The sequence below is a fragment of the Streptomyces apocyni genome (genome assembly GCF_009739465.1).
GTDB classification, from domain to species: Bacteria; Actinomycetota; Actinomycetes; order Streptomycetales; family Streptomycetaceae; genus Streptomyces; species Streptomyces apocyni.
Genome location: NZ_WHOM01000035.1, coordinates 1 through 113800 on the forward strand (window position 1 = coordinate 1; position 113800 = coordinate 113800).

At 70.7% G+C, this 113800-nt stretch carries 105 protein-coding genes and 2 riboswitches (1 of these 107 cut by a window edge); of the genes, 48 read left to right on the top strand and 57 right to left on the bottom strand.

Annotation, left to right across the window (positions count from 1 at the left end; genetic code table 11):
* Window positions 1–534: FtsB family cell division protein (locus GCN81_RS03020; protein WP_156721856.1), on the bottom strand; the 534-nt coding region annotated here is incomplete at its 3' end.
* The gene (gene rsmH / locus GCN81_RS03025) at window positions 531–1487 is read right to left on the bottom strand and encodes a 16S rRNA (cytosine(1402)-N(4))-methyltransferase RsmH (protein WP_156721857.1); all 957 of its coding nucleotides are present in this window, start codon (window positions 1485–1487) and stop codon (window positions 531–533) included. The genes GCN81_RS03020 and rsmH, both read right to left, overlap by 4 nt.
* A gap of 432 nt (window positions 1488–1919) precedes the next feature.
* Between rsmH and GCN81_RS03030 the strand changes: the two genes are divergently transcribed.
* The 4 genes from GCN81_RS03030 to GCN81_RS03045 all read left to right on the top strand — a co-directional run bounded on the left by GCN81_RS03030 (window position 1920) and on the right by GCN81_RS03045 (window position 7556).
* Entirely contained in the window at window positions 1920–2465 is a 546-nt protein-coding gene (locus GCN81_RS03030; RefSeq protein ID WP_156721858.1) for a beta-class carbonic anhydrase, read from the top strand.
* 194 nt (window positions 2466–2659) lie between these two features.
* A complete protein-coding gene (locus tag GCN81_RS03035; RefSeq protein WP_156721859.1) occupies window positions 2660–3757 on the top strand; it encodes an AAA family ATPase in 1098 nt (365 codons plus the stop codon).
* Window positions 3757–5130 carry a DUF58 domain-containing protein gene (locus GCN81_RS03040; protein WP_156721860.1) on the top strand — a complete coding sequence of 458 codons (1374 nt, stop codon included), beginning with the start codon at window positions 3757–3759 and terminating at the stop codon, window positions 5128–5130. The genes GCN81_RS03035 and GCN81_RS03040 overlap by 1 nt, the downstream gene beginning before the upstream one ends.
* A complete protein-coding gene (locus tag GCN81_RS03045) occupies window positions 5127–7556 on the top strand; it encodes a transglutaminase TgpA family protein (protein ID WP_156721861.1) in 2430 nt (809 codons plus the stop codon). The genes GCN81_RS03040 and GCN81_RS03045 overlap by 4 nt, the downstream gene beginning before the upstream one ends.
* Window positions 7557–7764: 208 nt before the next feature.
* Here GCN81_RS03045 and GCN81_RS03050 read toward each other — a convergent pair whose 3' ends face one another.
* The 3 genes from GCN81_RS03050 to GCN81_RS03060 all read right to left on the bottom strand — a co-directional run bounded on the left by GCN81_RS03050 (window position 7765) and on the right by GCN81_RS03060 (window position 9873).
* Window positions 7765–8178: a DUF3040 domain-containing protein gene (locus GCN81_RS03050; protein ID WP_156721862.1), complete on the bottom strand. Its 414-nt coding sequence runs from the start codon at window positions 8176–8178 to the stop codon at window positions 7765–7767.
* Between the two features lie 297 nt (window positions 8179–8475).
* Complete coding sequence (locus GCN81_RS03055; RefSeq protein WP_197287453.1) at window positions 8476–9246, bottom strand: methyltransferase; 771 nt, start codon at window positions 9244–9246, stop codon at window positions 8476–8478.
* Window positions 9247–9318: 72 nt separating this feature from the next.
* Entirely contained in the window at window positions 9319–9873 is a 555-nt protein-coding gene (locus tag GCN81_RS03060) for an SAV_6107 family HEPN domain-containing protein (protein ID WP_156721863.1), read from the bottom strand.
* Window positions 9874–10302: 429 nt separating this feature from the next.
* Here GCN81_RS03060 and GCN81_RS03065 point away from each other — a divergent pair, with 429 nt between their 5' ends.
* A complete protein-coding gene (locus tag GCN81_RS03065) occupies window positions 10303–10920 on the top strand; it encodes a DUF4126 domain-containing protein (protein ID WP_156721864.1) in 618 nt (205 codons plus the stop codon).
* Window positions 10921–10965: 45 nt separating this feature from the next.
* On the top strand, window positions 10966–12477 hold the full coding sequence (locus GCN81_RS03070; RefSeq protein ID WP_156721865.1) for a phytoene desaturase family protein: 1512 nt from the start codon (window positions 10966–10968) through the stop codon (window positions 12475–12477).
* A gap of 82 nt (window positions 12478–12559) precedes the next feature.
* Here the strand turns inward: GCN81_RS03070 and GCN81_RS03075 are convergent, their stop codons facing one another.
* From GCN81_RS03075 to GCN81_RS03095, 5 genes are all read right to left on the bottom strand, one after another.
* Window positions 12560–13444 (bottom strand): SCO2102 family sporulation regulator, encoded by an 885-nt coding sequence (locus tag GCN81_RS03075; protein ID WP_156721866.1) that lies wholly within the window; start codon window positions 13442–13444, stop codon window positions 12560–12562.
* 54 nt (window positions 13445–13498) lie between these two features.
* On the bottom strand, window positions 13499–14422 hold the full coding sequence (metF, locus tag GCN81_RS03080) for a methylenetetrahydrofolate reductase [NAD(P)H] (protein WP_156721867.1): 924 nt from the start codon (window positions 14420–14422) through the stop codon (window positions 13499–13501).
* Window positions 14423–14564: 142 nt separating this feature from the next.
* A complete protein-coding gene (gene thiE / locus GCN81_RS03085) occupies window positions 14565–15203 on the bottom strand; it encodes a thiamine phosphate synthase (protein ID WP_156721868.1) in 639 nt (212 codons plus the stop codon).
* Window positions 15204–15278: 75 nt separating this feature from the next.
* The gene (locus GCN81_RS03090) at window positions 15279–15650 is read right to left on the bottom strand and encodes an Rv2175c family DNA-binding protein (RefSeq protein ID WP_156721869.1); all 372 of its coding nucleotides are present in this window, start codon (window positions 15648–15650) and stop codon (window positions 15279–15281) included.
* Between the two features lie 70 nt (window positions 15651–15720).
* Entirely contained in the window at window positions 15721–16887 is a 1167-nt protein-coding gene (locus GCN81_RS03095; RefSeq protein WP_231626338.1) for an NAD(P)/FAD-dependent oxidoreductase, read from the bottom strand.
* Between the two features lie 176 nt (window positions 16888–17063).
* A riboswitch (TPP riboswitch) is annotated at window positions 17064–17177 on the top strand.
* Between GCN81_RS03095 and thiO the strand changes: the two genes are divergently transcribed.
* The 5 genes from thiO (at window position 17175) to GCN81_RS03120 (ending at window position 22428) form a co-directional block, all read left to right on the top strand.
* Entirely contained in the window at window positions 17175–18353 is a 1179-nt protein-coding gene (thiO, locus tag GCN81_RS03100) for a glycine oxidase ThiO (protein WP_156721871.1), read from the top strand. Its footprint overlaps the riboswitch before it by 3 nt.
* Entirely contained in the window at window positions 18350–18625 is a 276-nt protein-coding gene (gene thiS, locus GCN81_RS03105; protein ID WP_156721872.1) for a sulfur carrier protein ThiS, read from the top strand. Before thiO ends, thiS begins: the two co-directional genes overlap by 4 nt.
* 5 nt (window positions 18626–18630) lie before the next feature.
* Window positions 18631–19425 (top strand): thiazole synthase, encoded by a 795-nt coding sequence (locus GCN81_RS03110; protein WP_156721873.1) that lies wholly within the window; start codon window positions 18631–18633, stop codon window positions 19423–19425.
* Between the two features lie 94 nt (window positions 19426–19519).
* Window positions 19520–21496: a Stk1 family PASTA domain-containing Ser/Thr kinase gene (pknB, locus tag GCN81_RS03115; protein ID WP_197287454.1), complete on the top strand. Its 1977-nt coding sequence runs from the start codon at window positions 19520–19522 to the stop codon at window positions 21494–21496.
* A 62-nt stretch (window positions 21497–21558) separates the two neighbouring features.
* Window positions 21559–22428, top strand: coding sequence for a deoxyribonuclease IV (locus GCN81_RS03120; RefSeq protein WP_156721875.1), 870 nt, complete (start codon window positions 21559–21561; stop codon window positions 22426–22428).
* Window positions 22429–22465: 37 nt separating this feature from the next.
* Here the strand turns inward: GCN81_RS03120 and GCN81_RS03125 are convergent, their stop codons facing one another.
* Window positions 22466–23089: a sulfite oxidase-like oxidoreductase gene (locus GCN81_RS03125; RefSeq protein ID WP_156721876.1), complete on the bottom strand. Its 624-nt coding sequence runs from the start codon at window positions 23087–23089 to the stop codon at window positions 22466–22468.
* A 154-nt stretch (window positions 23090–23243) separates the two neighbouring features.
* Between GCN81_RS03125 and bfr the strand changes: the two genes are divergently transcribed.
* Window positions 23244–23723: a bacterioferritin gene (gene bfr / locus GCN81_RS03130; protein WP_156721877.1), complete on the top strand. Its 480-nt coding sequence runs from the start codon at window positions 23244–23246 to the stop codon at window positions 23721–23723.
* Window positions 23724–23752: 29 nt separating this feature from the next.
* On the opposite strand, the gene GCN81_RS03135 is transcribed toward bfr, so the two are convergent.
* Together GCN81_RS03135 and GCN81_RS03140 are read right to left on the bottom strand one after the other, a co-directional pair.
* Entirely contained in the window at window positions 23753–24010 is a 258-nt protein-coding gene (locus GCN81_RS03135) for a (2Fe-2S)-binding protein (RefSeq protein ID WP_156721878.1), read from the bottom strand.
* Between the two features lie 169 nt (window positions 24011–24179).
* Window positions 24180–25532: a class II 3-deoxy-7-phosphoheptulonate synthase gene (locus tag GCN81_RS03140; RefSeq protein ID WP_156721879.1), complete on the bottom strand. Its 1353-nt coding sequence runs from the start codon at window positions 25530–25532 to the stop codon at window positions 24180–24182.
* Window positions 25533–25859: 327 nt separating this feature from the next.
* Here GCN81_RS03140 and GCN81_RS03145 point away from each other — a divergent pair, with 327 nt between their 5' ends.
* Window positions 25860–27755: an anthranilate synthase family protein gene (locus GCN81_RS03145; protein WP_156721880.1), complete on the top strand. Its 1896-nt coding sequence runs from the start codon at window positions 25860–25862 to the stop codon at window positions 27753–27755.
* Window positions 27756–27802: 47 nt separating this feature from the next.
* Here GCN81_RS03145 and GCN81_RS03150 read toward each other — a convergent pair whose 3' ends face one another.
* The 5 genes from GCN81_RS03150 to GCN81_RS03170 all read right to left on the bottom strand — a co-directional run bounded on the left by GCN81_RS03150 (window position 27803) and on the right by GCN81_RS03170 (window position 32784).
* Window positions 27803–28813 (bottom strand): 2-hydroxyacid dehydrogenase, encoded by a 1011-nt coding sequence (locus GCN81_RS03150; RefSeq protein WP_156721881.1) that lies wholly within the window; start codon window positions 28811–28813, stop codon window positions 27803–27805.
* Between the two features lie 111 nt (window positions 28814–28924).
* Window positions 28925–29953, bottom strand: a complete 1029-nt coding sequence (locus tag GCN81_RS03155) for a 6-phosphofructokinase (protein ID WP_156721882.1) — start codon at window positions 29951–29953, stop codon at window positions 28925–28927.
* Between the two features lie 145 nt (window positions 29954–30098).
* On the bottom strand, window positions 30099–30773 hold the full coding sequence (locus GCN81_RS03160) for a response regulator (protein WP_156721883.1): 675 nt from the start codon (window positions 30771–30773) through the stop codon (window positions 30099–30101).
* A 5-nt stretch (window positions 30774–30778) separates the two neighbouring features.
* Window positions 30779–31999: a MacS family sensor histidine kinase gene (gene macS, locus GCN81_RS03165; protein ID WP_156721884.1), complete on the bottom strand. Its 1221-nt coding sequence runs from the start codon at window positions 31997–31999 to the stop codon at window positions 30779–30781.
* Window positions 32000–32070: 71 nt separating this feature from the next.
* Entirely contained in the window at window positions 32071–32784 is a 714-nt protein-coding gene (locus GCN81_RS03170; RefSeq protein WP_156721885.1) for a lysophospholipid acyltransferase family protein, read from the bottom strand.
* Between the two features lie 171 nt (window positions 32785–32955).
* Here GCN81_RS03170 and GCN81_RS03175 point away from each other — a divergent pair, with 171 nt between their 5' ends.
* Window positions 32956–33735: an alpha/beta hydrolase gene (locus tag GCN81_RS03175; RefSeq protein WP_156721886.1), complete on the top strand. Its 780-nt coding sequence runs from the start codon at window positions 32956–32958 to the stop codon at window positions 33733–33735.
* Complete coding sequence (locus GCN81_RS03180; protein WP_156721887.1) at window positions 33728–34339, top strand: hypothetical protein; 612 nt, start codon at window positions 33728–33730, stop codon at window positions 34337–34339. Before GCN81_RS03175 ends, GCN81_RS03180 begins: the two co-directional genes overlap by 8 nt.
* Here the strand turns inward: GCN81_RS03180 and GCN81_RS03185 are convergent.
* The 6 genes from GCN81_RS03185 to GCN81_RS03210 all read right to left on the bottom strand — a co-directional run bounded on the left by GCN81_RS03185 (window position 34336) and on the right by GCN81_RS03210 (window position 39365).
* A complete protein-coding gene (locus GCN81_RS03185; RefSeq protein ID WP_156721888.1) occupies window positions 34336–35130 on the bottom strand; it encodes an endonuclease/exonuclease/phosphatase family protein in 795 nt (264 codons plus the stop codon). The genes GCN81_RS03180 and GCN81_RS03185 overlap by 4 nt on opposite strands.
* Window positions 35131–35205: 75 nt before the next feature.
* Window positions 35206–36147: an ROK family glucokinase gene (locus GCN81_RS03190; protein WP_156721889.1), complete on the bottom strand. Its 942-nt coding sequence runs from the start codon at window positions 36145–36147 to the stop codon at window positions 35206–35208.
* 72 nt (window positions 36148–36219) lie between these two features.
* Window positions 36220–36726 carry a DUF5304 domain-containing protein gene (locus GCN81_RS03195; RefSeq protein ID WP_156721890.1) on the bottom strand — a complete coding sequence of 169 codons (507 nt, stop codon included), beginning with the start codon at window positions 36724–36726 and terminating at the stop codon, window positions 36220–36222.
* A gap of 93 nt (window positions 36727–36819) precedes the next feature.
* Window positions 36820–37995 (bottom strand): ArsA family ATPase, encoded by a 1176-nt coding sequence (locus GCN81_RS03200; RefSeq protein ID WP_156721891.1) that lies wholly within the window; start codon window positions 37993–37995, stop codon window positions 36820–36822.
* A 65-nt stretch (window positions 37996–38060) separates the two neighbouring features.
* Complete coding sequence (locus GCN81_RS03205; RefSeq protein ID WP_156721892.1) at window positions 38061–38510, bottom strand: SRPBCC family protein; 450 nt, start codon at window positions 38508–38510, stop codon at window positions 38061–38063.
* Window positions 38511–38570: 60 nt separating this feature from the next.
* Window positions 38571–39365 (bottom strand): metallophosphoesterase family protein, encoded by a 795-nt coding sequence (locus tag GCN81_RS03210; RefSeq protein WP_156721893.1) that lies wholly within the window; start codon window positions 39363–39365, stop codon window positions 38571–38573.
* A gap of 286 nt (window positions 39366–39651) precedes the next feature.
* On the opposite strand from GCN81_RS03210, the gene GCN81_RS03215 reads away from it, so the two are divergent.
* Window positions 39652–41487 carry an AMP-dependent synthetase/ligase gene (locus GCN81_RS03215; RefSeq protein WP_156721894.1) on the top strand — a complete coding sequence of 612 codons (1836 nt, stop codon included), beginning with the start codon at window positions 39652–39654 and terminating at the stop codon, window positions 41485–41487.
* A gap of 136 nt (window positions 41488–41623) precedes the next feature.
* On the opposite strand, the gene GCN81_RS03220 is transcribed toward GCN81_RS03215, so the two are convergent.
* On the bottom strand, window positions 41624–42775 hold the full coding sequence (locus tag GCN81_RS03220; protein WP_156721895.1) for a glycosyltransferase family 4 protein: 1152 nt from the start codon (window positions 42773–42775) through the stop codon (window positions 41624–41626).
* Between the two features lie 243 nt (window positions 42776–43018).
* On the opposite strand from GCN81_RS03220, the gene GCN81_RS03225 reads away from it, so the two are divergent.
* The gene (locus GCN81_RS03225; protein WP_231626339.1) at window positions 43019–44248 is read left to right on the top strand and encodes a glycosyltransferase family 87 protein; all 1230 of its coding nucleotides are present in this window, start codon (window positions 43019–43021) and stop codon (window positions 44246–44248) included.
* Here the strand turns inward: GCN81_RS03225 and GCN81_RS03230 are convergent.
* The 5 genes from GCN81_RS03230 to GCN81_RS03250 form a co-directional block, all read right to left on the bottom strand.
* The gene (locus GCN81_RS03230) at window positions 44224–45432 is read right to left on the bottom strand and encodes a hypothetical protein (RefSeq protein ID WP_156721897.1); all 1209 of its coding nucleotides are present in this window, start codon (window positions 45430–45432) and stop codon (window positions 44224–44226) included. The two genes, GCN81_RS03225 and GCN81_RS03230, sit on opposite strands and share 25 nt — an antisense overlap.
* Before the next feature lie 57 nt (window positions 45433–45489).
* Window positions 45490–46539, bottom strand: a complete 1050-nt coding sequence (locus GCN81_RS03235) for a C40 family peptidase (RefSeq protein WP_156721898.1) — start codon at window positions 46537–46539, stop codon at window positions 45490–45492.
* Between the two features lie 437 nt (window positions 46540–46976).
* A complete protein-coding gene (locus GCN81_RS03240) occupies window positions 46977–48071 on the bottom strand; it encodes a C40 family peptidase (protein WP_156721899.1) in 1095 nt (364 codons plus the stop codon).
* 258 nt (window positions 48072–48329) lie between these two features.
* Window positions 48330–49691 carry an NYN domain-containing protein gene (locus GCN81_RS03245; RefSeq protein ID WP_156721900.1) on the bottom strand — a complete coding sequence of 454 codons (1362 nt, stop codon included), beginning with the start codon at window positions 49689–49691 and terminating at the stop codon, window positions 48330–48332.
* Between the two features lie 35 nt (window positions 49692–49726).
* Window positions 49727–49966, bottom strand: coding sequence for a hypothetical protein (locus GCN81_RS03250; protein ID WP_156721901.1), 240 nt, complete (start codon window positions 49964–49966; stop codon window positions 49727–49729).
* A 137-nt stretch (window positions 49967–50103) separates the two neighbouring features.
* On the opposite strand from GCN81_RS03250, the gene GCN81_RS03255 reads away from it, so the two are divergent.
* Together GCN81_RS03255 and GCN81_RS03260 are read left to right on the top strand one after the other, a co-directional pair.
* A complete protein-coding gene (locus tag GCN81_RS03255) occupies window positions 50104–50862 on the top strand; it encodes a rhomboid family intramembrane serine protease (protein ID WP_156721902.1) in 759 nt (252 codons plus the stop codon).
* Complete coding sequence (locus GCN81_RS03260; protein WP_156721903.1) at window positions 50859–51140, top strand: Lrp/AsnC family transcriptional regulator; 282 nt, start codon at window positions 50859–50861, stop codon at window positions 51138–51140. The genes GCN81_RS03255 and GCN81_RS03260 overlap by 4 nt, the downstream gene beginning before the upstream one ends.
* A 4-nt stretch (window positions 51141–51144) precedes the next feature.
* Here GCN81_RS03260 and GCN81_RS03265 read toward each other — a convergent pair whose 3' ends face one another.
* The 6 genes from GCN81_RS03265 to ctaE form a co-directional block, all read right to left on the bottom strand.
* A complete protein-coding gene (locus GCN81_RS03265; RefSeq protein WP_156721904.1) occupies window positions 51145–52509 on the bottom strand; it encodes an aminotransferase class V-fold PLP-dependent enzyme in 1365 nt (454 codons plus the stop codon).
* A 172-nt stretch (window positions 52510–52681) separates the two neighbouring features.
* A riboswitch (SAM riboswitch) is annotated at window positions 52682–52799 on the bottom strand.
* Between the two features lie 85 nt (window positions 52800–52884).
* Window positions 52885–53949: an anthranilate phosphoribosyltransferase gene (gene trpD / locus GCN81_RS03270; protein ID WP_156721905.1), complete on the bottom strand. Its 1065-nt coding sequence runs from the start codon at window positions 53947–53949 to the stop codon at window positions 52885–52887.
* A gap of 150 nt (window positions 53950–54099) precedes the next feature.
* The gene (gene qcrB / locus GCN81_RS03275) at window positions 54100–55728 is read right to left on the bottom strand and encodes a cytochrome bc1 complex cytochrome b subunit (RefSeq protein ID WP_156721906.1); all 1629 of its coding nucleotides are present in this window, start codon (window positions 55726–55728) and stop codon (window positions 54100–54102) included.
* The gene (gene qcrA, locus GCN81_RS03280) at window positions 55725–56780 is read right to left on the bottom strand and encodes a cytochrome bc1 complex Rieske iron-sulfur subunit (protein ID WP_156721907.1); all 1056 of its coding nucleotides are present in this window, start codon (window positions 56778–56780) and stop codon (window positions 55725–55727) included. The genes qcrB and qcrA overlap by 4 nt, the downstream gene beginning before the upstream one ends.
* On the bottom strand, window positions 56777–57589 hold the full coding sequence (gene qcrC, locus GCN81_RS03285) for a cytochrome bc1 complex diheme cytochrome c subunit (protein WP_156721908.1): 813 nt from the start codon (window positions 57587–57589) through the stop codon (window positions 56777–56779). The genes qcrA and qcrC overlap by 4 nt, the downstream gene beginning before the upstream one ends.
* 65 nt (window positions 57590–57654) lie before the next feature.
* Window positions 57655–58272: an aa3-type cytochrome oxidase subunit III gene (gene ctaE, locus GCN81_RS03290; protein WP_156721909.1), complete on the bottom strand. Its 618-nt coding sequence runs from the start codon at window positions 58270–58272 to the stop codon at window positions 57655–57657.
* A 178-nt stretch (window positions 58273–58450) separates the two neighbouring features.
* Here ctaE and GCN81_RS03295 point away from each other — a divergent pair, with 178 nt between their 5' ends.
* A complete protein-coding gene (locus tag GCN81_RS03295; RefSeq protein WP_156721910.1) occupies window positions 58451–58852 on the top strand; it encodes a response regulator in 402 nt (133 codons plus the stop codon).
* Between the two features lie 52 nt (window positions 58853–58904).
* Here GCN81_RS03295 and GCN81_RS03300 read toward each other — a convergent pair whose 3' ends face one another.
* The 4 genes from GCN81_RS03300 to ctaC form a co-directional block, all read right to left on the bottom strand.
* Entirely contained in the window at window positions 58905–60158 is a 1254-nt protein-coding gene (locus GCN81_RS03300; protein WP_156721911.1) for a L,D-transpeptidase, read from the bottom strand.
* 176 nt (window positions 60159–60334) lie between these two features.
* Entirely contained in the window at window positions 60335–60733 is a 399-nt protein-coding gene (locus tag GCN81_RS03305; protein ID WP_156721912.1) for a cytochrome c oxidase subunit 4, read from the bottom strand.
* Complete coding sequence (gene ctaD, locus GCN81_RS03310) at window positions 60730–62466, bottom strand: aa3-type cytochrome oxidase subunit I (RefSeq protein WP_156721913.1); 1737 nt, start codon at window positions 62464–62466, stop codon at window positions 60730–60732. The genes GCN81_RS03305 and ctaD overlap by 4 nt, the downstream gene beginning before the upstream one ends.
* The gene (gene ctaC / locus GCN81_RS03315) at window positions 62463–63425 is read right to left on the bottom strand and encodes an aa3-type cytochrome oxidase subunit II (protein ID WP_156721914.1); all 963 of its coding nucleotides are present in this window, start codon (window positions 63423–63425) and stop codon (window positions 62463–62465) included. Before ctaC ends, ctaD begins: the two co-directional genes overlap by 4 nt.
* A 308-nt stretch (window positions 63426–63733) precedes the next feature.
* Here ctaC and GCN81_RS03320 point away from each other — a divergent pair, with 308 nt between their 5' ends.
* Window positions 63734–65113 (top strand): cysteine desulfurase/sulfurtransferase TusA family protein, encoded by a 1380-nt coding sequence (locus tag GCN81_RS03320; RefSeq protein ID WP_156721915.1) that lies wholly within the window; start codon window positions 63734–63736, stop codon window positions 65111–65113.
* Window positions 65114–65155: 42 nt separating this feature from the next.
* Here GCN81_RS03320 and GCN81_RS03325 read toward each other — a convergent pair whose 3' ends face one another.
* Window positions 65156–66130, bottom strand: a complete 975-nt coding sequence (locus GCN81_RS03325; protein WP_156721916.1) for a carbohydrate kinase family protein — start codon at window positions 66128–66130, stop codon at window positions 65156–65158.
* A 136-nt stretch (window positions 66131–66266) separates the two neighbouring features.
* On the opposite strand from GCN81_RS03325, the gene GCN81_RS03330 reads away from it, so the two are divergent.
* The gene (locus GCN81_RS03330) at window positions 66267–66467 is read left to right on the top strand and encodes a hypothetical protein (protein ID WP_156721917.1); all 201 of its coding nucleotides are present in this window, start codon (window positions 66267–66269) and stop codon (window positions 66465–66467) included.
* Between the two features lie 146 nt (window positions 66468–66613).
* Window positions 66614–68101, top strand: coding sequence for a hypothetical protein (locus GCN81_RS03335; protein WP_231626330.1), 1488 nt, complete (start codon window positions 66614–66616; stop codon window positions 68099–68101).
* Window positions 68102–68203: 102 nt separating this feature from the next.
* Here GCN81_RS03335 and GCN81_RS03340 read toward each other — a convergent pair whose 3' ends face one another.
* Window positions 68204–68560 (bottom strand): HesB/IscA family protein, encoded by a 357-nt coding sequence (locus GCN81_RS03340; RefSeq protein WP_156721918.1) that lies wholly within the window; start codon window positions 68558–68560, stop codon window positions 68204–68206.
* 302 nt (window positions 68561–68862) lie between these two features.
* Between GCN81_RS03340 and nadA the strand changes: the two genes are divergently transcribed.
* Window positions 68863–70059 (top strand): quinolinate synthase NadA, encoded by a 1197-nt coding sequence (gene nadA / locus GCN81_RS03345; RefSeq protein WP_156721919.1) that lies wholly within the window; start codon window positions 68863–68865, stop codon window positions 70057–70059.
* Between the two features lie 62 nt (window positions 70060–70121).
* Here nadA and GCN81_RS03350 read toward each other — a convergent pair whose 3' ends face one another.
* The 4 genes from GCN81_RS03350 to GCN81_RS03365 form a co-directional block, all read right to left on the bottom strand.
* Entirely contained in the window at window positions 70122–70802 is a 681-nt protein-coding gene (locus tag GCN81_RS03350) for a response regulator (protein ID WP_156721920.1), read from the bottom strand.
* Window positions 70799–72004, bottom strand: coding sequence for a sensor histidine kinase (locus GCN81_RS03355; RefSeq protein WP_156721986.1), 1206 nt, complete (start codon window positions 72002–72004; stop codon window positions 70799–70801). Before GCN81_RS03355 ends, GCN81_RS03350 begins: the two co-directional genes overlap by 4 nt.
* A gap of 139 nt (window positions 72005–72143) precedes the next feature.
* Window positions 72144–72425: a PspA-associated protein PspAA gene (gene pspAA, locus GCN81_RS03360; RefSeq protein ID WP_156721921.1), complete on the bottom strand. Its 282-nt coding sequence runs from the start codon at window positions 72423–72425 to the stop codon at window positions 72144–72146.
* Window positions 72426–72475: 50 nt separating this feature from the next.
* Complete coding sequence (locus GCN81_RS03365; protein ID WP_156721922.1) at window positions 72476–73273, bottom strand: PspA/IM30 family protein; 798 nt, start codon at window positions 73271–73273, stop codon at window positions 72476–72478.
* A gap of 321 nt (window positions 73274–73594) precedes the next feature.
* Between GCN81_RS03365 and GCN81_RS03370 the strand changes: the two genes are divergently transcribed.
* The 3 genes from GCN81_RS03370 (at window position 73595) to GCN81_RS03380 (ending at window position 76201) form a co-directional block, all read left to right on the top strand.
* On the top strand, window positions 73595–74188 hold the full coding sequence (locus GCN81_RS03370) for a DUF3043 domain-containing protein (protein WP_231626331.1): 594 nt from the start codon (window positions 73595–73597) through the stop codon (window positions 74186–74188).
* Between the two features lie 35 nt (window positions 74189–74223).
* On the top strand, window positions 74224–74985 hold the full coding sequence (locus GCN81_RS03375; protein ID WP_197287455.1) for a class I SAM-dependent methyltransferase: 762 nt from the start codon (window positions 74224–74226) through the stop codon (window positions 74983–74985).
* A gap of 106 nt (window positions 74986–75091) precedes the next feature.
* Window positions 75092–76201, top strand: coding sequence for a S1C family serine protease (locus GCN81_RS03380; protein WP_156721925.1), 1110 nt, complete (start codon window positions 75092–75094; stop codon window positions 76199–76201).
* 764 nt (window positions 76202–76965) lie between these two features.
* On the opposite strand, the gene GCN81_RS03385 is transcribed toward GCN81_RS03380, so the two are convergent.
* Complete coding sequence (locus tag GCN81_RS03385) at window positions 76966–77172, bottom strand: hypothetical protein (protein ID WP_197287456.1); 207 nt, start codon at window positions 77170–77172, stop codon at window positions 76966–76968.
* Window positions 77173–77252: 80 nt separating this feature from the next.
* On the opposite strand from GCN81_RS03385, the gene GCN81_RS03390 reads away from it, so the two are divergent.
* The 3 genes from GCN81_RS03390 (at window position 77253) to GCN81_RS31705 (ending at window position 80373) form a co-directional block, all read left to right on the top strand.
* Window positions 77253–78449, top strand: a complete 1197-nt coding sequence (locus GCN81_RS03390; RefSeq protein WP_197287457.1) for a bifunctional adenosylcobinamide kinase/adenosylcobinamide-phosphate guanylyltransferase — start codon at window positions 77253–77255, stop codon at window positions 78447–78449.
* 70 nt (window positions 78450–78519) lie between these two features.
* Window positions 78520–79614 (top strand): nicotinate-nucleotide--dimethylbenzimidazole phosphoribosyltransferase, encoded by a 1095-nt coding sequence (gene cobT / locus GCN81_RS03395; RefSeq protein WP_156721926.1) that lies wholly within the window; start codon window positions 78520–78522, stop codon window positions 79612–79614.
* Between the two features lie 75 nt (window positions 79615–79689).
* Entirely contained in the window at window positions 79690–80373 is a 684-nt protein-coding gene (locus tag GCN81_RS31705; protein ID WP_197287458.1) for a hypothetical protein, read from the top strand.
* Here the strand turns inward: GCN81_RS31705 and GCN81_RS03405 are convergent.
* Complete coding sequence (locus tag GCN81_RS03405) at window positions 80351–81181, bottom strand: hypothetical protein (protein ID WP_231626332.1); 831 nt, start codon at window positions 81179–81181, stop codon at window positions 80351–80353. The genes GCN81_RS31705 and GCN81_RS03405 overlap by 23 nt on opposite strands.
* A 68-nt stretch (window positions 81182–81249) precedes the next feature.
* On the opposite strand from GCN81_RS03405, the gene GCN81_RS03410 reads away from it, so the two are divergent.
* The 6 genes from GCN81_RS03410 (at window position 81250) to aceE (ending at window position 91073) form a co-directional block, all read left to right on the top strand.
* On the top strand, window positions 81250–82056 hold the full coding sequence (locus tag GCN81_RS03410; RefSeq protein WP_156721927.1) for an adenosylcobinamide-GDP ribazoletransferase: 807 nt from the start codon (window positions 81250–81252) through the stop codon (window positions 82054–82056).
* Window positions 82057–82133: 77 nt separating this feature from the next.
* On the top strand, window positions 82134–83702 hold the full coding sequence (locus tag GCN81_RS03415) for a leucyl aminopeptidase (RefSeq protein ID WP_156721928.1): 1569 nt from the start codon (window positions 82134–82136) through the stop codon (window positions 83700–83702).
* Between the two features lie 287 nt (window positions 83703–83989).
* A complete protein-coding gene (lpdA, locus tag GCN81_RS03420) occupies window positions 83990–85378 on the top strand; it encodes a dihydrolipoyl dehydrogenase (RefSeq protein WP_156721929.1) in 1389 nt (462 codons plus the stop codon).
* A gap of 60 nt (window positions 85379–85438) precedes the next feature.
* Window positions 85439–87256, top strand: coding sequence for a 2-oxoglutarate dehydrogenase, E2 component, dihydrolipoamide succinyltransferase (gene sucB, locus GCN81_RS03425; protein WP_156721930.1), 1818 nt, complete (start codon window positions 85439–85441; stop codon window positions 87254–87256).
* A 108-nt stretch (window positions 87257–87364) separates the two neighbouring features.
* The gene (locus GCN81_RS03430) at window positions 87365–87991 is read left to right on the top strand and encodes a GntR family transcriptional regulator (protein WP_156721931.1); all 627 of its coding nucleotides are present in this window, start codon (window positions 87365–87367) and stop codon (window positions 87989–87991) included.
* Window positions 87992–88373: 382 nt separating this feature from the next.
* Window positions 88374–91073, top strand: a complete 2700-nt coding sequence (aceE, locus tag GCN81_RS03435) for a pyruvate dehydrogenase (acetyl-transferring), homodimeric type (protein WP_156721932.1) — start codon at window positions 88374–88376, stop codon at window positions 91071–91073.
* Window positions 91074–91177: 104 nt separating this feature from the next.
* Here the strand turns inward: aceE and GCN81_RS03440 are convergent, their stop codons facing one another.
* Entirely contained in the window at window positions 91178–91321 is a 144-nt protein-coding gene (locus GCN81_RS03440; protein ID WP_156721933.1) for a methionine/alanine import family NSS transporter small subunit, read from the bottom strand.
* The gene (locus GCN81_RS03445) at window positions 91321–92865 is read right to left on the bottom strand and encodes a sodium-dependent transporter (protein WP_156721934.1); all 1545 of its coding nucleotides are present in this window, start codon (window positions 92863–92865) and stop codon (window positions 91321–91323) included. The genes GCN81_RS03440 and GCN81_RS03445 overlap by 1 nt, the downstream gene beginning before the upstream one ends.
* A 153-nt stretch (window positions 92866–93018) precedes the next feature.
* Here GCN81_RS03445 and GCN81_RS03450 point away from each other — a divergent pair, with 153 nt between their 5' ends.
* The gene (locus GCN81_RS03450; RefSeq protein ID WP_156721935.1) at window positions 93019–94026 is read left to right on the top strand and encodes a helix-turn-helix transcriptional regulator; all 1008 of its coding nucleotides are present in this window, start codon (window positions 93019–93021) and stop codon (window positions 94024–94026) included.
* Window positions 94027–94060: 34 nt separating this feature from the next.
* On the opposite strand, the gene GCN81_RS03455 is transcribed toward GCN81_RS03450, so the two are convergent.
* Complete coding sequence (locus GCN81_RS03455; RefSeq protein WP_156721936.1) at window positions 94061–95056, bottom strand: SDR family oxidoreductase; 996 nt, start codon at window positions 95054–95056, stop codon at window positions 94061–94063.
* A gap of 129 nt (window positions 95057–95185) precedes the next feature.
* On the opposite strand from GCN81_RS03455, the gene GCN81_RS03460 reads away from it, so the two are divergent.
* On the top strand, window positions 95186–95707 hold the full coding sequence (locus GCN81_RS03460; protein WP_156721937.1) for a DUF4240 domain-containing protein: 522 nt from the start codon (window positions 95186–95188) through the stop codon (window positions 95705–95707).
* Window positions 95708–95779: 72 nt separating this feature from the next.
* Here the strand turns inward: GCN81_RS03460 and GCN81_RS03465 are convergent, their stop codons facing one another.
* On the bottom strand, window positions 95780–96271 hold the full coding sequence (locus tag GCN81_RS03465) for a GNAT family N-acetyltransferase (protein WP_156721938.1): 492 nt from the start codon (window positions 96269–96271) through the stop codon (window positions 95780–95782).
* A 70-nt stretch (window positions 96272–96341) separates the two neighbouring features.
* Here GCN81_RS03465 and GCN81_RS03470 point away from each other — a divergent pair, with 70 nt between their 5' ends.
* Both GCN81_RS03470 and GCN81_RS03475 read left to right on the top strand, forming a co-directional pair.
* The gene (locus tag GCN81_RS03470; RefSeq protein ID WP_156721939.1) at window positions 96342–97241 is read left to right on the top strand and encodes a TIGR01777 family oxidoreductase; all 900 of its coding nucleotides are present in this window, start codon (window positions 96342–96344) and stop codon (window positions 97239–97241) included.
* A 219-nt stretch (window positions 97242–97460) separates the two neighbouring features.
* Window positions 97461–98873, top strand: a complete 1413-nt coding sequence (locus GCN81_RS03475) for an NAD(P)/FAD-dependent oxidoreductase (RefSeq protein WP_156721940.1) — start codon at window positions 97461–97463, stop codon at window positions 98871–98873.
* 126 nt (window positions 98874–98999) lie between these two features.
* Here the strand turns inward: GCN81_RS03475 and GCN81_RS03480 are convergent, their stop codons facing one another.
* Window positions 99000–100460 (bottom strand): regulator, encoded by a 1461-nt coding sequence (locus tag GCN81_RS03480; RefSeq protein WP_156721941.1) that lies wholly within the window; start codon window positions 100458–100460, stop codon window positions 99000–99002.
* A gap of 230 nt (window positions 100461–100690) precedes the next feature.
* Here GCN81_RS03480 and lipB point away from each other — a divergent pair, with 230 nt between their 5' ends.
* The 4 genes from lipB (at window position 100691) to GCN81_RS03500 (ending at window position 103917) form a co-directional block, all read left to right on the top strand.
* A complete protein-coding gene (gene lipB / locus GCN81_RS03485) occupies window positions 100691–101554 on the top strand; it encodes a lipoyl(octanoyl) transferase LipB (protein ID WP_156721942.1) in 864 nt (287 codons plus the stop codon).
* Between the two features lie 128 nt (window positions 101555–101682).
* On the top strand, window positions 101683–102648 hold the full coding sequence (locus tag GCN81_RS03490) for a lipoyl synthase (protein ID WP_156721943.1): 966 nt from the start codon (window positions 101683–101685) through the stop codon (window positions 102646–102648).
* A gap of 333 nt (window positions 102649–102981) precedes the next feature.
* Window positions 102982–103185 carry an SCO2195 family GlnR-regulated protein gene (locus GCN81_RS03495; protein WP_156721944.1) on the top strand — a complete coding sequence of 68 codons (204 nt, stop codon included), beginning with the start codon at window positions 102982–102984 and terminating at the stop codon, window positions 103183–103185.
* Between the two features lie 30 nt (window positions 103186–103215).
* The gene (locus tag GCN81_RS03500) at window positions 103216–103917 is read left to right on the top strand and encodes a DUF4191 domain-containing protein (RefSeq protein WP_156721945.1); all 702 of its coding nucleotides are present in this window, start codon (window positions 103216–103218) and stop codon (window positions 103915–103917) included.
* A 123-nt stretch (window positions 103918–104040) separates the two neighbouring features.
* Here the strand turns inward: GCN81_RS03500 and GCN81_RS03505 are convergent, their stop codons facing one another.
* Window positions 104041–104508 carry an RDD family protein gene (locus GCN81_RS03505; RefSeq protein ID WP_156721946.1) on the bottom strand — a complete coding sequence of 156 codons (468 nt, stop codon included), beginning with the start codon at window positions 104506–104508 and terminating at the stop codon, window positions 104041–104043.
* 224 nt (window positions 104509–104732) lie between these two features.
* On the opposite strand from GCN81_RS03505, the gene glnA reads away from it, so the two are divergent.
* Window positions 104733–106142, top strand: coding sequence for a type I glutamate--ammonia ligase (glnA, locus tag GCN81_RS03510; protein WP_156721947.1), 1410 nt, complete (start codon window positions 104733–104735; stop codon window positions 106140–106142).
* A gap of 806 nt (window positions 106143–106948) precedes the next feature.
* Here glnA and GCN81_RS03515 read toward each other — a convergent pair.
* Window positions 106949–107320 carry a hypothetical protein gene (locus tag GCN81_RS03515; protein WP_156721948.1) on the bottom strand — a complete coding sequence of 124 codons (372 nt, stop codon included), beginning with the start codon at window positions 107318–107320 and terminating at the stop codon, window positions 106949–106951.
* A gap of 174 nt (window positions 107321–107494) precedes the next feature.
* Between GCN81_RS03515 and GCN81_RS03520 the strand changes: the two genes are divergently transcribed.
* Entirely contained in the window at window positions 107495–107761 is a 267-nt protein-coding gene (locus GCN81_RS03520) for a GntR family transcriptional regulator (RefSeq protein ID WP_231626333.1), read from the top strand.
* 273 nt (window positions 107762–108034) lie between these two features.
* Here the strand turns inward: GCN81_RS03520 and GCN81_RS32670 are convergent, their stop codons facing one another.
* Window positions 108035–110842, bottom strand: coding sequence for a tetratricopeptide repeat protein (locus GCN81_RS32670; protein ID WP_156721950.1), 2808 nt, complete (start codon window positions 110840–110842; stop codon window positions 108035–108037).
* Window positions 110843–111085: 243 nt separating this feature from the next.
* Between GCN81_RS32670 and GCN81_RS03530 the strand changes: the two genes are divergently transcribed.
* Both GCN81_RS03530 and GCN81_RS03535 read left to right on the top strand, forming a co-directional pair.
* Complete coding sequence (locus GCN81_RS03530) at window positions 111086–111859, top strand: cyclodityrosine synthase (RefSeq protein WP_156721951.1); 774 nt, start codon at window positions 111086–111088, stop codon at window positions 111857–111859.
* Window positions 111856–113058 carry a cytochrome P450 gene (locus tag GCN81_RS03535; RefSeq protein WP_156721952.1) on the top strand — a complete coding sequence of 401 codons (1203 nt, stop codon included), beginning with the start codon at window positions 111856–111858 and terminating at the stop codon, window positions 113056–113058. The genes GCN81_RS03530 and GCN81_RS03535 overlap by 4 nt, the downstream gene beginning before the upstream one ends.
* On the opposite strand, the gene GCN81_RS03540 is transcribed toward GCN81_RS03535, so the two are convergent.
* A protein-coding gene (locus GCN81_RS03540) for an ATP-binding cassette domain-containing protein (protein ID WP_231626334.1) crosses the window boundary here: on the bottom strand, window positions 113018–113800 show its 3' portion. The gene runs 81 nt beyond the window's last position; 783 of the gene's 864 nt are visible here — the last part of the coding sequence; its start codon lies beyond the right edge, outside the window; it ends in the stop codon at window positions 113018–113020. The two genes, GCN81_RS03535 and GCN81_RS03540, sit on opposite strands and share 41 nt — an antisense overlap.

The window sequence follows — 113800 nt, forward strand, 5'->3', positions numbered from 1 at the left end:
GGGGGCGGGCGGTTCGTCGGTCGGCGCGGGCGCCGAGGGGGACGCTGGTGCCGATTCCGCTTCCGCGGGCTCGGGCTGAGCGGTGGGCGACGGGTCGGACGGTTCCGGGGTGGCTGGTGAGTCCGCCGAGGGGGACGGGGGCGCGGGTTCGCGCTTCGCGGCGGGACGGGCCGGGGCCGCCCGCGACGTGCCGCGTACGGTGCCGTCCGGCTCCAGGAAGGCCGGGTTGCCGCCGGGCACCAGGCCCAGCTCACGGGCGCGCCGCTCCAGCGCGTCCGGTGCCGCGTGGCGGTCCACGTCGCGTTGCAGCCGCTGCCGCTCCTCGGTCAGCTCGGTGGTCTTCTTCCTCAGGTCACTCAGCCGGAACGATCCCTCGTTCAGCGAGGAGTTCAGCACCAGCAGCGCGATCAGACCACCGCCCAGCAGCATCACGACCAGCAGCACGAACGGCATCCGCGCGGCCGATGCGGGCGACGTGGGCAGCACCCGCTCCAGCAGCGCGACCCGCCCTCCGGGGCGCTGCCTGGCGCTCACGACACGTCCTCCCGGACGCGCTGCGCGCCGCGCAGCCGGGCCGGGGCTGCTCTGCGGTTCTCGGCGACCTCTTCCTCGGTGGGCAGTTCGGCGCCCCGCGTCAGGAGCTTCAGCCGTGGCTGGTAGCGCTCGGGCACCACCGGCAGGCCGGGCGGCGCTGTGTTGGCCGCGCCCGCCGCGAAGACCTGCTTGACCAGCCGGTCCTCCAGCGAGTGGTACGACAGAACGGCGATCCGGCCACCGACGGCGAGGGACTTGACGGCGGCCGGGATCGCCCGCTCCAGAACGGAGAGTTCGCCGTTGACCTCGATGCGCAGCGCCTGGAAGGTCCGCTTGGCGGGGTTGCCGCCGGTGCGCTTGGCGGCCTGCGGCAGGGCGTCACGGATGAGTTCGACCAGCCGCGCGCTGTTGCTGAACGGCTCCTTCTCGCGCTCGCGCACGATCGCCGACACGATCCGCTTGGCCTGCTTCTCCTCGCCGTACGCGCGCAGGATGCGCACCAGCTCGCCTGGGGCGTAGGTGTTGAGGACGTCGGCGGCGCTGAGTCCGGTCGTCTGGTCCATGCGCATGTCGAGGGGCGCGTCCTGCGCGTACGCGAACCCGCGGTCCGCCTCGTCCAGTTGCATGGAGGAGACACCGAGGTCGAAGAGGACACCCTGGACGCCGGGGATGCCGAGGCGGTCGAGCACCTCGGGGAGTTCGTCGTAGACCGCGTGTACCAGCGTGGCCCGGTCGCCGTACGGTGCCAGCCGCTCCCCGGACAGGCGCAGCGCTTCCTTGTCCCGGTCCAGGGCCACCAGACGTGCCTCGGGGAACGCCTGGAGCAGGGCCTCGCTGTGACCGCCGAGGCCGAGCGTGCAGTCGACGACGACCGCCCCGGGCTGGGTGAGCGCGGGGGCCAACAGGTCCAGGCACCGCTGGAGCATTACCGGGACATGTCGGGTGTTGCTCAAGGGGCCCTCTCAAGATCCGGCGCCCACACGTACGCACCGCCGGGTCCCCGCCCGCTCGAAGAAGGGGAGGCCTGCTGGCGCCGGGAAGTGGCGTCAGCCGACCGAGAGCGGGAGGAGGCCGAGCCGTACGTACGCGCCGCACACATGGGGAGATTCGCGGGGAGTCTCCGGGATTCGGGATTTCCGTCCAGCGGTGGCTGGCCCTGGGCCCTGTCCGGCCTGGGGCGCTCCCGCTTCGCGTCACTTTAGTCCACCCCGTCCCCCGGTCAATCTCCGGCCACGCCCCGGATCTGCGCGTCGCTCGCCGGTGGGTTCACCCGTACGGATGCGACCGGCTTCCGTATGTGGATTACCTCACAACACCGCCCGTTGACGTCCTTTGTCCCTTCTCACAGCGAGCCTGGACGGTCCGTGCGCATTACCGTCGACCACATGTCGACTTCGCTGCCCATGGACCCAGCCGATGCCATGTCTCCCGTCAGCGGTTCCGTCATGGACCGCCTGGTGGAGGCCAACGAACGCTACGCCTCTCAGTTCACCGACCCGGGGATGGACGCGCGCCCCGTACTGAAGGTCGCGGTGGTCGCCTGCATGGACGCCCGACTCGACCTGCACGACGCGCTCGGCCTTGCCCTGGGTGACTGCCACACGATCCGGAACGCGGGCGGCGCGGTCACCGATGACGTGATCCGCTCCCTGACCATCAGCCAGCGCGCGCTGGGTACCCGCAGTGTGATGCTGGTCCACCACACCGGCTGCGGCCTGGAGAGCCTGACCGAGGACTTCCGGCACGAGCTGGAGGAAGAGGTCGGCCAGCGCCCGCCGTGGGCCGTGGAGGCGTTCCGCGATGTCGACCAGGACGTGCGCCAGTCGATGCAGCGGGTACGGACCTCGCCCTTCCTCTTGCACCGCGACGACGTTCGGGGCTTCGTCTTCGACGTCTCGACGGGTCTGCTGCGGGAGATCCATCGCGACTAGGCAAACCCGAAAAAGTGCCCTAAACCTCACATAACGGCGCCAGTTATCCACAGGCAAGTGACACAACGCGGTACCGGCAACAAGAATGCGGGGGTGGCACCGCGCCGGAACCCTTCGCGCGGGGTGCCCGTGTTTCGGGGAGGGCCGGGTCGCACAGAGCGGACTCGGCCCGTGCGAGGGCCGAGGAGGGCCGGGTGACGACCTATGAAGATCGAGCGAGCCTCACTGATCTGACCACCACTGTGGAGCGTGTCCGCAGGTCGGTGGAGGGTGTGATCGAGGGCAAGCCGGAGGTCGTACGGCTTTCGCTGACCGTGCTCCTCGCCGAGGGGCATCTGTTGATCGAGGATGTTCCGGGCGTGGGCAAGACCATGCTCGCCAAGGCACTGGCGCGGTCCATCGACTGCTCAGTGCGCCGTATCCAGTTCACACCCGACCTGCTGCCGTCGGACATCACCGGGGTGTCCATCTTCGACCAGCAGCAGCGGGACTTCGAGTTCAAGCCGGGCGCGATCTTCGCGCAGATCGTGATCGGCGACGAGATCAACCGCGCCTCGCCGAAGACCCAGTCGGCGCTGCTGGAGTCGATGGAGGAGCGCCAGGTCACCATCGACGGCCAGTCGTATGAACTGCCTGACCCGTTCATGGTGGTGGCGACGCAGAACCCGGTGGAGATGGAGGGCACCTATCCGCTGCCCGAGGCGCAGCGCGACCGGTTCATGGCCCGGGTGTCGGTCGGGTACCCGTCGCCGGAGGCCGAGTTGCAGATGCTCGACGTACACGGCGGGATCTCGCCGCTGGACGATCTGCAGCCGGTGGCGCACGCCCACGAGATCGTCAAGCTGATCGAGGCGGTGCGCGCGGTGCACGTCGCGGACGCCGTGCGTCGGTACGCGGTGGACCTGGTCGGGGCCACCCGCAACCACCCGGACCTCAGACTCGGCGCGTCGCCGCGCGCGACGCTGCACCTGCTGCGGGCCGCGAAGGCCTCGGCGGCGCTCAGCGGCCGGGAGTACGCCCTGCCGGACGACCTGCAGTCCCTCGCGGTCGCGGTGCTGGCGCACCGGCTGCTGCCCACCGCGCAGGCGCAGTTGAACCGGCGCACGGCCGAGCAGGTCGTGCTGGAGATCCTGCAGCGCACGCCGGTGCCTCAGGCGCAGCTGCCGGGGCAGGCGTATGGCGGCGTGTCTGGCGTGTCCGGTGGGCCTGGCGTTCCTGGTGGTGCTGGTGGGTCTGGTGTTCCCGCCGCGCCGGGCTACGCTCCGCAGCAGCCCGGCGCCCGGAGGCTGTGATGACGGCCGGCGCACCGCCGGCGGACGCCGGTTTCCCGACAGCGGACCGGGAGCGGGGCGCCGTACGGACCACGCTCGCGGGGCTCACCACGCGGGGCCGGTCGTTCCTGGCCGCCGGGGCGGCCGCCGCGGTCTGCGCGTATGTGCTCGGCCAGGGTGACCTGCTCCGGGTCGGGCTGCTGCTCGCCGTGCTGCCGCTGGTGTGCGCGATCGTGCTGTACCGCACCCGGTACCGCGTGGCCGGGTCCCGGCGGCTGTCCCCGGGACGCGTGCCCGCGGGCACGGAGTCCCGGGTCCAGCTGCGGATCGACAACGTCTCCCGGCTGCACACCGGGCTGCTGATGCTGCAGGACCGGGTTCCGTATGTGCTGGGGCCCCGGCCGCGGTTCGTGCTGGACCGGGTCGAGGCGGGCGGGCGCCGTGAGGTGTCGTACCGGGTGCGCTCGGATCTGCGCGGGCGCTATCCGCTGGGGCCGCTGCAACTGCGGCTGACGGACCCGTTCGGCATGTGTGAGCTGACCCGCTCCTTCAGCGCGTACGACACGCTGACGGTTATTCCCCGGGTCACAGCGCTGCCCCCGGTACGGCTCTCCGGGGAGGCCTCGGGGTACGGCGACGGGCGGCAGCGCTCGCTGGCGCTCGCCGGTGAGGACGACATCATTCCGCGCGGCTACCGGCACGGCGACGATCTGCGGCGGGTGCACTGGCGCTCCACCGCGCGGTACGGCGAGCTGATGGTGCGGCGCGAGGAGCAGCCACAGCGCGCCCGCTGCACGGTGCTGCTCGACACCCGGGGCGACGCCCTCCAGGGGGCGGGCCCCGACTCGGCGTTCGAGTGGGCCGTGTCCGGAGCCGCCTCCGCGCTGGTCCACATGCTCGAACGGGGCTATTCGGTACGGCTGCTGACCGACACCGGCGCGTCCGTGCCGGGCGAGGGCTCCGACGGCTTCGCTGGAGCCAGCCAGGAGTCGGCGGATGCCGCCGGGCTGATGATGGACACACTGGCGGTGATCGACCACTCCGACGGCGCGGGCCTCTCCCCCGCGTACGACGTGCTGCGGAGCGGCAACGAAGGGCTGCTGCTGGCGTTCCTCGGCGACCTGGACGAGGAGCAGGCGGCCGTGGTCGCCCGGATGCGGCAGCGCAGCGGGGCGGCGGTCGCCTTCGTGCTGGACAGCACCGCCTGGACGCGCGGCGAAGGCCCTTCGCCGCAGCTTGAGACGCGGCTGCGGATGCTGCGGGAGTCGGGCTGGACGGCGGTCGGGGTGCCGCCGGGAGCGGATCTGGGCGCGCTGTGGCGGGAGGCCGACTGGCAGCGCACCAGCGCCGGGCCCGCGCCCATGGGAGGTACTACTACGGGGGGTTGGGGATGAGCGGTCGCGCGCGACTCGCGCTGTGTGCCATGGCGGCCACGCTGATGGCGGCGTGCGCCCTGCTGCCGCTGATGGATTCGGCGACCTGGATTCTCCAGGCGGGCCTGCTGCTGGCCATCCAGACCGGCGTCGGGGCGGTGGGCCGCAGGGTGCCGCTGGCCCGGCCGCTGACGGTGGCGGCGCAGGCCCTGGTGACCCTGCTGATACTGACGGCGATGTTCGCCGGCGGCCAGGCCATCGCCGGGGTACTGCCGGGCCCTGAGGCCGTCCAGCAGTTCGGAGCGCTGTTCCAGGCCGGTACGGACGACGTCGCGCGGTACTCGATCCCGGCGCCGCTCACCGAGGGCATCAAGCTGATGCTCATCGGCGGCGTGCTGGCCATCGGCCTCGCGGTGGACGCGCTCGCGGTGACCTTCCGCAGCGCGGCCCCGGCCGGGCTGCCGCTGCTCGCGCTGTACTCGGTCGCCGCGGGTCTCTCCGACGGCTCCGGTGGCTGGTTGTGGTTCCTGCTGGCCGCCGTGGGCTATCTGCTGCTGCTCTTGGCCGAGGGCCGGGACCGGCTCTCGCAGTGGGGGCGGGTCTTCGGTGGCGCCCCGCAGCGGCCGGACGCGATGGGCGGCGGCCTGGGTGCGGGCGGCGGAGCGGTCGCGCCGGTCAGGACCGGCCGACGGATCGGCGCGGTCGCGCTGGGAGTCGCGTTGGCGGTCCCGGCGGCCCTGCCCGCCCTGGACGGCGGACTGCTCGACCGCGCGGGACGGGGCGGCGGCGCGGGAAGCGGCGGCGGCACCATCTCCGCGGTGAATCCGCTGGTCTCGCTGCAGAACAGCCTGAACCAGCCGAACGACCGCGAGGTCCTCACGTACCGCACGAACTCGGAGGAGACCAAGGACCTCTATCTGCGGATCGTCTCGCTCGACCAGTTCGACGGCACGGCCTGGAAACCCGCGGAGCGGCGCATCGAGGATGTGCCGTCGCCGTTCCCGAGCCCGCGGGGCCTGGAGCCCCAGGTGCGTAGCACCACCGTCCAGACCTCCATCTCGGCGGCCGACTGGTACGCACAGGACTGGCTGCCGATGCCCTTCCCGGCGACCCGGGTGGACATCGACGGGCGCTGGCGGTTCGAGCCCGTTGGCCGGACCCTCGTGGGCGACGGCGGGCAGACCACCCGCGGCAAGCGGTACCAGGTGGACAGCCTGATCGTGCAGCCGACCGCGCAGCAGCTCGCCACCGCCCGGCCCGCGCGCGAGTCCATACTCCGCCCGTTCACCGCCCTGCCCGACTCGCTGCCGCGGGACGTGTTCGACACGGCCAGGACGGTGACCCAGGGGGCCGCGAACGACTACGAGCGCGCGGTCAAGCTCCAGGACTGGTTCGCTTCGGACGGTGGCTTCCGCTACGACACCGAGGTGGACGCGGGCAGCGGTTCGGAGGCGATCAGCCGCTTCCTGCAGCAGAAGGAGGGCTTCTGCGTCCACTTCTCCTTCGCCATGGCCTCGATGGCCCGGACCCTGGGCATCCCGGCGCGGGTCGCGGTGGGCTTCACCCCGGGTTCCCCGTCATCGGACGGCACGATGTCGGTCGGGCTGCGGGACGCGCATGCCTGGCCCGAGCTGTACTTCGAGGGCGCGGGCTGGACGCGGTTCGAGCCGACGCCCACCCGCGGCTCGGCGCCCGACTACACCAGGGAGCAGACGCCGTCGGGCAGCCCGAGCAGCAGCGCGGCGCCCGAGCCGGCGCAGTCGCAGGCCCCGGACGAGGAGCCGGAGCCCACGGCGTCGGACGACTGTCCCGTGGAGCTGCGGCGGCTGGGCGAGTGCGAGGACGCCGCGGCGGTGGGCGACATCGGTGAGGACAGCGGCGGTCCGCCGCTGGGCATGATCGCGGGCGTGGCCCTGGCCGTGCTGGCCGTTGTGGTGGTGCCGTTGCTGCCCATGGTGTGGCGCGGCCGGGTGCGGAAGCGGCGGCTGGGTGCCGGTGGGGCTTCGGACGCGGACGCCGCGTCGCGGACCCTGGCGGCCTGGCTTGAGGTGACCGACACCGCCTGGGATCACGGCATCGTGCCGGACGAGTCGCTGACTCCGCGCAAGGCGGCGGCGCGGATCGTGCGGATCGGCCAGCTGGAGACGGCCGCGGCGGAATCCGTCCACCGGGTCGCGGCGGCGGTCGAGCAGGTGCTGTACGCGCCGGAGCCTCGCCTCGTGACGGAGCTCGGCGAGGATGTGCGGCGGCTGCGGGCCGGATTGCGGGAGACCACGAGCCGGACGGGTCGGATGCGGGCGACACTCGCGCCCCGCTCGGCCGTCCGGGTGGTGTGGCAGGCTGCCGACCGCTGGTCGGCGCTCAGCGGCCGCTGGAACGCCAGCGGCTGGGCCAGCGCGGAACGATGGGGCGCCTTCCTGCGCCGTCCGGGCAAGCAGCAGGGGTAGGGGGCCTGGGGCCTGGGGCGCGCGGAGGGTCCCACGGGAGGAGCCGCTGCGGCGTGTGGACACCAGAGGGTGTCGGCAGGCCGCAGCGGCTCTGTGCGTGCTGGGCATCCTCGGCGCGCTGGGCTCAAGGGTCGGAACGAAAACAGCGTGGGTGGGAAGTGAACGCCTTCGGGCGTTCACTTCCCACCCACGCTGTGGGGGTCAGGTCTCAGTGTTGTTGGCCGCCTTGGCCCTCGTCCCTGCGGCGCTGCCAGCGCTGCTCGATCCGGCCCATCATCGACTTTCGCTGCTTGCCCTGACGGCGGGCAGCAGGTGCGTCGGGCGCCGCGCCGGGAGCCTGTTCGCCAGGCTTGGGCGCCTTTCGCCAGCCGGTGACCGCGAGAACTGCGCAGCCGAGCATGACGAGAAAACCCACCACGCTGACCCAGATCAGTTGTGCGACCATTCCGGCCATGAGGAGCGCGATACCCAACAGAAAGCCAGCGACCGCCTGGTAGACCCGTTTCCGGGTGTACGTACGCAGCCCGCTTCCCTCAAGCGCTGTCGCGAACTTGGGATCTTCGGCGTACAGCGCTCGCTCCATTTGCTCGAGCATTCGCTGCTCGTGCTCCGAGAGCGGCACGGAGTCCTCCTCATCGTGCAGTCGCCGGGGCGACCGGGGGTCCCCTTCAGGATAGGCAGGGAATCGCCCCCGTGAAACCCGCCCCTCTACGCCAATTCGCCATTCCGGCCCGCAGGGCGTTCCGACCAGCTGAAGCGTTCATTCCCCAGCCGCCGATCCGTCATGCCGAACGGTGTCCTTCGATCATACGGTGCGATGCACCCGATCGGGGGGCCTGCGGCCCACTCCATGCACGCCTACGGTGCTGATCAGGAGGATTTCACGGGTTCCGGGCTCGCTTGATCCGCCGGACGGACCCTAGGTACCCGGCGCACCGCGCTTTTCGGCCAGGACGTGCAGCTGGGTGGCGACCGAGTGGAACGCGGGCTGCTCCGCCGCCGCGGCCTCCAGCCTGAGCAGGGCGTCCATCGCCCCCGGCTCGGTGTCGACCAGCACTCCGGGGACCAGGTCGGCGAAGACCCGTACGCCGTGCACCGAGCCGATCCGCAGCCCCAAGGAGGTGACCAGCTCGGTCAGCTGCTCGGCGGTGAAGCGCCGGGGCACCGGGTCCCCCTCGCCCCAGCGTCCCGCCGGGTCGGTGAGGGCGTGCTGGGCCTCGGTGAAGTGACCGGCCAGCGCCCGGGCGAGCACCGCGCCACCCATGCCCGCGGCGAGCAGGCTGAGGGTCCCCGAGTCACGCAGCGCGCCCACGACGTTACGCACGCCTTCGGCTGGGTCGTCCACGTACTCCAGCACGCCGTGGCAGAGCACCGCGTCATAACCGCCGCGCCGCACGACGTCAAAGAGGCCGTGCGCGTCGCCCTGCACGCCGGTCACCCGGTCGGCGACTCCGGCCTCGGCGGCCCGCCGCTCCAGGGCGAAGAGCGCGTTGGGGCTGGGGTCGACGACGGTGACGCGGTGCCCGAGGCCGGCTACCGGCACCGCGAAGTTGCCACTGCCGCCCCCGGTGTCGAGCACATCGAGTGACTCCTGCCCCGTCGCCTTGACCTGACGGCTGAGGGCGTCCTGCAGGACCTCCCAGACGACGGCGGTACGGAGAGAAGCGCGGGGGCGCATCGGGTCCGACACGGCAGTTGACTCCTCGGCGCGGCACCGCCTTGTCTGCGGCGGAGCGTGAACGTTGTACTGGGAGCCCCCACCCTATTGCCTCTGGCCCGCTGCCTGGTCATCGTGGGCCGCCTGTCCCGTACGGGGCGGGGGCAGCACCGGCTGAAGCGCCAGCATCCGCTCGACTATGCGCAGGAACATCCCGGCGTCACGCATCAGATCGTCGGCGTCGCGGGGGCTTGCCGCGCCCTGGATGCCCGCCTCGGCGCGGGCGCGGCGGGCGGCTCCGGAGGCGAACAGGGCGCTCCACTCGGTCAGCTCGGGCGCGGTCTCCGGGAGCACCTCCCAGGCGCTGCGGATGCGTCGGCGCCGCCGCTCGGTGGCCTCCGGGCGGCCGCGGGCGGCGAGCACGGCGGCGGCGGTGCGCAGTGCGGCGAGGTGTGCGGCGGCGTAGCGCTCGTTCGGCGCCTGCAGGAGCGCCGCCTCGTCGAGGCCGCCGCGGGCCTGTGCGAGCAGGGCGAGGGCTGCGGGTGGTGCCGTCTCCCGGCGCAGGACGGGGTGGATGTCGCTCGCTGGACCGTTCAGTGAGGGGGCAGGGCCGGTGGTGCGGCGGCGGCGTGCTGCGGCGGCTGCGGACGAACTGGCCATGACGAACCTCCTGTCGTCGTGTGACGGCGCGTGGCCGTATGTGTCCATCCTGCGACACGCCACTGACAATCGGTCCTGACCTGCACATTTACCTCGATCACGGGTTCGCGTGGCGCGCGTGAACCACACCGTGCGCGCACCACGACGCGCGTGAACGACACCATGCGTGAACGACAAAAAGCGCTGGACCGGTGCCGCTCGTTTCCGAGCCGCACCGGTCCAGCGCATCCCCCCGCGCCCCCCGTGTACCGTTCCGCCGCCCCGTGTCGGCGGTGCCAGCACCACGTCCCCTCCGTGGCCTCCACTCTGTCGTCTCCGAGGGTGGCACCCCATCCGCGCGGCTACTTATCTCTGGTACTAGGTACGGATACTCAGACGGGTGTGCTCATCCTCAAGTCAGGGCGCGACCCACTGGCTACGATCACGTCCGTGTCCGTACTCCCTTTGGTGTTCACCAGCGGCTGGGCCAGCGGTATCAACGCCTATGCCGTCGTCCTGCTGCTCGGCGTCTTCGGGGCCACCGGCCTGACCGACGACGTGCCCGCCTCACTGCAACGCACGGACGTGCTCGTCGTCGCCGGTGTGCTGTTCCTCTGTGAGGCGGTGGCCGACAAGATCCCCTATGTGGACTCGGTCTGGGACGCCGCGCACACCGTGATCCGACCGGTGTCGGGTGCGGTCGTGGGAGCGCTGCTCGCGGGCCAGAGCGGCTCGCTGTCCGATCTGGCGGCGGGCGCGGTGGGCGGTTCGACGGCCCTGCTCAGCCACTTCGTGAAGGCCGGGACGCGCATGGCGATCAACACCTCGCCTGAGCCGTTCAGCAACATCGTGATGAGTACGGCCGAGGATCTCGGGGTCGGCGGCCTGGTGACGTTCGCCCTCTTCTACCCGGAGGTGGCGGCGGTCATCGCGGGCGTGCTGCTCCTGCTGGGGCTGGTGATACTGCTCTTCCTCGCCCATCGCATCCGGCGGTTCCTGCGCCGCAGGGCGCAACGCCGCGAGGAGAAGCGGCTGGCGGGAGCGGGCCTGGCGCCACCGCCCGGCTGAGAGCCTGGGTCCGGGCTGTCAGTGCGGGCCGATAAAGTCGCTGGCATGGCACGGATTACGGTGATCGGCGCTGGGATGGGCGCCATGGCGGCCGCCGCCCGGCTGGCCGTGGCAGGCCACCGGGTGGTGGTGTTCGAGCGCGCTGACACCTACGGCGGCGCGCTGGGCCGCTTCGCGCGGGACGGCTTCACCTTCGACACCGGTCCCGGACTGCTGCCAGTGCCCGCCGTCTACCGCGATCTGTTCATCAAGACCGGCAAGCAGCCCCTTGAGGACGTCGTCGAGCTGGTCCAGGTGGAACCAGCCGTGTGCCATGTCTTCGCCGACGGTACGGAGGTCCGGCTGCCGAACGCCTCGCGGGCCGGTGCCGTGGCCGCGCTGGACACCGCGCTGGGCGCGGGCGCGGGCGAGCGCTGGGGCTCGGTCATGAACCGCGCGCGGGAGGCGTGGGACCGCACCCGCCGCCCGCTCCTGGAGGAGCCGCTGTGGCCGAACTGGCAGGTGCTGGCGGAGCGCGAGCCCTACCCCGCGGTGCCGCGGCGCCGGATGCTGCGCCGTAGCCGTACCGCGACCACCCTGGCTGAGGTGGGTGAGCTGGAGCTGGGCGACCCTCGGCTGGTCGCGCTGCTGGAGAGCCACGCCCTGGCGCACGGCCTCGATCCTCGTACGGCACCGGCGAGCGCCGCCGTCCTGCCGTACATGGAGCAGTCCTTCGGGGCCTGGTACATCCGCGGCGGGATACGTGAGCTGGCCCGGGCGGTGTACGAGCGGTGCCTGGCCCGCGGGGTCGAGTTCCGTTTCGGGTCCGAGGTGACCCGGATCGTCGAGAAGGACGGCCGCGCGGCGGGCGTCGAGTCGGCGGACGGCACGGTCGAGGAGGCGGACTTCGTCGTGGCGGGCGTCGCGCCAGGCGTGCTCGACTCGCTGACCGCGCGTCCCGTGTGGGGCGATGTCGGCCCGCGGTCCGGGCTGCCGAGCCGGTTCACCGTGCTGCTCGCGCTGCGCGGCGGCCGCCCCGCTCACACCCCGCATCGCACGGTGCTGCACGCCGCTGACCGGGCGGACGAACTGAACCGCCTGTTCACCGCACCGGACCCGGGTGGCTGCGCCGCGCCCACGGTCACCGTGCTGCGCCCCGATGACCCGGGGCCGACGCCGGAGGCGGACCACGAGGCGGTCACGCTGACAGCCACGGTGCCCGCGTACGGCCGCGCCGGGCAGCTCGACCCACAGGGTGCGGAGACGGTGGCGGACCGCCTGCTGACCGTGGCCGAGCGCGCGCTGCCGGGCCTGCGCGAGCGGCTGCTCTGGCGCGAGATACGTACCCCGGCTGACGTGGCCCGGGCGACCGGAGCCGATGACGGTGCGGTACCGGCTCCCGCGCTGGCCGCGGCCGCCGGACGGCTGCTGCACCCGGCCAACACCACCGAACTCCCGGGGCTGCACCTGGTCGGCGGCTGGTCGCACCCTGGCGGCGGCCTGCCGCACGCGGGGATGTCGGGCGCGCTGACCGCGGGGCTGATCGTGGAGGGGCCGGAGTTCCGCGGCTCGCGCTGAGCCGCGGTCGGCTGGGGCGCCTGTCCGACTCCCGATTCCTGATCCGCCGGACAGCCCCTAGCGGGTCAGGAGCGGGGCGGGATCAGTAGCGGTACGGCTGCTGCTGCTCGTCGTAGCCGGTGCCATAGCCGTCCTGGTACGGCGGCTGCTGCTGTTCGGGCTGCGGCTCGCCGCCGGACAGCTCGTCGCCGTTGCGCTGCTGCGGCACCCAGACGCCGCCGGGCGGGGTCTCGGTGGCTCCTGGATAGGCGGCGGCCCCGTACGGGTCCTGGTAGCCGGTGCCATAGCCCTGCTGCTCGCCCGCGTAGGTGTCGTACGGGCTCGGGCTGCCGTAGGTCTGGGTGCCGATGTAGGGGTCGGAGTAGGCGGCGTACTGCTGCTGTGACCCGGTGTCGTAGCCGTACTGCTGCTGGTCGTAGCCGGAGTAGCCGTACTCCCCCGTGGCGGCCTGGGCGGGCTGGGGCGGGTACGCCGTGTCCTGGTAGATGCCGTACTGGCCGGTGTCGTCCGGCATCGGCTCCGGGGCGTAGACCTGGGACGTCAGCGCCGTATGCGCCGGGTCCTCCGGGGCCGTCGCGGGCTCCGCGAAGTCCTGGCCGGACCCCGCCTCCCGCTCCGGTTCGTAGTCGGCGTCGTACTCCAGGTCGCTGACCTCGAGCGTCGGGTCCTGCTCGACCGCTCCGCTCGTCTTACGGCGACGGCTCTCACCCGGGCTGCCGCCGATCGCCCAGCCGGTCGAGAAGCCTCGGCGGAAGGACAGCGTCACAAACGTCTGCCCGATGGCGAACGCGGCGGTGCCGACGCCGATCACCGGCAGGGACCGCAGCAGCACTCCGAAGACCACACCGACGAAGCCGATGAAGGCCAGCATCCGCCAGCGCAGCCGCGCCTTGTACTGCAGCAGCACCTCGCCCAGCAGCCACAACGCGACCACACCGAACGCGATGTAGAGGACCGCCCAGCCCATGTACGCCCCTCTCCTACGGCCACCCCGCCCCGGTCGGGGGCGGATGGCGACCGGTCAGGCCTGCTGTTGCTCTTGCAGGCCCAGATTCTCGTAGATTTCCAGCGTCGCGGTCGAGTTGTTGAGCGTGATGAAGTGCAGCCCGGGCACTCCTTCGGCCAGCAGCCGCGCGCAGAACTCCGTCGCGAACTCGATGCCCATGGAGCGTACAGCGGCGGGATCGTCCTTGGCTGTGAGCATGCGCTCTTTCACATGCTCCGGGAAGACCGCGTTGCTGAGCTGGGGCAGTCGGGCGAGCTGCTTGACGTTGGTGACCGGCATGACCTCGGGGATGACCGGGGTATCGCAGCCCGCCGCGGCGACGCGGTCACGCATCCGCAGATAGTTCTCTGGGTCGAAGAACATCTGGGTGATCGCGTAGTCGGCGCCCGCGCGGCACTTGTCGACGAAGTGCCGGATGTCACTGTCCCAGTCGGGCGAGCGCGGGTGCATCTCGGGAAAGGCGGCGACGCCCACACAGAAGTCGCCTGACTCCTTGATCAGTCGCACCAGTTCCGCGGCGTACGTCAGGCCCTGGGTGTGCGGCACCCAGTCGCCCATGGGGTCGCCTGGCGGATCGCCGCGCAGCGCCAGCATGTTCCGGATACCGGCGTCGGCGTACTGCCCGATGATGTTGCGCAGCTCGGCGACGGAGTGGTCGACCGCGGTCAGGTGGGCGACCGGTGTGAGTGTGGTGTCGGCGACGATCTGCTGGGTCTCTTTGACCGTGCCGGCGCGGGTGGAGCCGCCCGCGCCGTAGGTCACGGAGACGAAGCTGGGCGCTACCGCCTCAACCCGGCGCAGGGAGTTCCACAGGTTCCGCTCCCCTTTCGGGGTCTTCGGCGCGAAAAACTCGAACGAGTATGAGGTTTTGCCGGTCGCGAGCAGGTCACGCACCGTAAGGGCGCGATCGATCCTGGTGGAAGCAGTACCAAGGGCCATACCCGCAGGTTAGTCAGGCCGCCGCGACACCCCAACCAGGCCGGGATGATTTGTCCATAATGTGGCTTTGTTGTCCACTACTCGGACACTTGGCGGGCGAGAGTGCGCCAACGGGACGGAGCGCGGACCTAGACCACAGGACTTAGACCTCGCGCAGCCGCTTGGCGAGGTCCGCCGCCGCGGCACCGGGGTCGTCGGCCCCCGTGATCGCACGGACGACCACCACCCGGCGGGCGCCCGCTTCGAGCACCTCGTCCAGGTTCGCGGCATCGATCCCGCCGATCGCGAACCACGGGCGGCTCGTGCCGAGCGAGGCGGTGTACCGCACCAGGTCGAGGCCGGGTGCGTACCGCCCCGGCTTGGTCGGGGTCGGCCAGCAGGGGCCGGTGCAGAAGTAGTCCACGCCGTCCTGGACCGCGGCGGCGGCCGCCTCGGACTCGGCGTGGGTGGAGCGGCCGATCAGGACATCGGCGCCCAGTACGGCGCGGGCCGCGGGGACCGGCAGGTCGCCCTGGCCCAGGTGCAGCACATCGGCGCCCGCGGCGTGCGCGACGTCCGCGCGGTCGTTCACCGCGAGCAGCTTGCCGTGCCGCCGACAGGCGTCGGCGAAGACGGCGAGGTGGTCGAGCTCTTCGGCCGCCTCCATGCCCTTGTCACGCAGCTGCACGATGTCGACACCGCCCGCGAGCGCGGCGTCGAGGAACTCCGGCAGGTCGCCCTGACGCTTGCGGGCGTCGGTGCAGAGATACAGCCGGGCATCGGCGAGCTGGGCGCGTGGCATGGAGCGGTCCCCCGTTGTCGGTGGCGTGCGGACAGCCCCCTGCCGGGGACGGCCCGCACGCCGACGGTTGTCAGGTCAGACGGCAAGCGCCTGGGCGCGACGCTTCACCTCCGTGCCGCGATTCTCGCTCAAGGCCTGCGCGGGCGTGCCAGGCAGGGTCGGGTCGGGGGTGAAGAGCCACTCGAGCATCTCTTCGTCGGAGAAACCGTCGTCCCTCAGAAGGGTCAGGGTCCCGCTCAGGCCCTTGATCACCTTTGCGTTCTCGCCGTCGATGAAGGCGGCGGGCACCTGGAGCGCCCTGTTCTCACCGCGGCGCACGGCGATCAGCTGGCCTTCCTTGACGAGCTGTCGCACGCGGGTCACCTCCACACCGAGCATCTCGGCGATGTCGGGCAGGGTGAGCCAGCTGGGGACGAGAGCATCGGTCTTTGCGTCAATCTCGGTCACAAGGACAAGCCTGCCATCCCGGACTGACAGTCGGTACCCGGCTCAGGGTCTGCCGGGCGTTTCCCGGCTGTCAGAGCGTCGTCGATTTCAGGGGTACGGACGGGTCGGCCACCCGCTCCGCGTCCAGCCGCGCCCCCGACGCGATCAGTCGCCGCCCCTGCGCCAGGTCACGCGGCCGCCCCACCGCGAGCACCGCCACCAGGGCTCCGGCACGCAGCCAGCACACCGTCCAGGCGGCGTCCTGCGGCGACCCGCGCCACACCAGGGTGTCCGCCCCGCCATGGTGGCCGGCGTACTGCACGAAGCGGCCGAACTGCTCCGACCAGAAGTACGGCACCGGGTCGTACACCTCAGGGGGAGCCGCACCGGTGATGTTCGCGGCGACGGTACGCGGGCCCTGGAGTGCGTTGTCCCAGTGGTGTACGAGGAGCCGCTGCCCGAAGCGCCCCGAGGGGAACGAGGCGCAGTCGCCCACCGCGTACACGTCGGGTACGGAGGTGCGCAGCGCGTCGTCCGCGACGATCGCGCCGTCCGGGCCGAGCTCGATGGCGGAGCCGGTGAGCCAGTCGGTGGCGGGCCGGGCGCCGATGCCGACGACCACGGCGCCCGCGGCCAGCCGGGTGCCGTCGTCCAGGACCACGGCACCCGGCTCGACCCGCGCCACGCGCGCGTGGGTGCGCAGGGACGCGCCGGACTCCGCGTACCAGTCCGCCATGGGGGCGGCGACCTCGGCGGGCAGTACTCCCGCGAGTGGCCGCTCCGCGGCCTCCACGACGGCGACCGAGCACCCCGCCGCGCGGGCGGCCGTGGCGAACTCCGCGCCGATCCAGCCTGCCCCGACCACCACGATGTCGTGCTTCTCGGCGAGCACCGGACGCAGCCGCTCCGCGTCGTCCAGGGTGCGCAGCAGATGGACGCCCGGCACGCCTTCCGCGCCGGGCAGCCGCAGCGGCTCGGCCCCGGTGGCGATCACCAGGACGTCGTAGCCGACCGGGCCGTCGGCGGTGTCCAGGAGGTGCGCGTCGGGGCGTACGCCGGTCACCTCGCACCCCAGCCGCAGCTCCACCGCCAGCTCCTCGAAGTCCACGTTGAACGCGGACCCCTCCGCCTCGCCGAGCAGCACGGCCTTGGACAGGGGTGGCCTGTCGTACGGCTGGTGCGGTTCGGCGCCGATCAGGGTGATGGTCCCGTCGAAACCCTTCTCCCTCAGGGCGACGGCGGTCTGCACACCGGCCATCCCCGCCCCGACGATCACGACACGCTGCTTCTGCTGCCTCTGCTCCGTCACCCGATCACCATAAGCAACTGACAGACCGTCAGGTAATAGGAGGGTCCCACCCACCACGCGGGCTCCGGGTCCTCCCGGGCAGCGCACCCTTATCCCGCCCGGAACGAAGGACTAGGCTGGCTTGGTAAACCACTCGCGGGAGCCCGGACGCACCGGGCTGAGAGGGAGGCTCAGGCGGCCTCCGACCGTACGAACCTGATCCGGGTCATGCCGGCGAAGGGAGGGGCTGGACGCCCATGCACGCACGCACCACTTCAGACGGCTCAGACGGCTCAGACGTCCTCGTACTAGGGGGCGGTGTCATCGGCCTGGTCACGGCCTGGCGGGCGGCCCAGCGCGGCCTGGACACCGCGGTCGTCGACCCGGCGCCAGGCGGCGGGGCCGCGCGGGTCGCGGCCGGAATGCTCGCCGCCGTCACCGAGCTGCACTACGGCGAGCAGACGCTGCTCGCCCTCAACCTGGCGTCGGCGAGGCGCTATCCGGACTTCACCACCGAACTCGAAGAGGCCAGCGGCCAGGATCTCGGTTACCGCGCGTGCGGCACGCTCGCGGTCGCCCTGGACGCGGACGACCGCGCCCACCTGCGCGAACTCCACGCCCTGCAACAGCGTTCAGGCCTGGAGTCCGAGTGGCTCTCGGGGCGCGAGTGCCGCCGCCTGGAGCCGATGCTCGCGCCGGGAGTACGCGGCGGCCTACGGGTGGACGGCGACCACCAGGTCGATCCACGCCGACTGGCCGGTGCCCTGGTCACGGCGTGCGAGCGGGCCGGGGTGCGGTTCCACCGCGACAGGGCCGACCGGCTCACCGTCGCGGGCGACCGGGCTCGTGGGGCCGTCCTGGCGGACGGCACGGAGCTCACCGCCGACCAGGTCGTCCTGGCGGCCGGAAGCCACAGCGGCAGGCTCGCCGGGGTGCCCACGGCGGTACTGCCACCGGTGCGGCCGGTCAAGGGCCAGGTCCTGCGGCTGTCCGTGCCCCGGCCGTACGCGCCCTTCCTCAGCCGGACGGTCCGTGCCGTGGTCCGCGGCAGCCACGTCTACCTGGTGCCGCGCGAGAACGGCGAACTCGTCGTCGGCGCCACCAGCGAAGAGCTCGGCTGGGACACCACGGTCACCGCGGGCGGTGTGTACGAGCTGCTGCGCGACGCGCACGAGCTGGTGCCCGGCCTCACCGAACTCCCGCTCACCGAGACCCGCGCGGGCCTGCGCCCCGGATCGCCCGACAACGCGCCGCTGCTGGGCCCGACGGCCCTGCCCGGGCTCCATCTGGCCACCGGACACCACCGCAACGGCATCCTGCTGACCCCGATCACCGGTGACGTCATGGCGCACGCCCTGACGACCGGTGAACTCCCCGAAGAGGCACGCCCCTTCACGCCCCGGCGCTTCGGCATCCTGGAGGAGCAGCCCGTATGACCACGCGTGACGACCACACCCAGACCACCCAGACCACCCAGCCCACGACCACCCAGCCCACCGAGGCGACCGTGGCCGTCTCCGTGAACGGAGCGCGCCGCGAGATCAGCGCGGGCAGCACGCTCGACACCCTGGTCGCGGCGTTGACCAGCGCCCCGTCCGGAGTCGCCGCGGCCGTCAACGAGACGGTCGTACCGCGCGGCACCTGGCAGCGCACCGTGCTGCGCGCCGGGGACCGGGTGGAAGTCCTCACCGCCGTCCAAGGAGGGTGACACCGATGGCAGACGATCCCCTGATCATCGGCAGCAGGACGTTCTCGTCCCGGCTCATCATGGGCACGGGCGGCGCGCCCAGCCTCGACGTGCTCGAACGCTCGCTGGCCGTGTCGGGCACCGAGCTCACCACGGTGGCGATGCGCCGCCTGGACCCCGGCGTACAGGGCTCGGTGCTCTCCGTGCTGACCCGGCTCGGCATCGAGGTGCTGCCCAACACCGCGGGCTGCTTCACCGCGGGCGAGGCCGTGCTGACCGCCCGGCTGGCCCGTGAGGCGCTCGGCACCGACCTGGTCAAGCTGGAGGTCATCGCCGATGAGCGCACCCTGCTGCCCGACCCCCTGGAGACGCTCGAAGCCGCGGAGACCCTCGTCGACGACGGCTTCACGGTCCTGCCGTACACCAATGACGACCCGGTGCTCGCGCGCAGACTCGAGGAGGCGGGGTGCGCGGCGATCATGCCCCTGGGGTCGCCGATCGGTTCCGGCCTCGGCATCCGCAACCCGCACAACTTCCAGCTGATCGTGGAGCACGCGCGCGTGCCGGTGATCCTGGACGCGGGGGCGGGTACGGCATCCGACGCCGCGCTCGCGATGGAGCTGGGGTGCTCCGCGGTGATGCTGGCCTCCGCGGTGACGCGGGCGCAGGAGCCGGTGCTCATGGCCGAGGCGATGCGCCATGCTGTGGAGGCGGGACGGCTCGCACGACGGGCCGGACGCATTCCCCGACGGCACTTCGCCGAGGCCTCGTCACCGGCCGAGGGGCTGGCCCGGCTGGACCCGGAGCGGCCCGCGTTCTGAGAGCGGGCCCGGACCGTCACAGGTCGGCTGCAGTACGGGTGTACGGGCCCCCGGGGGGTCCGGCGTGTCGGTGGCGGCTCGTACACTCACCTGCGTGGACACGACCCTTCAAGATCCGCTCCTCGGGCAGGTGCTGGACGACCGCTACCGCGTCGACGCGCGGGTGGCCGTCGGCGGGATGGCCACGGTCTACCGGGCCGTGGACACCCGCCTCGACCGGGTGCTCGCCATCAAGGTGATGCACCCGGAGCTGGCCGCTGACGCCTCGTTCGTGGAGCGCTTCATCCGCGAGGCCAAGTCGGTGGCGCGGCTCTCACACCCGAACGTGGTCGGGGTCTACGACCAGGGCACGGACGGCGCGTACGTCTACCTCGCGATGGAGTACGTCGCCGGGTGCACCCTGCGCGATGTGCTGCGCGAGCGCGGCGCGCTCCAGCCCCGGGCCGCGCTCGACATCCTGGAGCCGGTGCTGGCCGCGCTGGGCGCCGCCCACCGCGCGGGGTTCGTGCACCGCGACATGAAGCCGGAGAACGTCCTGATAGGGGACGACGGCCGGGTCAAGGTCGCGGACTTCGGCCTGGTCCGCGCGGTGGACACCGTCACGAACACCACCGGGTCCGTCCTGGGCACCGTCTCGTATCTGGCGCCCGAGCAGCTGGAGCACGGCACCGTGAACCCACGGGTCGATGTGTACGCCTGTGGGGTCGTGCTGTACGAGATGCTGGTCGGCGGCAAGCCGCACACCGGTGACTCCCCCGCCCAGATCCTGTACCGGCATCTGCACGAGGACGTCCCGCCCCCGTCAGCCGCGGTGCCCGAGCTGGCCGTCGAGCTGGACGAGCTGGTGGCGGCGGCGACCGCCCGCACGGCCGAGGTGCGCCCGCACGACGCGGTGGCGCTCCTGGCGCGGCTCAGGGAGGCGCGGGCCGCCCTGAGCGACGAGCAGCTGGACGCGATGCCGCCGGGGGCCCACGCGGTGCACCACGACAACGCGGAGGACCGCACCAGCGTGATCGCGCGCGCCACCGGCACGGTGCCGCGCCCGCTGCCGTCGGAGCACTACGAACACGACCAACCCGAGGTCAACCGCACCAGTCGGCTTGAGGTGCCCCCCGCCGCCCCTCCGGCACCGCCGGGACCGCCGCCCCCGGGCGGCCATCCGGGCCGTCCGGCACGGCGCGGCCCACGGCGCTCGGTGCTCGTCGTGATCGCGGCCGTACTGCTCGCGCTCGGGCTCGGCGCCGGTGTCTGGTACATCAACGTGGGCCAGTTCACCCAGGTCCCGCCCCTGCTGAGCAAGACCGAGGCCGAAGCCCGTAAGACGCTCTCCAACGCCGGGCTGGGGGTACGGGAGGTCAAGGGCGAGCACAGCAGCACCGACAAGCGCGGCACGGTCATCAGCAGCGACCCCGGCCCCGGCAGCCGGATCAGGGGCAACGGCGAGGTGACGCTGACCCTGTCGCTCGGACCGCGCGTCGCCAAGGTCCCCGACCTCAGGAACACTCCGCTTGCCAAGGCCAAGAGCCAGCTCAAGGACCTCGGTCTGGAGCCCGGCATGGTCACGCGCACGACCAGCGAGAGCGTCCCGAAGAACTCCGTGGTCCGTACGGACCCGCCTGCGGGCACCGAGCGCAAGGCGGGCAGCGCGATCGCGCTGACGGTCAGCAAGGGTGCCCCGGTCGAGACGCCGGACGTGCTCGGCGACTCCCTCGCCGACGCTCGCGACGACCTGCGCGAGGCGGGCCTGAAGGTGAAGGTCGCCCCGGAGCGGGTGTTCTCCCAGGAGGACGCGGGCACCGTCGTACGGCAGTCCCCGAGCGAGGGCACCCAGCTCGCGGAAGGCGACACGGTCACCCTCACGCTCTCCAAGGGCCCGCGCATGATTGAGGTCCCGGACGTCGTCGGCCTCAAGCTCGACACCGCCCGCACCAAGCTCACCGACGCGGGCTTCAAGGTCGAGGTCGACCGCGCGTTCCCCTTCCTCGGCGACGAGATCTCCAGCCAGTCCGTGGAGGCGGGCGAGGAGGCGCCGGAGGGCAGCACCATCCGCATCAAGACAAAGGGTCTGTAACTGCACCGGGGAGCACAGGGGTGGGGCTCTGACCAGGAGGGGTGGCGTGCCACCCTTGCTGTGTGAGCAGCAAGAGAACTCGTCATCCCGTCGGTGGGCATGTGCCCGTGGCAGGTGGACTCGCCAGCGTCGGACTGTCGTACGCGCGTGAGATGGGCGCCGAGACCGTCCAGGTCTTCGTCGCCAACCCGCGCGGCTGGGCCACCCCCGTCGGCAACCCTCGGCAGGATGAGGCGTTCCGGGCGGCGTGTGCCGCCGAGGAGATCCCCGTCTGGGTCCACGCCCCGTATCTGATCAACTTCGGTTCGCACACCGAGGCGACCGCGCTGAAGTCCGTCGATTCCCTGCGCCACTCGCTGCGCCGGGGCCGGGAGATCGGCGCACTCGGTGTCGTGGTGCACACCGGCTCGGCGACCGGCGGACGGGACCGTGACGTCGCGCTGCGGCAGGTGCGCGAGCGGTTGCTGCCGCTGCTGGACGAGCTGACCCACGACGACGACCCGTACCTGCTGCTGGAGTCGACGGCTGGGCAGGGTTCCTCGCTCTGCGCCCGTACCTGGGACTTCGGCCCCTACTTCGATGCGCTGGACGCCCACCCCAAGCTGGGCGTCTGCCTCGACACCTGCCACATCTTCGCCGCGGGTCATGACCTCGCCGAGCCCGGCGGCATGAAGCAGACCCTGGACCTGCTAGTGGACACCGTCGGCGAGGGGCGGCTCAAGCTGATCCACGCCAACGACTCCCAGGACGTGGTCGGCGCCCGCAAGGACCGGCACGCGAACATCGGCTCGGGCCACATCGGCGAGGAGCCGTTCCAGGAGCTCTTCACGCACCCCGCGACCGACGGAGTGTCGCTGATCATCGAAACACCCGGCGGGAAGGCCGGACACGCGGCGGACGTGGCACGGCTGAAGGAACTCCGCGACCGGTAGGGCCCTGACTCATACCCCCCTGGGGATATGAGTCGCTCTAAAGCTCCGGACCGTCGCCCGGCTCCTCCTGGTACGAGTAGCGCTGCTCACGCCAGGGGTCGCCGATGTTGTGGTACCCGCGCTCCTCCCAGAAGCCGCGCCGGTCCGCCGTCATGTACTCGACGCCGCGGACCCATTTCGGCCCCTTCCAGGCGTACAGATGCGGCACCACGAGCCGGAGCGGAAAGCCGTGCTCCGCGGTGAGCGGCTCACCGTCGCGATGGGTGGCGAAGATCGTCCGCTCGGAGCTGAAGTCGGACAGCCGCAGGTTCGAGCTGAAGCCGTACTCGGCCCAGACCATCACATGGGTGACATCGGGCGCTGGCGGGGCCAGTTCGAGCAGGGTGCGGGCCGACACCCCACCCCATTCGGCGCCCAGCATGGAGAACTTCGTGACGCAGTGCAGATCGGAGACGACCGTGACGTACGGCAGAGCCGAGAACTCCTCGTGCGTCCAGCAGTGCTTGCCCCCGTCGGCGGTGGCCCCGAAGACCCTGAACTCCCAGCGTTCCGGACGGAACTTGGGCACAGGACCGTAGTGTGTGACCGGCCAGCCCCGCTGCAGCCGCTGCCCCGGCGGAAGCTCCGATCTCTCCGTTTCACGGCTATCCGGCTGACCCATGGCTCCATCCTGACAGACCCCGAGGGGTGGACGTGACCAGGTCTGCACCGATTCGGGCAACTCCTACTAAGCATGCACTTACTGGACGACGTCCAGCACCGGTGCAAAGATTCGCGCACCAGCCTCAGTTACGTACTTGGAAGGAACTTCTGCGATGCAGGGCGACCCCGAGGTCCTCGAATTCCTGAATGAGCAGCTGACCGCCGAGCTCACTGCCATCAACCAGTACTTCCTGCATGCCAAGATGCAGGAGAACTTCGGCTGGGTGAAACTCGCGAAGTACACCCGGGCCGAGTCGTTCGACGAGATGAAGCACGCGGAGGTGCTGACCGACCGGATTCTGTTCCTGGACGGCCTGCCGAACTACCAGCGGCTGTTCCACGTACGGGTCGGCCAGACCGTCACCGAGATGTTCAACGCCGACCGGCAGGTCGAGGTCGAGGCGATCGACCGGCTGAAGCGCGGTATCGAGGTCATGCGAGCCAAGGGCGACATCACCTCGGCGAATATCTTCGAGTCGATCCTCGCGGACGAGGAGCACCACATCGACTATCTCGACACACAGCTGGAACTGATCGAGAAGCTGGGTGAGCCGCTCTACCTGGCCCAGCTGATCGAACAGCCGAGCAGCTAACCGAGCAGCTCACAGCTAGCGGCTAGCGGCTAAGCCGCCTGGGCGGCTTCGGTGAGCTCCGGAGTCGCGGTCAGCGCGGCAGCGGGCTTGCCCTGCTCCAGGAGCTCCCGGCGAGGGCACGTACCGCGCCCCAGCAGTGCCTGGATGCTGCGGACGCAGGAGCCGCAGTCGGTACCCGCCTTGGAGGCCGAAGCGATCTGGCGCGGGGTGCACGCACCGGCGTCCGCGTGCTCCTTGACCTGTTGCTCGGTGATGCCGAAGCAAGAGCAGACGTACACGCGGTTCACCTCCCCGGCGGGATCAGTGCGGGTGGACAGACGGTTGCCGCTCCCGATTACTCGGTGAGGCTAACCTAACCTTACCCGCCGCCGACAGTGCGCAAAAGCCGAGTGGGGCGCGGANNNCACATCGATCCGCGCCCCACCACCGCGTACGGCTACCTCAGCTACCTCAGCGCTACTGGTCCCGGTACATCTCGGCGACCAGGAACGCCAGGTCAAGGGACTGGCTGCGGTTCAGCCGCGGGTCGCAGGCCGTCTCGTAGCGCTGGTGCAGGTCGTCGACGAAGATCTCGTCGCCGCCGCCCACGCACTCGGTGACGTCGTCACCGGTGAGCTCGACATGGATGCCGCCGGGGTGCGTACCCAGCTCCTTGTGCACCTCGAAGAAGCCCTTGACCTCGTCGAGCACGTCGTCGAAGCGGCGGGTCTTGTGGCCGGACGCGGCCTCGAAGGTGTTGCCGTGCATCGGGTCGGTCACCCAGACGGGTGTCGCGCCCGAAGCGGTGACCTTCTCGACCAGCGTCGGCAGCTTGTCGCGGATCTTGTCCGCGCCCATCCGAACGATGAAGGTCAGCCGGCCGGGCTCCCGGTCCGGGTCCAGGCGCTCGATGTACTGCAGCGCCTCCTCCGGGGTCGTGGTCGGGCCCAGCTTGATCCCGATCGGGTTGCGGATCCGGGAGGCGAACTCGATGTGCGCGCCATCCAGCTGCCGGGTGCGCTCACCCACCCACACCATGTGCCCGGAGACGTCGTACAGCTCGCCGGTACGGGAGTCCACGCGGGTCAGCGCCGACTCGTAGTCGAGCAGCAGCGCCTCGTGCGAGGCGTAGAACTCGACGGTCTGGAACTCGGCCGGGTCGGTGCCGCAGGCGCGCATGAAGTTCAGCGCGTTGTCGATCTCGCGGGCCAGCTGCTCGTAGCGCTGCCCGGACGGGGACGACTTCACGAAGTCCTGGTTCCAGGCATGCACCTGGCGCAGGTCGGCGTAGCCGCCGGTGGTGAAGGCGCGGACCAGGTTGAGCGTCGAGGCGGACGCGTGGTACATCCGCTTCAGCCGCTCGGGGTCCGGAATCCGGGCCTTCTCGGTGAAGTCGAAGCCGTTGACGGAGTCACCGCGGTACGTCGGCAGGGTGACGCCGTCGCGGGTCTCGGTCGGCTTGGAACGGGGCTTGGAGTACTGCCCGGCGATCCGGCCCACCTTGACGACGGGAACCGAGGCGGCGTACGTCAGCACGGCGCCCATCTGGAGCAGCGTCTTCAGCTTGTTACGGATGTGGTCGGCGGAGACCCCGTCGAAGGCTTCAGCGCAGTCGCCACCCTGGAGCAGGAACGCCTCGCCTCTGGCGACGGCTCCCAACCGGGTGCGCAGCTGGTCACACTCGCCCGCGAAGACGAGCGGCGGATACGACTCGAGGTCCGCGAGTACCTCACGCAGAGCCTCGGCATCGGGGTACTCAGGCTGCTGCGCCGCGGGGAGGTCTCGCCAGGTGTTGCCACCAGCGGGGGTGGTCTTAGCGTTGACGGTCACATCAGCAACATTACGGGGTCATGTCGCCCGTCCAGCCCTAGGCCCACCAGTTGAGACAACCCACCGCAGACCGGGCTACGGCGACGCGGGTTGCGTTAGGGTGCGGAGCATGTTCGCGCAGACAGTGCAGACGGTTCAGCTGCACACGACCCTGACCTGGTGGTGGCCCGCTCATCCGGCGGCCCACTGCTGACTGCGCGTACCACCGCATCGCGAAGGCCGCCCGAGGGGCGGCCTTCTGTGTGTTCCGGGGCGATTCCGGACGCGGGGCCGTTCCTCCTCACACCGGCCGAAGACAGGTTCTTCGGCCCGGAAGGAAGGAACACCATGCTGATCGAGCGACTTCTGGACGACGACTGCCCACCCTTCGCCCTGCTGCGCCGCCGCACACCCGGCCGCCCGGCCGACGAGCACGACACCGTCGAGGTGCTGATCGGCGAGGTGCGCGAGGTCGAGCGGCTCGCTGACCTCCCCGACCGTGCGCTGCCGGTGCTCGCCCTGGTGCCGTTCCGGCAGATCCGGGAGCGCGGCTTCGACGTACGCGACGATGGCACCCCGCTGGCCGTCCTGGCCGCCGACGAGGTGCACACACTCCCGCTGGCCGAGGCCCTGGACCAGCTGCCCGCGCACCGGGTACGGGTCGAGGGCGGGGCCTTCGACGTGAGTGACCAGGACTACGCGCGCACCGTCCAGCGGGTGATCGACGACGAGATCGGGCGCGGCGAAGGCGCCAACTTCGTGATCCGGCGGACATACGAGGGCGAGATCCCCGGCTTTGGCCGCGCGGACGCGCTGGCCCTCTTCCGACGGCTGCTGGCCGAGGAACGGGGCGCGTACTGGACCTATGTCGTGCACACCGGCAGCCGGACGCTGGTCGGGGCCAGCCCTGAAGTGCACGTGCGGGTGAGCGGCGGCACGGTCGTGATGAACCCGATCAGCGGTACCTACCGCTACCCGGCCGCCGGGCCCACCCCCGAGGACCTGCTCGACTTCCTCGCGGACTCCAAGGAGGTCGCGGAGCTCTCGATGGTCGTCGACGAAGAGCTGAAGATGATGTGCACCGTCGGCGACCGCGGTGGCGTCGTGGTCGGGCCACGGCTCAAGGAGATGGCGCATCTCGCGCACACCGAGTATGAGCTGCGTGGGCGCTCCTCGCTCGACGTGCGCGAGATCCTCAAGGAGACCATGTTCGCGGCGACCGTCACCGGGTCGCCGGTGCAGAACGCCTGCCGGGTCATCGAGCGGTACGAGCCCGAGGGCCGCGGCTACTACGCGGGCGCCCTGGCGCTGATCGCCCGGGACGCGGGCGGCGCGCAGACGCTGGACTCGCCGATCCTCATCCGTACCGCCGATATCTCGGCCGACGGACGGCTACGGGTGCCGGTCGGCGCGACGCTGGTCCGCGACTCGGACCCGCGCTCCGAGGTGGCCGAGACCCATGCGAAGGCGGCGGGCGTGCTGGCGGCGCTGGGGGTACGCCCGGGGCGGGGCCGGGACGTCGCCGCGCCGCCGGTCCTGGCGGACGACCCCCGGGTGCGCGAGGCGCTCGACTCGCGGCGCTCGCTGCTCGCGCCGTTCTGGCTGCGGATGCAGGAGCGGCCGGACACCGCCGCGCTGGGGCACGCGCTGGTGGTGGACGCCGAGGACACCTTCACGGCGATGCTGGCGCATCTGCTGCGGTCCGGTGGCCTGGACGTCACGGTGCGGCGCTACGACGCGCCGGGGGTACGGGAGGCGGCGCTCGCCCACGCGGGCCCGGTGGTCCTCGGTCCGGGACCCGGCGACCCGTCGGACGCCACGGACCCCAAGATGCGGTTCCTGCGGACGCTCACCGCCGAGCTCGTCCGCGACCACCGGTACGGCCTGCTGGGCGTCTGCCTCGGCCATGAGCTGCTCGCCGCCGAGCTGGGCCTGGACATCGTCCGCAAGCGGGTGCCGTACCAGGGGGCGCAGGCGCGGATCGGGCTCTTCGGGCGCACCGAGACGGTCGGTTTCTACAACAGCTTCACCGCGCGCTGCGACGCGGAGGCCGCGACCGAACTGGCGGCACACGGGGTCGAGGTCAGCCGCGACGCGGCGACGGACGAGGTGCACGCACTGCGCGGCCCCGATTTCGCTGGGGTGCAGTTCCACCCGGAGTCGGTCCTCACGCTGCGCGGCGCCGGGCTGGTGCGGGAGCTGCTCGACTCGGTGACCGGCGCCCGGCCGGTCGTACGTCCGTAACCGCTCGGGGGGGCGGTCCGCAGGAGGGGCGCCCCCTTGGCGGGCTCTTAGACGGGCTTGGGTGCTGCCGCCGGGGCCAGGACGTTCTCGCTGCGGCGGCCCGCCGTGTAGTCCAGCACGTTCTGGACCGTCGTGGCGATGATCTGCTGGACCGCTTCCCGCGTGTAGTACGCCTGGTGCGAGGTGACCAGGACGTTCGGGAAGGTCACCAGGCGGGCCAGCGTGTCGTCGTCGACCACTCCCAGGGAGCGGTCGACGAAGAAGAGCCCGGACTCGGCCTCGTACACATCGAGGCCGACGCCCGTGAAGCGGCCCGCGCGCAGCTCGGCGACCAGGGCATCGGTGTCGATCAGACCGCCGCGGCTGGAGTTCACCAGGATCGCGTCGTCCTTCATACTCCTGAGCGCGTCGCGGCCGATGAGGTGCTCGGTGTCCGGGAGCAGCGGTACGTGCAGGCTGATCAGGTCGGACTCGGCGAAGAGGCGGTCCTTGTCGACGTACTTCATTCCCAGCTCCAGGCAGGCCGGGTTCTGGACGACGTCCCAGCCGAGCAGCCTCATCCCGAAGCCGTGGGCGATCCGGGTGAACGCCTCGCCGATCTTTCCGGTGCCCAGCACGCCCACGGTACGGCCGTGCAGATCGCGGCCCATCAGGCCATGCAGCCGGAAGTCGAAGTCGCGGGTGCGCCGGGAGGCGCGGACGACACGGCGGTTGACGGCCATCGCCAGCGTCCAGGCGAACTCGGCGACCGCGTACGGCGAGTAGGACGAGACCCGGGCAACGGTGATGCCGAGGCGCTCGGCGACCTGGAGGTCGATGTTGTTGAAGCCGGTGGAGCGCTGGGCGATCATCTGGGTGCCGCCAGCGGCCAGCGTCTGCAGGACGCGATTGCCCAGGTCGGCGTTGACACTGGTGGAGATGACCTCATAGCCCGTCGCGATGGGAGCGGTGTCCTCGGAGAGGAAGACCTCAAGGCAGCGGACGTCGTGGTGTCCCTCGAAGGCCTTCTCGATCAGCGGCCGTTCATCGGCCTGCACACCGAAAGCCAGGATCTCCACGACTTCTCCTCACGCACGAGCAGGAAGAGCTGGGCCCCGTGGGCCGGATATGCGTGAATATACGGCCCACGGCACCGCCTGGCGCGCCCCGCGCGCCCCTTGCCCGCCCGTTCAGCCGAAGAACACACCGACCTCCGCGTACAGCTTGGGGTCGACGGTCTTGAGCTTGGAGGTCGCCTCCGCGATCGGCACCCGTACGATGTCCGTGCCCCGCAGCGAGACCATCGTGCCGAAGGCGCCGTCACGCACCGCGTCGATCGCGTGCAGCCCGAACCGGGTGGCCAGCCAGCGGTCGAAGGCGCTGGGCGTGCCACCGCGCTGGATGTGGCCGAGCACGGTGGTCCTGGCCTCCTTGCCGGTGCGCTTCTCGATCTCCTTGGCCAGCCACTCGCCGACGCCGGAGAGCCGCACATGCCCGAAGGAGTCCTGGGTGCCGTCCTTGAGGACCATGTCGCCGTCCTTGGGCATGGCGCCTTCGGCGACGACGACGATCGGTGCGTACGAGGCCTTGAAGCGGGAGTGCACCCAGGCGCAGACCTGCTCGACGTCGAAGCGCTGCTCGGGGATGAGGATGGCGTTGGCACCGCCCGCGAGGCCGGAGTGCAGGGCGATCCAGCCCGCGTGCCGTCCCATCACCTCGACGACCAGGACCCGCATATGGGACTCGGCCGTGGTGTGCAGCCGGTCGATGGCCTCGGTGGCGATCCCGACGGCGGTGTCGAAGCCGAAGGTGTAGTCGGTCGCGGAGAGGTCGTTGTCGATGGTCTTCGGTACGCCGACGCAGGGGACGCCGTACTCGTCGGAGAGCCGCGCGGCGACGCCGAGGGTGTCCTCGCCGCCGATCGCGATCAGGGCTTCGACCTCCTGCTTGGCGAGGTTCTCCTTGATCCGGCGGACGCCGTCCTCGGCGTTGAACGGGTTGGTCCGCGAAGAGCCGAGGATCGTGCCGCCGCGCGGCAGGATGCCGCGTACCGCGGGGATGTCGAGCTGGACGACATCGCCCTCCAGCGGGCCGCGCCAGCCGTCTCTGAAGCCGACGAAATCGTAGGCGTACTCCTGTACGCCCTTGCGGACGATGCCCCGGATGACCGCGTTGAGCCCGGGGCAGTCGCCGCCTCCGGTCAGTACTCCGACCCGCATGGAATCTTCCCTTCACCACCTGGACGTTGTGACGCTCACGCTAATGGTGATCCAGGTCACTCAAGGGGGGTCGGTACATCAATTCCGGTGAAATACGGGGGAGTTGATCAAGCGTGTTCACCCGTACGAGGGGTTACGTGGGAGGTTAGGCGTCGTCGAGGCCGCGCTCTATCGCGTAGCGGACGAGCTCCACGCGGTTGTGCAACTGGAGCTTGCCCAGGGTGTTCTGGACGTGGTTCTGCACGGTGCGGTGCGAGATGACCAGGCGCTCGGCGATCTGCTTGTAGCTCAGGCCCTTGGCGACCAGCCGGAGCACTTCGGTCTCGCGCTCGGTGAGTTCGGGGGCCACCGGCTGGTCCGCGGCGGCGGGGGCCGGTGTGGAGGCCAGGCGACGGTACTCGCCGAGCACCAGTCCTGCCAGCCCCGGAGTGAAGACCGGGTCGCCGACGGCGGTGCTGCGTACCGCGTCGATCAGCTCCGCGGTGGAGGCCGACTTCAGCAGATAGCCGGTGGCGCCCGACTTGACCGCCTCCAGAACGTCGGCGTGCTCGCCGCTGGCCGACAGGACCAGGACGCGCAGGCCCGGGTTGGCCCCGACGAGTTCCTTGCACACCTGGACGCCGGGCTTGAGCGGCAGATTGAGATCGAGGACGAGGACATCGGGGTTCACGGCCCTGGCCCTGCGTACCGCCTGCTCGCCGTCGCCCGCGGTGGCCACCACCTCCAGGCCGGATTCCGCCAGGTCCCTGGCGACCGCGTCGCGCCACATCGGGTGGTCGTCGACCACCATGACCGTGATCGGCTCCCGCTGCTGGCTCATGTCCGTCATACCTTCCCCCGTGGGACTCTCAGTTCTACTTCGGTGCCCTGGCCGGGCACCGAGATCAGCTCGGCGGTGCCTCCGATGTCCCGGAGGCGGCCGCGGATCGACAGGGCGACGCCCAGGCGGCCCTCCCCCTCGGCCTGGGCGAGCCTGCCCTCGGGGATGCCCGGGCCATCGTCCCGTACCGTCACGATCACCTCGTCCGGCCAGTCCTCGACCAGAATCCAGGCCTGGGCGTCCTCTCCGGCATGTCTGCGCACATTGTCCAGGGCGGCACTGACAGCGGCCGCCAGTTCCCTGGCTCCGGCGGGCGGGAGCAGCACCGGGGCGCCCGGCTCCGAGAGCGTCACCTGGCGGCCCGCGTGGGGCGAGAGCAGGGTGCGCAGGTCGCAGGGCCTGGCCTCGTCGTCGGCGGTGGCAGCGGCGCCGTCGGCGTGGTCGGGTTCCTCGACCTCGCGCACCAGCGCGCCCCGCGAGACGTCGTCACAGGCGCGGGACGCGGGCACCAGACCACCGGCGACCAGCGTGCGCAGGGCGACCTCCTGCTCGCCCGCCATCCTGCCGAGCTCCGCCGCCTCGCCGCCGAGCGCGTTGCCGCGGCGCTGCACCATGGCGAGCACCTGGAGCACGCTGTCATGGATGTCGCGGGCGAGCCGCTCCCGCTCGCGGGTCGCCGCCTCGATCTCCAGGGCGCGGGCGAGGGTGAGCTCGGAGGCGCGGGCCACCTCCACCACGTAGCCGATGGCGATGGACGCGACGCAGACCAGCAGGACGTTGTGGACGGTGTCCTTGGTGGGGGCGCCACGCTGCACGATGTTGGCGACCGCGACCAGTGAGGAGGCCAGCGCGGCCCACCGCCAGCCGCCCTTGATGGCGACGGCGAGTACGGCGCCCGCCGTCCATATGGACGGCAGCGTCGGCCCTCCCACCCGGTCGGGGGCGGCGATGGGGGTCAGCAGGATGCCGGTGAGCGCGACGGTAATGTCGGCGGTGAGGAAGCGTTTGGTGCAGCTCGCGGCGTTCGCGACCCGGGGCAGCGTGGCCAGCGTCCAGACGGCCAGCATGCCGAGGAACGCGACACCGACCCAGGGACGGCCGTACGCGTCGCGCGCGTGCAGGAAGATCGCGATCGCGTAGAGCATGGTCAGTACGCGGTAGCCGGTGAGCGCGCGCCACAGCGGCAGCTCGACCGACATCCTCATCACACGTTCCCGCTTGGCCATTCGTCCCCCACCCCGCGATACCGCAGGGCCCCGGCAGGTCCTGTCAGGACCCTCAGGACCCTCAGGATCCGTCAGGCCTTGTCGGCGTTCTGTTGCTTGGCTGCCTCGGCTATCTGACGCTTGGCGGCGGTCGCGTAGATGTCGACGTACTCCTGGCCGGAGAGCTTCATGATCTCGTACATGACCTCGTCGGTCACCGAGCGCAGGATGAAGCGGTCGTTCTCCATGCCGTGGTAGCGGCTGAAGTCCAGCGGCTTGCCGATCCTGATGCCCGGCCGCATCAGCTTGGGCCTGATCTTTCCGGGCGGCTGGATCTTCTCGGTGTCGATCATCGCGACCGGGATCACCGGTGCGCCGGTGGCCAGTGCCACTCGCGCCAGGCCGCCGGGCTTGCCACGGTAGAGGCGGCCGTCCGGGGAGCGGGTGCCCTCGGGATAGATCCCGAACAGCTCGCCCCGCTCGATGACGTCTACGCCACTCTTGATCGCCGCCTCACCCGCGCCACGGGCTCCGGAGCGGTCCACCGGAAGCTGACCGACGCCCTTGAAGAAGGCCGCGGTGAGTTTGCCCTTCACCCCCGGAGTGGTGAAGTACTCGGCCTTGGCGATGAAGGTCACCTTGCGCGGGAGCACCGCGGGCAGGAAGAACGAGTCGGAGAACGACAGATGGTTGCTCGCGAGGATCGCCGGCCCCTCGGTGGGGATGTTCTCGAGCCCCTCCACCCAGGGCCTGAACACCGTCTTCAGGGAACCGCCGACGGTGAGCTTCATGACGCCGTAGATCAACGCTTGTGCCTTTCTGTGCCGTGGCTCTGACCTTAACCCGTGCCGGGCCCGCGCTCTCTTCGTGCTCGTCGTGAGGCCCAGGTCGGACGGGGACGACCCTGGTCGGTGTCAGTCCGGTCGCGTACCGTGAACACATCCCTCTCGTCACAGCCTCACGAACAGGAGACGAAGGTGCCGGTCCTCCCTGGAGCCGAGCCGTACCGCCACGAGGGCGGAGAGGTCGGCGTACTCCTCTGTCACGGCTTCACGGGTTCCCCGCAGTCGCTGCGCCCCTGGGCGGAGTATCTGGCCGAGCGTGGCCTGACCGTCTCGCTTCCGCTGCTGCCGGGGCACGGCACCCGCTGGCAGGACATGCAGCTCACGGGCTGGCAGGACTGGTACGCGGAGGTGGACCGTGAGCTGCGCGCGCTGACCGAGCGGTGCTCCGAGGTCTTCGTCTTCGGCCTCTCCATGGGTGGGGCACTGGCGCTGCGGCTGGCCGCCAAGCACGGGGACAAGGTCAAGGGCCTCGTCCTGGTCAACCCGGGGAACAAGGTGCACGGCGCGGCCGCGCACGCTCTCCCCGTCGCCCGGCACTTCGTCCGGACGACGAAGGGGGTGGCCAACGACATCGCCAAGGAAGGCAGCGTGGAGATCGGCTACGACCGGGTACCGCTGCACGCCGCGCACTCGCTGCGGAAGTTCTTCCAGCTGGTGGACACCGAGCTGCCGCAGGTCACGCAGCCGATGGTGCTGCTGCACAGCCCTCAGGACCATGTGGTGCCACCGGCCGACTCGGCGCGTGTCCTCGGCCGGGTGTCCTCCACGGACGTCACCGAGATCCTGCTGGAACAGAGCTACCACGTCGCGACGTTGGACCACGACGCGGACCGGATCTTCGAGGAGAGCTACGCGTTCCTCGGCCGGCTCGCGCCCAGTGTCGGCAAGGAAGGGACGTCCACCGGTGGCTGAGCACGACCAGGACCGTAACGAGAACAACGGCAGACCTCTGGACGAGGACGCGGCCTGGGCCTCGATCGTGGCCGGGTACGGCGACGAGCCGCCGGACCCGCCGGGCGCCAAGCCCTTCAAGTCGATCGAGGACATGGCGGGGCTCACCACCGAGACCAACGACGTGAAGCCGAAGCCCACGCCTGACACCACGGCCGACCCTGATCCCGACCGCGCCCCCGGTCCCGGCGATGACACGGGCAGGCCCGTCGGCAGCTCGGTGACCTTCGCGCCCGGGGTCGGGCCGCGCGACTACCAGCTGCCCGAGACCACCGAACCCGCCAAGAAGGGCGGGGACGACCTCGATCCGGACGACGAGGGCCACTTCGTCCCACCCGAGCCCCCGCCGCTGCCGGAGGCCGACACCACGGCCAAGTTCGCCTGGCTGGCGGTCATCGGCGGACCGGTGCTGATGCTGCTCGCCGTGCTGCTCGGCTGGGAGATGACCTGGTGGCTGACGACGCTGGGCGTCGGCGGCTTCATCGGTGGCTTCGCCACGCTCGTCTACCGGATGAACGGCGACGACGACGAGTTCGACGACCCAGGCCGCGGAGCGGTCGTCTAGGGCCTGTCTTTGGCCTCGGGCGTGGGCGGCAGTCTGAGGGCGGCCAGGACCGGCAGGTGGTCGGTAGCCGCCTTCAGGTCGGCGTCGGTCACGCCGGGCAGTCCCACGGGCACCCCACAGCCCAGCACTTCGACACCGGGTGTGGTGAAGAGCGCGTCGATGCGCTGATGCGGGTCGGTCGGTGTCGAGGTGTACTCACCGCCCCACGGCCGTACCGCCCAGCAGTCCTGGAGCTCCCCGGCCAGCCGCCGGAAGGTCCGTCCGCCGGGCCGTTCGTTCAGATCCCCGCCCGCGATCACGTGAGGGGTACCGAGCGCCGCGAGCTGGTCGATGAGTATCCCGCCCTGGGCGTACCGCTCGTCCTTCTGCAAGGAGAGATGGCAGCTGAGGACGCCGACCCGGGCGCCCCCGAAGCGTACGACCGCCGTCGCGAAGCCGCGTCGGTGCAGCCCCGGCGTGAGCGGCAGCAGCACGTCCTCCGTGCGCTCCACCGTCGCCCGCAGGGAGCACAGCAACGCGGGCCCGGCGGCGGTGGCGCCGCCCGAGAGCACCACCAGATCCGACGCGGCCGCCAGCCGGGCCAGGTACTTGCGCCAGCGGAAGAACCGCGGCGCCTCCTGGATGAGCACCAGATCGGGGGCGGAGGCGCTGATCACCCGGGCGAGGGCGGCGGTGTCGTCGCGCATCGAGCGGATGTTGTAGCTGAGCACCCGGACCACGGCCGAACCATCAGGTTCGGTATGGGAGTTGGGCAGCGTGAGCGGCGGGCGACGGGTCGCACTGGTCGGCATGCGGCTCAAGATACGACAGTGCCCGCCGCTCCCCCATGGGGCGCGACGGGCACGTAGCGAAGCTGGGTCGGTGCGTCAGCCCTGGCGGGCCAGGTCGGCCGCGCCGACCAGACCGGCCTTGTTGCCGAGGCGGGCCGCGAGCACCTGGGCGTGCGGCCGCCACTGGCCGCCGATCAGCCAGCGCTTGAAGGACTTGCGGATCGGGTCAAGCACCAGGTCACCCTCGTCGGAGACGCCACCGCCGACGATGAAGGCGGACGGGTCGAAGAGCGACGCCAGGTCGGCCAGGCCCGCGCCCGCCCAACGCGCCAGCTCCCGGAAGGAGTCGATGGCCACCGGATCGCCCTGCCGGGCGGCCTGCGAGATGTGCTTGCCCTCGATACCGGCGGGTGTGCCGTCGCCCAGCGAGAGCAGTACCGCGGCGTTCTCCGGCGTCGCCTTGGCGCGCTGCTTGGCGTAGCGGACGAGGGCGCGCCCGGAGGCGTACTGCTCCCAGCAGCCCTGGCTGCCGCAGCCGCACAGCAGCCCGTCGGGCACGACCCGGATGTGCCCGAACTCGGCGGCCACCCCGAAGCGTCCGCGGCGCAGCTTGTTGCCGATGATGATGCCGCCGCCGAGGCCCGTGCCGAGGGTGATGCAGATGACGTCGTCATGGCCCTGGCCCGCGCCGAACTTGTACTCGCCCCAGGCGGCGGCGTTCGCGTCGTTCTCGACGACGACCGGCAGCCCGATCCGCTGCTCGACCTTGTCCTTCAGCGGTTCGTGCCGCCAGTGGATGTTCGGCGCGAAGAGCACGGTGGCGCGCTTGTCGTCGACGTAACCCGCGGCGCCGATGCCGACGGCCTCGATGTCGTGCCCTTCGCCCGCCCCGGCGACGGCCGCGCAGAGCGCGTCCACGATGCCTTCGGCGGTCGGCGGGGTGGGCACCGTGTGCGTCTCGAGGATGGCGCCCGCTTCGTCGACCACTCCGGCCGCGATCTTCGTACCGCCGATGTCGACGCCGATGGTGAGTCCCATGAGTCCCTCAGTTATAGGTCCTGCCCCGCTGGTGCACACGGTACCCGAGGTGACCTGGAGCTCCCGCGCGTATCAGTCGAGGTCGATGTGCTCGCCGCCGCCGGGGCCCTCGTCTCTGGGGTCCTGGTGGCGGCGGGGGTCCTGGTCTCTGGGGTCGGTCGGGTCCTGGGCCGCCCAGCGCCGTTCATGGCCCTCGACGGCGGAGCGGTAGGCGGCGAGCAGCTCGGAACCGGCGGCCGCGAGGTGGTCGAAGACCTCGGGGTTGCGCTCGATCACGGGTTCCACGGCGGACTTGGCCTGGTTGATCAGTTCGCTGACCGCGCCCTGGGCGGCCATACCGGCCATCGGGGTCTGGAGCGAGCTGACCTTGTCCGCGACGGCTTCGAAGAGTTTGCGCAGCTCGTCGGCGGCGGAGCCGGGAGGGGAGCCGTACTGGGCACGCTGGCGGGCCCGTTCGGCGGCGAGGTCCTCGGCGCAGGCCTTGGCCCACGCGTCGGCGTCGACGTCGACTGGCTTGGTGGCTTCCACCGGGTCGGCGGCGTCACCGGAATCAGGCACGGGGCGCTCGGTGTCGCTCATGGCGGGCTCCTGCGGCGAGTCTCCAATACGTACTGTCGACGTTACCCGAACGGAGGTAGGCCGTTCACCGAGTCCGGCTCACCACGCGTCCGGTCAGTGACCGCGCGGCCAGAGCCCGGGGTCCGGGGCGAACCGTATGGAGAGCGCGCCGTCGCGCAGTCCGGCCCCGGCCACCGCGCAGCGGCGCAGTGCGGACGGAAGCGGGACGACGCGGCGGAACGGGCCTGCGGTGAGGACCAGTTCGTCGCCGCGCCGGATCAGGTCGACCTCCTCGCGTACGGCTCCGGGGAGCGGGATGCGCCACACCAGGACGCCGTCGTCGGCCAGCCGGTCGTCGACGGGCCAGGAGGTGGGCCCGGACCCGGCGCCGATGGCCGCATCGGGGAGGCGGAGGGCGGCGAGGTCGTCGGCGCCGCGCGGATCACGCCCCAGGTGCGGCACCTCATGCGTCCCGGATGGCGCTTCGTGCCACTCGGCCAGCGTCTTCTGCTGCTGGGCGACGAGCACCGCCAGCCAGGGGTCGGCGCAGTCCGCTGGGAACACCTTGTTCGCCACCAGGGCCTCGGTACGCAGACCGTGCAGCGCCAGCCCGGTGACCGCCGTACGGACGGCGTCGCCGCCCGCCGGGCCCGGCTCGGCGACCAGGCGTACGGCGGTGGTGTCGGCCTCGATCACGGCCTGTACGGCGGCGAGGTGCTCGTCGGCGCTGGCCGCGGCGTCGTACAGCCACTGGGCGGGCATCGGCACCCCGGCGAGCTGGGCGAGCATCGGGCGCAGCGCGCGGGCGGCCTGGCGTTCGGGCGGGAGCAGTCGGCGCAGATAGCGGCGTAGCTGCGCGGGCAGCGCGAGCAGGGCCAGGGCCTGCTGGGTCTGCGGCAGGTCCACGACCAGCAGGTCGCGCGAGGGGTCCGCGGCGGCGCGCAGGGCTTTGAGCAGGGCGAGCTGTTCGGCGCCGGGGAGTTCGGTGAGCTCTTCGCCGTCCAGGTGCTGGGCGCCCAGCAGGTCGAGGGCTCCGGCCGCGCGGTCCTGCAGGCCGAGGACCTCGGCGCGGGAGTGCGCGGCCGGGTCCACCCGGACCGCGGTGAGGTGCGGTTCCACGGTGACGGGTTCCGGTCCGGTGGCCACGCCGAGCGCGGCGCCCAGGGTGTCATCGCGGTCGGCGGTCAGGACCAGGGTGCGGTGTCCTTGCCGAGCTGCGGCGAGTGCGGTGGCCGCGGCCGTGGTGGTGCGGCCGGAGCCGCCGGGTCCGGTGACCAGCAGGGTGCGCATGGGGCTGAACGCTACAGGTCACCGCCCTGCCCGAGGGCGCGGTCCGAAGGTTCGAGGACAGGCGCTCAGGCGGGGTCGGCGGCGCCCGACTCGACGCGCTTCTTCAGACCGGCCAAGGCCCGGTCCGTGATGACCTTCTCGGCCTTGCGCTTGATCATCCCGAGCATCGGGATCTTGACGTCCACGGTCAGCTTGTAGGTGACCTCGGTGCCGGTGTCCGTCGCGGCCAGCGTGTACGTACCGTCCAGGGACCGCAGCATCTGGGACTTGACCAGGGTCCAGCTGACCTCGTGGTCACCGGTCCAGGTGTACGCGAGCGTCTGGTCGTCCTTGATCGCGCCCGCGTCCATCACCAGGCGGACCTGCTCGGCGCGGCCCTGGGCGTCGGTGGCCAGTACCTCGGCCTCCTTGACCTCGCCGGTCCAGTCCGGGTAGCGCGCGAAGTCAGCGATCACTCCCATGACGTCGGCCGGCGCCGCCTCGATCACGATGCTCGAGCTGGTGTGTTCCGCCATCGCCGTGGCTCCTCCTGCGGTCAGGTCGGGGGTGACCTCGTGAAGGCTACCGCGCGTCGGCTACCACTCCAGCGACCAGGGCCTCCCGTGACCGGCGAAGTGGCCGACGTTGACGCACTCCGTCGCGCCGATCCGCATCCGCGCCGCCAGCGGCTGGTGGACGTGCCCGAACAGGGCGTACCGGGGGCGGGTGCGGTGGATCGCGTCCAGCAGGGCGCGGCTGCCGCGTTCGAAGCGGCGGGCGACGGTGTCGTATACGAGCTCGGGCACCTCGGGCGGGATGTGCGAGCACAGCACGTCGACCTCGCCGACGGCCTCGACCTTCGCGGCGTACTCCTCGTCGCTGATCTCGTAGGGGGTACGCATCGGGGTGCGCAGTCCGCCCCCGACGAAGCCGAAGACCCGGCCGCCGATCTCGACCCGTTCACCGTCCAGGATGGTGGTGCCCGCACCCGCGTACTCCGGCCACAGCGACGGAATGTCGACATTGCCGTAGGTGGCGTAGGTCGGTGTGGGGAAGGCCGCGAACAGCTCGGCGTACTGCTTGCGGACCGCCTTCTCGATGACCGCGCGACGGTCTGTGTCGATCTCCTCCCACAGCCCGGCGCCGAAGGCGCGCGCCTCGTCGAAGCGCCGGGCGGTGCGCAGTTCCACCAGGCGCCGGGCGTTCTCAGCCCCGAAGAGCTCGGGGAAGATGCCGCGCGAGTAGTCGGCGTAGTCCAGGAAGAGCACCAGGTCACCGAGGCAGATCAGGGCGTCGGCGCCGTCTCCCGCACGGGCGAGGTCACGGCTGTTGCCATGGACGTCACTGACTACGTTGACGCGGTGGACGCGGTTGACGCGGCGAGCTGGCATAGCGAGCACCCTAAAACGCGCCGCTGTGTGGCGGTAGAGGCTGCCGGACCTGCGGCGACTTCCGGGTCGTCCGCCACATCAACTAGGGTGCGCGCAGGATCGTCGTGCCATGTGACGCAGGGAACATCTGGCCTGACCCCCCTATCGGAGAACCAGTACCGATGGGTAACGTCCGGGCAGTCCAGTCGTGCTCACCTTTTCAGCCACCGAGCACCTGCCCGATCTTGGACCGTGTCTTCGCATCACACAATGTCGTGGCGTCGGCGCCCTATGAGGAGCAGCAGTCTTGCGCGAGTTCAGCCTTCCGGCCCTGTACGAGGTCCCCGCCGACGGTAATCTCACCGATATCATCCGCCGCAATGCCGCGCAGCACCCGGATGTGGCCGTCATGGCCCGCAAGGTCGACGGCATCTGGCAGGACATCTCCTCGACGGCCTTCCTCGCCGAGGTGACCGCCGTGGCCAAGGGGCTGATCGCCTCGGGTGTCCAGCCGGGCGACCGGGTCGCCCTGGTGTCCCGCACCCGCTATGAGTGGACGCTGCTGGACTTCGCGATCTGGAGCGCGGGCGCGGTCACCGTGCCGGTGTACGAGACCAGTTCGGCCGAGCAGATCCAGTGGATCCTCAGCGACTCCGGTGCCGTCGCCTGCCTGGTGGAGACGGCCACGCACACGGACGCGGTCGAGTCGGTACGCGAGGGCCTTCCCGCGCTCGTGAACATCTGGCAGATCGACCCGAGCAAACAGCTCGACCCGACGGACAGCGACGCGGTCGGCGCGGTCGGCGCCGTGGACGCGCTGAAGCGGGCCGGTACGGATGTCGAGGACGCCACCGTCGACGAGCGCGGCTCCCTCGCGGGCGCCGACGACCCGGCCACCATCGTCTACACCTCGGGCACCACCGGCCGCCCCAAGGGCTGTGTGCTGACCCACCGCAACTTCCTCGCGGAGTGCGGGAACATCGTCGAGCGGCTGGGGCCGCTGTTCCGTACCGGCGAGTGCTCGGTGCTGCTCTTCCTGCCGCTGGCGCACGTCTTCGGCCGGATGGTCCAGATCGCCCCGCTGATGGCGCCGATCAAGCTCGGTCACGTCTCAGACATCAAGAACCTCACCGACGAACTGGCCAGCTACCAGCCGACGCTGGTCCTCGGTGTGCCGCGCGTCTTCGAGAAGGTCTACAACGCGGCGCGCGCCAAGGCGCAGGCGGACGGCAAGGGCAAGATCTTCGACAAGGCCGCGGATACGGCGATCGCGTACAGCCGGGCGCTGGACTCGGCGTCCGGCCCGTCGTTCGGCCTGAAGCTCAAGCACAAGGTGTTCGACAAGCTGGTCTTCAGCAAGCTGCGGGCGGTGCTCGGTGGGCGCGGCGAGGCCGCCATCTCCGGTGGCGCCCCGCTGGGCGAGCGGCTCGGCCACTTCTTCCGTGGCATCGGCTTCACGGTCCTGGAGGGCTACGGCCTGACCGAGACCTGCGCGGCCACCGCCTTCAACCCGTGGGACCGGCAGAAGATCGGCACGGTCGGTCAGCCGCTGCCCGGCTCGAAGCTGCGGATCGCCGACGACGGTGAGGTGCTGGTCCACGGCGACAACGTCTTCGCGGGCTACCGGAACAACGAGGCGGCCACCGAAGAGGCGCTCGCCGACGGCTGGTTCCACACCGGTGACATCGGCACCCTCGACGAGGACGGCTACCTCTCGATCACCGGGCGCAAGAAGGAGATCCTGGTCACGGCGGGTGGCAAGAACGTGGCACCCGCCGTTATCGAGGACCGTATCCGCGCCCACGCGCTGGTCGCCGAGTGCATGGTGGTCGGGGACGGGCGGCCCTTCGTGGGCGCGCTGGTCACCCTGGACGAGGAGTTCCTCGCCCGGTGGACCAAGGAGCACGGCAAGTCCGGTACGGCGGCGGACCTGCGCGATGACGCGGAGCTGCTCGCCGAGGTGCAGCGGGCGATCGACGACGGCAACGCCGCGGTATCCAAGGCGGAGTCGGTACGGAGGTTCCGGGTGCTGCCCGCCCAGTTCACCGAGGAGTCGGGCCACCTGACTCCGTCGCTGAAGCTCAAGCGGAACGTGGTGGCGAAGGACTACGCGAGCGACATCGAGGCGCTCTACCAGAAGTAACGGGTGGGACTCTGACGAGCCTGACGCCTGACGGACCTGACGGGCCTGACGGGCCTGACGGACCGCGGCCGGACGACATGTGCATGTGCATGTGTCGTCCGGCCGCGGTCCGTTCATCGAGCGTGAGAGCAGATAGTCAGAGCAGCTCCTTCAGCCGCTCCGCCAGCAGGTCCCAGCGCCACTTCTCCTCGACCCAGTCCCGGCCCCGCTCCCCCATCCGCTGCCGCAGCTGAGGGTCCCGTAGCAGCGTCACGATCCGTTCCGCCGCGTCCATGGGGCTGTCGCCGCGCGCCACCCACCCCGTCTCGCCGTCCAGCACCGCGTCCGGGGCGCCGCCCGAGTCGCCCGCGACCACGGGCAGCCCGGTGGCGGAGGCCTCCAGGTAGACGATGCCGAGGCCCTCGACGTCGAGCCCGCCCCGGCGCGTACGGCACGGCATCGCGAAGACATCCCCCGCGCCGTAGTGCGCGGGCAGCTCCTCCCAGGGCACCGCCCCGGTGAAGCGCACGGAGTCGGCGGCCCGGTGGGTCAGGGTCTCGGCGGCCAGTCGGCGCAGGTCCTTCTCGTACGGTCCGCCGCCGACGATCAGCAAGACCGCGTCCGGCACCTGCGCGAGGATCCGCGGCATCGCCTGGATCAGCGTGTCCTGGCCCTTACGCGGCACCAGCCGTGACACACAGACGACGACGGGCCGGTCGCGCAGCCCGAGCCTGGCCCTGATCGCGTCACCGCCAGAGCCCGGGTGGAAGGTCTTCTCATCCACTCCCGGAGGGAGTTGGACCATGCGCGCGGCGGCCTCGGGGGTCAGCGCGGCGGCGATCCGCGAGCGCGTGTACTCGCCGAGGTAGGTGAGCGTGTCCGTCGACTCGCCGATCCGGCGGAGCAGTTGCCGGGACGCGGGCAGCTGGGCCCAGCCCGCCTCGTGCCCGTGGGTCGTGGCGACCAGCCGCTGGGCGCCTGCCTGCCGCAGCGCGGGCGCCATCAGCCCGAGCGGAGCCGCGGCGCCGAACCACACGGACCGGCAGCCGTGTTCGCGCAGCAGCCGGGTCGCGGTGCGGGTGACCCGCGGCGTCGGCAGCAGCATCGTCGTACGGTCACGGACGACCGTGAAGGGCTGCTCGGCGTCGAAGGCTGCGGTGGCCTCGGCGCCCTCGCGGCCACGCTTCCAGGTGGAGGCGTAGACGACGAGCTGCTCGGGGTCCAGGCGCAGCGCCATGTTGTGCAGAAAGGCCTGGATGCCACCGGGGCGGGGCGGGAAGTCGTTGGTCACGATCAGGGTCTTGTCCATCGCCGCCGACAGTACCGAACGCCCGCGCCCTACGCTCTGGTCGAGAGCCTGGCCGGGCATGATGGTCCCTGGCGACGCGGATGAAGCGGACGAACAACATGAACCACATGACCACATGAACCAGGCGAGGTGCGCATGACGGGCGTACGGGACACGAGGGCCCCTGAGACCGTACGGCCCGGCCGGATCCCGGGCCCGGTCTGGCTCGTGGCGGCGGCCTGGGCGGCGACCAGGGCGCTGCTGATGCTGTGGGTCCTGAAGGTGTTCACGGTGCCGGGCCCGGACGTGACCAGCGACGTTTCGGTGATCTACCACAACTGGTTCGAGATCCTGCGTACCGGCACCTTCCCGCTGGACGACGTCACCTGGCAGTACCCTCCGGCCGCCGCGCTCGCCATCCTCTCCCCCACGGCCCTGTCCTTCCTCGACTACCCCACCGCCTTCTTCGTCCTGGTGTGCCTGTGCGACGCCCTGGTGCTCGGCCTGCTGCTGTACGCGGGCGGGCGGCCGGGCAAGCGGCGGGCGGGGGCCTGGGTCTGGGTGGCGGGGGTGCCGCTCCTGGGGCCCACCGCCTACGCCCGGTACGACCTGATGGTGACGGCCGTGGCGGTCATGGCGCTCCTCGCGGGCGCCCGCCATCCCCGCGTGCTCGGCGCGCTGGCGGGGTTCGGGGCGCTGCTGAAGGTGTGGCCGGTGCTGTTGCTGATCGGCACCGCGCGCGGGCGCGACACCCGGCGGGCGTGGGCCACGGCGGCCGGTACGGCGGGCGCGGTGACCCTGGTGTTCGTGGTGGCGATGCCGGGGGCGCTGGCGTTCCTGGGTTTCCAGCGCGACCGTGGTACCGAGGTGGAGTCGCTGGGCTCGCTGGTCTTCCATGTCGCCCGGCACTTCGGCTGGCAGGGGGAGGTACGGCTCAACTACGGCTCCGTGGAGTTCCTCGGCCCGTACGTCCCGCTGGTCAGCGCCGTCGCCCAGAGCCTGTCCGTCCTGGCGTTCGGCTGGCTGGTGTGGTGGCGCGTGCGCGCCCGCGCCTGGTCTCCGAGCACCGTCAGCGACGCGGCGTTCGCGGCGGTGCTCCTGTTCACCGTGACCAGCCGCGTGCTCAGCCCGCAGTACCTCCTGTGGCTGGTCGGGCTCGCGGCGGTGTGCCTGACGTTCCGCTCCAGCCGGATGGCGCTGCCCGCGTTCCTGACGCTGGCCGCGACCGCGCTCACCTTCTGGGAGTTCCCGGTCTGGTTCGCCCATGTGGTGACCAGCGACTGGCGCGGCGTGCTCCTGCTGGCCGTACGCAACGGCCTGCTGGTCGCCGCGACGCTGGTGGCGTGCCGTCGCCTGTGGGTGTGGACCGTGCTACCTACCCCGCCACACTCCGAAGACGCCGGGCACGCACCCGACGACACGGCCCGGCCCGCGCGAGCGCCAGCGGCGGTAGCAGGCCGCGGGCCGGGTCAGCCCAGCTGGTCGCGGAGGTAGGCGCGCCAGTCCGCCGTGAACTCCCCCGGTGTCGTGTCGAGTACGTCGCGCAGCGCCGCCTCGACCGCCCCGGCCCGTCTCTTGTGCTCGCCGACCGCCTGGTAGAAGGCCAGCAGCTTCTCCTCGCCCCAGCGCCCGGCGATCATCCGGGAGGCCAGCCAGCCGCCCTCGTACGCCTGGGCCAGCCGCCCGGCGTCCCCGGTGAAGGCGAAGTCCTCGTCGGTCGGCAGCGCGGCCGGGAGGTCGCCGCGCTGGACCGCGCGCGTCAGCTCGGGGGCGATCCGCTGCGGGCCGCGCCCCGAGCCGCGGTACGCGACCCAGTCGGCGAAGCCCTCCGACAGCCACAGCGGGGTCGCCGCCGAGGTGTGGGCGCGGGTCGCGACATGGGTCGTCTCGTGCGTGAGGACGAGCTGTTGGCCCAGGTCACCCAGGACGTCGTACGCCTCGGGGTTGATGATGACCCGGTCGGCTGGCGCCTTCTTGGAGCCGTCGACGTCGCCTGTGGTGACCGCCGCGATCCCCCGGTATCCGGCGGCGTCCGCCCCGAGCAGCCCCGCCATCGCGTCCAGGGACCCGGGCACCAGCACCACCACCCGGCCCGGCCAGTCGCGCCCCCAGGCGTCGTGCACCTGGGGCACCGCGCGGTCGGCGAGGTCCGCGTAGCCCCGCAGCCGCTCCCGGGACGGACCGGCGCCGAGTACGAGGCTGCGCTCGCCGTGCACGGCGGTGACGGGGCCCTGCTCCCACAGCTGCTGGGTCGCGCCCCGGTCGGGGCGCTCCGCGGTCACGTACCACCGGCCGTCGCGCTCGGCGAGGTCGAGGGTGCGGGACGTGACCTGTGGGGCCCGGTCGTGCCCGTCGAGGCGGTAGCGGAGCTGGACGGCCGCGGTGGCCGTCGCCCCGGAGCGGTCGAGCCGGTTCAGCCGGTACTCCCAGGAGCCGAGCGGCACCTGCGCGATATTGCGGAACTCGTCATCGCGCCGCGCGGTGCCGGGCACGCCGGTGGCCAGATAGGCCGCCTCGTCCCGTTCGAGCACCGCCGCCGCGCGCCGGTCAAGCAGCCGCTCGACGGCCTCGGTCGCGGAGTCCTGCCCGGCGGGGCCGCCGCAGGAGGTGCCGAAGGCGAGGGCCAGCAGGCAGAGCAGCCCCGCCAGCCACGCGCGCGTACGCCTGCTCCCGGACATCCACCGATCGTACGAGCTACGCGCGGGAAGCGGACCGCCCCGGCGGGCCGGACGTAGTCAGACCCGCGTCACGGAGTTGATCGGCATCATGCCCACCGGGTCGTAGCGGACCGGGGCGCCGGGGTACGGCGCGTGGACGACCTGGCCGTTGCCCACGTACATCCCGATGTGGCTGGCGTCGCCCCGGTAGGTGACGAGGTCGCCGGGCTGTGCCTGGTCCAGCGGTACCTGCCGCCCGGCGACGCGCTGCGCCTGCGAGGTGCGCGGCAGGCCGACCCCCGCCTGCCCGTACGCCCACTGCGTGAGCCCCGAGCAGTCGAAGCCGTGCGGTCCGTTGGCGCCCCACACATAGGGCCGCCCGACGGCCTGGCGGGCGGCCGAGACCGCGCTCGCGGAGCGACCCGACGCGGGCGCCACGGGGGGCGCGTCCGGGCGGGCCTCGGAGCGTGAGGCCCGGTCGCTCTCGGCCCGCTCGGCACGCTCCCGCGCGGTCAGCGAGTTCAGCAGCCGCTGGGCCTTGGCCAGCTTGCCCTCGACGGTGCGCTTGTGACGGGTCACGGCGGCGCGTGACTTCTCCAGTTCGGCCAGCTTGCGGGTGGCCTCGGCGCGCTGCTGCGCGAGCTGGCGCTGGGCTTCCTGGAGTTCGGCGAGCTCACTCACCTGCCGGGAGCTGATGCGGTCGAGGGTGCTGGCCTTGTCGAGATAGCTGTCCGGGTCCTCGGAGAGGACCAGGGACAGGGTGGGGTCGATGCCCCCGGAGCGGTACTGGGCTCCGGCGAGCGAGCCCAGCGCGCCGCGCATGGTGTTGATGCGCTCCTGCCCACGGGCGACGCTGTCCCTGATCCGGGTGACCTCGCGGCGCAGGGTGCCCGCGCGCTCGTCGGCCTTGTTGTACGCCTCCGTCGCCCGCTCGGCATCCGCGTACAGCCGGTCCACCTCGGCCCGGGTGTCGCGCGGGGTGTCCTGGGGCTCCGCGCTGGCCGGTGTCGCGGCGAGGGCCGCCGCGGTCGCCGCCGCGGCGGCTGACAGGGCGGTGACACGGGCACCGCGGTCAAATCCGGCGACACCGGTAAGACCGAACTGCGAGGGACGGCGATGAGACGCCACGAGAAACAGCTCTCCTTCCTGGGCCGCTGCCCCCGCCACCCGGGAGGGCGGCGGGGCTGCCGGGAATCAGCGGCAGACATGGACGTCCTCCTCAGCCCTCGGGCCAGGGAACCCGGTCTGCCGCTCCACTTCGCGGAGCGACTCCCGGCGGGTTCCTGCTTCGCAGGCCCTGGCCGGAAATCAGGACTCCGGTCTGACGCGGGCCTCCACAGGCGTCACTTCCCGCCCGTCCGGCGGTAGGCCCGACAGCTGTCACCGACGAACAGCGCGGAAGCTATCACGCGGCCAAGCGGCCCGCAGGGCACGTACAACACGACGCCCCGCCGTCGACGCAGGTCGGCGGCGGGGCGTGGGGTCAGCACACGATCAGGGAATTCGCCCGTTCGGAGGGCGCGTCAAGCGCTTGCTGAGCGGCCCGGAGGGTCAGAGACGGGCCCTCAGACGCGTACGCCGAACATGTACGGCATGTTGTTGATCGACTCGTAGCGCACCACGGTGCCCGGCTTGGGCGCGTGCAGGATCTGGCCGTTGCCCGCGTAGAAGCCGACGTGGTGCAGGTCGTTGTAGAAGAACACCAGGTCGCCGACCTTGAGGTCGCTCTGCGAGCTGATCCGGGTGCCGATGTTCGCCTGGTCCTGCGAGATCCGGGGTATCTGCACCCCGGCCTGCGCGAACGCCCACGAGGTGAGCCCGGAGCAGTCGAAGGAGCTGGGGCCGTTGGCGCCGTAGATGTACGGCGAGCCCAGCTTGCTCTGGGCCGCGGAGTACGCGGAGGAGGCGCGGCCGCTGCCGGGAGCCGCGCTCCCGGAGCCGTTGCCCGCGCTGGCCGAGCCGCCAGTGTCGGAACTGCCCGACTTGGTCTCGGGCGCGCTTTGGGCCGCCCGCTCCGCGGCGGCGCGACTGGCCCGCTGCTCCTCTTCCTTGAGCTTCTGACGCTCTTCGGCGGTCAGGGTGTTCAGCAGCCGCTGCGCCTCGGCCAGCTTGCCCTGGACTTCCTTCTTCTTCTCGCCGAGCAGCTTGCGGGTCTCCCCGAGGTCCTCCAGCTTGCCGGTGGCCTCCGAGCGCTGCTGCGCGAGGGTGCGCTGCTTCGACTGGATCTTCTTCAGGGCGTCGGCCTGCTTGCCGCTCAACTGGTCGAGCGCGGAGGCCTCGTCAAGATAGGTGTCCGGGTCGGACGAGAGGAAGAGCTGCACGGAGGGGTCGATGCCGCCCGAGCGGTACTGGGCCGTGGCCAGCGAACCGAGGCCGTGGCGCAGGTCGTTGAGCTCGCCCTGACCGCGGGCGACCTTGTCCTGTACGCGCTCGATCTGCTTTTCGAGCTTGCCCTGCTTGTCCTTGGCGCCGTTGTACTTCTCGGTGGCGCGCTCGGCCTCCTGATAGAGCTTGTCGACCTTCGCCTTGACGTCCTTCTTGGACGGCTTCGGGTCCGCCTGCGCGGCCTGCGAGGTGAGAGCGACGGCAGCGGCGGCGGTCGCGGTCAGCACGGTGACGCGGGTACGGCTCGGCTGCTTGGGTCGACGGTGGGTCGCCACGAAGGCGGCTCCTTCTTCCTCCAGCCGCCTACCGCTACCCGGCGGGCGGGACCCTCACCGTCACCCCGTATGAGTGATCAACCGTGCGAAGGTTCGAGCCCAGACCCTAATGACCCCGATGCGATCAGTTCAAATCCTGAAGAGGAAAAAGTCGGTCGCCGAATGCAATCTTTACCTACAACGCACATGCGGTAATGACAGGTTGACGCTAGGTCGCGCGATCAACCGCCGAATTCGGGCATTAGCCCCAGGAGTTGACTAGCTCCTCGAAAGCCGCTTGAGGAGCACCGCGGACGCGACCGGGCGCGCCCCGGCCCTGGCGACACCGTCGGCCACCTCACGGTCGGTCGAGACCACCGTCACCGGTCGCCCCGGCGGTTCGGCGCGCACCAGCTGACGGATCAGCTCGTCCGCCGTCACACCCGGCTTGGAGAACAGCACCCGCACACCGCGCGGCGGTGCGAGCAGCACCGGGGCGGCCAGCTCCGCGCCGTCGAAGACGCAGGTCACCTCGGCCCCAGTCTGGGCCGCGAGCGCGGAGAGACTGCCGAGCAGCCGTAGCCGCTGCTTCTCCAGCGGCATCGTGGGGTAGCCGGTCTTGGTGACGTTGTAGCCGTCCACCACCAGATGGGCCTGGGGCAGCGTGAGCAGCTGGTCCAGGATGGCCGGATCGCTCTCGGAGAGGGCGCGGGCGGCGATGTCCTTGGGCGTCATCCGGCCCGGCTCGACGGCGTCCACGGTCTCCGCGGGATGCAGCGACACCGGGGGCAGCGCCAGCTCACGGCGCAGGCCCTGGGCCGACTCCAGCAGGGTGTCCAGCAGCAGCCGCACCCGCATGTCCTCGATGGAGCGGCCCTCGCGCACCGCCCTGCGGCTGGCCTCCAGCGCCGCCTCGGCCTCACCGAGCCGCGCCTTGAGCCGACGCGCCTCGCTGTCAGCCGCCGACAGCTGGGTCTGGTTCTCGGCCCGTACGGACTCGGTCTCGGCGGCGGCCTTGCGCAGCGCGGCCTCGCCCCGCTTGACGTCACTGAGGGCGCTGCGCAGCTTGCGATGAAGCGATTCCGCTTCCTTCCTCGCGGCTTCCAGATCGGCGCGCAGCCGTTCGGTCTCGGCCCGGGAGCGCTCGCGCAGCTCGGTGACCTCGTGCCGCAGCCGCTCCAGCTCCGCCCTGGTCTCCTCGTCGACGCGCTCCGCGTCAGCGCGCTGGGCCTCCTCGCCCGCCGCGGTCACGAGCTTCACCCAGCCCGTGAGGCGCAGCACATAGGCCGCCGCCGCCACGTCGAGGGGGTCGGCGGCCGGGGGCGGCGATCCTGCCTCCAGGGCGCGGACCAGCTCGGGCTGGGCCTCTCTGAGACGCTCGGCGATCCGCTGCCGGAAGAGGGGTTCGGTCTCCACGGCCGCGGCCATCGCGTTACCCGCGAACTTCAGCCGCCTGGACGGCGTGAACCGGGCGTACTGGCGGAGCTGGGCGGGGAGTTCGGAGACGGTCAGCCCGCCGAAGCCGTCCGAGACGATCGCGACGACCCGGCGGCGTACGCCTTCGGGCAGCGGGCGGTCGAGCACCTCGGCGGAGCCGTCGGCAGGGCCGGCCGGCTCAGCACCGCTTGCCGCCTCCACCATCCGTCACACCCCACTACCCGTGCGGGGCGGCTCCCTCAGGAGTCCGCGCCCGGCCTGTCCACCAGTTCCACCTGATCCACCGCGTTACACCAGCGGCAGCGCACTGACTCGATGGTCTCACTGACCACCTCGCGCTCCTCCACCTTGGGCTCACCCGCCATGTCGAGGTGTACGTACTCCACGACCTTCGACGAGCGGGTCACGTCGAAACGCGTGAGGTTGCCGCACAGCGTGCAGCGCCATCGCGTCTCGGCGGTCGGCAGGGGAACCGTCATGGTGGCTGGAGGCCTTCCGTCAGATGTCGGTCGCTGGTCCTGCGGGTAACCCTACGGCCTGACGGAGGGCCGCGCGGACGGCATCGGTACGGCGAGGCGGTCTATGCGGTTCGGTCCGGTTACGTCAGGATCTGTCCATGATCGATAAGGTCGACAAGAGGAGGGCCTGGCGGGCTGCCAGAGACCTGGGCGCCCGGCTGGCCACCGGACGCGGGCCCGTCATGACGTACGGCGTGATCGCCCTGTGCTGCGCCGTCTTCGTCGTGTCACCGGCCTCCGGGCTCAATCCCGCCTATGGCACTGGCGAACAGCTGCTCGCCGCCCAGCGCGACTACTTCGCGCGCTGGGGCGTGATCCCGGCCGAGCTGCTCAGCGGCTCGGCACGGGCCGCTGTCACCCCGGTCACCGCGCTCTTCGTGCACGCCAGCTGGCTCCACCTGCTGGGCAACATGCTCTTCCTGTACGTCTTCGGCGTGATGACCGAGGAGCGCCTGGGGCATCTCCGTTTCGCCCTGTTCTACGTCGGCTGCGGGGCCCTGGCCCTGTGCGTGTACGCGCTCGCCAACGCCGGATCGACGCAGAGCCTGGTAGGGGCCTCCGGGGCGATCTCCGCGGTGCTCGGCGGCTTCCTGCGGCTCTTCCCGAAGGCCCGGGTCACCAGCCTCTTCCCGTTTCTGTTCTTCCTGCCGCTGCGCTTTCCCGCCTGGCTGGTGCTGCCCTTCTGGGTGGCGCTCCAGTGGCTGGCCGCGCGCCGGGACAGCGAGGGGCCGACGGTGGCGTACCTGGCGCACCTGGCGGGGTTCGCGCTGGGCTTCGGCTGCGCCTGGGTGCTCCAGGCGCGGAGGACTAGAGTGAGCACCCCAGCGACGGCCACCGAGGGAGACAGCAAGCCGTGATCACCGCGATCGTGCTCATCAAGACCAGCGTGGACCGCATCCCGGAGATCGCGGAGTCGATCGCCTCGCTGGACAGCGTCAGCGAGGTCTTCTCCGTGACCGGCACCTACGACCTGATCGCTATGGTGCGCGTCACGTCGCATGACGACCTGGCGGACGTCATCCCGGGCAGCATCAGCAAGATCCCGGGGGTGCGGGCCACGGACACGCATGTCGCGTTCCGCACCTACTCCCAGCACGACCTGGAGGCGGCGTTCGCGATCGGACTCGACTCCTGAGGCCCTACGCGACCGTCGTGTCCGGCACGCAGCGGCCGTCCTCGGTGCGGTAGCTCCAGCGGGCCCCGCCCCGGACGAGTTCACGGACGGCCCGGACGAACCGCTCCACATGCTCGTCCGGGGTGCCCGCGCCGAAGCTCACCCGGATCGCGTTCAGCGCCCTGGTGCCGGGCGCCGCCTCGGGGGCCCCGCACTCCCCCTGCTCCTGTGGGTCGCCGCCGAGCAGCGTACGGACCAGGGGGTGGGCGCAGAACAGGCCGTCGCGTACGCCGATGCCGTACTCGGCCGACAGCGCGGCCGCGAAGTGCGAGCTGTTCCACCCCTGGACCACGAAGGACAGGACGCCGACCCGGGGCGCGTCATCGCCGAAGAGCGAGAGCACCCTCACCTCCGGCACGGCCGCGAGACCCTCGCGTACCTGGGCGATCAGCCGCTGCTCGCGCTCCACCAGCGCGTCGAACCCGACGCCGGTCAGAGCCTCGCAGGCCGAGGCGATCGCGTACGCCCCGATGACGTTGGGTGAACCGGCCTCGTGGCGCGCGGCGGTGGTGTGCCACTCCACGTCAACGCCGCCGTCGGGGCGCCGGGCGACCGTCTTGGACGCCCCGCCGCCCGCCAGGTACGGCTCGGCGGCCCGCAGCCAGTCGGAGCGGCCCGCGAGCACGCCGGACCCGAAGGGCGCGTACAGCTTGTGCCCGGAGAAGGCGACCCAGTCGACGTCCAACTCGGCGATGTCCACCGGGTGGTGGGGGGCAAGCTGGGCGGCGTCGAGCACGATCCGGGCCCCGTGGGCGTGCGCCGCCGCGGCCAGCTCCCGTACGGGCCACAGCTCACCGGTGACGTTGGAGGCGCCGGTGACGCACACCAGCGCGGGGCCGTGCGGGGCGCGGTCGGCGAGGGCGCGCTCCAGCGTGGCGACGGCCTGCCGCGGGGTGCGCGGCGCGTTCAGGTAGCTGACGCGGCCGTCCCGCCAGGGCAGCAGCGAGGCGTGGTGCTCGGTCTCGAAGACGAAGACCTCGCAGTCGGCGGGCAGCGCGGCGGCCAGCAGGTTCAGCGAGTCGGTGGTCGAGCGGGTGAAGACGACCTGGTCCCCCGCGCGGCAGCCGAGGAACTCGGCGACGGTGCGCCGGGCGTTCTCGAACAGGTCCGTGGAGAGCTGCGAGAGGTATCCGGCGCCCCGGTGCACGCTGCCGTAGTACGGCGCGTACGCGGCGACGTCGTCCCAGACCCGCTGCAGGGCGGGCGCGCTGGCGGCGTAGTCGAGCGCGGCGTAGGTGACCTCGCCCCCGGTGACGAGCGGGACGGTCACGTCCCGGCCGAGAACGGGCAGCGTACAGGTGGCGGGGGCGGCAGCGGTGGCGACAGACATGGCGAACTCCCTGGTGAGGCAGGCGAAAGCTCCGCGCGAGCGACGGCTTGGATACACGTCGGCGCAGGAGAAAGAGAGAAAAAGAGTGTGCGGAAGTGGGGCGTGAAGCCCTATCGCATTCGCTTGCTCACGAGACTGCTCCCTTGAGGACCAGGACCCCAGGGTGTGCAGGGGTCCGCGCTTGCCGCAGACCTCGCTGCCTGCGGCCTGGTCTTCACCCGGGGCACCCCGCCACGGACGGAGGGTTGCCGGACAGCGGGCCGGGGCCGTAGTCGCTGTCACTCATGACCTGAGCAGCATCTTGCCACACGATCTTGCATGCGCAAGGCGCGGTCCAGAATCCGGACCGCGCCTTGGCTCATGCGGGGGTCGCCATCAGGCGTTGCTGGCGGCCACCCAGCGCTCAAGCGCCCGCTTGGCCGCACCGGAGTCGATCGCCTCCGCGGCCCTGGCCATCGCCGCGCTGAGCTGCTCTGGCAGCGGCGCGTCCGTCGGGTCCAGGGCCACCAGCGCGGCCGCCGAGTTGAGCAGCACCGCGTCGCGTACGGGCCCGGTCTCACCGGCCAGCAGCCGCAGCGCCACATCCGCGTTGTACGAGGCGTCGGCCCCGCGCAGCGCCTCGACCGGCACCAGCTCCAGGCCGACGTCGCGAGGGTCGAAGGCCTCCTCGCGGACCCGCCCGTCCCGTACCACCCATACCCGCGAGGTCGCGGTGGTGGTCAGCTCGTCGAGGCCGTCGTCGCCACGGAAGACCAGCGCGGACGAGCCGCGCTCGGCCAGTACACCGGCGAGGATCGGCGCCATCCGGGCGTCCGCGACGCCGGTCGCCTGGGCTCGTACCCGGGCCGGATTGGTCAGCGGCCCCAGGAAGTTGAAGGTGGTCCTGATGCCCAGCTCCTTGCGCGCGGCGGCCACATGGCGCAGCGCGGGGTGGAACTTCACCGCGAAGCAGAAGGTGACTCCGGCCTCGTCGGCGACCTCGGCCACCCGCTGCGGCGTCAACTCCAGGTTGACACCCAGTTTTTCCAGGACGTCGGACGCACCGGAAGCCGACGACGCGGCGCGGTTGCCGTGCTTGACGACCTTCGTGCCCGTTCCGGCGACCACGATCGCGGACATGGTGGAGATGTTGACGGTCTTGGCGCCGTCGCCGCCGGTGCCGACGATGTCGACGGCGGGCCCCGGCACCTCGATCACCCTGGCGTGCTCGTACATGGTGCGGACCAGACCGGAGATCTCCTCCACGGTCTCGCCCTTCGCGCGCAGCGCCACCGCGAAGCCCGCGATCTGCGCGTCGGTCGCCTCGCCCCGCATGATGCGGTCCATCGCCCACGCGGTGTCGTCCGCGCTCTGGTCGCGCCCCTCAAGCAAGCCGTTCAGTACGTCGGGCCAGGTACGGCCCGCCGCGGTGTCGCCTCCAGCGGGGTGCACAGCGCTCATGGTCGCTCCTGGTGTCCTACGGCGTGCGTTGCGTGCGTGCAACGGATTCGGATGCCACTCAGCCTAGCCAAGCTCCGGGGCGGCAAAGAGCCCCGTCCAGCGGATGGACGGGGCTCAGAGCCGTGGCGATCAGATGATCAGTTCAGGATCTCAGTGGTGGCCGTGGCCACTGGTGATCTCCTCGTACTCCTCGGCGGTCGCCTTGGGGATCTGGTTTCCCTCGGCGTAGTAGCCCTTGGAGAGCTTCACCCGGAACTTCTCGAGCATCGAGACCTTGCGCTTCACGCCGTTCTCGTCGACCAGCGGGCCGATCTCACCGGCCGTGTACTGCTCGTGTGCCGTGAGCCGGTGCAGCTCCTCCGGGCTGAGCGGCTCGTGCACCTCGATGAACTCACCGTGCGGCAGCCGCTTGATGATGCCGGTCTCGCGACCGTGCAGCACCTTGTCGCGGTCGCGCCGCTGGAGACCCAGGCAGATCCGCTTCGTCGCGATGAACACCAGGATCGGTCCGGCGATGAAGAAGATCCGCACGAACCAGGTGATGGAGTTGATCGACAGGCTGAAGTGGGTGGCCCACAGGTCGTTGCCACCACCGATCAGCATGATGAAGTACGCCGCGATCCAGGCGGCACCGAAGGCGGTGCGCGTCGGGGCGTTGCGTGGGCGGTCCAGGATGTGGTGCTCGCGCTTGTCCTTGGTGATCCAGGACTCGATGAACGGGTAGACCGCGATCGCGGTGAGGAACAGCGGGAAGATCACCAGCGGGATGAACACACCCAGGTTGAGGGTGTAGCTGTCCCACAGGACGATCTCCCAGCCCGGCATGAAGCGGATCAGCCCCTCGGCGAAGCCCATGTACCAGTCGGGCTGGGCGCCGGTGGACACCATGTCGGGACGGTAGGGCCCAAGGGCCCAGATCGGGTTGATCGAGGCGATCGCCGCGATGGCCGCGATGATGCCGAAGACCAGGAAGAAGAAGCCTCCGGCCTTGGCCATGTAGACCGGCAGCAGCGGCATACCGACGACGTTCTTGTTGGTCTTGCCCGCACCGCCGAACTGCGTGTGCTTGTGGTAGAAGACCAGGATCAGGTGGGCCACGACCAGGCCGAGCATGATGCCCGGCAGCAGCAGGATGTGGATCGAGTAGAACCGGGCGATCATGTCGGTGCCGGGGAACTCGCCGCCGAACAGGAACATCGAGATGTACGTACCGACGACCGGTACGGACAGGATCGCGCCCTGCGTGAAGCGGACACCGGTACCCGAGAGCAGGTCGTCCGGGAGCGAGTAACCGGTGAAGCCGGTGAACATGCCGAGGACGAACAGCAGGAAGCCGAACAGCCAGTTGATCTCACGCGGCTTGCGGAAGGCGCCCGTGAAGAAGACGCGCATCATGTGCACGAACATCGCCGCGAGGAAGATCAGGGCGGCCCAGTGGTGGATCTGCCGGATGAGCAGACCGCCGCGGACATCGAAGCTGATGTCCAGCGTCGAGGCGTAGGCCTCACTCATCAGCACGCCCTGCATCGGGACGTACGAACCCGCGTACTCCACCTCGTTCATCGAGGGGTGGAAGAACAGGGTCAGGTACACACCCGTGAGGATGATGATGATGAACGTGTAGAGGGCGACCTCACCGAGCATGAAGGACCAGTGGTCCGGAAAGATCTTCCGCATGTTGGCCTTGGCCAGGCTGTAGATGCCCAGCCGGCCATCAGCCCAGTCGGCGACCCGCTCGCCCGCCGGGGCCTTGCGCTTGGTGTCTGTTGCGGTACTCATCCGCGCTCCCAGAAGGACGGACCGACGGGCTCTTCGAAGTCGCCGAGCGCCTGGAGGTAGCCCTCCTCGGACACACCGATGCGCAGCTGCGGCAGCGGGTGACCGGCCGGGCCGAAGATGACTCGGGCACCGTCAGTGAGGTCGAAAGTGGACTGGTGGCACGGGCAGAGGACGTGGTGCGTCTGCTGCTCGTACAGGCTGACCGGGCAGCCCACATGGGTGCAGATCTTCGAGTACGCGACGATGCCTTCGTGCGACCACTCGAGTTCACGCTTGTCCTTGATGTCGTCCGGCTCCATGCGGACGACCATCAGGGCGGCCTTGGCGATCTCGTTGAGGAAGCCGTGGTCGTGCTCGTCCATGCCCTCGGGCATGGCGAAGGTCAGCGAACCGACCGCCACGTCCTCGGGGCGCAGCGGCTCCTTGGTGTTCTGGTTCACCAGGAGCTTGCCCTTGGCCCACTTGGTGTGCCGCAGCTTGTCCTCCGGCAGCGGACCGAGGTCACGCAGCAGTACGACGCCGGAGAGCGGTACCAGGGCCAGGGCGCCGAACATGGTGTTCCGGATCAGCTTGCGACGGCCGATCGCGGACTCCTTGGCACCCTGCCGGAAGTCGGCCATGACCTTGGCCTTGACCTCGGGCTCGGCCTCGATGGCGTGCCGCTCGTCGGCGACCTCCACGTCGGACATCAGGGTACGGGCCCAGTGGACCGCACCCGCGCCGATGCAGAAGAGCGCCAGACCCAGGGTCAGTCCCAGCGAGAAGTTCAGCGCACTGACCCGGCCGAACGGCCAGATGTACACGATCTTGTCGATCGGGAAGGCCACGAAGGAGGCGATGAACGCGACCGTCGACAGCATGGACACGGTGAACAGCAGGGCGACCGTGCGCTCGGAGCGCTTGGCGGCCCGCTCGTCGATGTCCTGGATGCGGTGCTCATGGGGCGGCAGCCCCGGGTCCGCGAACGGATCCTTGTCGACGCGGGTGGCCACGCTCGACTCGGTGGCCTGCTCGTGGGGCAGGCTCGTCTCTGGAATGTCTTGGCTACTCATGACTTCTTGGCCTTTGCGGTCCGCGCGGCGACCCAGACGGCGGTGGCGACAAGAGCGCCGAGACCGAAGATCCAGGCGAACAGGCCCTCACTGACCGGGCCGAGGCCGCCCAGCTTGAGACCACCGGGGTTCGGAGTATCTTCGCCGTTGACCGCGTCAAGGTACGCGATGATGTCCTTCTTGGCCTCCTCCGGCATGGTGCTGTCGGGGAAGGACGGCATGTTCTGCGGGCCGGTCTGCATCGCCTCGTAGATGTACTTGGGATCGACGCCCTCAAGGCTCGGGGCGTACTTGCCTTCCGTCAGCGCGCCGCCCTCACCGGTGAAGTTGTGGCACTGCGCGCAGTTGTTGCGGAACAGCTCGCCACCGTGACCGATGTCGGCGTCCTTGATGCTGTACTGCTCCGGCTTGGGGACGGTGGGCCCCACACCCAGCGAGGCGATGTACGCCGCGAGCTGGTCGATCTCAGCCTGGCTGTAGATCTTCTTCTTCTTCGGCACCTGGGCGCCCTGCGAGGTGGCGGCCGGCATGCGGCCGGTGCCCACCTGGAAGTCGACAGCCGCGCTGCCGACACCCGCCAGGCTCGGGCCGTCGGACCCGCCCTGGCCATTGGCCCCGTGGCAGCTGGAGCAGCCCACCGAGTAGAGCTTCTTGCCCTCGTCGATAGCGAGGGACTGAGCGGTCTCGTCGGCCTGCGCCTGGTCCGCGGGCGCGAACACGGCGTACAGCCCCCCGGTGGCCGCCAGCGCGAAGAGTAGGACGACGACCGCCGCCAGCGGATGGCGTCGTCGTGCGGAGAGCTTTTTCACGGATTACCCCGGTGTCAGGATCTTCTGCGTCGGTGCTTCTGGACTGTGTCGGACTCGGTGCCCGGTTACTTGATCAGGTAGATCGTGGCGAAGAGGCCGATCCAGACCACATCGACGAAGTGCCAGTAATAGGACACGACGATGGCGGCCGTTGCCTGATCATGGGTGAACCTCCTGGCCGCGTACGTCCTGCCGAGTACCAGCAGGAAGGCGATGAGGCCTCCCGCCACGTGCAGGCCGTGGAAGCCGGTGGTCAGGTAGAACGCCGAGCCATAGGCGTCAGACGAGATCGAGAGGCCCTCGTGGACCAGCTCGGTGTACTCGAAGACCTGGCCGCCGATGAAGATCGCGCCCATGACGAAGGTCAGGATGAACCACGCCCGGAGCTTCTTCACATCGCCACGCTCGGCCGCGAAGACACCCATCTGGCAGGTCAGCGAGGACGCCACCAGGATCGCGGTGTTCGTCAGCGCGAACGGGAGGTTGAGCATGTCGGCCTTGCCGGACCAGAAATCGGCACCCGTCACCGATCGCAGGGTGAAGTACATCGCGAAGAGGGCCGCGAAGAACATCAGCTCGGAGCTCAGCCAGATGATGGTTCCGACGCTGGTGAGGTTCGGTCGATTGACCGTCGGGTGTGCATGCCCGGTATCTACTGTCGTTACTGTCGCCACGACCGACATTATGTCGGTCGCTTATCCCGCCCTCACTCCGGGGGGTGCTGTTCGGAGTGTTCCCGCCCCATGTCCAGCCCGGATGGCCCATCGAAGGCCTGTCCGTAGCGGTGTTGACGGGGTGTGTGACGGAGTAGCATCCGCGCATCGGTTCCTGAAGCGATGTTGTCGACGAAGCGGAGCACCCATGCAGCCCACCGCCACGGTCCTGGTCTACAGCGACGACTCGAACACCCGCGCGCAGGTGCGGCTGGCGGCGGGGCGCAGGCCCGCACCGGACGTGCCGGAAGTCGAGTTCATCGAGTGCGCGACGCCCGCCGCGGTGATCAGGGAACTCGACCAGGGCGGCATCGACGTCTGTGTGCTGGACGGCGAGGCGGTGCCCATGGGCGGTATGGGGGTCTGCCGGCAGATGAAGGACGAGATCTTCCAGTGCCCGCCGGTGCTGCTGCTGATGGGCCGCCCACAGGATGCCTGGCTGGCCACCTGGAGCCGCGCTGAGGCGGCTGTGACGCTGCCCGTGGACCCGGTGGAGTTCGCCGAGGCCCTGGCCGCCCTGCTGCGCACCAAGGCGCTCGCGAAGGCCTGAGGGCCCCGCTGGGTCCCCGCGGCGGCGCTGCCGCGGGGATGGTCGCGGTGATTCAGACCTGTGGCCGGAGCCGGGCGGCGTCGGCTGGGCCCTGGCCTTCGCGGGTTCCGGCCAGCAGGACACTGCCTTCACGCCACTTCTCCCAGCTCATGTTCCAGTCTCCGTAGCCGTTGCCGAAGGTCGGCATCGTCTCGCCAGCGCTGTTGATGGTCTTGACGATGTCCCCTTGGCGCACGGTGTTGTAGAACCAGGCGGCGTTGCCGGTGCCCATGCCGACGCAGCCGTGGCTGACGTTGGCGCCACCGTGGGAGCCGGCGGACCAGGGCGCGGCGTGCACGTATTCACCGCTGTGGGTGACCCGGGTCGCGTAGTAGACCGGCAGGTCGTACGAGTCGGCGCTGCTGGTGGGGATGCCGATGCTGGTGCCCCGCATCCGGACGAAGTACTCCTTTCCCAGCACGATTTTGACGCCGTTTCTGGTGGAATAGCCGGGTTTGCCGGTGGTGACCGGGATGGAGTTGATCTGCTCGCCGTTGCGGTAGACCGTCATCCAGTGCGCTGAGGCGTTCACCACTGCCTCGATCTTGTCGCCTGTCTTCAGTCTCAGCGGCTTGGTCGCGGTACCCCTGAGCTTGTCGTTCACCTTGATGCCCGCGAGGCGGGAGGTGGCCTCGATGGTCGCCCGCGCCGGCCAGTACTCCTTGGGCCGGTAGTGCAGGGTCTCGTCGTCCGCCCAGTGCCAGGCGCCCTCGACGGCGGGGGTGGACCGCACGGTCAGGGCGCGCTCCACGACGGCCCTGGCCTGCTTGCCCTTGACTGGGGCGCTGAGCTTCGCCGTGACGGGCTGTCCGACGCCGTAGGTGCCCGCCTGTGGGCCGAACTCGACCTTGAGGGCCTTCGCCTTGGCCTCGCCGGTCTCGAACGTCAGCGCCTTGTGTCCAGGGGCGCCGTCGCTGTCCTCGGTGCTGACCTTCACCTCGTAGCGGGTGTTCGCGGCCAGCGGCGCGGTGCTGTGCCAGCGCGCGCCGTCGGCGGACAGTTCTCCCGCGACATAGCGGCCCGCCGCGTCGGTCGCCGTCACATCGGTGATGCGCGCGTCCTCGCCCTGGGCGGTCACCTCCAGCGCCTGGTCCGGGTTCATCTTCTTTTTGCCGACGGACCCGTTGAAGGCGATCTGCCCCGCCGCGTCATAGGGCTTGGAGGAGAGCGGATGGCTGCTGGAGCCGCAGGCCGTGGCCCCCGCGCCGCCGGCGACCACCAACAGCGTGCAGCTCAGTATCGTGTGGATTCGCGGTGAGTGGCTCATAACCACACGCTAGGAAGCCGCGTCAATTACGGCGCGCGGAGTGACCCGTATGAGGGGTAGTGGTTACGTCAAACGAGGGGGCCCGGACTCTCCTTCACGGAGTGTCCGGGCCCCTCGGGGTCCTGCGTGTGCTAGCGAGCCGTTCCGCTCACCGGCTTTGGCTCACCGGCTTCGGCTCACTGGTTCTGGTTCTCGCCGCGGTAGTACTCGAAGACCCAGCCCCAGAGCCCGATCAGGAGCAGCGGGGCGGAGAAGTACAGCAGCCACCAGCCGAAGACGACGCCCATGAAGGCGAACGCGCCACCAATGGCCAGCACGAGCGGCTGCCAGCTGTGCGGCGAGAAGAACCCCACCTCGCCGGCCTCGTCCGCGACATCGGCTTCCTTGTTGTCCTGCGCCATCGCGTCGACCCGCCGGGCCGTGAAGGCCAGGTAGAAGCCGATCATGATGCACAGGCCGAAGGCCATGAAGAGCGCCGCCGTGCCCACCGGCTCCTTCGACCACCAGCCGTAGACACCGGCCATGATCAGGATGAAGACGCTCAGCCAGATGAACATCGTTCCCTGGATCTTCACTTCTCGCCCTCCTTGTCAGCCGCGATGGCGCTGGCGCCGTGACCGGCATGACCAAGCTGCTCAAGCGCGGTGATCTCCGGGTGGTGGAGATCGAACGCCGGAGACTCACTGCGGATACGCGGCAGGGTAAGGAAGTTGTGCCGCGGCGGCGGGCAGGACGTGGCCCACTCGAGTGAGCGGCCGTAGCCCCACGGGTCGTCGACCTCGATCTTCTTGCCGTACCTGGCCGTCTTCCAGACGTTGTAGAGGAACGGCAGCATCGACAGACCGAGCAGGAAGGAGCTGATCGTGGAGATGGTGTTCAGCGCCGTGAACCCGTCCGCGTCCAGGTAGTCCGCGTAACGCCGCGGCATGCCCTCGGCACCCAGCCAGTGCTGCACCAGGAAGGTGCCGTGGAAGCCCACGAACAGCGTCCAGAAGGTGATCTTGCCGAGCCGCTCGTCCAGCATCTTGCCGGTGAACTTCGGCCACCAGAAGTGGAAGCCGGAGAACATCGCGAAGACCACGGTGCCGAAGATGACGTAGTGGAAGTGCGCGACGACGAAGTACGAGTCGGAGACGTGGAAGTCCATCGGGGGCGAGGCCAGGATGACGCCGGTCAGACCACCGAAGGTGAAGGTGATCAGGAAGCCGACAGCCCAGAGCATCGGGTTCTCGAAGGACAGACTGCCCTTCCACATGGTGCCGATCCAGTTGAAGAACTTCACACCGGTGGGCACCGCGATCAGGAAGGTCATGAAGGAGAAGAACGGCAACAGCACGCCGCCGGTGACGTACATGTGGTGCGCCCACACCGTCACGGACAGACCGGCGATCGCGATGGTCGCGGCGATCAGACCGATGTAGCCGAACATCGGCTTACGCGAGAAGACCGGAATGACTTCGGAAATGATGCCGAAGAACGGCAACGCGATGATGTACACCTCTGGATGGCCGAAGAACCAGAAGAGGTGTTGCCACAGCAGAGCGCCGCCGTTGGCTGGATTGAAGATCTGTGCGCCGAACTGGCGGTCCGCCTCCAGGGCGAACAGCGCGGCGGCCAGCACCGGGAAGGCGAGCAGGACCAGCACACCGGTCAGCAGCACGTTCCAGGTGAAGATCGGCATCCGGAACATCGTCATGCCGGGAGCGCGCATGCAGATGATGGTGGTGATGAAGTTGACCGAGCCGAGGATCGTGCCGAAGCCGGAGAAGGCCAGACCCATGATCCACATGTCGGCGCCGATACCCGGCGAGCGGACCGCGTCCGACAGCGGGGAGTAGGCGAACCAGCCGAAGTTGGCCGCGCCTTCCGGGGTGAGGAAACCCGCCACCGCGATCAGCGAGCCGAAGAGGTACAGCCAGTACGCGAACATGTTCAGCCGCGGGAACGCCACGTCGGGCGCGCCGATCTGCAGCGGCATGATCCAGTTCGCGAAGCCGGCGAACAGCGGTGTCGCGAACATCAGCAGCATCACGGTGCCGTGCATCGTGAACGCCTGGTTGAACTGCTCGTTCGACATGATCTGCGTGCCGGGACGGGCCAGCTCGGCGCGCATGAAGAGCGCCATCAGGCCGCCGACACAGAAGAACACGAACGACGTGATCAGGTACAGCGAGCCGATGGTCTTGTGGTCAGTGCTGGTAAGCCACTTCACCACCACATTGCCGGGCTGCTTGCGCCGTACGGGCAACTCGTCCTCGTACGAGTCGTCGGCTACGGCGGCACCCTGGGGTTCGTTGAGGATGCTCACAGTTGGTTCTTCTCCGCGTTCCTGGCCGGGTCCGTCTGCTCAATGCCCGACGGGATGTAGCCGGTCTGCCCCTTGTCCGCCAGCTCCCTGAGGTGCTGCTGGTAGCGCTCCGGGGAGACGACCTTGACGTTGAACAGCATCCGGGAGTGGTCGACGCCGCAGAGCTCGGCGCACTTGCCCAGGAAGGTGCCCTCCTTGTTGGGGGTCACCTCGAAGGCGTTGGTGTGGCCCGGGATGACGTCCTGCTTCATCAGGAACGGCACCACCCAGAAGGAGTGGATGACGTCACGAGAGGTCAGGATGAACCGGACCTTCTCGCCCTTGGGCAGCCAGAGCGTCGGCCCCGGGTTGCCGGTCTGCGGGTTCCGCTCGCCGGGCGTACCGGCCACGTAGACACCGCCGGCGTTGTCCGGGAAGTCTTCCTTGTACCGGTCCGGGATGGCCGCCAGTTCCTTGCTGGTCTTGGCGTCACCCTCGTCGGAGCCGGGTACGTCCTCGATGTAGTTGAAGCCCCAGCTCCACTGGTAGCCGACGACGTTGATGGTGTGCGCCGGCTTGTCCTCCAGTGCGAGGAGCTTCGACTCGTCGCGGGCGGTGAAGTAGAACAACACCGACACGATGATGAGCGGAACCACGGTGTACAGCGCCTCGATGGGCATGTTGTACCGGGTCTGCGGAGGTACCTCGACCTTGGTGCGGCTGCGCCGGTGGAAGATGACGCTCCACAGGATCAGTCCCCACACCAGCACGCCCGTGGCGAGCGCAGCCGCCCACGAGCCCTGCCAGAGGGACAGAATCCGCGGGGCCTCTTCTGTTACCGGCGTTGGCATACCAAGGCGGGGGAAGTCCTTGTATGTGCAACCGGTCGCGGTCGCGAGGATCAGGCCCGCAGTCAGCACCTGCGGCAGCTTCCGCCGCATCGGGCGCCGCGACGAGCGGTCGGAGCCGTTGGGACTCACGTAGCGCCTTCCCGAGAGTCTCGCCCGCTCGACCGGGCTCGTCCGTGTAGCTGGTCGGGCTCCGGCCCGTACACGGGCAGGGGTTTGGATGTTTATGCGGACCAAACCCTACTGGACTCCATTTGGGGTCGCGCGGGGAGGGTCCCCAACGCGCCGTGGCACTCCCCAAAGGGGTGGCCTGATCGTTCGGAGAACGGCTCCGGACCCCCGAATTGCGCCCCCCACCAGGCAACTGACGCCCTCTGAGGTGATGCCGACGAGGCGGTACCGAGTGCCCGTCGGCCCGGGCGCGGCGTTAGCGTGGCCAGGTGCCCTACTTCGACGCCGCGTCCTCCGCCCCGCTGCACCCCGTCGCCCGGCAGGCCCTGCAGGCCTCACTCGACGAGGGGTGGGCCGATCCGTCCCGGCTGTACCGCGAGGGACGGCGGGCCAGGATGCTGCTGGACGCGGCCCGGGAGGCGGCGGCGGAGGCGGTGGGCTGCCGCCCCGACGAGCTGGTCTTCACCTCTTCCGGGACGCGCGCGGTGCACTCCGGGATCGCGGGCGCGCTCGCCGGACGTCGGCGTGTCGGCACCGGCCTGGTGGTGTCCGCGGTCGAGCACTCGTCGGTGCTCCATTCGGCGGCGCTCCACCGTGAGCGGGGCGGATCGGTGACCGAGGTGCCGGTGGACCGTACGGGCCGGGTCGACGTCTCGGCGTACCGGGCGGCGCTGGGCGAGGGGACCGCGCTGGCCTGTCTGCAGTCCGCCAACCACGAGGTGGGTACCGAGCAGCCGGTCGCCGAGGTGGCCTCGGCGTGCCGGGTGGCCGGGGTACCGCTTCTGGTGGACGCGGCCCAGTCGTTGCCGTGGGGTCCGGTGGACGGCGACTGGTCGCTGCTCACCGGAAGTGCCCACAAATGGGGCGGACCGGCAGGAGTCGGTCTGCTCGTCGTCCGCAAGGGGGTGCGGTTCGCGCCGCAGGGACCGGCGGACGAGCGGGAGTCGGGGCGCGCCCCGGGCTTCGAGAACATTCCCTCGATCGTGGCGGCGGCGGCCGCGCTGCGGGCGGTGCGCGCCGAGGCGGCCCAGGAGGCGGGGCGGCTGCGCGAGTTGACCGAGCTGCTGCGCGGCCGGGTACCCGAGCTGGTGCCGGACACGGAGGTGGTGGGCGATCCGGAGCGGCGGCTGCCGCACCTGGTGACGTTCTCGTGTCTCTATGTCGACGGGGAGACCCTGCTGCACGAGCTGGACCGCGCGGGCTTCTCGGTGTCCTCCGGCTCGTCGTGCACCAGCTCGACCCTGACGCCCAGCCATGTGCTGCGGGCGATGGGGGTGCTGAGCGAGGGGAACGTCCGGGTGTCCCTGCCGACAGGCACCCCGACGGACGACGTCGACCGCTTTCTGCGGGTGCTGCCGGAGGCGGTGTCCGCCGTACGGGCGAGGCTGGGGGCGCCACGGGCGGCGGCCGAGCCCGGAGAGGTCGGCTCGCTGGTCGTCGACTCGCTGGGCAAGCGATGCCCGATCCCGGTGATCGAGCTGGCCAAGGTGATCGGCGATGTGCCGGTCGGCGGGACGGTGACGGTCCTCTCGGACGACGAGGCGGCGCGGCTGGACATCCCCGCGTGGTGCGAGATGCGGGGCCAGGAGTACGTCGGCGAGGAACCGGCGGACCGAGGCCGTGCCTATGTGGTCCGCCGGGTCTCGTAGCGCCCGTCAGCAGGGGCGTCTGGCCGGACGCCCCTGTCTGGCCTAGGCCAGGTGCTCCGTGACCTCGGCCGCGGCGTCGAAGCCGTACGCCTTGGTGAAGCGGTCCATGAAGTGGGCACGGCGCAGGGTGTACTCCTGGGTGCCCATGGTCTCGATGACCAGCGTCGCGAGCATGCAGCCGAGCTGCGCCGCCCGCTCGTGGCTGACGCCCCAGCCCAGGCCGCACAGGAAGCCCGCGCGGAAGGCGTCGCCGACGCCGGTCGGGTCGACCTTGGCCTCCTCCTGCGGGCAGCCGACCTCGATCGAGGGCTCACCGGCGCGCTCGATGCGGACACCGCGCGAGCCGAGCGTGGTGACCCGGTGGCCGACGCGGCCCAGGATCTCCTCGTCGCTCCAGCCGGTCTTGGACTCGATGAGCCCCTTCTCGTACTCGTTGGAGAAGAGGTACGTGGCGCCGTCGAGGAGGGTACGGATCTCGTCGCCCTTCATCCGCGCGATCTGCTGCGAGAAGTCGGCGGCGAACGGGATGGAGCGGGTGCGGCACTCCTCGGTGTGGCGCAGCATCGCCTCCGGGTCGTCCGCGCCGATCAGGACGAGGTCCAGGCCGCCGACCCGGTCGGCCACGGCCTTCAGCTCGATCAGGCGGGCCTCGCTCATCGCGCCCGTGTAGAAGGAGCCGATCTGGTTGTGGTCGGCGTCCGTGGTGCAGACGAAGCGGGCGGTGTGCAGCACCTCGGAGATGCGTACGGACTCGGTGTCCACGCCGTGCCGGTCGAGCCAGGCGCGGTACTCGTCGAAGTCGGACCCGGCGGCGCCCACCAGGATCGGGTTTCCGCCGAGCTGCCCCATGCCGAAGCAGATGTTGGGGCCGACGCCTCCCCGCCGTACGTCGAGGTTGTCCACCAGGAAGGACAGCGAGACCGTGTGCAACTGGTCGGCGACCAGCTGGTCGGCAAAGCGACCAGGGAAGGTCATCAGGTGGTCGGTGGCGATGGAGCCGGTGACAGCGATTCGCACGGCTTTAGTCTCCTGCGGAAGGCAGCGGGGGAGATTGACACCTCACGCTACCCGCTTTGGGCCGATGGATTGAATGGCGAAAACTACCCGATAGTAGACCTTCTTTGTCGGGGCGAGGCGTGCGTACGGTGCAGATATGTCGAAGCACACCGTGATCGTGGAGCCCGGCGACCTCAGTCTCGAGCAGCTGCGGGGTGACTGCGCGCGGATGGCGCCCCACTGGACGGCGCCCGCCCGGACCGCTCCCGCACCCGTGCCGCCCTCCCTGATCCATGGCATCGTCGTGCCGCCTCACTCGGCGAAGCTGCTGGACTCCCTGTCGGACTACGGGGACTGAACGTCGGATTACGGGGAGCGCTACGGGACTGAATCCGGGGCGCTCGAAGGGGAACCGCGCGCTCCCTCGCTTCGTCTCATCGTCGCTCCCTCTTCGGGGGGATGCCGGATACGGCATGAGACGGCGGCAGGTGAAGGAGCGATGCGGTGAGCACCGAGGGGCCCCAGCGACCGGAGCAACCCGAGCGACCCGAGCACGATGACGTACCCGCCCGGCGGCGGTTCCCGCTGGTCGTCACCTCGGTCGCGGCCGCGGTGCTGCTGGCCGGTGGCGGTGGGGCGTACCTCGCGACGAGCGCCTCAGGCGGCGGCGACGGCGACCGCGCGGGCTCCGGCGGCCCGAGCGCCGACGCTTCCCCGCCCCCGCTCGACCTGGACGGTCACACGGAGGGCGGTACGGAGCCGGACGCGCCCGGTATCGCGCCGGGTGAGCCCGACCCGAGCGGTGCCCGGTACCGGCTGGGCGACAAGGTGACCGACGGGCTCGATGAGCCCGACGCGGCGCCGGTGTACCGGCCGCGCGGCGAGGTCACCAAGGACCAGGTGGCGCGGCTCGCGGCGGCCCTGAAGGTCAAGGGCACCCCGCGGCTCGACGGCACCGCCTGGAAGGTCGGACCGGTGAAGGGCGGCTCCGGGCATGAGCTACAGGTGCACAAGCAGGCGCCGGGCAGCTGGACGTACACGCAGTACTTCTCGGGTGAATGCCCTGCCCGCGCCCCGTGCGCGCCCGTGGGCGGGCAGGGTCTCGGGAGTCAGATCGGCCCGCTGAGCGAGGAGGAGGCGAAGGCCGCGGCCCGGCCCCTGCTGAAGGCGATCGGCCAGGATGACGCCAAGCTGGACGCCCGGCAGACGCAGGGGCGGATTCGGGTGGTGAACGCCGATCCGGTGGTCGGCGGGCTGCCTACGCACGGCTGGTCGACCAGTGTCCAGGTCAGCCGGTCGGGTGCGCTGGTCGGCGCCAGCGGCCAGTTGGCGGACCTGACGAAGGGGGCTACGTACCCCGTACTCGGTGTGGAGGAGACGCTCAAGCGGCTGAACGCACCGGCGAAGGGGGCGGCCAGCCGGGGCGCCATCGCCGGATGCGCCAGCGCCGTACCGCACGACGGCGACAAGGAGCCGCTGGACCAGCAGGCGCCGTGCGAGCCGGGCTCCGACATGCCGGTACAGCCGAAGCCCACCACGGTGCCTGTGCGGGACGCCGTATTCGGGCTCGCGGCGCACTTCGAGCGTGGACGGCAGGTGCTGGTGCCGTCGTGGCTGTTCACGGTGAAGCCGTACGGCACCGAGGAGGCCGTCACGATCACGCACCCCGCGGTGGACCCGGCGCACCTGAAGGCACCCGCCACCGCGAAGCCCACACCGGAACCGGAGCACCGGAGCCAGGCGATCGAGGCGTACAGCGCGGACGGCAAGACGCTGACGCTGCACTTCTGGGGCGGCGTGTGCTCCACGTACTCCGCGTCGGCCGAGGAGCGCGGTGACCGGGTGGTGGTCAAGATCACCGAGACGCGGCAGGACCCGGGCCGGGTCTGCATCCTGATCGCCAAGGAGCTCACCGAGCCGGTGACCCTGGACAAACCGCTGGGCGACCGCGAGGTGGTCGACGAGGACGGCGAGCCCGTACGCCGCGCGTAACGCGGGTCTCAGCTACGCAAGAAGCTCCCAGCTACGCAAGAGGCGGCGGCCCCCAGACCAGGCCTGGGGGCCGCCGCCTACGCGTGGAAGCTCAGCGAGAGCTCAGTTGAACGAGTCGCCGCAGGCGCAGGAGCCCGTGGCGTTGGGGTTGTCGATCGTGAAGCCCTGCTTCTCGATGGTGTCGACGAAGTCGATGGAGGCGCCGCCCAGGTACGGAGCGCTCATCCGGTCGGTGACGACCTTGACGCCGTCGAAGTCCTTGACGACATCGCCGTCGAGCGAGCGCTCGTCGAAGAACAGCTGGTAACGCAGGCCGGAGCAGCCGCCCGGCTGTACGGCGACGCGCAGCGCCAGGTCCTCGCGGCCTTCCTGGTCGAGCAGGGCCTTGACCTTCGCCGCGGCGGCGTCAGACAGGAGAATGCCGTCGCTGACAGTGGTCTTCTCGTCCGATACGGACATCTGCTTCTCTCCCGGGTTGTTCGGACTGCTTGCCGACGGCTGTAACCGTCGGGGCCGCGGATTCATTCCGGGCCAGTGGCTGGCGGGCCGGACTCGCGGTGCCTCGTGCTGCCCCTTCATGCTCGCACACCCGCGCGGCGGCGGGCCGCGTCCGGTCGACCGGGAATGCGTCACATCGACATGATGGCCATCGTCAATCTGACGTGAAGCAGTTATGATAGATAGCGTCATTTCGACGAGAAGGCTCGTGCAGTACCCGCATCACCGCAGTACCTCCGCAGTTTCTCCGTAGAACAGAAAGGGTGCGTGTCGTGACCACCGCCCAATCCCCCGTGGATCTTGGCGTCCAGCCGACGCCTCTCGCCCTGCTGCTGCTCGGCCGCGACGCCGACCCCAGGAGCGAGCGCGGCGTGGAGTGCCCCGGCGACCTGCCGTCGCCCTCCGACCCGGATCTCGTGGCGCGCGCCCGCGCGGCCAAGGAGAAGCTGGGCGACAAGGTCTTCGTGCTCGGCCACCACTACCAGCGCGACGAGGTCATCCAGTTCGCGGACGTCACGGGTGACTCCTTCAAGCTGGCCAAGGACGCGGCGGCCAGGCCGCAGGCCGAGTACATCGTCTTCTGCGGTGTGCACTTCATGGCCGAGTCCGCGGACATCCTGACCACGAGCGACCAGAAGGTCGTCCTGCCGGACCTCGCGGCCGGGTGCTCGATGGCCGACATGGCCACCGCCGAGCAGGTGGCGGAGTGTTGGGACGTACTGACCGAGGCGGGCATAGCCGAGCAGGTGGTGCCCGTCTCGTATATGAACTCCTCCGCCGACATCAAGGCCTTCACCGGCAAGCACGGCGGCACGATCTGCACCTCGTCGAACGCGAAGCGGGCCCTGGACTGGGCCTTCGAGCAGGGGGAGAAGGTCCTCTTCCTGCCGGACCAGCACCTGGGCCGGAACACCGCCGTACGGGACATGGGGATGTCCCTGGACGACTGTGTGCTGTACAACCCGCACAAGCCGAACGGCGGGCTGACCGCCGAGCAGCTGCGGGACGCCAAGATGATCCTGTGGCGCGGCCACTGCTCGGTGCACGGCCGTTTCTCGCTCGACTCGGTCAACGAGGTACGGGAACGGGTTCCCGGGGTGAACGTGCTGGTGCACCCCGAGTGCAAGCACGAGGTCGTGGCGGCCGCGGACTACGTGGGGTCCACGGAGTACATCATCAAGACGCTGGAGGCGGCCCCGGCCGGTTCCAAGTGGGCGATCGGCACCGAGCTCAACCTCGTGCGGCGGCTCGCCAACCGCTTCGCCGCCGAGGGCAAGGAGATCTCCTTCCTCGACAAGACGGTCTGCTTCTGCTCGACGATGAACCGCATCGACCTGCCGCACCTGGTGTGGGCGCTGGAGTCGCTGGCCGAGGGGAACCTGGTCAACCAGATCGAGGTCGACACCGAGACCGAGAGCTTCGCCAAGCTGGCGCTGGAGCGGATGCTGGCGCTTCCCTGACATCCTCGTCGCCCGGGGCCGTCTGGTCCCGGGCGGCAGCGTGTCCGCGGCTGTCCGCGGGCTCAGTCCGCTCGGGGGCGTACCAGGCCCGATTCGTAGGCGATGACGACGAGGCCCGCGCGGTCCCGGGCGCCCAGCTTCGCCATCGCGCGGTTCACATGGGTCTTCACCGTGAGCGGGCTGACGGTGAGCCGCTCGGCGATCTCGTCGTTGGAGTGGCCGCCCGCGACCTGCACCAGCACCTCGCGTTCCCGTACGGTGAGCGCCGCGAGCCGCTCGCCGTGCCGCCCGCCGCCCTCGTCGGCGCCCGCGCCCTGCGCCAGGAACCTGGCGATCAGGCCCCGGGTCGCGACCGGTGAGAGCAGCGCGTCACCCGCCGCGGCGACCCGGATGGCGCTCAGCAGCTCCTGTGGTTCGGAGCCCTTGCCGAGGAACCCGGAGGCCCCGGCGCGCAGTGACTGCACCACGTACTCATCGACCTCGAACGTGGTCAGCATGACCACGCGCACCTGGCTGAGGTCCGGATCCTCGCTGATCATCCGGGTGGCGGTGAGGCCGTCCGTGCCGGGCATCCGGATGTCCATCAGGACGACATCGGCGCGCTCGGACTTCGCCAGCCGTACCGCCTCCGCGCCGTCCGACGCCTCACCGACGACGTCCATGTCGGGCTCCGAGGCGACCAGCACCTTGAAGGCGCTGCGCAGCAACGCCTGATCGTCGGCGAGCAGTACCCGGATCGTCATGTTCTCTCTCCTGTGAGTGCCCGCAGGGGCAGCGTCGCGTGGACCCGGAAACCACCCTGGTAGCGGGGTCCGGCGGTGCAGCTGCCGCCCAGCGCCGAGACCCGCTCGCGCATCCCGAGCAGCCCGTGGCCGCCGCCGTCCGGGGGGCCCTGGAAGCCGGGGCCGTCGTCCAGGACGGTGATCTCGATCTGCCGGCCCACCCGGATGACGCTCACCTCGGCCGTGGCTTCGGCACCCGCGTGCTTCTGGACGTTGGTCAGCGCCTCTTGTATGACGCGGTACGTGGCCAGGTCCACGGAGGCCGGGAGCGGCGTGCCGTCGTCGACGCGTACGACCTCCACCTGGAGCCCGGCGTTACGGAAGGTGTCGAGCAGCTCGCCGAGGCGGGCGAGGCCGGGGGCGGGCTCGGTGGGCGCCTCCGGGTCGCCGCTCTGGCGCAGCAGGCCGACCGTGGAGCGGAGCTCACCGAGCGCCGAGCGGCTGGCCTCGCGTACGTGGGCGAGTGCCTCCTTGGCCTGGTCGGGGCGCTTGTCCATGACGTGCGCGGCGACGCCCGCCTGCACATTGACCAGGGCGATGTGGTGGGCGACCACGTCGTGCAGTTCACGGGCGATCCGCAGCCGCTCCTCCGCGACCCGGCGGCGGGCCTCCTCCTCGCGGGTGCGCTCGGCGCGTTCGGCGCGTTCCCGGATGGCGTCGACGAAGGCGCGGCGGCTGCGTACGGCGTCGCCTCCCGCGGCCGCCATACCGGTCCAGGCGAAGATGCCCAGGTTTTCCTGGGCGTACCAGGGCAGGGGTCCGGAGAGCATGGCGGCGGCGGTGAGGACGGTCATGGTGAGCAGGCCGACTCGCCAGGTGGTGGGACGGTCGGTGCGCGCGGCGACGGTGTAGAGCGCGATGACCGCGCTCATCACGACGGGGGCACGCGGCTCACCGGTGATCAGTTCGACGAGGGAGAGACCGCTGGTGGCGGCCAGGACCACCATCGGGCTACGGCGGCGGAGCACCAGCACCGCGGAGACCAGCACCATCAGCACGACGCTGAGCGCGCCCGGCGCCCGCCCGAAGGTGGGTCCGTACGGCCCGTGCGGCTCCACGAACGAGCCGATCAGCATGCAGACGAACACAGCCGACGCGAGCCCGGAGTCAAAGGCCAGGGGGTGGGCGGTCAACCAGCGGCGGGCCCGCGCGAAGAGCGTCACCAGCACGGCCCGCACCTCTGTGCGCGCCGTGGGGGCTCTGTGTGCTCAGTCAACGGATCGTCGCAATGGCTGGGGGCGAGGTGGCGAGAGCAGCGCCCCCGCCCCCTCGCCATACACGGGGGGCGGGGGCGCTCACTCGTCAGCTGCCAGGGATGAGTCCGTCGTCGCTGAGCATCTCGCGCACCTCTTCGAGGGTCGCGTCCGGCGGCGGCAGAATCAGTTCGGACGGCTCAAGCGCGTCCTCGGGGAGGGGGGTGCCCAGCTCGCGCACCCTGCTCAGGAGCGCGGTCAGGGTCTGCCGGAAAGCTGGGCTGTCGCCGTGCTCCATCTCGTCGAGCAGCTCGTCGTCCAGCTTGTTCAGTTCGGCGAAGTGGCTGTCAGCCAGCTTCACCTGCCCCTCCCCCATGATCCGTACGATCACGAAACTCTCTCCTCGAAGTCGAGCCGGGGACTGACTACTGCTTGTCGAAGCTACTGCTTGTCGAAGCGGGGGGTGTCCTGCGGGGTCTGCTGACCCTGCTCGGCGCCGTTACCGCCTTCGATGGCCTGCTGGGAGCCGGAGTTGCCTCCGGCCAGCTCGGCCTTCATACGCTGTAGCTCCAGCTCTACATCCGTACCACCGGAGAGACGGTCCAGCTCGGCGGCGATGTCGTCCTTCTGCATCCCCGACTGGTCGTCCAGGGCGCCGGACGCGAGCAGCTCGTCGATGGCGCCGGAGCGCGCCTGCAGCTGCGCGGTCTTGTCCTCCGCGCGCTGGATCGCCTGGCCGACGTCACCCATCTCCTCGGAGATGCCGGAGAAGGCCTCGCCGATCCGGGTCTGCGCCTGGGCGGCGGTGTAGGTGGCCTTGATGGTCTCCTTCCGCGTACGGAAGGCGTCAACCTTGGCCTGCAGCCGCTGCGCCGCGAGAGTGAGCTTCTCCTCCTCGCCCTGCAGCGTCTGGTGCTGCGTCTCCAGGTCGGTGACCTGCTGCTGGAGCGCGGCACGCCGGGACAGCGCCTCACGCGCCAGGTCCTCACGGCCCAGCGCGAGCGCCTTACGGCCCTGGTCCTCCAGCTTGGAGGACTGGCCCTGGAGCTGGTTCAGCTGCAACTCAAGCCGCTTGCGCGAGGTCGCCACATCGGCGACACCGCGGCGCACCTTCTGCAGCAGCTCCAGCTGCTTCTGGTACGAGTAATCGAGGGTTTCGCGCGGGTCCTCGGCCCGGTCAAGGGCCTTGTTCGCCTTCGCGCGGAAGATCATCCCCATACGCTTCATGACACCGCTCATGGGCTTCGCGCGCCCCCTTCTGACGGACTTCAGAGCTCCAGCACTGCAATACGACCCAGCCTACGGGTCCTGACACCATTACCGCACTGTTCGAGCGCCGATGCGCTCATCCCCAAGGACGACTCTGCCCTGACCACTCCGGCGTAGGGAGTAGGTGCTCCCCCCCGGCTGGACCTTGAGAAATCCGCGTCAATGCCCTCATACGGAACGGCATACGTACCGGTTACGTACGGGTTACGTACCGGTACAGACGACTGCCGTTGCCAGATCGTTCCCCACCCTTGTGTGCTCCATGCGTCGCACCCCGTACCCTTGGGTTTTGTGTTCCGTAGCCGTGCCAATTCCGGGAAGTCCCCCACCGAGCAGGTGCCGGACCTCTCCAAGCAGCCCCGTGACCCAGAAGCTCCGAAGGGTCGCCCCACCCCCAAGCGCAGCGAGGCCCAGTCTCAGCGCCGCAGCGTGGCCAACACGCCGATGACCCGCAAGGAGGCGACGAAGCGCCAGCGCGACGCCCGCCGGGCGGACATGGCCAAGCAGCGCGAGGCGCTGGCCAGTGGCGATGAGCGCTATCTGCCGAACCGCGACAAGGGCAAGGTGCGCAGGTTCGCCCGCGACTTCGTCGACTCGCGGTTCTGTATCGCCGAGTACTTCCTGCCGCTGGCCGTCATCATCCTGGTGCTGAGCATGCTGCGGAACCCTGGGCTGCAGAACATCTCGCTGCTGCTCTGGCTCTTCGTGATCGTCATGATCGTCGTTGATTCGATCGGTCTCGCGTTCCGGCTGAAGAAGCAGCTCAGGGAGCGCTTCCCGGACGAGCCCAAGCGCGGTGCGGTGGCCTACGCGCTGATGCGGACCCTCCAGATGCGCCGACTGCGACTGCCCAAGCCGCAGGTCAAGCGCGGAGAGCGGCCCTGAGCACGACCGGTTTCACCGGGGGCGCGGCCGAGTGGGTGAAGAGCCTCGGCGGGCTGCGTGATGTCGTACGGCAGGAGCTGCTGGCCCGGCAGCTGGACGAGCAGATCGCCGCGCGCTTCCCGGTCGGGCAGCGGCTGCGGGTCCTCGACGTGGGCACCGGTCAGGGCACCCAGGCCCTGCGGCTGGCTCGTGCCGGGCACCAGGTGACCGGCGTGGAGTCCGACCCGGCCATGCTGGCCGTGGTGCGGGAGGCGCTGGCCACCGAGCCTGAGGGCATCCGGAAGCGGGTGCGGCTGATCGAGGGCGACGGGCGGGAGACGGGTGTGCACTTCACGCCCGGCGCCTTCGACGTCGTGCTCTGCCATGGCGTGCTGATGTACGTGGACGAGCCGGACGCGATGCTGGCGGGCCTGGCCCGGGTACTCGCACCCGGTGGGCTGTTGTCGCTGCTCGTACGGAACGCCGACGCGCTGGCCATACGGCCTGGCCTGAGCGGCGACTGGGACGCGGCGCTGGCCGCGTTCGACACCGACACGTACACCAACCGGCTCGGCCTGCCGGTGCGCGCCGACCGGCTCGACGCCCTGACCACGACGCTCGGCGGCATCGGTACGCCGCTGCGGGCCTGGTACGGGGTGCGGGTGTTCACGGATACCGCACCCAGCGGCGCGGAGCTGCCCGGGGACGCGGTGCTGGGGGCGCTCCTCGACGCGGAGGAACGCGCGGGGCGCACGGAACCGTACCGCCGGGTCGCGGCGCTGCTGCATGTGTGCGGGGTACGCGGGGCGACTGCCTGACCCGGCTGCGGCTGACTGGCGGGGCGGTACCGGCTGACGCGGGGCCACCCCCTGTTCGGCGGCTCACCGCGGGCCCGGGACCGGGGCGCACGGTGATACTCCGGGCATGGACCGCTCCCGTCACACGCGTCATTCACGCCACAGGCGCCACACGCGTCATCCCCACTGCGTCCGGCTCCTGCTTCCGCTGGGCTCCGCCGTCTGTGCCGCCGCGCTCCTTGCTGGGTGTTCCGGGTCCGGCCCGTCGCGGACCGACGCGACGACCCAGGCCGCGGCGCCCGAGCGCGCCAGCGCCAGCGACCTCCAGCGGGACTACCAGAAGGTGATCAGGGACGTCCTGCCCTCGGTCGTCCAGATCAACGCCACCGACAGCCTCGGCTCCGGAGTCGTCTACGACGACGAGGGCCATGTCGTCACCAACGCCCATGTCGTGGGCGAGGAGGAGACCTTCACCGTCACCTCGGCCACCGGCGAGGACACCCTCACCGCGAAGCTGGTCTTCAGCTACCCGCAGCAGGATCTCGCCGTGATCAAGCTGGACGAGGTGCCGGACGGGCTGAGAGCGGCGGAGTTCGCCGACTCGATGGAGGTCGAGGTCGGCCAGCTGGTGCTCGCGATGGGCTCCCCGCTCGGCCTCTCCTCCAGCGTCACCCAGGGCATCGTCTCGGCGACCGGGCGAACCATCAGCGAGGGTCGTAGGGGCGGTGGCACCGGGGCCGTCTTCGGCGACATGGTGCAGACATCGGCGCCGATCAACCCCGGCAACAGCGGGGGTGCGCTGGTCGACCTGGACAGCGAGGTGATCGGCATCCCCACGCTCGCGGCCACCGACCCGGAGCTGGGCGGCAGCGCGGCGCTGGGCATCGGCTTCGCGATCCCGGCCTCGACGGTGCGGACGATCGCGGACCAGATCGTGAAGGACGGCAGGGTCACCGACTCCGGCCGGGCGGCCCTCGACATCACGGCCCGTACCGTGGTCGGCGACGACTACCGCCCCGCGGGGGCGGCCATCGTCGAGACCACACCGGACGGCGCCGCCGACGAGGCGGGCCTCAGGCCTGGCGACGTCATCACCAGGATCGGCGACGCGGCGATCACCACGACCACCTCGCTGGCCGAGGCCCTGGCGTCAGCGAAGCCCGGGGACAAGGTCGAGGTGACGTACACCCGAGACGACGACGAGCGAACCACCGAGGTCACGCTGGGCGAACGCTAGGACCTGTCCGACGGACCAGGGTCGGCCACGCCGCGGCCTCTGGTCCGGTGCGTCGCAAGGCGCCGGAGCGTCCTCACAGCGAAGCTATTGGGGCGTTTCGGCACGCGGCGAGACGCCGTGCCAGACGTCGCGACCCCGGCCCTGGTCCGCCGGACAAGCCCCGTAGGACAGGCCCTTGGGGCGTCTCTCCGATCTTCGCGGATCAGCCTGCGCCCGCTGCGAAGCAGCTGATGTCTCGCGGTGCGGTGCGTCGGCGTGCGGCCGGACCGCCCTCGTACTGGACGTACGTGCGTGATTCGGCCGTGCGTCGAGGGGGCCCCTCCCTGCTCGAGCGCAGTCGAGAGCTTGGGGGCGCGTGCCAGGCGTCGCCCGCCCACGAAGATCGGGGAGACGCCCCTAGGGCCTGTCTGACACTTCCCGTCGTCGCCCGCAGGGCGGCCGCGCGGCGTTAGGTGCGTGCTCTCGGTGTACTGGCCCGCAGGCCCTCGTGCTGGCCCTAGGTCCAGCGGGCTCAACGCTGGGCGCCTGGGTGCTGTCGCCCTGATCTCTGCGGATCAGCCTGCGCCCGCCGCGCGGGGCGCCTCTCGCCCGAGCGAAGCCGAGGGCTTGGGGCGCGTGCAGGGTGTCGCGGGCCCGCAGGGGGCGGGGAGACTGGACCCTAGGGGTGTCCGGCGCGGGCCATCGGCGCACGCGCGCTGCGGCGTGCGCGGCTGCGGCGCACGCACGCCGCAGCGCGCGCGGCTGCCGAGCCGCGGCCGCCGGAGCTAGTCCGCGTTCAGGGGCATGGGGCCGTAGATCTTGGTGCCGTCCTCTGAAAGGGTCACCTGGTCCGCGCCCCCTTCGAGGAGCTCCTTCCAGTGCTCGCCGATCCAGGACTCCGCGTCGCCCTGCGTGGTGAACTCCTCGGGTTCGACGGCGGGCTGGACCTCTGTCCCGTCGGCCTTCTCGAACCGCCACGTCCACGCCACCATGTCAGCCTCCCAAGATCCGAACCGTGCCAGCAGCCTATCCGGGCGCGCAAGACCCGCGCGGACACGGGAGGATCGTGCCCGTGGAACTGACTTTGCTCGGCACCGGTGCCCCCGAAGGCCTGCCCCGTCCCGACTGCCACTGCGCGGCCTGTGCCAGCGCGCGCGGCGACCGTGCGCGCGCCGCGACGGCGCTGCTCGTGGACGGGGTGCTGTTGCTCGATCTCACCCCGGGCGCCGCCTTCGCCGCCGCCCGCGCCGGGCACACGCTCAGCGGCGTGGGCCAGGTGCTGCTCTCGCATCCGCACGACGGCCCGGCGCTTGAGCACCCGGCCGGGCTGCCCGCGTCCGCCCGGGTGCCCGACGGGCGGGAGTTGGCGCTGCTCAGCGGGCACCGGGTGCGGGCGATGGCGATGGACGCGCCGGGCACCGGCTATGAGGTGACGGCGCCAGGTGGGGAGCGGCTGTTGTATCTGCCGCCCGGGGGCGCGCCCGCCGGGCTCGACCACCCCGGCCCGTACGACATGGTGCTCGCCGACCTCCACGGGCGCCCTGACGCCCTGGCCCGGCTGCGGGCGGTCGGCGCGGTGACCGCCGCGACCGACCTGATCGCGGTTCACCTGGGCCACGACGCGCCGGTCGGGCCCGAACTGCACCGCAGGCTCGCGGCCGCGGGCGCCCGCGCGGTGCCGGACGGTACGACGCTGGTGGTGGGCGAGTACCACGCGGTGCCCGATGTGCCGCGCCGCACGCTGGTGCTCGGCGGCGCGCGTTCGGGGAAGTCCGTGGAGGCCGAGCGGCGGCTCGAGTCGTTCCCTGGTGTGGTGTACGTGGCGACGGGTGGCAGTCGGTCAGGCGACGCGGACTGGGCGGCCCGGGTGGCCGCGCACCGCGAACGCCGTCCGGGCGCCTGGCGTACCGAGGAGACCTGCGACCTGGTGCCGCTGCTCGAGGCGGACGGGCCCGCGCTGCTCATCGACTGTCTGTCGCTGTGGCTGACCGACGCGATGGACCAGGTGGCGGCCTGGGATGACGCCAAGTGGGCGGCGGGCGGCAGCCGTGCGCTGCACGAGCGGGTCGACGCGTTGGCCGAGGCGGTACGGCAGACGTCGCGCACCGTCGTCGCGGTGTCGAACGAGGTCGGCTCGGGGGTGGTGCCCGCGACGGCGTCCGGACGCCGGTTCCGCGACGAACTGGGGCGGCTGAACGCCGCGTTCGCCGCCGAGTGCGAGCAGGTACTGCTGGTCGTGGCGGGGCAGCCGCTGGTGCTGCGCGGCTGACGGACACACGTACGGCCGCCCGGATGCCCGGCCCTCTGCCGGATCGATCCTTCCCGGTACTGTTCGGCGAATGAGCTCGCTGAATCTCGACGACTTCTCCGACCTGATCGAGCGCCCCGACGGCGGGGTGCGCCGCGACGCCGAAGAGCGCAGGGAACGCCTGGCCGTGCCGCCCGGCTCGCTTGGCCGCCTCGACGAGTTGGGCGAGTGGCTCGCCGCCGCGCAGTCCTCGGTACCGGTGAAGCCGATCACGCGGCCGCGGGTCGTGCTGTTCGCCGGGGACCACGGGATCGCACAGCTCGGTGTGTCGGCCCGCCCCGCGGGTGGGGCGCGGGACTTGGTGCGGGCGGTGCTGGCGGGTGGCAGTCCGGTCGCGGTGCTGGCCCGGGGTAGTGAGGTGCCGGTACGGGTCGTGGACATGGCGCTGGACTGCGATCCGGCCGAGCTGCCCGATGACGTCGTACGCCATCGGGTACGGCGCGGATCGGGCCGTATCGACATCGAGGACGCGCTGACCGCCGATGAGGCGGAGCAGGCGTTCCGGGCGGGGATGGCGGTCGCGGACGAGGAGGCGGACTCCGGTACCGACCTGGTCGTACTCGGCGATCTCAGCGTCGGCGGTACGACCGTTGCGGCCACGCTGGTCGCGGCGCTGTGCGGGACCGACGCGTCGGTGGTGACCGGGCGCGGCGGGCAGCACATCGACGACCTGACCTGGATGCGCAAGTGTGCGGCGGTACGGGACGCGTTGCGCCGGGCCCGGCCGGTGCTCGGTGACCAGCTGGAGCTGCTGCGTACGGTCGGCGGCGCGGATGTCGCGGCCGTCACGGGCTTTCTGCTGCAGAGCGCGGTGCGGCGTACTCCGGTGATCCTGGACGGGGTGGTCTCCGCGGCCTGTGCGCTGGTGGCGCAGCGGGTCGCCTTCCGGGCCCCGGACTGGTGGCTGGCCGGGCAGGCCAGCGGGGAGCCCGCCCAGGCGAAGGCACTGGACCGGCTGGCTCTCGACCCGCTGCTGGAGCAGGGGGTGACGGTGGGTGAGGGAACGGGCGCGATGCTCGCGCTGCCGATGGTGCGCTCGGCGGCGTTGCTGGCAGCGGAGCTGCCAGAGGCGCCGGAGGCGGCGGAGGCGGCAGCGGCGCCAGAGCTGACCGCCGAGGCCGAGTGACCGTACCGGACCCATACCTGACCATACTGGCGGCCTCCTCCCCCCACCCGCCGGTATGCCCCATAAGATCCCGCCATGATCACATTGCGCCGCCTGGCCAGCGCCGAGTGGGGCCCGCTCTACCGCACCGTCCGCGACGCCCTCGCCGCCAGGAGGTGGCGGGCGATCCCGCTCACCCTCGCCGCCATCTGCCTGACCTCGCTCGCGCAGTACACCCAGAACCAGAGCTGGGGCTACCAGTTCGTCCAGAACCTCGGCTCCGTCCGAGCCGACGACCCGCTGTGGCTCGGCCTCCTGCGCACCCCGCTCTCCCTCTTCGTGCCCGCCCTGGACCTCCCGGTGTGGGGCGCGCTCGCGCAGATCCTGCTGGTCTTCGGGATCGCCGAGATCTGTCTCGGCCGGTGGCGCACGCTCGCCGTCGCCTACGGCGCCACCCTGGCGGGCACGCTCTACGCGCGCGTGGGCGTCGCTCTCGGCCCGGACCACCCGCTCGGACTGCCCGCGTCGGACGCGCGGGTGGTGGACACCGGCCCGTCGGCCGCCGTGGTCGGGCTCGCGGTCTTCGTCTGCTGGCGCTATCGGGCGTACGTCACCGGGGCGCTGGTGATCGCGGTGATGGTCGTCGAGGTGCTGGTCAAGGACAACCTCGCGGGCCGCGAGCACCTGGCGGCGATCGCGGCGGTACTGGTGGTGTGCGCGGCGGTAGCCGTACGGGAACGGCGTGCGGCCGCACAGGTCAGTGAGAGTCCCGGCGGGTGACCGACGTGGGGCCTGAGGCGGGGTCTGCGGCAGGGCCTGGGTCAGGACCCGGGGCCTGACCCGGGTCGGGACCCGGGTCGGGCCTGCCGCCGATCAGGTCCTCCAGCTTGCGCCGCGGCCCCGCCCAGCGCCGATCGTGGTGGTACGCGCGCAACCCCGCCCTAGCCCGGGCCCGCGGGCGGCGGCCGTAGAACATCTTCGCCCACGGCGACCCCGGCCTGGCCAGCCGCACCGCGCCGAAGAGCGCCACGAACGGCACCACCACACCGATCAGCGCCATCCGCGCCTTGCCCTTGCCCAGGGCGATCAGGGCGAGACAGAAGTTCGTGGCCGTGTTCATCACGACCAGTCCACGACTCTGCCGTTCCTGCTCGGTCAGGTCGTTGACGCCAAAGGGCAGGAAGCCAGCGAGCACCAGCACCACCACCGCCGCCGTGAGGACGACGACCTCGACGCTCTGCCGTCCCTGCTCGCTCCAGTAGACGTCGTCGAGATGCAGGACCAGCGCGAACTCGTCGAGCACCAGCCCCGCCCCGAGGCCGAAGAGCACCGCCGAGATCATCGAGGCGATGCTCTGCCGTCCGCTGGCCACCGCTCCGAAGCCGCCGATGACCACCAGGACGACGCCCGGCACCACATGGTGGATGTGCAGGCCGCCGGGGCTGATGTTCCTGAACGGCCCCTTGCCCGCCCGGATGAGCCGGGTGACGGTCCGGGTGGCCAGGAAGGAGCCGACGAACGACAGCAGCGCGAGGAGCAGCGGCAGCTTCCCCGGCTCGATGATGTTGCGGTACCACCAGTCACCCATACGCTGCACTCCCGTTATGTGCGGTATGCGCAATTTACCGGGTCGGAGGCCGGGATAGCCTGCGCGGAATGACCGCCACGCCCCCCTCCCCCGCCACCGCCGCGTCCCTCGGCGACGGACTGCGCTTCGCCTTCGGCACCCTCACCGTCCTGCCCGTCACAGTGACCCGGTGGGACCGCCAGGCGGCCCGTACCGGCATGCTGTGCGCCCCGCTCGCGGGCCTCACCGTGGGACTCGCCTCCGCCGCGCTCGGCGCGGCGCTGCTGCTCCTGGGCACCGGACCGCTGCTCGCGGCGGTCGGCAGTGCCGCGGTGCCCGCGGCGCTGACCCGTGGTTTGCACCTGGACGGCCTCGCCGACACGGCGGACGGTCTCGGCAGCGGCAAGCCCGCCGCGGACGCCCTGCAGATCATGAAGCGCTCCGACATCGGCCCGTTCGGCGTCGTCACCCTGCTGTTCGTGCTGCTCGCCCAAGTAGCGGTGCTCGCCCAGGCGTACGAGGCGGGCTGGGCCCACGGCGCCCTGGTGGCCGTGATCGCGGCGACCGCGGCCCGTACCGCCCTGACCCTCGCCTCCCGTGCCGGGGTACCGGCCGCCCGCCCTGAGGGGCTCGGCGCCGCGGTCGCCGGGACCGTGCCGGTGCGGGCCGCGCTGCTGGTGCTCGCGGTCGTCACGGTGGCAGCCGCTGGCACGGGGGCCGCCTTCGGGACATACGAGCTGGTCCGCTGCGGACTCGCGGTCCTGGCCGCGGTGGCCGCCGCCGAGCTGCTGCTGCGGCACTGCACGCGGCGCTTCGGGGGTGTCACCGGCGATGTGTTCGGGGCGCTCGCCGAAACCGCGGCTACCGCCGCCCTCGTCGTACTCGCGACAGGCTGACGGGCGTAGGCTCGCCAGGGACCTGGGGGCACCAACCCAAAAGCCCGCAAAAACAACGAAAGAGAGACCTCACCACCGTGACTGCTCTGACTCACAGCACCTCCGCCGCGGCCGGCCTGCGCGCCGACGCGATCGTGGTCGGTGTCGCGAAGGGCGCCAAGGGACCGGTGCTCGCGCCGGGTGCCGAGGGCGTGGACAAGGCGTTCGACGGAAAGCTCGCCTCCGTCCTGGAGACGCTCGGCGCCTCGGGCGGCGAGGGCGAGGTGACGAAGCTGCCCTCGCCCGCGGGCCTGAAGGCCCCGGTCGTACTCGCGGTCGGGCTCGGCGCGGTTCCGGAGAAGGACGAGACCTACGGCACGGACGAGCTGCGCCGCGCGGCGGGCGCCGCCGCCCGCGCGCTGGCCGGTGTCAAGAAGGCCGCGTTCGCCCTGCCCGTGGACGAGCCCGCTGACGTCGAGGCGATCGCCGAGGGCGCCGCGCTGGGCGGGTACTCCTTCGACGCCTACAAGGACAACGGCAACGGCAAGAGCGACGCCGACGCCAAGGGCAAGGGCGGCAAGAAGGCCAAGGACGGCAAGGACGCCAAGGGCCCGCTCGGCGAGGCCGTCCTGCTCGGCGGCAAGCCGCGCGACAAGGCCTTCAAGGCCGCCGTGGCGCGCGCCACCGCGGTCACCGAGGAGATGAACCGCTGCCGCGACCTGGTCAACACCCCGCCGAACGACCTCTACCCGGAGGCCTTCGCCGCGGTCGCGCAGGCCGCGGGCAAGGAGCACGGCATCAAGGTGCAGGTCCTCGACGAGAAGGCGCTCACCAAGGGCGGCTACGGCGGCATCCTCGGCGTCGGCGCCGGTTCCGAAGCGCCGCCGCGCCTGGTGAAGCTCTCGTACACGCACGCCAAGGCCAAGAAGCACCTGGCGCTGGTCGGCAAGGGCATCACCTACGACTCGGGCGGCATCTCGCTCAAGCCCGCCGGGCACAACGAGACGATGAAGTGCGACATGAGCGGTGCCGCCGCCGTGTTCGCGGCCGTCGTCGCGATCGCCCGCCTCGGCGTCGAGGTGAACGTCACCGGGTGGCTGGCGCTCGCCGAGAACATGCCGTCCGGTTCCGCGACCCGCCCGGGCGACGTGCTGCGGATGTACAGCGGCAAGACCGTCGAGGTCCTGAACACCGACGCCGAGGGCCGCCTGGTGCTGGCCGACGCGCTGACCAAGGCCTCCGAGGACAAGCCGGACGCGATCGTCGACGTGGCGACGCTGACCGGCGCCATGGTGATGGCGCTCGGCAACCGCACCTTCGGCGTCATGGCCAACGACGACGCCTTCCGTACGTCGATCCACGAGATCGCCGAGGAGGTCGGCGAGCCGTCCTGGCCGATGCCGCTCCCGTCCCACCTGGTCAAGGGCATGGAGTCGCCGACCGCCGACATCGCCAACATGGGCGAGCGGATGGGTGGCGGTCTGGTCGCCGGGCTGTTCCTCAAGGAGTTCATCGGCGAGGGCATCACCTGGGCCCACCTGGACATCGCGGGCCCGGCCTTCCACGAGGGCGCCCCGTTCGGCTACACGCCCAAGGGCGGCACCGGCTCCGCCGTCCGTACCCTGGTGCGGCTCGCCGAGCGCACCGCCGCGGGCGACCTGGGCTGAGTCCGCCGTCTCGTACCCGCGGCCCCGGGTCCTGTGCCCGGGGCCGCGGTTTCGCCGGTTTCGCCGTCGACGAAATTCGCACGCGCACCCGCGGCCCTGACCTCACCGGCGGTGGAGACACCCGTCTCATCCACGGGCCCGACGTCTCGTCCCGTGCGGACAAGTGCAAAGATGGGTTCTCGGCAGGACAGGGCCCCCACCAAAGGGCCGAAGGACAAGCGGCCGAATACCAGCCGCCGAGCGGTCGTCAAGACCGCCGACCGGCGCACATGCATGGAGGACGTGACGTGGCGAACGACGCCAGCACCGTTTTCGACCTAGTGATCCTCGGCGGCGGTAGCGGCGGTTACGCCGCGGCGCTGCGCGCTTCGCAGCTGGGTCTGGACGTCGCCCTGATCGAAAAGGGCAAGATGGGCGGCACCTGCCTGCACAACGGCTGCATCCCCACGAAGGCGCTGCTGCACGCGGGTGAGGTCGCCGACCAGGCCCGCGAGAGCGAGCAGTTCGGCGTCAAGGCCAGCTTCGACGGCATCGACATGGCGGCCGTCCACAAGTACAAGGACGACGTGGTCACCGGCCTGTTCAAGGGCCTGACGGGGCTGCTCGCCTCGCGCAAGGTGACCATCATCGAGGGTGAGGGCCGACTGTCCTCGCCCACCTCCGTCGATGTGAACGGCCAGCGTGTCCAGGGCCGTCACATCCTCCTCGCCACCGGCTCCGTGCCGCGCTCGCTGCCCGGCCTGGAGATCGACGGAAACCGCATCATCTCCTCGGACCACGCGCTGGTCCTGGACCGCGTCCCGCAGTCCGCGATCGTGCTGGGCGGCGGCGTCATCGGCGTCGAGTTCGCCTCCGCGTGGAAGTCCTTCGGCTCCGAGGTCACGGTGATCGAGGGCCTCAAGCACCTGGTGCCGGCCGAGGACGAGAACTCCTCCAAGCTCCTGGAGCGCGCGTTCCGCAAGCGCGGGATCAAGTTCAACCTGGGCACCTTCTTCGAGAAGGCGGAGTACACCGAGAACGGTGTGCGCGTCACCCTCGCCGACGGCAAGACCTTCGAGGCCGAGGTGCTGCTGGTCGCGATCGGCCGTGGCCCGGTCTCGGCCGGTCTCGGCTACGAGGAGCAGGGCGTCGCGATGGACCGCGGGTTCGTCCTGGTCGACGAGTACATGCAGACCAACGTGCCGACCATCTCGGCCGTCGGCGACCTCGTCCCGACCCTCCAGCTCGCGCACGTCGGCTTCGCCGAGGGCATCCTGGTAGCGGAGCGGCTGGCCGGTCTCAAGACCGTGCCGATCGACTACGACGGTGTGCCGAAGGTGACGTACTGCCACCCGGAGGTCGCCTCGGTCGGCCTCAGCGAGGCCAAGGCCAAGGAGGTCTACGGTGCGGACAAGGTCGTCGCGCTGAAGTTCAACCTCGGTGGCAACGGCAAGAGCAGGATCCTGAAGACCCAGGGCGAGATCAAGCTCGTCCAGGTCAAGGACGGCGCTGTGGTCGGTGTCCACATGGTCGGCGACCGCATGGGTGAGCAGATCGGCGAGGCGCAGCTCATTTACAACTGGGAGGCGCTGCCCGCCGAGGTCGCACAGCTCATCCACGCGCACCCGACGCAGAACGAGGCGCTCGGCGAGGCGCACCTGGCGCTGGCCGGGAAGCCGCTGCACGCGCACGACTAGTCCGTGTTCTCGCAAGAGCGCACCCCCTGCCACATAAGTTCGTAAGGAGCAACCGAAACCATGGCGGTTTCCGTAACCCTGCCGGCGCTCGGCGAGAGCGTGACCGAAGGCACCGTCACCCGTTGGCTGAAGGCCGAGGGTGAGCGTGTGGAGGCCGACGAGCCGCTGCTCGAGGTGTCCACGGACAAGGTCGACACCGAGATCCCGGCCCCCGCGGCCGGTGTCCTCGCGTCCATCAAGGTCGCCGAGGACGAGACGGTCGAGGTCGGCGCCGAGCTGGCCATCATCGACGACGGCAGTGGCGCCCCCGCCGCTGCCGAGGCCGCCGAGGCCCCCGCGGCTCAGGCCGCACCCGCCGAGGCCCCTGCGGCCGAGGCTCCCGCCGCTGAGGCGCCCGCCGCCGAAGCCCCCGCGGCTCCGGCTCAGGACAGCGCCGCCCAGGCCGCTCCGGCCGGTGGTGCCAGCGGTACCGACGTCACGCTGCCCGCGCTGGGCGAGTCGGTCACCGAGGGCACCGTGACCCGTTGGCTCAAGGAGGTCGGTGAGTCGGTCGAGGCCGACGAGCCGCTGCTTGAGGTCTCCACCGACAAGGTCGACACCGAGATCCCGGCGCCCGCCTCTGGCGTGCTCCTGGAGATCGTGGTCGGCGAGGACGAGACGGCTGAGGTCGGCGCCAAGCTGGCCGTCATCGGTGCCGAGGGTGCCGCTCCGGCCGCTGCTCCGGCTCCGGCCGCCCCGGCCCCCGCCGCCGCTGAGGCCCCGGCCGCTGCCGCTGCCGCTCCGGCTCCGGCTCCGGCTGCCGCTGAGGCTCCCGCCCCGGCTGCCCCTGCGGCTCCCGCTGCCCCGGCCGCTCCGGCTCCGGCCGCGCCTGCTGCTCCGGCTCCGGCTCCGGCCGCGCCTGCCGCTCAGGCTCCGGCTGCTCCGGCTCCGGCCGCCGCTGACGCCGAAGGCGCGTACGTCACCCCGCTGGTCCGTAAGCTGGCCGCCGAGCACGGCGTCGCGCTCTCGGCCGTCAAGGGCACCGGCGTCGGCGGGCGTATCCGCAAGCAGGACGTCATCGCCGCCGCCGAGGCCGCGAAGGCCGCGGCTCCGGCCCCGGCCGCCGCTGCCGCCCCGGCCGCCGCGTCGAAGGCCCCGGCGCTCGAGGTCTCCCCGCTGCGCGGTCAGACCGTCAAGATGACCCGGATGCGCAAGGTCATCGGCGACAACATGATGAAGGCCCTGCACGGCCAGGCCCAGCTGACCTCGGTCGTCGAGGTCGACATCACCAAGCTGATGAAGCTGCGCGCCCAGGCCAAGGACGCCTTCGCCGCCCGTGAGGGCGTCAAGCTGTCCCCGATGCCGTTCTTCGTCAAGGCCGCGGCCCAGGCGCTGAAGGCCCACCCGGTCGTCAACGCCCGGATCAACGAGGACGAGGGCACGATCACCTACTTCGACACCGAGAACATCGGTATCGCGGTGGACTCCGAGAAGGGCCTGATGACCCCGGTCATCAAGGGTGCGGGCGACCTCAACCTGGCCGGTATCTCCAAGAAGACCGCGGAGCTCGCGGGCGCTGTGCGCGCCAGCAAGATCACCCCGGACGACCTGGCCGGTGCCACCTTCACGATCAGCAACACCGGCTCGCGCGGTGCGCTGTTCGACACCATCATCGTGCCGCCGAACCAGGTCGCCATCCTGGGTATCGGTGCCACCGTGAAGCGCCCCATGGTCATCAACCACCCGGACCTGGGTGAGACCATCGCGATCCGCGACATGACGTACGTCGCGCTCTCCTACGACCACCGTCTGGTGGACGGCGCCGACGCCGCCCGCTACCTGACGACGGTCAAGGCGATCCTGGAGGCGGGCGAGTTCGAGGTCGAGCTCGGCCTGTAACGCTCGTCTCATCAGCACGAATGCCCCCGTCCGGACCTGTCCGGGCGGGGGCGTCGCCGTATTGTCTAGGGCGTCACCCGCCCCGGTGTCCTTGCCGAAGGAGCACGCATGACCACGCCGCCCGTCGCCCACTCGCTGCGCGAGCACATCCGCGAGCACATCGTGGAGGGCATCGTGAGCGGCCGTTGGCAGCCGGGTGAGCGGATCGTGGAGCGCCGGATCGCGGTCGAGCTGGAGGTCAGCCAGACGCCCGTACGGGAGGCCCTGCGCGAGCTGGAGGCGCTGCGCCTGATCGAGTCGGCGCCCAACAAGGGCGTACGGGTACGGAATCTGACCGCGGCCGACCTGGAGGAGATCTACCCGGTACGGGCGGGCCTGGAGCAGATCGCCGCCGAGCTGGCGGCCGAGCGGCTCGCCGACGACGTCTCGGTGCTGGAGCCGTCGGTCGCGGCGCTCTACGAGGCGGACCGCGCGGCGGACGGCGAGGCGCAGGTGCGCCATACGGTGGCCTTCCACCGGGAGATGGTGCGGGCGGCGGGGAACTCGGTGCTGCTGCACACGTGGGAGGGCCTGGGCATCGAGGTGTTCACGGCGCTGTCGATCCGCTGGCTGGGGACGCGTCAGCAGTCGTACGCGGAGGAGCACGAGGCGCTGGTGGAAGCGTTCCGGAATCGTGATCCGCGCATCGGCGAGCTGGTCAAGTCCCACGTACTGGGCTGCGCCCCGCGCGCGTAGTGGGCGGCGGGGGGTTCTTTTCCCCACCCCGCCCCTTCCCGTAACTGGGGCTCCGCCCCAGACCCCGTTGGCCTCAATCGCCGGCCGGGCTCCATGTGAGCCCGGTCGGCGAGGCCTTTCGGGACGGGGCGGGGTGGGGACGAGCAGCACCCGATACGCCCGAAATATCCGGCACCCGGTGCCCAAATCCAAGGCACCGCGTGCCGACTTCCGTCGATGCGTTAAATTAGCCTGTCGATTCCTTTGATCGATCATCGATCAATTGCTTACAGTCGACGACGGGCTGCACCCAGCCCACCGCCCTGTCCTGCCAGCCAGGGCCATCTCCACCCCCTCCTCCCGTCTCACGGCGCGAGGGAATCCTGTCCGGAAGGCGGCGATCATGACCGACCCCGTAGGCAAGCGACTTCCGAGCCAGCTCGACCAGCTGCCGGACCGCGACCCCGAAGAGACCGCCGAGTGGGCGGCCTCGCTGGACGCCGTGAGCGAGCACGCCGGCGCGCACCGCGCCGAGTACCTGATGCGCCGCACGCTGCAGCACGCCGAGCAGGCGGGCCTCGCCCTGCCCCGGCTCCTTGAGACGGACTACGTCAACACCATCCCGACCGCCGCCGAGCCCGCCGCCGACGGCGACCCGGACATGGAGCGGAAGATCACCGCGTGGAACCGCTGGAACGCGGCCGCGATGGTCACCCGTGGCTCCAAGCACGGCGTCGGCGGTCACATAGCCACCTTCGCCTCGGCCGCCTGGCTGTACGAGACCGGCTTCAACCACTTCTTCCGCGGCAAGGAGCAGGACGGCTCCGGCGACCAGCTCTACATCCAGGGCCACGCCTCGCCCGGCATCTACGCCCGTGCCTTCCTGGACGGCCGCCTCACCGAGGAGCACCTCGACCACTTCCGCCAGGAGGCTGGCGGCAAGGGCATCCCGTCCTACCCGCACCCCCGGCGGCTGCCCTGGCTGTGGGAGTTCCCCACGGTCTCCATGGGCCTGGGCCCGCTCTCGGCGATCTACCAGGCGCGGTTCAACCGCTACCTGACGAACCGCAACATCAAGGACGTGTCGAACTCGCACGTCTGGGCGTTCCTCGGTGACGGCGAGATGGACGAGCCCGAGTCGACCGCGGCACTGGCGCTCGCCTCCCGCGAAGGCCTGGACAACCTGACCTTCGTCATCAACTGCAACCTGCAGCGCCTGGACGGCCCGGTCCGCGCCAACTTCAAGATCGTGCAGGAGCTGGAGGCCCAGTTCCGCGGCGCGGGCTGGAACGTCGTGAAGTCCCTGTGGGGCAACGCCTGGGACGAGCTGTTCCAGCTCGACACCACCGGCGCCCTGGTCCGCCGCCTCCGCGAGGTCCCGGACGCGCAGATCCAGACGTACCAGACCCGCGACGCGGCCTATATCCGCGAGCACTTCTTCGGCTCCGAGCCCGCGCTCGTCGAGCTGGCCAAGCTGCTCAGCGACGACAAGATCATCGAGTGCTTCCACGCCTCACGCGGCGGCCATGAGCCGTCCAAGGTGTACGCGGCGTACAAGGCGGCCCTGTCCCACCAGGGCGCCCCGACCGTGATCCTCGCGCAGACCGTGAAGGGCTTCACGCTCGGCGAGGGCTTCGAGTCCAAGAACGCCAACCACCAGATGAAGAAGCTGACCACGGACGAGTTCCAGGGCATGCGTGACCTGCTCGACCTGCCGATCTCGGACGCGCAGTTCGTGGACGGCGTGGTGCCGTACGGCCACCCGGGCGAGAACTCGCCCGAGGTCCGCTACCTCCAGGAGCGTCGCGCCGCTCTCGGCGGCCCCGCCCCGGCCCGCCGGGTGCACGCCGTCGAGCCGCTGCCCGCCGCCGCCGACAAGTCCTTCGCCGCGTTCGACAAGGGCTCCGGCTCCCAGTCGATGGCGACGACGATGGCGTTCGTCCGGCTCGCCAAGGACCTGATGCGGGACAAGACCTCCGGCAAGCGCTGGGTGCCGATCGTCCCGGACGAGGCCCGCACCTTCGGCATGGAGTCGCTGTTCCCCTCGCTCGGCATCTACTCGCCCAAGGGCCAGACGTACGAGCCGGTCGACCGCGACCAGCTGATGTACTACCGCGAGGCCAAGGACGGCCAGATCCTCAACGAGGGGATCACCGAGGCCGGTTCGATGGCCGACTTCATCGCCGCCGCCAGCGCGTACTCCACGCACGGCGAGACGATGATCCCGTTCTACATCTTCTACTCGATGTTCGGCTGGCAGCGCACCGCCGACCAGATGTGGCAGCTCGCCGACCAGCTCGGCAAGGGCTTCCTGATCGGCGCCACGGCCGGTCGTACGACGCTGACGGGCGAGGGCCTGCAGCACGCCGACGGCCACTCGCCGGTGATCGCCGCGACCAACCCGGCCGCGCTGACGTACGACCCGGCGTTCGCCTACGAGGTCGCGGCCATCGTCAAGGAGGGGCTGCGCCGGATGTACGGCGAGACGGCGCCCGGCGAGGACTCGGACGTCTTCTACTACCTGACCGTCTACAACGAGCCGATGCCGCAGCCCGCCAAGCCCGCGGGCGTGGACGAGGGCATCGTGCGCGGCCTGTACCGCTTCAACACCGCCGAGTCCGCCGGGGTCACCGTCCCGGCCGACGCCCCGCGGACGCAGCTGCTGGCCTCCGGTACGGCGATCCACTGGGCGCTCAAGGCCCAGCGGCTGCTGGCCGATGAGTGGAGCGTGGCCGCCGACGTGTGGTCCGCGACCTCCTGGACCGAGCTGCGGCGGGACGCCCTGGAGTGCGACGAGGCGCTGCTGTGCGGCGAGGAGCGCACCCCGTACGTACGGCAGGCCCTGGCGGGCGCCGAAGGCCCGGTGCTCGCGGTGAGCGACTACATGCGCCAGGTGCCGGACCAGATCGCGCAGTGGGTCGAGCAGGACTACACCTCGCTCGGCGCGGACGGCTTCGGCCTCTCCGACACCCGGGACGCGGCGCGCCGCCACTTCGGCATCGACGCCGAGTCGATCGTGGTCGCCTCGCTGGCGCAGCTGGCCCGCCGTGGTGACGTCGCGGCCTCGGCCGTCAAGGAGGCCCGCGAGAAGTACGGGCTGTAAGCGAGCCCGACCGTACGCCCGTGGGGCCCAGCCAACAGGCTGGGCCCCACGGGCGTTTGGGTCTCAGAGCGTTTGGGTCTCTGCGCGTTTGGGTCTCTCTCCGGTCAGCCGCCGTTGGGCGCGTCGCGCACGACCGGCGGCTCTTCCGGCTCGTCCGGGTGGGCGCGGAGCTTGAGGATCGCGGCGATCAGGCCGCCCCACACGATGACCAAGGAGACGACCATCATCACGATGGCACTGGTCGACATCAGCTCTTCCCTTCGTCCAGGATGTCCTCGTCAAGCCCGGCATCCCTGTCGGCCTGCTTCCAGGGAATCAGCGAGAGCAGGACGCCGATGAGCAGCGCGCCGATGGCGACGCTCCAGCCCGTCGCGAGCAGGAAGCCGGTCGAGTAGCCCTCGTAGTTCTCGTCGAGCTCCTGGCGCAGCGCGTCCACCAGCATCCAGCCCAGACCCAGCGGGGTGATGATGCCGAGGCAGATCTGCCACCAGTGGCCGAGCCGGACCGCCGATGTCGCGTCCGCGTTCTGCTGCAACGTCGCGAGGTTGTTCCGCCTGTCCATGAACCAGGGCACCCAGATCAGCACGACCACACTGGCCAGTGCGGCGAGCGCGATGCCGTACTGGTTGATGAAGTGGTCCGAGGAGTCCAGGAGGTACAGCCCGCCGTCCGTCGGGAACAGCACGATCGACACCAGCGCGACCGCACCGCCGACGCCGAACACGGCGGCCTGCCGGTTCATCCCGGTGCGGTCCTGCACCGCGGAGACGATGACCTGCACGATGCTGATCAGCGACGACAGACCAGCGATCACCAAAGACCCGAAGAACAGCACGCCGAAGAACGCTCCGGCGGGCATCTCGGAGATGATCGTCGGGAAGGCGACGAAGGCCAGGCCCAGGCCGCCCTGGACGTCGCCGATCTGGCCACCGGTGGAGGCGGCCAGGAAGCCCAGCGTGGCGAAGACGCCGATACCGGCCAGCAGCTCGAACGAGCTGTTGGCGAGACCGGCCACCAGGGCGGACCCGGTGAGGTCGGCGCGCCGCCGCAGATACGAGGCGTACGTGACCATGATGCCGAAGCCGATGGACAGCGAGAAGAAGATCTGACCGTAGGCCGCGACCCAGACCGTGCCGTCCGTCAGGGCGTCCCAGTCGGGCGTGAAGAAGGCGTCCAGACCGATCTCGGCGCCGTCCAGCGTGAGCGCCCTGACGACGAGGACCAGGAAGAAGACGACCAGCAGCGGGATGAAGATCTTGTTGGCCGCCTCGATACCGCGCCGGATACCGAACGCCAGGATCACGAGCACGACGACCCAGACGGCGATCAGCGGCCAGAGCACCCCGGGCACGTACTCCGAGACGCTGCCCGGCTCCTCGGCGACCCTCAGGAAGTCGCCGAACAGGAAGGCCCCCGGGTCGTCTCCCCACTGTTGGCCGACCGAGAAGCCGACGTAGCGCACGGCCCAGGACAGGATGACGGCGTAGTAGGTGGCGATGACGAAGCAGATCGCGACCTGCCACCAGCCGACCGCCTCACCTGGCCGGATCAGTCGTCGGAACGCGGCCGGAGGGGATTTCCGGTACTTGCGTCCGATCGTGTATTCCATGATGAGCAGCGGCAGACCAGCAGTGAGCAGCGCGATCAGGTACGGCAGCAGGAATGCTCCGCCGCCGCCGTCGTACGCGACGGCGGGGAACCGCCAGATGTTGCCGAGCCCGATGGCCGAGCCGATCGCGGCCAGCAGGAATCCTGCGCGCGTGCCCCACTGTTCGCGGGGTTGGTTGGGCATTGCTTGGTGTCCCTTGTGTGCCGTGGGTGCCTTGGGCAAACCGTGACGTGAGATGACGTGAGTTGATGTGGGATGGCATGTCAGATTTTGACAGCACGTTAGCAGCGGGGACCGCATCCGGCCGTTCGAGCGAGCACACGGCACAATGCGGCCATGCGCGCTGCCCGTCTCATCAGGATGATCCTGCTGCTGCAGGCCCGGCCCATGATGACCGCCGCTGAGCTCGCCCGGGAACTGGAGGTGTCCGAACGGACCATCACCCGGGACGCCCAGGCGCTCTCCGAGGCCGGTGTCCCGGTCTACGCCGACCGGGGGCCGCTGGGCGGCTACCGGCTGATCGGCGGCTACCGTACGCGCCTGACCGGGCTCGGCCGTGACGAGGCGGAGGCGCTGTTCCTGTCCGGGCTGCCCGGCGCGCTACGGGAGATGGGGCTCGCGGACGCGGCGTCCGCGGCCCGCCTCAAGGTCTCGGCCGCGCTGCTTCCGGCGTTGCGGGACGCCTCGCGGACCGCGGCTCAGCGCTTTCATCTGGACGCCCCCGCCTGGTATCAGGACCCGGAGACTCCCGAGTTGCTGCCGACGGTCGCGGACGCGGTGTGGGACGACCGTCGGGTCACCGCCGTGTATCGCCGTCAGGACCGGGTGGTGGAGCGGGAGTTGGAGCCGTACGGGCTGGTCCTCAAGGCGGGTGTGTGGTACTTGTGCGCCCGCGCGGCGGACACCCCGGAGGCCGTGGACGGTGACAGCTCCGGTGGCTTTCGCGTGTACCGCGTCGACCGCTTCACCGCCGTCTCCGTCGCGTCGGAACGCTTCACGCGCCGGGAGGACTTCCACCTGCCGGACTTCTGGCACGAGCGCGCGGCACAGTTCGCCCGCTCCATCCTGCGCGCCCAGGTCGTCCTCCGCCTCTCCCCCATGGGTGCCAGACAGCTGCCGTACGTCACCGACGGCGCCGCCGCCCGCGAGGCCCTGGCGGCCGCCGAACCACCCGATGAGCAGGGCTGGGTGACGCTCACGCTGCCGGTGGAGTCCCCGGATGTGGCGTACTCCCAGCTGCTGGGGCTGGGCCCTGAGGCGGAGGTACGCGAGCCCCTTGAGCTACGGAAACGACTCGCCGACGCCGCCACCCGGATGGCCGAGCTGTATGGGCTCGACGGGTGACGGGCGTTCCGGCGTTCCGACGTTCCGGCGTTCCTTACCGGTACCCCGTCACATCCGCTTCCTTGGCCGTCTGGTCGACCTCCGTGATGTAGCGCCAGGCGTCCGGCGCCGAGCCGTCGACGTCCGTGAAGCCGTACTCCTTGGCCAGTCCCCCGCTGGACAACGACTGCCCGTTGAAGCGTGCGACCCGCGGATCGGCGGCGAGTGCGGCCAGCGCGCGGCCCACGAAGGTCGGGGTCTCCGAGATCGCGAAGTGCGGGTTCTGTTCACAGCCCGCCTGCCAGTTCTCCTCGGTCACCTTGAAGTACGTGTCGAGCATGGCCTCCGAGCGCAGCCAGCCCGGGGTCAGGCACAGCGCCGTACAGCCGTACTCCCCAAGTTCCTCAGCCAGGCCGCGGGCCATCCGCAGCGGCGCGGCCTTGGCCAGGTCGTAGTAGAAGGGCTCGCGGTAGCGGCGGTTGTACTCCTCGGTGCCGTCGGTGACCTCCACGGCCAGGCCGCCGCGGTTCCGGATCAGCAGCGGCAGCGCGTACCGGCTGGTGACGATGTGGGTCTCCACGCCGAGGCGCAGAAGGCGCAGCCCCTTGTCGAGGTCGTGCTCCCACATCTTCTTGCCCCACTGGACGTGTACGTCGCCGCCCCAGATGTCGTTGACCAAGATGTCGAGGCGGCCCTGCTCGCGGTCGATCCGGTCGACCAGTCGCCGTACCTGGTCCGGTTCGAGGTGGTCGACCGCGACGCCGATGCCCGTGCCTCCCGCCGCGGTGACCAGCTCGGCCGTCTCCTCGATGGTCTCGCTGGCCCGTCCGACCTCGCTGATCTGGTCCCGGGTGGTGCGGCCGGTGGCGTAGACCGTGGCTCCGGCCCGGCCTAGCTCCACGGCCATGGCCCGGCCCGCGCCGCGGGTCGCGCCCGCGACCAGGGCGATCTTTCCGTCGAGCGGTCTGTTCCGGTGAGTGTTCTGATCGGTGGTCCGGTCGGTGGTCTGGTCGGTGGTCCAGTCGGTGTGCTGCTCTGTCGAGTGACCCATATTCCGAGCCTGGCACCCATACCCGACATCTTCTGTCGCCATCGCCGCCAGCGGGTCGCCCGACAGGCCGATAACAAGAGCCGCACTCCGGGTGCGTTGGCACCCCCGAGGGACGATGCTGGAGCGGTGATGGACGAGACGGAGTTCTGGGAGATCGTCGACGACACCCGCGAGGCCGCCCAGGGCGACCCCGAGGAGCAGGCTGACCTGCTCCTCGAACGGCTGCTGCGGCTCGACCCGGACGCCGTCCTGGACTTCGCCCGCCACTTCGAGGCCCGCTACAACCGTGCCTACCGCTGGGACCTGTGGGGCGCGGCCTGTGTGCTGCTCGACGGGGCCAGCGACGACGCCTTCGACTACTTCCGGTGCTGGCTGATCGGGCAGGGCCGGGAGGTCTTCGAGGGCGCGCTGCACGACCCGGACGCGCTGGCCGAGCTCCTGGGCGAGTTCGACGAGGAGATCGACGGGGACGGTGAGGAGCTCGGCTACGCGGCGGACGAGGCCTACGAGCAGCTCACCGGGGTCGTCGCACCCGACCTGGGGATTCCGTCCGCGCCCCCGGAGCCGGAGGGCACGCCGATCGACTTCGAGGACGACTCGGCGCTGGCGCGCTACTACCCGAAGCTGTGGGACCGCTTCGCGCCGGACTGAAGACTGGCGTACTGGCGGACTGACGGACGGGCGGACGGGCGGACCAGCGGACCCGGCGGACTGCCAGGCCGTTCAGCTGAGCGCGCGGCCCATCAGTACGTCGTCCACGTACGCCCCCTCGATCAGGAACTCCCCCGGCAGCACGCCCTCGACCTCGAAGCCCTCCGCCTCGTACAGCTTCCTCGCCGGAGTGTTGTGCGCGAGCACCCGCAGCGTGAGCCGTGAGGCGCCCTGCCTGCGGGCCTCTTCGCAAGCCGCCCTGATCAGCGCGCGGGCGACGCCCTGTCCACGCGCCCAGTCGGCTACGGCGAGGCCCTGGATCTGCCGCACATGGGCGTTGCAGGGGAGCGGGGTGGGCGGGACCAGCCGGATGTACCCCGCGATCCGGCCATCCGCGGTCGCGGCGACCAGGTGTTGCTCCGGCGGGTGCCCTTCCGAGAAGAACGGCTGGGAGTCGGACGGCTTCGGCTGTACGGCGTGCAACAAGGACCAGGTGTCGCGGTCCAGTCGGCTGAGCGCCGCCTCGTCAGTGAGTCGGGCGGGACGTATGAGCGCGTCGGACATGCGGGCCACTGTACGGGCGAACGGGCGGAGAAGTCCTGCTGTCGGGCGGTGTTCGAGGCAGGATGGGACCATGCAGGCATCGCGAATCGCCATCGCTGGCGCGTCCGGACTCATCGGTACGGCGCTGACGCGCTCGCTGGAGGCGGACGGGCACGAGGTGCTGCGGCTGGTCCGCAGAGCGGCCCGCGCCGAGCGAGAGGTCGAGTGGCAGCCCAAGCGGGGTGAGGTGGACACCGCGAAGCTGGTCGGGTGTACGGCCGTGGTCAACCTCGCCGGGGCGGGCATCGGCGACCACCGCTGGACCGACGCGTACAAGCGGGAGCTGCGGGACAGCCGGGTGCTCGGGACCGCCACGCTGGCTGAGGCGATCGCCTCGCTGGACCAGCCGCCTGAGGTGTTTCTGTGCGGCAGCGCGGTCGGGTACTACGGCGACACCGGGGAGCGCGCCGTGGACGAGGACGCGCCCGCCGGGGACGGGTTCCTGCCGTCCCTGTGTGTGGAGTGGGAGGAGGCCGCGGGCGCGGCAGCGGAGGCCGGGGTGCGGACCGTGTTCGCGCGCTCCGGCATGGTGGTGGCGCGCGAGGGCGGCGCCTGGGGGCGGATGTTTCCGCTGTTCAAGGCGGGTCTTGGCGGGCGTCTGGGCAACGGTCGCCAGTACTGGAGCTTTGTCGCGCTGCACGACGAGGTGGCCGCGCTGCGCCATCTCCTCGCGTCCGAGACCCTGGCGGGTCCGTTCAATGTGACGGTCCCGAACCCGGTCACCAACCGCGAGGTGACGGCCGCGATGGGGCGGGCCCTGCACCGGCCGACGCTGCTGCCCGCACCGGCTCCGGCGCTGCGTGTGGTGCTCGGCGAGATGGCGTCGGAGACGCTGCGCAGCACGCGGGTGCTGCCGACCCGGCTGCTGGACTCCGGCTTCCGGTTCGCCTTCCCGACGATCGATGACGCGATCGGCGCGGCGTTGAACTGAGGTTCCGCCTGAACCTGCCTGACTGCTTTTCGACCACCACGGCCAATTCCCTGACCGCATACGGCCGCTATGCGACCGGCGTGCGACCGTGCACGGCCGGTGCGCGACTGCGATCGACCGAATACGTCCCTACCCTCGTGGCGAACTCGGGTATCCCTAGCCCCCGTTGAGGGCATGAGGTCCCCATCAACCGCGACGCAACCTCGGGGAGGGGCAATAGTGCTTGAGCCCTCGCAAGAAGCGGACGTCGTCATCGTGGGTTCCGGGGTCGCCGGTCTGTCGGCAGCCCACCAGCTGGCCAGCGCTGGGGTCACCACCGTCGTCCTGGAAGCCGCCCCTTACGTCGGGGGGCGCATGTCCACGGAATCGGTCGACGGGTTCCGCCTCGACCGGATCGGTCAGCTGCTCTCCACCTCGTACCCGGAACTGCGCCGCACACCGGGCCTCGACGACCTGGTCCTGAAGCCGTTCGCGCCGGGCGTCCTGGTGCACAGCGACGGCCGCCTGTACCGGACATGGGAGCCAAGCGGCAGCCTCGACGGTCCTGGAGACGCGGGAAGGAGCGCGGGAAGGAGCGCGGGAAGGAGCGCGGGACGGAGCGCGAGGGGCGCACTCTCGGCGGCGCGCGCCCTTACGAGCGCCCCCCGGGTGGGGCGGGCACCGCGCACGCCCAGGCCACCGCTGGGCGGCCCCCTGGGCCAAGCCCGGCTCGCCGCCTGCCTGACGCGGCTCGCGGCGACCCCCGTAGAGCGTCTGCTGGCCCGTCCCGAACGGCCCGCGCGGCAGGCACTCGCCGCCCAGGCCGCGCTGCCCGCGCGGGGTCTGCCGCACCGCGCCGTCGACGGCTTCGTACGCCCCCTGCTGTCCGCGCTGCTCTGCGACCCACGGCTCACCACCTCCAGCCGGTGCGCCGATCTCGCGCTGCGCGGCTTCGCCCGTGGCCGTCTCTGTCTGCCCGCGGGCGGCGCCGACACGCTGCCCGCGTTGCTGGCCGCGGCGCTGCCCCCGGGCACCGTACGCACCGGGGTGAAGGCCGTGGAGATCGCCACCACGTCCGTACGCACCGCGGGCCACGGCGAACTGCGCTGCCGCGCCGTGCTGTTGGCGACCGGCGCCCGGCAGGCCGCCGAACTGCTGCCGGGACTGCGGATGCCGTCGTTCCACCCGGTGACCGTGCTGCACCACACGGCTCCCGAGCCACCGTTGGCCGAACCCGCGCTGCTGCTGGACGCGGACCGTCGCGGTCCCGTGTCGCACACCGCGGTCGTCAGCGAGGTGGACCCGGCGCGCGCGCCCGTGGGCCGCCCGCTGATCTCCTCCACGGTGCTCGGGCGCCCGCCCGCCGAGTCCGACGTCCGCGCCCATCTGGCGGCCCTGTACGGCACCTCCACGGCGGACTGGGAGCTGATCGCCGTCCACCACGACCCGGAGGCCGTCCCGGCGATGCCGCCGCCGCACGATCTGCGCCGCCCGGTACGGCTGCTCGCCGGTCTGTACGTCTGCGGCGACCACCGGGACACCAGCACCGTGCAGGGTGCCCTCTTCTCCGGCCGCCGCGCCGCGCACGCCCTGCTGCGCGACTTCGGCCTGAGCGCTCCGCACGCGGAGCAACGCCTCCCCGCGGCCGCGTAGGCCACGCGGGGGCCACCACGACCCCCCGTACCCGCGGAGGCTCTCCCCCACGGGTACGGGGCACCATCCACCATCCGGCCATCCGGCCATCCAGCCGCACGGACCCGGGTGTCCGATGACAGGCTCTCAGCCCAGCGCCGCCACCCGGTCCCGGTAGCCCCGTACCGGTGGGGCGTCGCGGTAGGGCTCCAGGCGGCGCTCGAAGTCGCGTACGTACTCGTGGGCCCGCGCCGAGCGCATCTCCGCGGCCTGCTGCGCGGCCTCGGCGCCCAGCGAGCAGGCCTGGTCGAGTTCGCCGAGGCCGAGCCGGGCGCAGGCCAGCACCACGCGGCAGAACAGGCGTGAGCGCGCGTACCCGGGCGCCCGCAGCTGGAGCGAGCGCTCGGCGTGCTGCGCCGCCGCGCGGTACTGCTGGAGGTCCCGGTGGCAGTGCCCGAACTCGTCCGCGAGCTGCGCCTCGTCGAAGAACCGTGCCCAGTACGGCACATCGTCACCCGGCCGTGCCGTCTCCAGCGCGCGCTCGGCCCGTACCAGTGAAGCCGTGCAGGCCCGCACCTCGCCCAGCACCGCGTGCCCGCGCGCCTCGACGGAGTGCAGCAGCGCCTGGACGATGGGCGGGGCCGCCGCACCGACGCCCTGTTGGGCGACCCGCGCCAGCTGGACGGCTTCGCGGCCATGGCTCAGATAGACGGCCTGGCGGCTCATGGTGATGAGGACATACGAGCCGTACGCCCGGTCCCCCGCCGCCTGCGCGAGGCGCAGCGCCTGCACGAAGTACCGCTGCGCGAGTCCGTGGGCCGCGATGTCGTACGAGGTCCACCCGGCGAGCCGGGTCAGGTCCGCGGCCGCCGCGAACAGCCGCCGCCCGGTCGCCTCGCCGTACATGCCGCGCAGCATCGGCTCGGCCTCGTGCTCCAGATAGCGGACCAGGGCCTGGCGCGCGTGCCCGCCGCCGTACGCGTGGTCCAGCGCCCGGAACAGCTCGCCGACCGAGCGCAGCGCCGCGATGTCCCCGGAGCCGACCCGCTGCCCCGGGCCGCGCTCGGTCTGCTGGCGCTGCCGGGGCACCGACTGGCGGCCCTGGGGCGGGACCCGCGGCCCGGCGGGCCCGGCGGGCCCGGTGGGCGGTTCGCCCCGCCCCACCCGCTCGTCGGCGCGGCCGATCAGCCAGTCGCGGCTGGGCACCACCAGACCGGCCGGGGTGAAGGCGATCTTCCGCAGCTCGGCGTGGCTGCCGGAGTCCTTGCGCCACAGGCCGCCGACGATGTCGACGGCTTCCTCGGGCGACGCCGCGAACTCAAGACCCGCGTAGACCGGCGCACAGGCGTCCAGGCCTAAGTCCTGCGCGGTCAGCCGACGCCCGAGTCGGCGGGTGAAGACCTCGGCGATCAGCGCCGGGGTGGTGCCGCGCGGCTGCTGGCCACGCAGCCACCGGGTCACCGAGGTCTTGTCGTACCGCAGATCGAGGCCGTGCTCCAGGCCAAGCTGGTCGACCCTGCGGGCCAGACCCGCGTTGGAGAATCCGGCCTCGGCGATAAGCGCGGCGAGCTGGCGGTTGGGCGTGCGCTGCGGGGGTCGTTCCGTCATCAGCTGTGCGGTCTCCTGCCTTCCGGGCGCCGGGAGCAGCCCTCAGTCCTGCCGCCGAACGGCGTGAATGTAGCGGCCCTCACCGCCCCCGTTGCCGCCTTGGCCAGGCATTCATCCGAACGTGTGAGACAGGCCTCTCAGGGGCACCCGGGGCCCGCCTCGCGAAGCCCCCGTACAGTGGCTTGGAGCGCGCGATCAGCGCACGGTGCACGAGTCTGGAGGCGCCCGAAGTGAGTGAGCTGCGATTCGTCCGAATGGGTTTCGGCCAGAACGCCGTCGAATACCAGGAGGCGTGGCAGGAACAGCGCCGGGTGCACGCGGCGCGCTTCGCGGACGAGATCGACGACACCTGCCTGCTGCTTGAGCACCCGCCGGTGTATACGGCCGGTCGCCGTACCGAGGACAGCGAGCGTCCGCTGGACGGCACCCCGGTCATCGACGTGGACCGCGGCGGCAAGATCACCTGGCACGGTCCAGGACAGCTGGTGGGCTACCCGATCATGAAGCTGCCGCGTCCGGTGGATGTGGTGGCGCATGTGCGCCGCCTTGAGGACGCGCTGATCCGTACGTGCGCCGAGTTCGACGTCGAGACCAGCCGGGTCGAGGGCCGCAGTGGCGTGTGGGTGCTGGGCGACCCGGTGGAGCAGCGTCTTGGCGGCCTCGCGCTGGACTTCGACCCGCGGCTCACGGACGACGAGTTCGACTCCCGGATGAACGGTCCTGAGTACGCCCCGTCCAACGCCGGGCAGCGCCGCGAGGACCGCAAGCTGGGCGCGATCGGCATCCGGGTCGCCAAGGGCGTCACGATGCATGGCTTCGCGCTGAACGTGAACCCGGACAACACCTGGTTCGACCGGATCGTGCCGTGTGGCATCCGGGACGCGGGGGTCGCCTCGCTCGCGGGTGAGCTCGGCCGGAACGTCACGATCGAGGAGGTGGCACCGGTGCTCGAGCGGCACCTGAGGGACGTACTGACCCACGCCGACCTCAAGCCGCGCGTGATCGAGCGCGAGGCCGAGAGCCAGGTCGAGCGCGAGACCGGGCGCGAGACCGGGCGCGAGACCGGGCGCGAGGCCGTGGAGGCGACTGTGTAGGGGCCTGGACTGCCGTAGCGCCCTGGGGAATGCGACCCTAGGGCCAGAGGTTGGCAGGACGTAGGGCCGTACAAATAACGGGCGTACCCTGGTGTGCGCCGAAGAATCGAAGTTGTAGGGAGCCGGACGTGTCCGCTGTCGCACCCGACGGACGCAAGATGCTGCGTCTGGAGGTCCGGAACAGCCAGACCCCCATCGAGCGCAAGCCCGAGTGGATCAAGACCCGGGCGAAGATGGGCCCCGAGTACACGCAGATGCAGAAACTCGTCAAGAGCGAGGGTCTGCACACCGTGTGCCAGGAGGCGGGCTGTCCCAACATCTACGAATGCTGGGAGGACCGCGAGGCGACCTTCCTGATCGGCGGCGACCAGTGCACCCGGCGCTGCGACTTCTGCCAGATCGACACCGGCAAGCCCGAGCCCCTGGACCGGGACGAGCCGCGCCGCGTCGGTGAGTCCGTGGTCACCATGGACCTGAACTACGCCACGATCACCGGCGTCGCGCGCGACGACCTGGAGGACGGCGGCGCCTGGCTGTACGCCGAGACCGTGCGCCAGATCCACGCGATGACGGCGGAGCGCTCCGATGGCTACACCAAGGTCGAGCTCCTCATCCCCGACTTCAACGCCGATCCTGACCAGCTGGCCGAGGTCTTCTCGTCCCGCCCCGAGGTCCTCGGGCACAACGTCGAGACGGTGCCGCGGATCTTCAAGCGCATCCGCCCCGGCTTCCGGTACGAGCGCTCGCTGAAGGTGATCACCGAGGCCCGCGAGGCGGGTCTGGTCACCAAGTCGAACCTGATCCTGGGCATGGGCGAGACCCGTGAGGAGGTCAGCGAGGCGCTGCGCCAGCTGCACGAGGCGGGCACCGAGCTGATCACCATCACCCAGTACCTGCGCCCGACACCTCGGCACCACCCCGTGGAGCGCTGGGTCAAGCCCGCGGAGTTCGTGGAGCTGAAGGAGGAGGCCGAGCAGATCGGCTTCTCCGGTGTGATGTCGGGTCCGCTGGTCCGTTCCTCGTACCGCGCGGGGCGGCTCTACCAGATGGCGATCGAGAAGCGCGGCGCGTATGTCGCCTCGCAGGCTGTGTGAATTCACGCACAAGCGACTACTGGCCAGTAACGGCCGAGATGGCGCGGCCCGTACGCTCCCCGCAGGTCGGGGCGGTGTACGGGCCGCGTCAGGTTTGCCCGCCCTGTCCCGGCACCGCGCCAAGGCTTCATTGCGGTTTGACCGGTCGGTCACGTCCTGGTAACACCAATCAGTGACGCTGTACTCACGCCGAGTGCTACGCCCCCACCGCTCGGCTCTCGCGCCACCGCTGATACCGCGTCGCCTGACACCGCACCGTCGCTGTTACCGCTCGCCCGTACTCCCGCTACACCCGCTCACCCGTGCTTCCGCCACCAAGAGGGGACCCCCGCCATGCAGGCCGCGCCCGTACGCGCCACCGCCATACCGTCCGTCACCGACGCCCTGCGCGTCGTCGAGTCGCTGCTGATGAGCCGCGGCCACCGCACCGCCCGCCGCAACGCCTGGGCCTCTGTGGTCGAGGACCGGCGCCGGGCGAAGGACCGGGTGGAGGCTCAGCGGGTCCTCGAGGCCGTTAGCTCGGCCCGCACGTCGTAGCCGGCTCGCCGGGGACGTAAACTTCACGACATGGCGAGGAAGGACAACGCAGCGAGTACTGCGAACCCAGGGCGGCTCAAGCAGATTGCCCTCACGTACAAGATGACCCGCAAGGCCGACCCCAAGATCGGTCTTGTGATCGGCGCTGTGGGAATCGTCACCTTCGGGGCCCTCCTCGGAATCGGCTTCTGGATCGGACACCCGGTCTACCTCGGCATTCTCGGCTTCCTGCTCGCCTTCCTGGCGATGGCGATCATTTTCGGACGCCGGGCCGAGCGAGCGGCGTTCAGCCAGATGGAGGGCCAGCCGGGTGCGGCTGCCGCCGTGCTGGACAACATCGGGCGCGGCTGGACAACGACTCCGGCGGTGGGCATGAACCGCAGCCAGGACGTGGTGCACCGCGCGGTGGGCAAGGCGGGCATCGTCCTGATCGGCGAGGGCAACCCGAACCGTGTGAAGGGCCTGCTGGCCGCCGAGAAGAAGAAGATGGCGCGCATCCTCACGGATGTGCCGGTCCATGTCTTCATCGTCGGCACCGACGAGGGTCAGGTCCCCCTGAAGAAGCTCCGCACGCGGATGCTGAAGCTCCCGCGCACGCTCACCGGGCCGCAGGTCACCGCGACCAACGACCGGCTGCGGGCAATGGGTGACCTGCTCAGCAACATGCCGCTGCCGAAGGGCCCGATGCCGAAGGGGATGAAGATGCCGCGCGGTGGCCCGCAGGGCCGCTGAACCCGTTCTTCCCAACGCCGGAGGGGCGCCCGGNTGGGTTCCGGGCGCCCCTCCGGCATGCGCGGCGCGCGATCCGTAGCGATACGGGAGCCGTACTGGCGTACTGCCGTACTGGCGCGCGGCCTAGATCCGCACCTGAACCGCGCGACCCACGCGATCGTGCAGCCCACGTCCGTCCCGGTCCCAGATCAGCGCCGGGAGGCCCAGGCACAGCAGCACGCTGCGGACGAGCACCCGTACGAAGCCGAGTCGCCCGCCGTCCTCGCTGACCACACGCAGACCGAGAAGCCGCTTGCCGGGCGTCGAACCGATGGTGCCCACGGTGAGTACATGCAGCACGAGGAACAGCCCGAGCGCCCAGTTGCCCATGGCCTGGCTGTCACCCCGCGCGAAGAGGCCGTAGGCGATGAGCATGCACAGGCCCCAGTCGACGGCGATCGCGCCGAAGCGGCGGCCGAGCGGCGCGATCGCCCCGGGCCCGTGCTCGGGCAGCCCGAGCTGCTCGCCCCGGTAACCGAAGTCGGCACCCATGTCCTCGGCCGCCTGCCGGGGGCCGGACAGCCACGATCCGATTGCTTGCCTGTTATCCACCCGTACACGGTACTGCGCCCTGCTGTAGCCCCCCGGCCCCGGGCCCTGCCTGACCTCTCTGAGATGCCGCTCACCCCTGACCCGGTTAACTTCAACGAAACAAATGGGTCATCCTTGAGAAACGGCCCGTCCCTAAGGTCAGGTCCAGCGTGTGCCACCGCACTGGCCGCACCAAGAGCTACACATCCCCGGCTCCACCCCGGACCGGGAGTAGGAGGAGCTGGATGTTCCAGAACGCCGACGACGCCAAGAAGTTCATCGCAGACGAGGACGTGAAGTTCGTCGACGTCCGCTTCTGCGACCTGCCGGGTGTGATGCAGCACTTCACGGTGCCCGCAGCGGCGTTCGACCCAGCCGAGCAGCTGATGTTCGACGGTTCGTCGATCCGCGGCTTCCAGGCGATCCACGAGTCCGACATGGCGCTCGTGCCCGACCTGACGACGGCCCGCCTCGACCCGTTCCGCCGGGACAAGACGCTGAACGTCAACTTCTTCATCCACGACCCGGTAACCGGCGAGGCCTACAGCCGCGACCCGCGCAACATCGCCAAGAAGGCCGAGGCCTACCTCGCCTCCACCGGCATCGCCGACACCGCGTACTTCGGCCCCGAGGCCGAGTTCTACGTCTTCGACTCGGTGCGCTTCAACACCGCGGCGAACGAGAGCTTCTACCACATCGACTCCGAGGCGGGCGCCTGGAACACCGGCTCGGAGGAGAACAACCGCGGCTACAAGGTCCGCTACAAGGGCGGCTACTTCCCGGCCCCGCCGGTCGACCACTTCGCCGACCTGCGCGCCGAGATCTCCCTTGAGCTGGACAAGAACGGCCTTCAGGTCGAGCGCCAGCACCACGAGGTGGGCACCGCGGGCCAGGCGGAGATCAACTACAAGTTCAACACGCTCCTGGCCGCCGCCGACGACCTGATGCTCTTCAAGTACATCGTCAAGAACGTCGCCTGGCGCAACGGCAAGACCGCGACCTTCATGCCCAAGCCGATCTTCGGTGACAACGGCTCCGGTATGCACGTCCACCAGTCGCTCTGGCAGGGCGGCATCCCGCTCTTCTACGACGAGCAGGGCTACGCGGGCCTCTCGGACACCGCCCGCTACTACATCGGCGGCATCCTCAAGCACGCCCCGTCCCTCCTCGCCTTCACCAACCCGACGGTGAACTCGTACCACCGCCTGGTCCCCGGCTTCGAGGCCCCGGTCAACATGGTCTACTCGCAGCGCAACCGCTCCGCGGCCATGCGTATCCCGATCACGGGCTCCAACCCGAAGGCCAAGCGCGTCGAGTTCCGCGCCCCCGACCCGTCCTCCAACCCGTACCTGGCCTTCTCGGCCCTCCTCCTCGCGGGTCTGGACGGCGTCAAGAACAAGATCGAGCCGGCCGAGCCGATCGACAAGGACCTCTACGAGCTGGCTCCCGAGGAGCACGCGAACGTCCAGCAGGTCCCGACCTCCCTCCCGGCCGTCCTGGACGCCCTCGAGGAGGACAACGAGTACCTCCAGGCGGGCGGCGTCTTCACCTCGGACCTGATCGAGACCTGGATCGACTACAAGCGCACCAACGAAATCGCCCCGATCCAGCTCCGCCCGCACCCGCACGAGTTCGAGCTCTACTTCGACCTCTAGAGAACGCGCAGGTCAGGACCGCTCTTTAGCGCTCTGGGCCGTACCTGGGCCGCGGGCCGTGCCCTTCCCCGATCAGGGGGGAGGACACGGCCCGCAGTCGTTCGGCCTAACGTCGCGAGCCGGGGAACCACTCAGCTACTGAGCGATGGCGCCGACTCCGCCTGGGCACTACCGAAGGAAGACCAACCTTTCCGCCAGTTCGTCGGCCAAGCCGGGTGGCAGATCAGCGTAGTCGTCCCGTTGCTCGATGAGCTCGAAGCCATGACGCTCGTCGCGGACCCGGACAACGCGACGCGTCGCAAGGTGAGTTCGTGGCCGTCGCCATGCGGAACGGCCCGGACGGATCGTGTGTCCCGTCCGAGGCCTTGGCCCGTGCCCCTGGCATCGGGGCGGAACTCGCGCCCCGCCCAGGGTGCGGTGTTGCGCCGTCCGCAGGCCGCTGAGGGTCCGCTAGCGGCCCGGCTTCGGATGAGTGGCCGTCTCGGGACACCCGTCGCGGTGACTGTAGTTGACCAGCGGCGCGCCGGTCCCCCGGTCGTGAACGTGCCTCTCGTACGGCTCGCCCGGCTTAATGGCCTGATCGCAGCGACAGCAGATCACAACGCGCGTATCTCTCCGTACGGCCCTCAGTGCGTCCGCGAGGTGCTGGCCCTCCGGGCACAGGGCCGGGGTGCTGCGGCACGCCTCGCACTGGGCGCCGTGGTCAAGCAGCGCCACGTAGGCCGTCGCGTCGCGGTCGTGTTCGGCACCCCGCGCCGGGCTCACCGGGGTCAGACCGGGATGCCTGTCGTCGCGCGGCTGCTCGCTCATGACGCCACGCCCCGCGCGCCGACCAGGTGGCGGTCAAGGTCGACGCCGAAGTCAGCCGCGAGTACCAGAGCCAGGCACCGCCGCCGCTGACGTGCCCGTTCCTGCCGCTCCTCGTGCTCGGTCAAGTACGGGCGGACCAGGGCCGTTTCCTCGCCGTCCAGCGGCGTGTCGAGCCCGTACGGCGAACGGGGCGCGGGGAGCCACTCCCGCGCACGTCGCGCCGCGACGGGTACGGGTACGGGTACGAGGTGCAGGGATGCCCGTGCGGGTGCGGGGCGAACGGTCGGGCGGGGGCGTTGGCCACCGCCCCCTCGCAAGCCGAAGATCAGACTCGCCCACAGAATCAGGGCATGGATAAGCTCGGGCATGTCGACGCTCCTTCGAAGCGTTGGCCACGCCCCGGGAGTCCTGACCGACTCGCCGGGGTCCTTGTTCTCACGATAACCGATGCCGAAAGCGTCCGGCAGTGGACGGCAGTGGTTGACAGTAGTTGACAGTTGTCGGAGATGCATGAGCGCTGCCGGACGCTTACGTTCGATTCCGTGACAGACAAGATCAACCCCGGTGCTGCCGCCTACCACTACGAACAGCTCGCGAAGATCCTTGAGGGCAAGATCAGAAGCGGGGAGCTTCCGGCGGGAACGAGACTGCCGGGCGAGATGGTCCTGTCCCAGGAATACGGAGTCGGCTCCAATACGGTCCGCCGCGCCCTGGAGATTCTGCGGGATCGGGACTTGGTCGTGACGGTGCGCGCCCGTGGCTCCTTCGTCGCAGAGCAGCCGCCCGCCGCGGCGCCTGAGGGCGACTGACGTACGGCGGCGGGCTTCACGTTCGTGCTGGCGGCCCGTACGCTCGCTGTGACGCCCGCCCCGGCGCGGCGCGGGATATGCCGATGCGGGGCCGCCAGAAGGTACCCGCGGCACTGCGAGTGAAGGAAGGGGCCTCGTGGCGACGGCCTTCAGTATTGCCCTCGGAATCGCGTTGGCCCATGCCGTCCTACTGGCGTTCGCCTTCCTGTTCGTCCGCTTTCGCAGAGGCAGGCGCTGACCTCGACGCATCGATGACGACTCGGGCGCCGCGTGTTACTTCCTGCGCCAGAAGCGACCGCGGCGTGCCAACGACTCCTCGTACAGGCGGGCTGTCTCGTCCCTGGCCACCGTCGCCAGGTAGGAGTCGTGGGGTGCGCCCGTCTGCCAGAAGCCGGAGATCGCGAGGTCGTGGACTTGCAGGGCTTCCTCGTACCGTTGCGCCTGTCGAAGGTCGAGAGCGAGTTTCGCCAGGACGCTGGCCGCCCAGAGGCGGTCACCATGCTTCTCGCAGATCGCCAAGGCCTGCTGGCGGAGTGTCAGGGCGCGCTCGACCAGTCCGGCCTTGAGCAGGGTGTCTGCCAGGGCGTTGACCGCGCTGGCCTCCTGGGGGTCGCCCAGTTCGTGGAAGGTTGTCGCCGCGCGGCTGTAGGCGTCGCTGGCCTCCGGTAGGCGGCCGAGTGCCTGCAAGGCGTGGCCCGTGTTGTAGTCGGCGCTCGCCTCGTTGCGGCGGTCGCCCAGCTCGCGGAAGATCGTCGCGCTGCGGGTGAAGGCTTCCACGGCCTCCTCGGAGCGGCTCGCGTCATGCAGGACGCCGCCGAGGTCGAGCAGTGTCCCGGCTTGCTCCGTACGGTCGCCGAGTGCGGCGAGCACCGCCACGGCGAGCCTGAACGCGTCGGCGGCCTCCGAGGGCCGTTCCGCGTCCCTCAGCACTGTCCCGAGAAGGGTGAGGGCGTCGGCCTCGCCGCGTCGGTCGCCGCGTTCGCGCTGGATGCCGACGGCCCGGCGCAGATGGTCGGCGGCCTCGCCGAACCCGCCGACCGCGCGCAGCGCTTCGCCAAGGTTGTACAGGACCGTGGCCTCGGCATCGGGGTCCTCGCGTCCCTGGCCGGCCGCGAGGGCTTTCCGGAAGGCGTCGACGGCCTCGCGATGACTGCCGAGGCCGCAGAGCGTGGCACCGAGGTTGTTGAGTGAATCGGCCTCGCCGAAGGGGTCACCGAGTCCGCTCAAGAGGGCGGCCGCTCGCCGGTGTTCGTCGGCGGCCTGGTGGAAGTGGCGCTGGGCCTGCAGGGCGGTGCCTAGGTTGTTCCGTACCACCGCTTCGTCGCGAAGGGGTCCTGCGGTCTCCAGGAGGGTCAGGGCTCTGCGGTGGACGTCGATGGCCTCGGCTGAGCGCCCCAGGTGTTGCAGGACGACTCCCAGGTTACTCAACGCGCCTGCCTCAAGGCTGTCGTTGCCGAGTTCGCGGTGTTCAGCCGCCGCCTGGCGATGCGCGTCGGCGGCCTCCTCGTACCGGCCGAGACCGCGCAGCGCCGTTCCCTGGATGTTCAGAGTCCGTGCCGCGACGGTCGGGTCGCGCAGTCCGGCGCAGACCGGGAGCGTGGTCTCGGCGACGGCGAGCATGCTGGCGAAGTCCCGGCGCTCGTAGAGGTAGTGGGTGATGTGGAGGGTGAGTGCCGCCGCGGTCCTGGGCGTGTCGGCGGCGGCAGCGGCAGCGGCAGCGGCGAGGACGACGGCCACGAGGTTGCGTTGCTCGCCGCCGAGCCAGGACAGGGCCGCGCCGCGCTCCGGGAACCGGTCCGTGCTCTGAACGGGCGGCGGAGGCACCTCGAAGTACCGGTCCGCTGCCCGGGCGCCGGTCAGGTAGTAGGCGTAGAGCCGTTCTCGGGCATCCTCCCGCCCGTCGGTGGCGGCGCACGCGCGCCCGTGTTCGTCGGCGTGCAGGCGTACCAGGTCGTGCAGTTGCCAGCGGCCCCATAGAGGGCCGGTCTCGATCAGGTGGGCGCGGGCGAGGTCCTGGAGCAGCAGTTCGGTCCGCAGCCGACTCTGGTCGACCAGGCAGGCGGCGGCCTCGGTGGACAGGTCGGGTCCTGGGTTCAGGGATAACAGCCGGAAGGTGCGGGCATGGTCGGGGTCGAGTCGCTGGTACGAGAGGTCGAAGGCCGCGCGCACGGCGGTGTCGCGGCTGCCCAGCAGGTCCAGGCGGTCGTCGGTGGACTCCAGGGCCTCGCGGACCGAGGAGAGCGGACGGGCCGGAAAGTCGGCGAGCAGCGCGGCGACGATCCGCAGCGCCAGCGGCAGGCCCGCGCAGAGTCCGGCGATCGCGTCGGCGTCGGCCGGGGAGTCGGCTATCCGGGTGTCGTCGATGTCGCCAGTGTCGCCAGTGTCGCTGATGTCGCCGATGTCGCGACCGGCGCGAATCGCCTGATCGAGCAGTGCTACGGAAGCGGCCTGGTCCAGGGCCCGCACGGTGTGGCGCCGAGCGTCGAGGTCCAACGCGTCGCGCGAGGTGACGAGGGCGGCGGTGGTGCCGTCGGCGGGAAGCAACGGGCCAGCCTGCCCGGCGCTGGAAGCGTTGTCGATGACGACCAGCACGCGGCGGCCCTGCTCGGCGAAGGCGGCCAGCACACTGCGGTACAGCCGGACGCGATCCTGTAGCTGTGTCGGGATGTGAACCGCGGGCAGGCCCAAGGCCCGGAGGAATCCGTCGAGGGCGAGGTCTGGCGGCACCCGGCGTTCCCTGTCGTAGCCGAACAGGTCGACGAACAGCACCCCGCCGGGGAACCAGCCCGGCCGGGCGAGGGCACGGGACGCCGCCTGGACGACCAGCTCGGTCTTGCCCACCCCGCCGAGCCCCGCGACCGCCGTCACAGGTGCGGCAGGTCGCCGCCCCGCCCCGGGGGCCAGGCCCTGGAGGAGCCGTTCGACGTCGGCCTCGCGGCCGGTGAACGCGCTTGCGGGGGCTGGCAGTCCGGACAGCGCCGGGGTGATCTCCGGGGGGAGGGTGACGTTGACGATGCCGCCCTGGATCACCGTGCTGAGGAAGACTCCCCCACTGATGTGGTTCGTGAGCCCAGGGTCCATCGCACCGCCCCTTCGGATTCCTCACCGGTACGCCGATGTCGCACCGATGTCGCACCGATGTCGCACCCTACGAGGAGGACAGGCCCAGGCGAGCGGAAACGGGGAGGACGGGTCGCGATTTCGGTCGAACCCATGGGTAGGGTGTCACTGTGCGAGGTCGGGTGGTAGCTTCCTGCTGTCGTTTCCGCCACACCCGGAGCACAAGGCTCCGTGGGACTAGCGGTGCGATGAGGATTACCGATCTTGACTCAGGCGACTCTCGCCCCGGCCGAGACATTCCACCTCACCCCTTACACCCCGCACTGCCGTGTCATCGCCGAAGAAGGCGACCACGCCGTCATCGGGGTTTCGTCCGGGAACAGCTTCTTCTCCGCTCAGCGGCTACACGGCCTCGCCCGCTGGGGCATGGAGAACTTCCACCAAGTCGACTTCGTCTATACCGATTTGCATGTGGCCGACATGTTCGAGGCCCTCGGCTATCCACCCGACGACGCCCGCCGCAAGGCGGTGAAGAACCTGCGCGGCGTACGGGCCAAAGTGACCAACGCCGTTCAGGAAGCCGATCCGTCCGGGGACCGGGTACGGGCGCGGCCCATGTCCGCCCTCACGCTCGCTCCCGCCTACCAGCGTATCCACACCCGTATTCAGGGGTTGTTGGAGACGGACCAGGAGTTCCGTGCGGCGTGTGAGCAGCTTACGGCGATCTTCCTGGACGGGAAGCTGGCGCCGGGCGAAGCCGCCAGTGCGCGGCAGACGCAGGTGTGTCTGGACTATGTGTGCGCCGAGGCGCCGCTGTTCCTCGACACCCCCGCCATCCTGGACGTCCCGTCCTCCGTCAACTGCTACCACCAGGCACTCCCGTTGGCCGATGTGCTGTACGCACGGGGGCCCGGCCTACGCGCCTCCCGCAATCAGGGCCACGGCATTCTCGTCCCCGCCGAAGGCGAGCAACGCGACGACAGAGGCGATGGCCTAGGCGACCGTACTGACCGTGGTGACCAAGGAGTTCGACTGTGACTACCGCCCCGCCTCGCACCACCCTGCCCGCCTTCCCCTTCTCCTGGGACGGGACGCGGCTTCCCGACGACGTCGAGGCGCTGCGTGCCGAGCCCGTGAAGCGGGTGCGTACGATCGCCGGGGACGAGGCCTGGCTCGTCTCGTCGTACGCGCTCTCCAAGCAGGTGCTGGAGGATGAGCGGTTCTCGCTCAAGGACACCTCGGCCCCGGGCGCACCGCGCCAGTACGCCCTCACCATCCCGCCCGAAGTCGTCAACAACATGGGCAACATCACCGGCGCCGGGCTGCGCAGGGCCGTGATGAAGGCGGTCAATCCGAAGGCTCCGGGCCTTCAGGAGTGGCTGGTGAAGTCCGCGCACGGACTCGTTGACCAGCTTGAGCGCTACGGGGCTCCGGTCGATCTGCGCGGCGACTTCGCCGATCCGTACTCGGCTGGCATGCACTGCCACATACTCGGCACGCCCCAGGGCGACGCGTCCCGGCTGATGCGCAGCCTGGATGTGGCGTTCATGAACTCGCCGCGCAGCGTGGAAGCGGCGCGGCTGAACTGGGATCGCGATATCGCGTACATGGTCGCGCGACTCGACGATCCCGACCTGGTGCCTGGCGGTCTGATGGCCGAACTCGCCGCGCTGCGCGGGGACCCGGACTACGACCATCTGACCGACGAGATGCTCGCCACCGTCGGGGTCACGCTGTTCGGCGCCGGGGTGATCTCGACGGCCGGGTTCCTGACCATGGCTATCGTCTCCCTCCTCACCCGGGAGGATGTACGGGAGCAGCTCACCGCCGATCCGTCGCGGGTCGCGGGCGCGATGGACGAGCTGTTGCGGATCAACCTGTCCATTGGGGACGGCCTGCCCCGGATCGCCCTCGCGGATGTCCAGCTGGGTGATGTCACGGTACGGGAGGGGGAGTTGGTCCTCGTCCTGGTGGAAGGGGCCAACTACGACGCTGAGCAGTTCCCCGAGCCGAACGTCTTCGATCCGGGCCGGGAGAACGCGCATACGCATCTGTCCTTCGGGGGTGGCGCGCACTACTGCCCGGCCACCGCACTCGGCAAGAAGCACGCGGAGATCGCGTTGCAGGCCCTGGTGGAGCGGCTGCCGGGGCTGCGGCTCGCGGTGCCGGTCGAGCAGCTCGTCTGGCGCACCAACTTTATGAAGCGCCTTCCTGAGCGGCTTCCGGTCGCCTGGTAGGCGTCGCCGTACCGGTTCCCTGCCCGCCCCCCGTCCAAGCCGCCAGTTGGTCGGGGGTACGCGGGCCGGTGGAGCCGGTGGGCAACAGGCCGTGCGTGGAGAGCAGTTGGGCTGCGGCGATGCCCCAGGGGGTGCGTAGGCCCGCCTGGTGGATCAGGTCCTGGCGGGCCAGGGCGTCAGCCACCGGTCCGGTGTGTACGCCTGAGGGGATGAGCAGGGCCGCGTCGTCCGCCCAGTGCAGGGCGAGGTCCACGTCGTGGGTGGCCATGACGACCGTCGTGCCGCTCGCGCGCAGCCGGGCCAGCGTGGCGAGGAGGCGTTCCTGGCCGTCCGGGTCCAGGCCCGCGGTGGGTTCGTCCAGGATCAGTACGCGGGGGCGCATCGCCACGGCGCCCGCGATGGCCGTGCGTTTGCGCTGCCCGTAGGAGAGGAGGTGAGTGGGGCGGTCGCGTAGGTGCGTGATGTCCAGGGCGGTGAGGGCCTCGTCGATACGGGTGCGGACCTCGGCGTCGGACAGGCCCAGGTTCATCGGGCCGAAGGACACGTCCTGTTCGACGGATGCCGCGAAGAGCTGGTCGTCGGGGTCCTGCACGACCAGTTGGACGGTGGTACGGAGCCGGGTCAGGCCCTTGCGGTCGTACGTGACGGGGGTGCCGTCCAGGAGCAGGGTGCCGCTCGCCGGGCGCAGGCCACCGCTGAGCAGCCTCATCAGGGTCGTCTTGCCGCTGCCGTTGCGGCCCAG

Excerpts from the sequence above, each read along its gene's own strand:
- GCN81_RS03060 (WP_156721863.1), bottom strand. The coding sequence starts at position 9,873 with ATGGCCAGTTCGTCCGCAGCCGCCGCAGCACGCCGCCGCCGCACCACC.
- GCN81_RS03350 (WP_156721920.1), bottom strand. The coding sequence starts at position 70,802 with ATGACGATCCGGGTACTGCTCGCCGACGATCAGGCGTTGCTGCGCAGC.
- GCN81_RS03230 (WP_156721897.1), bottom strand. The coding sequence starts at position 45,432 with ATGTCCGGGAGCAGGCGTACGCGCGCGTGGCTGGCGGGGCTGCTCTGC.
- metF (WP_156721867.1), bottom strand. The coding sequence starts at position 14,422 with ATGGCCCTTGGTACTGCTTCCACCAGGATCGATCGCGCCCTTACGGTG.
- GCN81_RS03095 (WP_231626338.1), bottom strand. The coding sequence starts at position 16,887 with ATGGCCGGTGTGCAGACCGCCGTCGCCCTGAGGGAGAAGGGTTTCGAC.
- GCN81_RS03410 (WP_156721927.1), top strand. The coding sequence starts at position 81,250 with ATGACCGCCACGCCCCCCTCCCCCGCCACCGCCGCGTCCCTCGGCGAC.
- GCN81_RS03330 (WP_156721917.1), top strand. The coding sequence starts at position 66,267 with ATGTCGAAGCACACCGTGATCGTGGAGCCCGGCGACCTCAGTCTCGAG.
- GCN81_RS03465 (WP_156721938.1), bottom strand. The coding sequence starts at position 96,271 with ATGTCCGACGCGCTCATACGTCCCGCCCGACTCACTGACGAGGCGGCG.
- GCN81_RS03075 (WP_156721866.1), bottom strand. The coding sequence starts at position 13,444 with ATGGGCTGGGCGGTCCTCTACATCGCGTTCGGTGTGGTCGCGTTGTGG.
- GCN81_RS03210 (WP_156721893.1), bottom strand. The coding sequence starts at position 39,365 with ATGCCAGCTCGCCGCGTCAACCGCGTCCACCGCGTCAACGTAGTCAGT.
- GCN81_RS03245 (WP_156721900.1), bottom strand. The coding sequence starts at position 49,691 with ATGGTGGAGGCGGCAAGCGGTGCTGAGCCGGCCGGCCCTGCCGACGGC.
- GCN81_RS03365 (WP_156721922.1), bottom strand. The coding sequence starts at position 73,273 with ATGAGCGGTGTCATGAAGCGTATGGGGATGATCTTCCGCGCGAAGGCG.
- GCN81_RS03450 (WP_156721935.1), top strand. The coding sequence starts at position 93,019 with ATGCGCGCTGCCCGTCTCATCAGGATGATCCTGCTGCTGCAGGCCCGG.
- GCN81_RS03300 (WP_156721911.1), bottom strand. The coding sequence starts at position 60,158 with ATGAGCCACTCACCGCGAATCCACACGATACTGAGCTGCACGCTGTTG.
- GCN81_RS03190 (WP_156721889.1), bottom strand. The coding sequence starts at position 36,147 with ATGGGACTCACCATCGGCGTCGACATCGGCGGTACGAAGATCGCGGCC.
- GCN81_RS03265 (WP_156721904.1), bottom strand. The coding sequence starts at position 52,509 with ATGTCTGTCGCCACCGCTGCCGCCCCCGCCACCTGTACGCTGCCCGTT.
- GCN81_RS03295 (WP_156721910.1), top strand. The coding sequence starts at position 58,451 with ATGCAGCCCACCGCCACGGTCCTGGTCTACAGCGACGACTCGAACACC.
- GCN81_RS03040 (WP_156721860.1), top strand. The coding sequence starts at position 3,757 with ATGACGGCCGGCGCACCGCCGGCGGACGCCGGTTTCCCGACAGCGGAC.
- GCN81_RS03195 (WP_156721890.1), bottom strand. The coding sequence starts at position 36,726 with ATGAGCGACACCGAGCGCCCCGTGCCTGATTCCGGTGACGCCGCCGAC.
- trpD (WP_156721905.1), bottom strand. The coding sequence starts at position 53,949 with ATGAGCGCTGTGCACCCCGCTGGAGGCGACACCGCGGCGGGCCGTACC.
- GCN81_RS03185 (WP_156721888.1), bottom strand. The coding sequence starts at position 35,130 with ATGCCGACCAGTGCGACCCGTCGCCCGCCGCTCACGCTGCCCAACTCC.
- GCN81_RS03070 (WP_156721865.1), top strand. The coding sequence starts at position 10,966 with ATGGCACGGATTACGGTGATCGGCGCTGGGATGGGCGCCATGGCGGCC.
- GCN81_RS03125 (WP_156721876.1), bottom strand. The coding sequence starts at position 23,089 with ATGGGTCAGCCGGATAGCCGTGAAACGGAGAGATCGGAGCTTCCGCCG.
- GCN81_RS03495 (WP_156721944.1), top strand. The coding sequence starts at position 102,982 with ATGCAGGCCGCGCCCGTACGCGCCACCGCCATACCGTCCGTCACCGAC.
- GCN81_RS03515 (WP_156721948.1), bottom strand. The coding sequence starts at position 107,320 with ATGCCCGAGCTTATCCATGCCCTGATTCTGTGGGCGAGTCTGATCTTC.
- GCN81_RS03385 (WP_197287456.1), bottom strand. The coding sequence starts at position 77,172 with ATGGTGGCGTGGACGTGGCGGTTCGAGAAGGCCGACGGGACAGAGGTC.
- thiE (WP_156721868.1), bottom strand. The coding sequence starts at position 15,203 with ATGCCACGCGCCCAGCTCGCCGATGCCCGGCTGTATCTCTGCACCGAC.
- GCN81_RS03250 (WP_156721901.1), bottom strand. The coding sequence starts at position 49,966 with ATGACGGTTCCCCTGCCGACCGCCGAGACGCGATGGCGCTGCACGCTG.
- GCN81_RS32670 (WP_156721950.1), bottom strand. The coding sequence starts at position 110,842 with ATGGACCCTGGGCTCACGAACCACATCAGTGGGGGAGTCTTCCTCAGC.
- GCN81_RS03225 (WP_231626339.1), top strand. The coding sequence starts at position 43,019 with ATGCTGTGGGTCCTGAAGGTGTTCACGGTGCCGGGCCCGGACGTGACC.
- GCN81_RS31705 (WP_197287458.1), top strand. The coding sequence starts at position 79,690 with ATGATCACATTGCGCCGCCTGGCCAGCGCCGAGTGGGGCCCGCTCTAC.
- qcrB (WP_156721906.1), bottom strand. The coding sequence starts at position 55,728 with ATGAGTACCGCAACAGACACCAAGCGCAAGGCCCCGGCGGGCGAGCGG.
- GCN81_RS03110 (WP_156721873.1), top strand. The coding sequence starts at position 18,631 with ATGGCAGACGATCCCCTGATCATCGGCAGCAGGACGTTCTCGTCCCGG.
- GCN81_RS03480 (WP_156721941.1), bottom strand. The coding sequence starts at position 100,460 with ATGACGGAACGACCCCCGCAGCGCACGCCCAACCGCCAGCTCGCCGCG.
- GCN81_RS03440 (WP_156721933.1), bottom strand. The coding sequence starts at position 91,321 with ATGTCGACCAGTGCCATCGTGATGATGGTCGTCTCCTTGGTCATCGTG.
- GCN81_RS03380 (WP_156721925.1), top strand. The coding sequence starts at position 75,092 with ATGGACCGCTCCCGTCACACGCGTCATTCACGCCACAGGCGCCACACG.
- ctaE (WP_156721909.1), bottom strand. The coding sequence starts at position 58,272 with ATGTCGGTCGTGGCGACAGTAACGACAGTAGATACCGGGCATGCACAC.
- GCN81_RS03045 (WP_156721861.1), top strand. The coding sequence starts at position 5,127 with ATGAGCGGTCGCGCGCGACTCGCGCTGTGTGCCATGGCGGCCACGCTG.
- glnA (WP_156721947.1), top strand. The coding sequence starts at position 104,733 with ATGTTCCAGAACGCCGACGACGCCAAGAAGTTCATCGCAGACGAGGAC.
- macS (WP_156721884.1), bottom strand. The coding sequence starts at position 31,999 with ATGGCCAAGCGGGAACGTGTGATGAGGATGTCGGTCGAGCTGCCGCTG.
- GCN81_RS03160 (WP_156721883.1), bottom strand. The coding sequence starts at position 30,773 with ATGAGCCAGCAGCGGGAGCCGATCACGGTCATGGTGGTCGACGACCAC.
- cobT (WP_156721926.1), top strand. The coding sequence starts at position 78,520 with ATGAGCTCGCTGAATCTCGACGACTTCTCCGACCTGATCGAGCGCCCC.
- thiO (WP_156721871.1), top strand. The coding sequence starts at position 17,175 with ATGCACGCACGCACCACTTCAGACGGCTCAGACGGCTCAGACGTCCTC.
- GCN81_RS03030 (WP_156721858.1), top strand. The coding sequence starts at position 1,920 with ATGTCGACTTCGCTGCCCATGGACCCAGCCGATGCCATGTCTCCCGTC.
- GCN81_RS03145 (WP_156721880.1), top strand. The coding sequence starts at position 25,860 with ATGCTGATCGAGCGACTTCTGGACGACGACTGCCCACCCTTCGCCCTG.
- GCN81_RS03340 (WP_156721918.1), bottom strand. The coding sequence starts at position 68,560 with ATGTCCGTATCGGACGAGAAGACCACTGTCAGCGACGGCATTCTCCTG.
- GCN81_RS03155 (WP_156721882.1), bottom strand. The coding sequence starts at position 29,953 with ATGCGGGTCGGAGTACTGACCGGAGGCGGCGACTGCCCCGGGCTCAAC.
- bfr (WP_156721877.1), top strand. The coding sequence starts at position 23,244 with ATGCAGGGCGACCCCGAGGTCCTCGAATTCCTGAATGAGCAGCTGACC.
- GCN81_RS03220 (WP_156721895.1), bottom strand. The coding sequence starts at position 42,775 with ATGGACAAGACCCTGATCGTGACCAACGACTTCCCGCCCCGCCCCGGT.
- thiS (WP_156721872.1), top strand. The coding sequence starts at position 18,350 with ATGACCACGCGTGACGACCACACCCAGACCACCCAGACCACCCAGCCC.
- GCN81_RS03205 (WP_156721892.1), bottom strand. The coding sequence starts at position 38,510 with ATGGCGGAACACACCAGCTCGAGCATCGTGATCGAGGCGGCGCCGGCC.
- GCN81_RS03200 (WP_156721891.1), bottom strand. The coding sequence starts at position 37,995 with ATGCGCACCCTGCTGGTCACCGGACCCGGCGGCTCCGGCCGCACCACC.
- GCN81_RS03500 (WP_156721945.1), top strand. The coding sequence starts at position 103,216 with ATGGCGAGGAAGGACAACGCAGCGAGTACTGCGAACCCAGGGCGGCTC.
- GCN81_RS03470 (WP_156721939.1), top strand. The coding sequence starts at position 96,342 with ATGCAGGCATCGCGAATCGCCATCGCTGGCGCGTCCGGACTCATCGGT.
- aceE (WP_156721932.1), top strand. The coding sequence starts at position 88,374 with ATGACCGACCCCGTAGGCAAGCGACTTCCGAGCCAGCTCGACCAGCTG.
- GCN81_RS03430 (WP_156721931.1), top strand. The coding sequence starts at position 87,365 with ATGACCACGCCGCCCGTCGCCCACTCGCTGCGCGAGCACATCCGCGAG.
- GCN81_RS03460 (WP_156721937.1), top strand. The coding sequence starts at position 95,186 with ATGGACGAGACGGAGTTCTGGGAGATCGTCGACGACACCCGCGAGGCC.
- GCN81_RS03445 (WP_156721934.1), bottom strand. The coding sequence starts at position 92,865 with ATGCCCAACCAACCCCGCGAACAGTGGGGCACGCGCGCAGGATTCCTG.
- qcrA (WP_156721907.1), bottom strand. The coding sequence starts at position 56,780 with ATGAGTAGCCAAGACATTCCAGAGACGAGCCTGCCCCACGAGCAGGCC.
- GCN81_RS03405 (WP_231626332.1), bottom strand. The coding sequence starts at position 81,181 with ATGGGTGACTGGTGGTACCGCAACATCATCGAGCCGGGGAAGCTGCCG.
- sucB (WP_156721930.1), top strand. The coding sequence starts at position 85,439 with ATGGCGGTTTCCGTAACCCTGCCGGCGCTCGGCGAGAGCGTGACCGAA.
- GCN81_RS03455 (WP_156721936.1), bottom strand. The coding sequence starts at position 95,056 with ATGGGTCACTCGACAGAGCAGCACACCGACTGGACCACCGACCAGACC.
- GCN81_RS03255 (WP_156721902.1), top strand. The coding sequence starts at position 50,104 with ATGATCGATAAGGTCGACAAGAGGAGGGCCTGGCGGGCTGCCAGAGAC.